Here is a 111,271-nt window from a genome sequence, read left to right on the forward strand (position 1 = left end):
CCATCGCCCGCTTCGTGCTGCCGCGCCTGATTCCCGCCTTTCTCGAGCGCTACCCTGGCGTGAGCGTGGAAGTGGCCATGGACAACACCTTTATCGACGTGGTCGCCACCGGCTTTGATGCCGGCGTGCGCTACGAGGAAAGCCTGGCCAAGGACATGATCGCCGTACCCATCGGGCCACGCCGGCAGCGCTTCGTGGCCGGCGCAGCACCGGCTTACCTGGAACGCTACGGCACACCCCAGCACCCCCGCGACCTCCTCGAGCATCGCCTGATCGGCCACCGTTTCGAGAGCGGCAAGCTGGGCGTCTGGGAGCTAGAAAAGGACGGCGAGATCGTCCGCGTGCCGCCCCAGGGGCCGCTGTTGTCGTCTTCACAGGATCTGGAAGTGGGCGCCGCCGTGGCCGGTGTTGGCATCATCTACACCTTCGAGGAATACCTCGGCCCGCTGTTCGAACAGGGCGCGCTGGTGCCCGTACTGGAAGATTGGTGGCAGGCGTTCGACGGCCCGTACCTGTACTACAACGACCGCCGCCACGTGCCCTCGCCGCTGCGCGCCTTCGTGGATTTTCTCAAGACCGAGAACGGGGGCTGAGGGCGGCGGTACCCGCAAGCTGGGCCTGGGTTTCGATCTGCTACAAGAGCCTGTTCACGATCTTTTTAGGCGACATAAACAGACCGCTGCAAGGCAATAGCGGCCACTCAAACCAACCTGTGGGAGCCCCGACCTCGGGGCGAAACGATTGCAGCCTGACTGCCTATCGGCGGTGCCTGACTAATTCGCCGCGAGGTCGCGACTCCCACAAAAAGGGCCGATTTCTTGGGGTGGTTCAGTTCGTAGGGTGGATCGGGGCGCGTAGCTGACGCTCTTTTCATCCACCATTGCGATCGCAGAGCGGCGGACGGGTCGGGCCGCGTAGGTGAAGCGTCGTCCACCCTACGAACTGGGCCCTGGGTTTCGCGCTGCTCTACACCAGGCTACGGGAGCAAACAATGGACGCTCACCCGCCACGCGAGCGGGCGTAAAATGGCTCGAGCCTCAAGGTTCTGCCGGTAACCGCACCACGGCGCACAAGCCCGCAGGTGCGCGGTTTTCCAGGCTCAGATCACCGCCATGGGCCTGCACGCAGGCACGCGCGATGGCCAACCCGAGGCCCAGCCCCTTGCCGCGCCGTTCGCCGCTCAATTGCACGAATGGCTCGAAGACCTGCTCAAGCTTCGCCGGATCGATGCCCGGCCCGTGATCGAGAATCTCCAGGCATACCTCACCGGATAAATGGCACTGCAGGGTAATCTGCGCATCGCCGCCATGCAGCAGTGCGTTGTCGATCAGGTTGGTCAGGGCGCGCTTGAGGGCCAATGGCCGACAGCGGCAGAAAACCGTCTCGGCGATCTGCCAGCTGACGGGCTGATCGAGGGTGCGATAACGCTGCGCCAGCTCGTGCAGCAGGTCGTTCAGGCACAGCCGCAGCGTGGGTTCCTGCACCGCATCGTCGCGGATGAAATCCAGCGTCTCGGCGACCATGGCACGCAGCTCGTCGAGGCTTTCCAGCAGGTCTTCACGCAGTGGGCCGTCATCGAGCAGTTCGAGCTGCAGGCGCAGTTCGGTCAGCGGTGTGTTGAGGTCGTGGCTGAGCGCTGCCAGCATCCGCGTACGCCCTTCCACATGGCGGGCGACACGTTCCTGCATGCGGTTGAATGCCTGGCTCAGCTCCTGGGCCTCGCGCGGCCCTTCCAGCGGCAGCGGTGCGACACGTTCGCCCCGGCTGATGCGCTCGGTGGCCGCAGCCAGGGTGCCGAAGGGCCGCACCACCCGGCCCATGAAGAACAACAGAATGAACAGAATCGGCACGATGCTGACCGGCAACGCGTAGGCCAGCAGGCGACTCCACTCATAGGCCCCGGAGGGATGCTGCAAGGCATTCAGGTACTGCCCGCCAGGCAGCCTGATGCTGCTGCGCAGCCGCAGAGGCTCCCAACCGGCCGGGCTCAGCACATCCTCACGGGCCGGGCCGCCACCGACACGCTCGAGCTGCATGTGGATCGCGCTCGTCGGCAGCCGCAGCTCCCCGGCCAACTGGTCGGTCAGGCGCCGTTCTTCGGCGTGCATCGAAAACGGCTGCACATCGGCATCGTTGGCCAGCCAGAAACGCGCCTCGGCGCCGCCCATGGCCGCCAGCAGCCGTGCGGTATCGTCCGGGCCTAACTGCGTGGCGCCGTGGTAAGCGGTGCTCAGGCGCTCCAGCACCTGGGCGCGAGACAGCGGGTGCACCAGCGCACCAGTGCGCTGCAACAGCAGCACGGCAATGGCGTGGGACGCGAGCAGCGCGATGATCAGCAACACCGCCAGCTGATGAACCAGCCGCTGCGGCCACAAACGCGCCAATACCCTCATGCTGGCGTAACGTCCGCTACCAGCATGTAGCCGCCACCCCATACGGTGCGCAGCAAGTCGTCACGCCCGGAGGTGTCGATGAGCTTTCGACGCAGGCGGCTGACCTGGCGGTCGACGGTGCGATCGAACACATCGCTGTCCGCCCGCGCGGTCAGGTCGATCAGTTGCGCGCGGCTCAACAGCTGGTTGGGATGATCGAGAAACACCTGCAGCAAGCGCCCCTCCGCGGTGCTCAGGCGCGTGGCTTGGCCGGCGCTGTCACAGAGGCTGGCGCTGCCACTGGCGAACGCCAGGCCGGCGAAGCGGTAATGGCGCACTTGCGCGGAAGGCTCGACCCGCGGCGGCTGCGCCGCGACCGGGCCGCGCCTGCGCAATACACTGTTGAGGCGCGCCACCAGCTCGCGCGGCTCGAAGGGTTTGGTGAGGTAATCATCCGCGCCCAGATCCAGGCCACGAATACGATCGCTGGCGGTGTCGCGGGCAGTCAGCAGAATCACCGGCATGCCGTTGCGCCGGTGCAGGCGGCTGCACAACTCGAAACCGTCGCCGTCGGGCAACATCACATCCAGCACCACCACGTCGAACGGCTGACCATCGAGCAATTGCCACATGCCCTCGGCACTTTCCGCGGTGCGCACGTCGAACGCGTGCTTGCGCAGGTAGACGGCCAGCGGCTCGCGAATCTTGCGGTGGTCGTCGACGACCAGCACACGCGGTGGGGCAACCAGGGAAAGTGGATTCATCGAGGCGCAGGGTCGGCTATGCAGAGGATTATCATTTGCATGCCGATGATACCTCAGCGCCTTTCGCCCTGCCGAGTCGTCGGGGCACTCAGCTCATTTGCAGCCTTGCGGTTTCGCGTCGCGCGCGGTGCGGCTTATCATGCCGGCCATGATCAAAGACCCGTTCCAACGCCTGAACCTCGACCGCGAGGTGCTCAGCGTCAGCCAGCTCAACAACCGCGCGCGCCTGTTGCTCGAAGATGTCTTTGGCGGCATCTGGGTCGAGGGTGAGATTTCCAACCTGGCGCGCCCGGCCTCCGGCCACATCTACTTCACCCTGAAGGACAGCCAGGCCCAGGTGCGCTGCGCGCTGTTCCGGCAGAACGCCGCGCGGGTGCGCCAGGCGCTGCGCGACGGCCTGGCGGTCAAGGTGCGCGGCAAGGTCTCGCTGTTCGAGGGCCGTGGCGACTACCAGCTGATTCTCGACGCGGTAGAGCCCGCCGGCGATGGCGCCCTGCGCCTGGCCTTCGAAGCGTTGAAGGAGAAGCTCGGCGCCGAAGGCCTGTTCGCCGCCGAAAGCAAACGCACCCTACCCGCCCACCCGCGGCGCATCGGCATCGTCAGCTCGCCGACCGGTGCGGTGATCCGCGACATCATCAGCGTGTTCCGCCGCCGCGCCCCGCAGGTCGAGCTGAGCCTGATTCCCACCGCCGTACAAGGCCGCGAGGCCACGGCGCAGATCGTCCGCGCGCTGAAACTGGCCGATACCCAGGGCTTCGATGCGCTGATCCTCGCCCGCGGCGGCGGCTCCCTGGAAGATCTCTGGTGCTTCAACGAAGAGGCCGTGGCCCGCGCCGTGGCCGCTTGCGTAACGCCCATCGTCAGCGCGGTGGGCCATGAAACCGATGTGTCGATCAGCGATTTCGTCGCTGACGTGCGCGCGCCCACGCCATCGGCCGCCGCTGAGCTATTGGCGCCGCACAGCAACGACCTGACCCAGCGTGTCAGCGTGCTGCAACGGCGCCTGACTCTGGCGATGAACAGCCGCCTGGCCCGCGAGCGCATGCGCCTGGACGGCCTGACCCGGCGCATGCGTCACCCCGGCGAACGGCTGCGCCAGCAGGCCCAGCGTCTCGATGATCTGGACATGCGCCTGCGCCGCGCCTTCGCCCAGCAGCTCAATGGGCGCAGCCACAAACTGGCGCAACTCGAAGCCCGCCTGGCCGGTCAACATCCCGGGCGCCACCTCAAGTTGCTGCGCCAGCGCCTCGACAGCCTGGCCGAACGCCTGCCGCGGGCGATGAAGGAAGGACTCAAGGCCCGCCGCCTGGCGCTGCACAGCCAGATGCAGACGCTGCACGTGGTCAGCCCGCTGGCGACCCTGGGCCGTGGCTACAGCATTCTGCTCGATGAGCGCGGCCGGGCGATTCGCAGCGCGGCTGCCACCCAGCCTGGGCAACGCCTCAAGGCGCGCCTGGGTGAAGGCGAGCTTGAAGTGCGCGTCGAAGACAATCATCTCGCGCCCGTCACGTTGTCGTTGCTGGATTGATAAGGAAACCCAATGCGTTCACTGATATTGCTGCTCACCCTGTGCCTCGCCCTGCCCGCCCACGCCGACGGCTTTATCAGCCGCCTGTTGAACAAGCCGGTGCCCGGCGGTGTGGCAGTGGTCGACCTGGGCAGTGGCGCCAGCGCGCCGAGCGCCACCTATCAGGGCAAGCCGGTGCTGGTGGTTAAAGAGGACGGGCAGCGCTGGATCGCCATCGTCGGCATCCCGCTGAGCGTCAAACCCGGTACTCAACAGATCGAATCCGCAGGCCAGCGTCTGAGTTTCCAGGTAGGCAGCAAGCAGTACGTCGAGCAGCGCATCACCATCAAGAACCAGCAGCAGGTCAACCCCAACGCCAAGAACCTCGCGCGCATCGAGAAGGAACTGGCCGAGCAGACCCGCGCCTACCGGCAGTTCAGCCCGCGCCAGCCCAGCAACCTGTTATTCGACAAGCCGGTCAACGGGCCCCTGTCGAGCCCCTTCGGCCTGCGCCGCTTCTTCAACGGCGAAGAGCGCAACCCGCATTCCGGGCTGGACTTCGCGGCCAACCGCGGCACGCCGATCAAGGCGCCGGCGGCGGGTACGGTGATCCTGGTCGGCGACTACTTCTTCAATGGCAAGACGGTGTTCGTCGACCACGGCCAGGGCCTTATCAGCATGTTCTGCCATCTCTCGGAGATCGGTGTGAAGGTCGGCGACGAGCTGCCCCGTGGCGGCGTGCTCGGCAAGGTCGGCGCCACCGGCCGCGCGACCGGCCCGCACCTGCACTGGAACGTCAGCCTCAACGATGCGCGTGTCGACCCGGCGATCTTCATCGGCGCCTTCAAGCCCTGAGGCGAGGTCGCCAGGCGGCGTCGCACGTTCGCGTCTAATCTGAGCGGCAGCCGCCCGACCTACCCGAGGAGCCCCGATGATCACCGTCCACCACCTGAACAACTCGCGCTCGCAGCGCATCCTCTGGCTGCTCGAAGAGCTGGGTGTCGACTACCAGATCAAGCGCTACGAGCGTGACCCGAAAACCCTGCTCGCCCCGCCGGGGCTGCGCGCCGTGCACCCGCTGGGCAAGTCGCCAGTCGTGACCGACGGCGAGCTGACCCTGGCCGAATCCGGCGCCATCATCGACTACCTCGCCAACCGCTACGGCCCGCACCTGCTACCACCGGCCGAGAGCCCCGAGCGCCTGCGCTGCAATTACTGGCTGCACTACGCCGAAGGCTCGGCCATGCCCCCGCTGCTGCTCAAGCTGGTGTTCGACAAGGTGGAAAACAGCCCGATGCCCTTCTTCGTCAAACCCATCGCCCGCGGCATCGCGCAGAAGGTCAAGAACGCCTTCGTTGCCCCGCAACTCAAGCTGCACTTGGACTACTTGGAAAGCGAACTCGGCAAAAACACCTGGTTCGCCGGCGAGCAGTTCAGCGCCGCCGATATCCAGATGAGCTTTCCTCTGGAAGCCGCTGCCGCGCGTGCCGGCCTGGACGCCGGCCGCCCGCGCCTGATGGCCTTTCTCGAACGCATCCACGCCCGCCCCGCCTACCGCCGCGCCCTGGAAAAAGGCGGCGAGTACGCCTACGCCAAGTGAAGCGCTGGTCGGCCCGGCGATAGGCGCGCGTCACTTATCGCGTGTCAGCTGCTGAAATCCATGGGCGCCATTTATCGTCCGTAGGCCTGCAGCATTGCAAAGAGCCGGCCCGGGAATGACAATGCGAGGTATTATCAGACTCACTTCTAGCCACCCATGTCCGCCCTCGACTCACCGCAAAGCACTGTCATCCACACGCTGTACAGCGACCATCATGGCTGGCTGAAAGCGTGGCTGCGCGGCCGCCTTGGCAATGCCGCCGATGCAGCAGACTTTGCCCACGACACCTTTCTGCGCGTTATCCAGCGCTGCGACCTGACTGCCATCGATACACCCCGCGCGTTCTTGCGCACCGTCGCACGTGGTCTGGTGATCGATCACTGGCGTCGTGAGGAGCTGCAACGCGCTTGGCTGGAAAGCATCGCTCACCTCGATGACGCAGAAGCGCCCTCTCCCGAAGCCCGAGAGCTGGTGCTGGAGTTGCTCGAGCGCATCGCTCTAATGCTCGACGGTCTGAAACCTCGGGTTCGCACTGCCTTTCTGCTGGCCCAGTGCGAAGGCCTCTCGTACCGGGAGATCGCCGAGCGCCTCGGGGTATCGGTTCGCTCCGTAGAGCGCTACATCGCCGACGCGCTGTACCACTGCTATCAGCTGCGTTACGGCGACGAAGAGCAATGAGCGACCTGGCCAACAAGGATGCGGAAGCCATTCGAGTCAAACAGGCGATTGGCTGGCTGATACGTCTGCAGCAGAACGACGCTCCAGCGCTTCGCCGCCAGTGCGAACAGTGGCGGCGCGCCGACCCAGGCCACGAACGTGCCTGGCAGCGGGTCAGCGGCATGCACGCCGAACTGAGCCAGGACTTGCGTGCCCTGCCCGTGGGCACCGTAAACACCCTTGAGAATTCGGCGTTGCGCCTGCAACGCAGGCAAGCGCTCAAGCTGCTGTCCCTGACGGCTGTCGCTGGAGGCAGCGCGTGGCTGGCCAAGGATCTGTCCGTCATCCAGCCGCTACTCGCCGACCAGGCGACCGCCGTGGGCGAGCATCGTCGTCTGGCACTCGGCAACGGCGACGAGCTCGATCTCAATACGGCCACCGCCGTGGACGTGCGCCTGGGCGCCAGGCAGCGGCTGATCGTTCTGCGCCAGGGTGAGCTGTTCGTGAACTGCACCGCCGACAGCCTTCGCCCATTGCGGGTCAGCACCCCGCATGGATTGTTCGAGGCTAAGGCAGGAGCCGAACCAGTCACTCGGTTCGGCCTGCGCATACGTGATGGCTGTATGAGCCTGAACGTCGAAAAAGGTAAGGTCGCGGTAGCCGGCATACCCGTTTTTCAGGCTACGGCCGGCAATCATTACCGGGTTGCAGATGGCAGCGCTTCACTTTACGAACGGGCCGATATGGATCCCTCCGCCTGGCGCGAAGGCCTGATCGTTACCCGCGATATGCGCCTGGAGGATTTTCTCGACGAAGTAGGCCGCTACCGCCACGGGCATCTCGGCTACACCAGAAGCGTTGCCGATCTGCGTCTGTCCGGCGTGTTCCGTCTCGACGATACGGATGAGCTATTGCGCGTCGTGGCCCAGACCCTCCCCATTCGCGTGCAATACATGACGCGCTGGTGGGTTCAAGTGAAAGCAGCCTGACGCCCCCGCCCATCTGCATGCAAAGCTGATGATCACATCGCTCTCGCGCTGAAATAAATTTGAAAAAACTGTCGGTTTTTCCGACAAGGTTCGGCAAGGAATCAGAACCATTCCTATTCATCGCCGTTCTGTCGACAGTGAGCCCCATGCAACCACGCTTAGACGCCGCCCGCCTCACCCCGCTCAATCGCGCCCTGCGCTACGCCCTGTTCGGGGCAGCCCTGAGCTTCGCCGTTGCCCCGACCACCCTGCTGGCTAACGAGCCTGGCAGCACTTCCAGCGTTAAACGCTATTCGATTGCTGCAGGCCCGCTGAGCGATGCCCTCAACCAGTTCGCCCGCGCTGCCGGCATCACCCTTGCTGCGACACCTCAGCAAACCGCCGGTAAGAACTCGCCCGGCCTACAAGGCGAATATGAAGTTCATCAAGGCCTGAATCAGTTGCTGCAAGGCAGCGACATGGAAGCACTGAACCAGGGCAACGGCAGCTTCATTCTCAGCGAGCGCATGGACGTAGGCAGTGCCATGGAGTTGGGTGCAACAGCGATCAGCAGCACTGGCCTGGGCGCTACTACCGAAGGCAGTGGCTCGTACACCACGGGTACTGTGAGCATCGGCAAGACGCCGCAATCGCTTCGTCGCACTCCGCAATCGGTGACGGTGCTGACCGAACAACGCATGAAGGATCAGAACCTCACCAACCTCAAGGAAATGCTTCAGCAGACACCGGGCGTGGTGGTCGACCAGACCGACAGCGAGCGGGTGAACTACTACTCCCGTGGTTATCAGATCGATGCGCTGCAATTCGACGGTGCGACCCTGAACATCGACTCACGTAACGGCAACTTCATCCAGCCAGATGTGGCGACGCTCGACCATGTCGAAGTTTTGCGCGGTGCCAGCGGTATGCTGCGCGGCTCGGGCAACCCATCCGGCACCGTCAATATGGTGCGCAAACGCCCAACCCATGAGTTTCACGGCTCGGCCAGCTACACCGCTGGCTCCTGGGACGCAAACCGTTACACCGCCGATATCTCCGGCCCGCTGACCGAAGGTGGTGCCATCCGCGGGCGAGTCATTGCGGTGCACAGCGACAAGGATTTCTTTCAGGACGCCCGCATGGAGCGCAAGAACGTGCTCTATACCGTGCTGGCAGCTGATCTCAGTGAAAGCACCACGCTGACCGGTGGTTTCGAATACACGGAAATGGATGCCACAGGTGCCTGGGGCGGCCTGGTGCCCGATTTCGACGGTTCGCCCTTGTCGTTCTCACGCTCGACCTTTCTAGGTGCCAACTGGGCACGCTGGGATCGCACCAACGCTCACAGTTTTCTGGAGCTTGAGCACGCCTTCGACAATGGCTGGAATCTCAAGCTGAGTGGCAACCGCAGCCGCCTTGCCTACAAGGATCACGGTTTCCAGCAAACGTCGCTGGCCAGAACGGCTGGCGCGACCAACCCTTATCTGTGGGACGTGAACTACAACTTCAGCGATGGCGGCGGCAGAACCAACTACAGCAATGTCGGTGCTGTACTCGATGGCCCGTTCAGCCTGCTCGGTCGTGAACACCGGCTCACCGTCGGTGCAGAGTGGAACGAAGCGGATGCCATCGGCAACGAATCCGTATGGGGCTACAACGCCCGTGGGGTAGACGTGCGCAACTGGGATCCGTCGGCGGTCAACAAAACTCGCGTCAGCCCGACAGTGAATCCCCAAGCGCACACCATCACGACTCAGAAAGCCACCTACGCGACCCTAAACATGTCGCTGGCAGATCCGCTAAACGCCATCATCGGCGCACGCCTGAACTGGTACGACTTCGCCAATGAGAACAGCAATACAGGCGACTACAAGGTTACTCAAGAAGTCGTTCCCTACGCCGCGCTGATCTATGACCTGACCGAAAACATCAGCGCGTATACCAGCTACACCGAGATATTCGCCCCGCAGGCGGTCTTCGACTCTTCAGGCTCGGTACTCAAACCAATGACTGGCGAGGTTTACGAACTCGGCCTCAAGGGCGAGTTCTATGAAGGCCGGCTGAACAGCTCGATTGCCGTATTTCGTACCAACCTGATTGGCAAGGCGCTGGACGATCCATCCATTACCAACGGCGTGCAGCAATGCCTTCCTTCGTACCCGACAGGGTTCTGCAAAACGGCGGCAGGTAAAAGCCGCAGCGAAGGCATCGAAATGGAAATTTCCGGTGAGGTACTTCCTGACTGGCAGGTCACCGGCGGTTACACCTACACCACTACCGAGTACCTGAAGGACACCGCCGGTAACCAGGGCAATGCCCTGCGCACCACGGATCCCAAACACCTGCTGCGACTGTTCACCTCTTACAAACTGCCGGGCCAGCTCTCTGGCTTCACGATAGGCGGCGGCGTTCAGGCACAGAGCGATATCTACGCAACCAATGCGGCGAAAACCGCCCGCGCCGAACAAAGCGGCTATGCGGTATACAACGCCATGATCGCTTATCGCTTCAACGAGCACTACTCGGCACAGTTCAACGCCAACAACCTGTTCGACAAGTACTACTACGAGAAAATTGGCATAACCGGCGCCAACTACTACTACGGCGAGCCCCGCAACTTCGCCCTGACCCTGCGCGGCGAGTTCTGATCGCCCCTCAGCCCCCGTGCTTTGGCCGGGGGCGCCCCGCCTGACGCCTCGAATTCAGTACCATTCAATGCTCGCCTAACTGAAAGGTAAGTAAATCGTGCGCGTGCGCCCGTCCGTCACCCGGGTTTGCTAAGGTACGCGCCCCATCGCCCGGCACGCCGGCGATGGCGGTCATGAAACGAGCGAGAGACGTGATGAAAGAACACTACCAGGCCACACTCGCGTGGCTGCAGCAATACCCCGAACTGCATACCCTGATCAGCCTGTGCCTGCTGGTCGCTGGCGCCTGGCTGGCCAACTGGGTGGTCAAGCGCATCCTGGTACGCGGCCTGTACCGCGCGCTGCGCTCCACCGCCGTGGGTCAGGACAAGGCTCTGGCCGATTCACACGTAGTGCGCCGACTGGCCAACATCGTGCCGGCGCTGATCCTGGCCAGCGGCATCAAGGTGATCCCCCACCTGCCCGAGGCCGTGGTCACGGTGGTGGAGAACGTCTGCAGCGCGTTCATCATCCTCACCATCGCCCTGGCCATCGGCGGCGTGCTGAACCTGGTCAACCTGTTCTACCAGCGCCGGCCGAATGCGCACCTGAAGCCGATCAAGGGCTACATCCAGGTGGTGACCATCGTCATCTACGCCATCGCCACCATCCTGATGATCGCCACGCTGATCGACCGCTCGCCGTTGATCCTGCTGTCTGGCCTTGGCGCCATGGCCGCGGTGCTGATGCTGATCTTCCAAGACACCCTGCTGTCGCTGGTCGCCAGTGTGCAGATCTCGTCCAGCGACATCGTGCGGGTCGGCGACTGGGTAGAGATGCCGCAGCTCAATGCCGACGGCGCGGTGATCGATATCGCCCTGCACACGGTGAAGGTGCAGAACTGGGACAAGACCATCACCACCGTCCCGACCAAGCGCTTCATCAGCGATCCGTTCAAGAATTGGCGCGGTATGCAGGAGTCCGGTGGCCGCCGTATCAAACGCGCGATCTACCTGGACCAGACCAGCGTGCGCTTCCTGAGCCCGGACGAGATCGCCCGGCTGCAGCGCTTCCTGCTGCTCGGCCAATACCTGAGCAGCAAGCAGAGCGAGTTGCTGAGCTGGAACGCCGAACTGGCCGACGCCGCCCAGGAGCCGGCCAACACCCGCCGCGTCACCAACCTGGGCACCTTCCGCGCCTACGTCGAGCATTACCTGCGCCAGCACCCGGGCATCAACCAGGACATGACCCAGATGGTGCGCCAGCTGCAGCCCACCGCCGACGGCTTGCCGCTGGAGCTTTACTGTTTCACCAACACCGTGGCCTGGGTGCCGTACGAGGGTTACCAGTCGGACATCTTCGATCACCTGCTGGCGATCCTGCCGGAGTTCGGCCTGCGGGTGTTCCAACACCCGAGCGGGGCGGACATGCGCGAGCTGCGCCCCAACCTGCACGCGGTGGCGCGAGCCGACAGCACCGCGCAACTTCCAGGCTAAAAAACCTTTTACTCAGCAATAAAAAACCACCAAAGCTCAAGCCTTGGTGGTTTTCACCAATTTCAAAGACAGGCTTGCCAGCTTTACCCCCAGTGGTTAGGGTTGAGGCCATGACTATCTCCAAGACCCTCATCCTCCTTCGGCAACACGCCAATCTTTGCTTGGTCGCTCAGCGACTGCGCTAGGGTCTGCCGGCCCCCTTCTCGTCTTTCGTTTTCTCTTGTTATTCAGCACGGCCCACGCCGGCCTTCGCCTTCAGGATTGATTCATGAGCATGCTCAAAGACCCGTCGCAAAAGTACCGTCCGTTCACCCAGATCCAGATCCCCGACCGTACCTGGCCGGACAAGATCATCGACAAGGCGCCGATCTGGCTGTCCACCGACCTGCGTGACGGCAACCAGTCGCTGATCGAGCCGATGGATGCCGAGAAGAAGATGCGTTTCTTCAAATGCCTGGTACAGGTCGGCCTCAAGGAAATCGAAGTGGGCTTCCCCTCCGCTTCGCAGACTGATTTCGACTTCGTGCGCGAGCTGATCGAAGGCGGCCATATCCCGGACGACGTGACCATCCAGGTGCTGACCCAGGCCCGCGACGATCTCATCGAGCGCACCTTCGAGTCCCTGAAGGGCGCCAAGAAGGCCATCGTTCACTATTACAACGCCTGCGCACCGAGCTTCCGCAAGATCGTCTTCAACCAGGACAAGGCTGGCGTCAAAGCCATCGCCGTAGCCGCTGGCACCACCATCAAGCGCCTGGCCGACGCAGCACCCGAGACCCAGTGGGGCTTCGAGTACTCGCCGGAAGTGTTCAGCAGCACCGAAATCGACTTTGCCGTCGAGGTGTGCAACGCGGTGATCGACGTGTTCCAGCCAACCCCGGCCAACCCGCTGATCCTCAACCTGCCGGCCACCATCGAGTGCGCCACGCCGAACAACTACGCCGACCAGATCGAGTGGTTCGGCCGCCACGTGAACAAGCGCGACAGCGTGCAGATCAGCGTGCACACCCATAACGACCGTGGCACCGGCGTGGCCGCTTCCGAGCTGGCCGTCATGGCCGGCGCCGATCGCGTCGAAGGCTGCCTGTTCGGCAACGGCGAGCGCACCGGTAACGTCTGCCTGGTGACCCTGGCGCTGAACCTCTACACCCAGGGCGTCAACCCGCAACTGGACTTCTCCGACATCGACGCGGTGCGCAAGGTGGTCGAGGACTGCAACCAGATTCCGGTACACCCACGCCACCCATACGTGGGCGACCTGGTACACACCGCCTTCTCCGGCTCTCACCAGGACGCCATCCGCAAGGGCTTCGCCCAGCAGCAGGAAGGCGCGCTGTGGGAAGTGCCGTACCTGCCGATCGACCCGGCCGATATCGGCCGCGACTACGAAGCGGTAATCCGCGTGAACAGCCAGTCCGGCAAGGGCGGCATCACCTTCCTGCTCGAGCAGGAGTACGGCATCAACCTGCCGCGCCGCATGCAGATCGAGTTCAGCCAGGTGGTGCAGAAGGAAACCGACCGTCTGGGCCTGGAGATGACCGCCTCGCAGATCCACAAGCTGCTCGACAGCGAGTACCTCAAGGCCACGTCACCCTACGAGCTGAAGGGCCATCGCCTGGAAGAAGAGAATGGTGAAAGCCGCGTCGACGCCAAGGTGCAGGTCAATGGCCAGGAACAGCGCTGGAGCGGTTCGGGTAAAGGCGCGCTGGAAGCCTTGGCCTCCAGCCTGCCGGTCGCCGTGGAAGTGATGGACTACCACGAGCACGCCATCGGTGGCGGCGCCAACGCCAAGGCGGCCTGCTACATCGAGATCCGCCTGGATGGTCAGCGCCCGCTGCACGGTATCGGCATCGACGAGAACATCACCACGGCGAGTTTCCGCGCCCTGTTCAGCGCCCTGAACCGCGCCGTCAAACAGGCCGAGGAAAAGACCCAGGCCGCCTGATACTCAGCCTGCGGTAAACGACAAAGGGACGCTTCGGCGTCCCTTTGTCGTTTTTGACACCACGTAGCCTGGCGTTGAGCGCAGCGATACCCAGGAGGCTCCCGGGTGTCGCTGCGCTCGACCCGGACTACGGATTGGCCGTTACAGCTCTGCTTTTACCGGTTTCATCTGCTTCTGCAGCGTGTTGCCCCTGAAGAACGCCGGCGCCTGCCAGCGGGCGATGAACATCAGCACCAGGCCGAGCAGCAGGATCACCACGGCGATCACGAATACCAGGCCAAGGCCGCCAATGTGCGAGCCGCTGCCGAAGTCCGGGGACATGCTGTCCAGGGTGGTCTGCCAGAAGATGATCGACAGCATCACCGCGCCCACCAGCGGGCACAGGCCGCGCATGAAGAAGTGCCGCGCGCTGTCGAACAGGCTGTGGCGGAAGTACCAGACGCAGGCGAACGCCGTCAGCGCGTAGTAGAAGCAGATCATCATGCCCAGAGCGGTGATGGTGTCGGCCAGTACGTTCTCGCTCAGGGTGCGCATGGTCACGTAGAACACCGCGGTGGCGATGCCGGCGGCGATGGTCGCGTAGCGCGGCGTCTGTGAATGCGGATGCACGCTGGCGAAGCGTTTCGGCACCGCCCGGTAGTACCCCATGGCGAGCAGCGTGCGCGCCGGTGAAATGAAGGTCGACTGCAGCGACGCAGCCGTGCTGGCCAGCACGGCGATGGACATCAGGATCGCCAGCGGGCCCATCACCGGGCCAGCCAGGTGGGCGAAGACGTTTTCCTGGATCTGCGCATTGCCCAGGCCCAGGCCGGTTTCACCGGTGCCGGCGAACTGCAGGGTGGCCGCCGCGGTGAAAAGGTACAGGGCGAGGATCAGTAACACGGTGAGGGTCGCGGCGCGCCCGGGCACCTTCTCGCTGCCCACCGACTCCTCGCTCACCGTCAGGCACACGTCCCAGCCCCAGAAGATGAAGATCGACAGCGACAGGCCGGCCGCGAACGCGGAGAACGAATCGATATTGAACGGGTTGAACCATTCGGGGTGAAAGACCACTGGCGAGCTGTCCGGCGCCGCGGCGAAGGCGGCGATGGAGAAACCGATCAGCACCACCAGCTGCAGCGCCACCAGGGTGTATTGCACGCCCATGGTCATGCCGATGCCGCGGCAACAGACCCACACCGCCATGGCGATGAAGGCGCAGCAGGTGACGATGTTCACCAGCAGGTTGCGGGTCAGGTCGGCCAGCCAGTCCAGCCCGGTGAGCTGGGCGAGGAACAGGTAGAAGAAATCCACGGCAATGCCCGCCAGGTTGGAGAGCACGATGGTGGTAGCAGTCACCAGCCCCCAACCGCCGATCCAGCCGATCATCGGCCCAAAGGCACGTGCCGACCAAGTGAACGAGGTGCCGCTATCCGGCTCCGCGGCGTTGAGTTCGCGATAACCCAGCGCCACCAGCAGCATCGGCAGGAAGCCGACGATGAACACCGCCGGCAGGTACACGCCGACTTCGCGTACGGTAGGGCCGAGGGCGCCAGTCAGCGTGTAGACCGGTGCAATGGTGGAAATGCCCAGCACCACGCAAGCCAGCAGACCGACCTTGCCTTGGGCCAGGCCCTTGCCGGAAACCATCGCAGCGGCACCAGCGACAGGGGTTGCCTGCACGTGCGATGCCGCCGCGTTCGTGTAATCACTCATAATTCTCTGCCATCGTCTTGGAATTGTCTCCGAACGTGGGCGGGATCTGCAGGACGCAACTCGCTACGCCGGCGGGCAGCCGATCCCGACCCGTTCAGGTCAGAGCATCCCGAACCCAGCCGGGTTCAGGGCGGATTCAGCGGGCGTCGCGCGCCTGGGCGTAGGCCTGGCAGGCATCGCGGAAGGCCTGGAACAGCGCCAGCGATTCGGGGTTCTCGGCGAAGCGCCATTCCGGGTGCCATTGCACGCCGATCAGGAAGCCCGGTGCATCGGCAATCGACACCGCCTCCACCAGGCCATCCGGCGCCTTCGCTTCGACGCGCAAGCGCTCGGCCAGGCGGTCGATGCCCTGGCTGTGCAGGGAGTTGACCTGGAACTGCGCCGGCAGACCGATACGTTCGAAAACGCCGCCCGGCTGCACGGCGACCGCATGCTGCGGCGCGTACTGCTCGGCGACCGAGTTGCGCTGTGGCTCGCGGTGATCCAGATAACCCGGCAGTTCCTGCACGCGCTGGTGCAGAGTGCCGCCGAGGGTCACGTTGAGCTCCTGGAAGCCGCGGCAGATGCAGAACACCGGTACGCCCTTGTCGATGGCCAGGCGCAGCAGCGGCAAGGTGTTGGCATCGCGGCTCGGGTCGTGCTGGGTGCCTTCCAGGCTCGGCGTGCCCTGATAGTGGCGAGGCTCGACGTTGGACGGCGAGCCGGTGAAGAGAATGCCGTCGAGCTGTTCGAGCAACTGCTGCGGGTCACTTGGCGTGCTGCGTGCCGGCAGCACCAGCGGCAGGCCGGCGTAGGCCGCCGCCTCGACGTACTTGTCGCCAACCGTGTGCGAATCGTATTTACCAAGCGTCTGCCGACAGGCAGTCACACCGATCAAAGGCATGCGGGTCATGGTGTTCTCTCCGGAAAAGCCTGCCGGCGGAGCACGCCGGCAGGCGCAGCATCAGATACCCAGGCGGTCACGCAGCTGGTAGTAAATAGCGCCCAGGGCGGTGAACGGCACGCGCAGCAGTTGCCCACCCGGGAACGGGTAATGCGGCAGCCCGGCGAAGGCGTCGAAGCGCTCGGCCTGACCACGCAGCGCCTCGGCCAGCACCTTGCCGGCCAGGTGCGTGTAGGTCACGCCGTGGCCGCTGCAACCCTGGGAGTAGTAGATGTTCTCGCCGATCCGGCCGACCTGGGGCAGGCGCGACAGGGTCAGCAGGAAGTTGCCGGTCCAGGTGTAATCGATCTTCACGTCCTTGAGCTGCGGGAAGGTCTTGAGCAGCTTGGGGCGGATGATCGCTTCGATATCTGCCGGGTCGCGGGCGCCATACACCACACCGCCGCCGTAGATCAGGCGCTTGTCGCCGCTGAGGCGGAAGTAGTCGAGCAGGTAGTTGCAGTCTTCCACGCAGTAGTCCTGCGGCAGCAGGCTGCGGGCCAGCTCGTCGGACAGCGGTTCGGTGGCGATCACCTGAGTGCCGCAGGGCATCGACTTGCTCGCCAGCTCGGGCACCAGGCCACCCAGGTAGGCGTTACCGGCGACCACCACGAACTTGGCCTTCACCTGGCCGTTCGGTGTGTGCACCACGGGCTGCGGGCCACGGTCGATACGCGTGGCCGGGCTCTGCTCGTAGATCGCACCACCCAGGGATGCCACCGCAGCGGCTTCACCCAAGGCCAGATTGAGCGGATGGATATGGCCACCGCTCATATCCAGCATGCCGCCGACATAGCGGTCGGTGCCGACCACTTCGCGAATGCGCCGCTCATCCATCAGCTCCAGTTGAGTGTGGCCGTAGCGCTCCCACAGCTTCTTCTGGGCCTCGAGGTGGCCCATCTGCTTGTCGGTAATGGCGGCGAACACGCCACCGTCCTTCAGGTCGCACTGAATGCCGTACTTGGCGACCCGCTCGCGGATGATGCGCCCGCCTTCGAAGGCCATCTCGCCGAGCAGCTGCGCCTGGCGCGCACCGACCTGCTTTTCGATGACGTCGATGTCGCGGCTGTAGCTGTTGACGATCTGCCCGCCGTTACGGCCCGAAGCACCGAAGCCGACCTTGGCGGCCTCCAGCACGGTCACCTTGAAACCACTCTCCAGCAGAAACAACGCGGTGGAAAGGCCGGTGTAGCCGGCGCCGATGATGCACACGTCCGTCTCGACGACGTCGGTGAGCGCAGGGTAATCGACCCGCGGGTTGCGCGAGGCGGCGTAGTAACTGTCGACGTGTTGAGTCATGGAATATCTCCCAAAGCGCCTAAATATGAGGCCAAAGCACAGGCGCCCCGCTGTGGCAGCGGGGCGCATCCCTTACTTAGATTTTTATCCAGGTCGCTTTCAGTTCGGTGTACTTGTCGAAGGCATGCAGCGACTTGTCGCGGCCATTGCCCGATTGCTTGAAGCCGCCGAACGGCGCGGTCATGTCGCCACCGTCGTACTGGTTCACCCATACGCTACCGGCCCGAAGCGCCCGGGCAGTGCGGTGAGCGCGGGAAATGTCGCGCGTCCACACGGCCGCAGCCAGGCCATAGGGCGTGTCGTTGGCGATGCGAATGGCTTCTTCGTCGCTGTCGAAGGTGATCACCGACAGCACCGGGCCGAAGATTTCCTCACGGGCGATACGCATGGCATTGTCCACACCGGCGAAGATCGTCGGCTGCACGTAGCTGCCGCCGGTTTCCTGCAGAGCACGTTCGCCACCAATGAGGATCTCGGCGCCCTCCTCGCGACCGGCCTCGATGAAGCCGAGCACGCTCGCCAGGTGGCCGTCGTCGACCAGCGCACCGACACGGGTCTGGGGATCCAGGGCATGACCAGGTTTCCAGCGCTGCAGTGCCTCGACCACCATGGGCAGGAAGCGCTCCTTGATCGAGCTTTCCACCAGCAGGCGCGAGCCTGCCACGCACACTTCGCCCTGATTGAAGGCGATGGCGGTAGCCGCCGCGTCGGCGGCGGCCTGCAGGTCAGGCGCATCGGCGAAGACGATGTTCGGGCTCTTGCCGCCGGCCTCCAGCCAGACGCGCTTCATGTTCGACTCGCCAGCGTAGATCATCAGTTGCTTGGCGATTTTGGTGGAGCCGGTGAACACGATGGTGTCGACGTCCATGTGCAGGGCCAGAGCCTTGCCCACGGTGTGGCCGTAACCGGGCAGCACGTTGAACACGCCGGCCGGAATGCCCGCCTCCAGCGCCAGCTGGGCGACGCGGATGGCGGTCAGCGGCGACTTCTCGGAGGGTTTGAGGATCACCGAGTTACCGGCGGCCAAAGCCGGGCCGAGCTTCCAGCTGGACATCAGCAACGGGAAATTCCACGGCACGATAGCCGCCACCACGCCCACCGCCTCGCGGGTCACCAGGCCGAGCTGGTCATGGGGCGTGGGCGCCACTTCGTCGTAGAGCTTGTCGATGGCCTCGGCGCTCCAGCGGATGGCGTTGGCCGCCGCCGGCACGTCGATGCTCAGCGAATCGCTGATCGGCTTGCCCATGTCGAGGGTTTCCAGCAGCGCCAGCTCCTCGGCATTGGCCAGCAACTTGTCGGCGAAGGCGATCAGCACGCGCTTGCGCTGCGCCGGCGCGAGTTTCACCCAGTCGCCACGCTCGAAGCTGGCCCGGGCGGCCTTGACGGCAAGCTCGGCGTCATCGGCCATGCAACTGGCCACGCTGGCCAGCTGGCAGCCATCCACCGGGCTGATGCTGTCGAAGGTCGCGCCACCCACGGCATCGCGGTAGGTGCCGTCGATAAAGGCGCGTCCCTCGATGCGCAGGCCCTGGTAACGCTGCTCCCAATCCTGGCGAGTCATGTTGCTCATGTTCATCACTCCGTCAGACGGTATGCAGGTACCAGTTGTATTCGAGGTCGGAAATGGTGGTTTCGAACTCGTGCATTTCCGCTTCCTTACAGGCGACGAAGATGTCGATGTATTCCGGGCGGATGTATTTGTTCATCACTTCACTTTCGTCCAACTGGCGCAGGGCGTCGCGCAGGTTGTTGGGCAGGCTCTGCTCCAACTGCTCGTAGGAGTTGCCTTCGATGGGCGCCCCCGGCTCCAGCTGATTGGTCAGGCCGTGGTGAATGCCGGCGAGAATCGACGCCATCATCAGGTACGGGTTGGCGTCGGCACCGGCCACGCGATGCTCGATACGGATGGCATCGCTGCTGCCGGTCGGTACGCGTACCGCAACGGTGCGGTTGTCCAAGCCCCAGCTCGGCGCGTTAGGCACGTAGAACTGCGCGCCGAAACGGCGGTACGAGTTGACGTTCGGGCACAAGAAGGCCATCGACGCCGGCATGGTGTCGAGGATGCCGGCGATGGCATGGCGCAGCGGCGCGTGCTGCTCCGGATCGTCGGTGGCGAAGATGTTCTGCCCGGTCTTCTTGTCGAGCAGCGAGATGTGCACGTGCAGACCATTGCCCGCCTGGCCCGGATAGGGCTTGGCCATGAAGGTCGAATCCATCTCGTGGTCGTAGGCGATGTTCTTGATCAGGCGCTTGAGCAGTACCGCGTAGTCGCAGGCCTTGATGGCATCTTCGACGTGATGCAGGTTGACCTCGAACTGCGCCGGGGCACTTTCCTTGACGATGGCGTCAGCCGGCAGGTCCTGCTCCTTGGCCGCTTCGAGCATGTCCTGCAGGCAGTCGACGTACTCGTCGAGGTCGTCGATCAGGTAGACCTGGGTGGAGATCGGACGCTTGCCGGAAATGGGTGAACGCGGCGGCTGCGGCCTGCCGTTCACGTTTTCCTGATCGATCAGGTAGAACTCCAGCTCGAACGCCGCGCAAATGGTCAGGCCCAGCTCGTCGAACTTCTCCACCACCTGGCGCAGCACTTCGCGGGGGTCGGCGAAGAACGGTGCGCCATCCAGCTCGTGCATGGTCATCAGCAGTTGCGCGGTGGGGCGCTTCTGCCAGGGTTCTTTACACAGGGTGTCGGGAATCGGGTAGCAGATGCGGTCAGCGTCGCCGATGTCCAGGCCCAGGCCGGTGCTTTCCACGGTGGAGCCGTTGATGTCCAGGGCAAACAGCGAGGCCGGCAGGTTGATGCCTTTTTCATAGACCTTATGCAGGCTGGCGCGCTCGACGCGCTTGCCACGCACGATACCGTTCATGTCGGTGATCAGCAGGTCGACGTACTGAATCTCCGGGTGATCCTTGAGGAAAGTGTTCGCTTCGTTGAGCTGAACGACACGTGGGGAAACCGAAGTCATGGGAAATACATCCTTTCGCATCGGCGCCCCCGCGCAAGACATCTCACGAGCCTTGGCGCCTCATTATTCTGGGTATCCGCTAGCGGATTTGATTCTAGGCAACGCCTTGAGTATAAGTGGGCGCACACGCAACCGATACTGGCATCAGAGCAATTAATGATTGCATCTACGCAATACCAGATCAGCCATGTCGACCTCGCGCTGGTGCTCGCGCTGGTACGCGGACGCTCTCTGGCCCGGGCCTCCGAGCAATTGCAGGTGGATGTATCGACGGTGTTTCGGGCCATCCGCAAACTCGAGGCCAATCTGGGCATCGCCCTGTTCGAGAAAAGCCGCCGCGGCTACATGCCGACCCAGAGTGCCCAGGCCCTGGCCGAGCAGGCCGAACGCGCCGAGCAGGCCCTGGATGCGGCGCGCATCGCCCTGCAGCATGGCGAGAAAGTCATCAGCGGCACGGTACGCCTGACCTGTACCGACGCGGTGCTGCAAAACCTGCTGCTGCCCAGCCTGGCCGAGCTGATGCCGCGCTACCCGGCGCTGTCGCTGGAGCTGGCCACCACCAACACCTTCGCCAACCTCAGCCGCCGCGACGCGGACATCGCCCTGCGCCTGTCCAACGCGCCGCCCGAGCACCTGGTCGGGCGCCAACTGGGGCACACCGCCTATTACATCTGCGGGCGCCCGGAACACCGCGAAGCCTTCTTGCAAGCGCCCACCTCGGTGCCATGGATCGCCCCGGACGACTCCATGCCCGACCACATCACCGTGGCCTGGCGCCATCAGGCGCACCCCAGCCTGGTGCCGCGCTACCGCTGCAGCAGCATGTCAGCGGTCGCCACCCTGGTACAGGGCGGCCTGGGCATCGCCGCCCTGCCCGATTTCATGGCCCGCAGCCTCGATGGCGTGGAGCGCCTGAGCGAGGCGCTGGTCGATTGCGACACCGACCTGTGGCTGCTGACCCGCCCGGACTGCCTGGCACTACGCTCCGTGCAGACGCTGTTCGACGAGCTCACGCCGCTGCTGCGCACGCGCCTCAACAGTCGATAGTCCCGCCACTCTCGAATGGCCTGCGACGCAGCGCAATGCTGCCAGCGGCTCGCGTTGCCATGACGCCGCGTTCGGGAACTCTCTACCGATCCGTACCTTCTTAAATAGCCACGGAGGATCAGGACAGACAGCGACAGGATTGTGCAATCGACCCGACACCGGGCTGCACTACGCTTATCCATCCACACGGCCACAAGCCGTTGATTTACAACCGATAGGAATGCCCATGACCACCATTCTCGGCTATGCCGCCCAGGACTCCAGCAAACCTCTCGCGCCCTACCGCTTCCAGCGCCGCGCCGTCGGCGCCAACGACGTGCAGATCGACATCCTCTACTGCGGCGTCTGCCACTCCGACCTGCACACCGCGCGCAATGAGTGGAAGAACACCCTGTACCCCTCGGTGCCCGGCCACGAAATCGTCGGCAAGGTCACGGCCGTCGGTAGCGACGTGACCGGCTTCAAGGTCGGCGACCTGGCCGGCGTCGGCTGCATGGTCGACAGCTGCCGGAGCTGCTCGTCCTGTTCCGAAGGCCTCGAGCAATACTGCGAGGCCGGCTTCACCGGTACTTACAATGGCCCGGTCTTCGGTGGTGAAAACACCTTTGGCGGCTACTCCGACGCCATCGTCGTCGACCAGAAGTTCGTGCTGCGCATCCGTCACACCGACAACCTGGCCGCCGTTGCGCCGCTGCTCTGCGCCGGCATCACCACCTACTCGCCGCTGCGCCAGTGGAACGTCAGAAAGGGCGACAAGGTTGGCGTGGTCGGCCTCGGTGGCCTCGGCCATATGGGCGTGAAGATCGCCGCCGCCATGGGCGCTCACGTGGTGCTGTTCACCACCTCTCCGAACAAGCGTGAAGACGCCCTGCGCCTGGGCGCTGCCGAAGTGGTGGTGTCGAAGAATGCCGACGAGATGGCGGCCCACGCCAACAGCTTCGACTTCATCCTCAACACCGTGGCTGCACCGCACAACCTGGATGCCTTCCTCGGCCTGCTCAAGCGCGACGCCACCATGACCCTGGTCGGCATACCGGATTCGGCGCACCCGTCGCCGGAAGTCGTCGGTCTGATCTTCAAGCGCCGCCGCCTGGCCGGCTCGCTGATCGGTAGCATCGCCGAAACCCAGGAAATGCTCGACTTCTGCGCCGAGCACAACATCGTCTCGGACATCGAAATGATCGACATCCAGAACATCAACGAAGCCTACGAGCGCATGCTCAAGAGTGACGTGAAATACCGCTTCGTGATCGACATGGCTTCCCTGGCCAAGGATCAGGACGCGGCGTAAAAGGTCGCTTTCAGGTAACGCGCACTGGCCCCTATCGCTTGCTCGATAGCGGGCCAGTCGCGTTTATGGCGACGCAAGAACTCGTCGGTAGGGCCCATATCGAAGCGTTCGCGCTGGATGAAGTCCAACGACTCCGGCTCGACCTGCAACAGCCTCGGTAGTCCGGGCATCGCCAGCAAGGCTTTGAGCACAGGCATGGGCACATGCCGGTGCGGTGGCCGAACCTGCAATGCCTCTCCCAGCGCCAGCACCAGGCCGCGCAAATCCGGTGTGCGCGCATCCAGCGCCAATAGCGACTGCCCGACCATGCGGGAGTCGAAGGCGGCCAGGCGAATCAACTCCACCAGAAAATCCACACTGATCAGCGGCAGCCAGTGCTGCCGGGAGCCCGGTATCGCAGCCAGCCTCCTCTCGATCAACTGCCTCGCCAGCTCGGCAAACGGCTGTCCCGGCAGGATGTGACCGGTTTCAGCGTGACCGCACAATGTCGCCGGGTGCACCACGGTCAATGCGCCACGGCCGCTCATCTCGGTGTGCACTCGATAGTGGGCTTCCAGCTTGCTGCCTTCATAACCGCCCACGCGGCGGTATACCGCTGGCCAATCGGTTGCTTCCGGCAGCCTGGTGTTCACCCCCACTCTCGCCAGATGTTGCCCGTTGCACAGCATGTAGCCGCCCACCATCAGCAGCCTGGCATCGTTTTGCAGTGCCAGTCGCGCCACCCGCTGTGCACCTTCGACGTTCACCTCACGGGCCTGGGCCAATGACAGGCCCCAGGCGAACTGAACGCCCAGATGAAACAGCGTTGCACAGCCCGCCACCTGACGCTGTGCAGCTGCGTCCAGGCCCAGATCAGGCAGGGACAGATCACCCTGCACGACGCTCAGCATCCGGTCATTGCCACCCAGCTCGCGCACCCGCTGGCACAGCAATGGAAACTCGCTGATACGCCGCATCAGCACCACCGCCGAATAGCCGTGGCTGCTGAGATTGGCCAGCAGGTGCTGGCCGATAAAACCACTGCCACCAGTAACCAGACAGAATGTATTCATAACGGCTCACTCGATAAGGAAGCCAGAGGCTAAACTATCGAGCCCGCTCTACAGTCAAGAGGCAACCATGCGCATCGGTGAACTCGAACGCAGGGGCGGCGTCAGCCGTCATACCCTGCGTTACTACGAAACCCTGGGCCTGATTCAGGCCAGGCGGTTGGCGAACAACTACCGCGACTACCCTGACCACAGCCTCGAAGACCTGCACTTCATCCAGACCGGCCAGCGCATGGGCTTCTCACTCGATGAGTTGGGCAGCATCCTGAAAGCCAGGCGCGCGCAGCAGATCGACTGCGCACAAGGCGCACGGTTGGTCGCCGCCAAACTGCAGGAGATCGAGAGCCGGATCGAGGAGCTTTACGCCATGCGCGCCTACCTGCGCCAGGAACACCAACGCCTCGAGGCAAGTGCGGCAGCCCAGGCGGCATTGGCATCCATCTCGGGCTAGAACTGCAGCACTCGGTCAGGCGGTTAGGCCAGCAAGGGCTGTGAAGCAGCGCCTGATCGTCACTGCAACGCGAACGGATCGGCATCCTGATGCGCCGGGAAGCGCTCGCGGTAGGCGGCCAGCGCCGCGCCGTCGAGGCGCTGGTGAAACACGCCAGCCTTGTCATGCGCATCGAGCAGGCTGTCGCCCTGGAAATCCAGCACCTGGGAATCGCCGCTGTAGGGATGGCCCTTGCCGTCCACGCCGATGCGGTTGACCGCGGCCACGTAGCAGAGGTTTTCGATGGCCCGCGCCGGCAGCAGGCGGTTCCAGTGCAGGCGCCGCGCTGCCGGCCAGTTGGCGGTATAGAGCAGCAGGTCGGTGCCTTCGGCATCGCGGCTCCACACCGGAAAGCGCAGGTCGTAGCAGATCAACGGGCGCACGCGCCAACCCTTGACCTCGAACAGCGCCTGACGCTCGCCGGCAGCGTAGTGCTGGTGTTCGCCGGCCATGCGAAACAGATGGCGCTTGTCGTAGTGGGCCAGCGAACCATCTGGCCGCGCCCACAGCAGCCGGTTGCGGTAGCTGCCATCGGCGGCCTGGATGATCAGGCTGCCGGTGATCACCGCATCGAGGCGCTGCGCCTGCTCGCTGAGCCACTGACTGGTCGGCCCGCCTTCCGGCTCGGCCAGCTCGGCGGACTGCATGGAAAAACCGGTGCTGAACATCTCCGGCAGGATTACCAGATCGGCGCCCGCGGCCTGCCGTAGCTGCGCCTCGAAGTGGGCGCGGTTGCCCGCGGGGTCGTGCCAGGCCAGGTCGCTCTGGATCAGCGCCAGTTCGAGGTGGTCTTGTTTGCTCATCGATGTCCCTCCCGTGATATCGCCTGCCAAGCGGTGGACAACGCTTCGCGGTACAAGGTGCTAGATGGCGCTGAGTTTTTCCGCGGCCTGGCGCAGGGTGTCCTCGCGCTTGGCGAAGCAGAAACGCACCAGGCGCTGCGCCGGGTCGGGCCGTTCGCTGAACACCGAAATCGGAATCGCCGCCACGCCATGCTCGCGTGTCAGCCACTGGGCCATGGCCACATCGTCCAGGTCCGGGCGGATCGCCGAATAATCGGCCAGCTGAAAATAGGTGCCGGGCGTACGCGTGAAGGTGAAACGCGAGCCGGCCAGCAGGTCGCAGAACAGGTCGCGCTTGGCCTGATAGAACGCCGGCAACTCGGCCACATGCTCGGGACAGGCGGCCATGAAGTCGGCCAGCGCGCACTGCAAGGGCGTCACCCCACAAAAGCTGACGTACTGGTGCACCTTGCGCAGCTCGGCGCTCAGCGCGGGCGGCGCCACCACGTAGCCGGTCTTCCAGCCGGTCACGTGGTAGGTCTTGCCGAACGAGCTCACCACGAAGGCCCGCGCGTACAGCTCGTCGTGAGCCAGTACGCTGGCGTGCTGGCGGCCGTCGAACACCAGGTGCTCGTAGACTTCGTCGCTGACGATAAGGATGTCGCGATCGCGGATCAGTGCGGCCAGGCGGTCCAGTTCGTCACGGCTGATCAGCGCACCGCTGGGGTTGTGCGGCGTGTTGAGAATGATCAGCCGGGTACGCGGGCTGAGCGCTGCCTCCAGGCGTTGCCAGTCGATGGCGAAGCTCCCCTCGGCCAGCGGCACATGGATACAGCGCCCGCCGGCCAGTACCACGCTCGGGTCGTAGCTGTCGTAACAGGGATCGAAGACGATGGCCTCGTCGCCGGGATGGATCAGCGCCTGGATCGCGCAGAAGATCGCCTGGGTAGCGCCGGGGGTGACGGTCACTTCGCTGTCCGCACTGACGTTGCGCCCGTAGAGCCTCTGGACCTTCAGGGCGATCTGCTCGCGCAACGCCGGCAACCCGGTCATCGGTGCGTACTGGTTGTGCCCCGCCGCCACATGCCGGGCCAAGGCCTCGCGCAGCGCTTCGGGGCCGTCGAAGTCCGGGAAGCCCTGGGACAGGTTGATGGCGCCCGTCTGGACCGCGAGCTGGGACATGGTGGTGAAGATGGTGGTGCCGACAGCGGGCAACTTGCTGGTGAACATCGAGGCGTCCTGGGCAGTTGAGGCAGACGCCGAGGATAGCCGATGGCGCGAAGGCCACGCACCCGGTAATAATCGCCGCCTTGCCAACGAGAATGCCCATGAACGTCGAAGACCTTCGCCTGTTCGTCACCACCCTTGATGCAGGCAGCTTCACCGCCGCCGCCGATGCCCTCGGAGTGACCAAGCAGTACGTCAGCCGTCGCGTCGCCGCGCTGGAAGCACTGCTTGGCGTGCGCCTGCTCAACCGCACCACGCGCCGCCTGCAAGCCACCGAGCTAGGCGTGCTGCTGTACGACAAGGCCATCACCATTCTCGCCGACCTGCGCGACGCCCAGGAGCTGGTATCGGCTCAGGGCGCGTCCCTGCGCGGCACCTTGCGGGTCAGCGCGCCGATGACCTTCGCCACCCTGCACCTGAGCCATGTGCTGCCGCTGTTCATGCGGCAGCACCCGCACATCAACCTGGAGATCGACCTCAACGACCGCGCCGTCGACCTGCTCGCTGATGGCTACGACATGTCGATTCGCATCGGCACCCTAGAAGACTCCAGTCTGATCGCCAAGCGCCTGACCGACATGCAGACCATTCTCTGCGCCAGCCCGGCCTATCTCGACGAGCACGGCACGCCGGCAAACCTCGATGATCTGTCGCTGCATGCCTGCCTGCTCTACGGCCATAGCCGGCATGTCGAATGGCGCCTGCGAGATCAGGGCAAGGCTCGCAACCTGACCATGCGTGGTCAGCTGCGCGCCAACAACGGCGAGCTCATTCGCGATGCGGCCATTGCCGGCATGGGCATCGCCTACCTGCCCACCTTCATCGTCGGCCAGGCCCTGGCGAGCGGCGCGCTGGTGCCGATACTCGAACAGCACTGGCCAGCGTCGGCGGCGGTGTACGCGGTCTACCCGCAGCATCGGCAATCGGCCCGCGCGGTACAGGTGTTCTCGGATTTCATCAAGCAGCAGATCGAGCACCTGAAATCGTCAACCTAAAACGGACAATAAGTCCATTTACAGCCGGTTAATCAATTCAACGATAGTCAGTAACATTCCCTCCATGCCGCCGATAGAGGCAGCGCCATCACTGGAGGATTCATCATGCTGGCTATCCGTAAATCGACCGATCGTGGCCATGCCAACCATGGCTGGCTCAACTCCTTTCACACCTTCTCGTTCGCCAGTTACAACAATCCGAAGGAGCGCGGCTTCTCCGACCTGCTGGTGATCAACGACGACACCGTGGCCGCCGGCCAGGGTTTCGGCGAACACCCGCACCGCAACATGGAAATTTTCTCCTACGTGCTGCAAGGCGCACTGGAACACAAGGATAGCCTGGGCACCGGCTCGGTGATCCGCCCTGGCGACGTACAGCTGATGAGCGCCGGTACCGGCGTGTCGCACAGCGAGTTCAACCATTCGCACAGTGAAACGGTGCACTTCCTGCAGATCTGGATCGTGCCGAGCGAGCGCCAGGCCGAACCGCGCTACCAGCAGGAGCACTTCAGCGAAGCGCAGAAACGCGGCCGCCTGCAATTGATCATCTCGCCTGACGGCGCCGATGGCTCGCTGACCGTACGCCAGAACGCCCGCGTCTACGCCGGTTTGTTCGACGCTGACGAGCAGGCGCACCTGCAACTCGGCGATGACCGCTACGCCTACGTCCATGTGGCCCGCGGCAGCGTCCAGCTCAACGGCGAGCAGCTGCAGGCCGGGGACGGTGTGCGAGTGCGCGATACCCGCGACCTGCACCTGAGCAACGGTCAGCAGGCCGAAGTGCTGGTATTCGATCTGCGGCCCAATGAGCTGCCATCGCTTTATTGATAAGTACGCCGTAGCTCGGCGTTGAGCGCAGCGATACCCGGGAGATGCTCCCTGGTGTCGTTGCGCGCTTTTTGCAGCCTACAGCTGAGCGAGGCGATGCGCAGGCAGCGGCGTTCAGCCTTGCCGGCATAGGCAGAGCGGATACCGCGTCCTGGGTTTCGCTGCGCTCTACGCCAGGCTACCCAGACAATTCGCTGCACACGTCGCCAGCCCCTAGGCGCTTATATACGCCTGCCTTAGAATGAGCCTCCGCCGCGCGCCGGCCATTTGCTCAGTCGAAAATCTCCATGCGCTGGTTGCTCGCCTTTACACTTTTCTCAATGGCCCTCGCCGGGCATGCAGCCGCTGCGCCCGCGTCTCCCGTGGCCACCGTCGACAAGGTATTGGTGGAGAAAGCCCAGCGCCGGCTGCAGTTGATCAGCCAAGGCAAAACGCTGAAGTCGTATCGGATTTCCCTGGGCAAGCAGCCGGTCGGCGCCAAGCTGCGCGAAGGTGATTTGCGTACGCCGGAAGGCTTCTACTGGATCGACTGGCGCCGCAAGAGCGAGAAGTACAACCTGTCCATGCACATCTCCTACCCCAACGCCCGTGACCAAGCGCAGGCCAAGGCCGCCGGGGTGAAGCCGGGCAGCATGATCATGATCCACGGCACGCCGCTGGACGACGAATACCCCGAGTGGTTCTTTCACACCCTGGACTGGACCGAAGGCTGCATCGCCATGAAGAACGCCGACATGCGCGAAGTCTGGGCGCTGGTGAAGGACGGCACGCTGATCGAGATTCGTCCCTGACGTGATCTTGGAATCGACGCCAGGGCGAGAAGCGGTAGTTAGAACTGCAGATCGGACAAGCGCCACACTTCGAAGGCGGGCACTTCATAAGGGTGGGCTTTCTTCAGGGCTTTGACGGCGTTGTGGATCAGCTCGTCGGCGACGACCAGCTCGACTTTCCATTCAGGAACCGTTGCCAGCTCACCGCTCTGGCCAATGAACGGTTTGCTGCCTTCCAGCGGGCGGAACTGGCCGCGGCCCTGGGTTTGCCAGCAGCAGTGCTCGTAGCCGGCGGCGCGCCCGGCGCCCTCCGCGAACACGGCCATTTTCACGCTTTCCAGGTGGCTCTCCGGAACGTAGAAACACAACTTGTACATCAACTACTCCACTGCAAGTCGCTGAAAACAATGTGCTAATCATGCCACAACGTGATGGCACATTGCCCAGCAAGATTCGTGACACAGGCATCAGTGCTGAAACATTCAGATTTGCCCGGCGCAGCACTGTTCCTGAATGGAAAGATGCTGTCATGAGTTGATGCATCGAAACCGGCCGGCGCCCGCATCGCTTACTTGATAGAAGTCCAAATCGCGACGCGATTCAAATGCCGGAATGAAAAACGCCAGGCAATGCCTGGCGTTTTCGATGCAGCGAGCGACTCGATCAGTCGACCCACACCCGGGCGTTACGGAACATACGCATCCAGCCAGCATCTTCCTGCCACTCGTCCGGGCGCCAGGAGTTCTGCACGGCGCGGAATACCCGCTCCGGGTGCGGCATCATGATGGTTACGCGGCCGTCGCGGCTGGTCAGGCCGGTAATGCCACGCGGCGAGCCGTTCGGGTTGGCTGGGTAGGCTTCGGTGACCTTGCCGTGGTTGTCGACGAAACGCAGCGCCACGGTGCCGGACAGGTCGGCTTCGAGCAGGGCTTCCTCGCTTTCGAACTCGGCATGGCCTTCACCGTGGGCGATGGCGATCGGCATGCGCGAGCCAGCCATGCCGCGCAGGAAGATCGACGCCGACTCCTGCACCTGGACCATGGCCACACGCGCTTCGAACTGCTCGGAGCGGTTGCGCACGAAGTGCGGCCAGAACTCGGTGCCCGGAATCAGTTCGTGCAGGTTGGAGAGCATCTGGCAACCGTTGCACACGCCAAGGGTGAAGCTGTCCTTGCGCTCGAAGAAGCCCTGGAAGGCATCCCGGGCACGGGCGTTGAACAGCGCCGACTTGGCCCAGCCTTCACCGGCGCCGAGCACGTCGCCGTAGGAGAAGCCGCCACAGGCAACCAGGCCCTTGAAGTCGTTGAGGTCGACACGGCCAGAGAGGATGTCGCTCATATGCACATCAACTGATGCAAACCCGGCGCGGTCGAAGGCCGCGGCCATTTCCACCTGACCGTTGACGCCCTGCTCGCGCAGCACGGCGATCTGCGGGCGCACGCCCTTCTTGATGTACGGCGCAGCGATGTCGTCGTTGACGTCGAAGCCCAACTTGATCGACAGGCCTGGGTTGTCTTCTTCCAGGAGCGCGTCGAATTCTTGATCCGCGCAATCGGCGTTGTCACGCAGACGCTGGATGCGATGGCTGGTTTCGGCCCACTGGCGCTGCAGCAGGCGGCGCTGGCCGCTGAATACCGGCTGGTCGTTGTAGCTGATGGCCACGTCACCGTTGTTGACCGGCTTGCCGATTACCGCAACGCAGTCTTCCAGGCCAGCGGCGCTGAACTGGGCGAGCACGTCCGGGGTGGCGTCCTGGCGAACCTGGATCACTGCGCCCAGCTCTTCGTTGAACAGGAAGGCGGCCAGCTCTTCGCGGCTCTCGACCAGGCCGTCGAGCTGCAGGCTGAGGCCGCAATGGCCGGCGAAGGCCATTTCCAGCACGCTGACCAACAGGCCACCGTCGGAACGGTCGTGGTAGGCCAGCAGGTGACCATCGGCGTTGAGGCCCTGGATCACTGCGAAGAAGGCCTTGAGGTCTTCGGCGTCGTCGACGTCCGGTGCCTGCTTGCCGAGCTTGCTGTACACCTGGGCGAGGATCGAGGCGCCCATGCGATTCTGGCCACGGCCCAGGTCGATGAGGATCAGGTCGGTCTCACCCTTGTCCATGCGCAGCTCTGGGGTCAGGGTCTTGCGCACGTCGGCAACCGGCGCGAAACCGGTGACGATCAGCGACAGCGGCGAGGTGACGCTCTTCTCCGCACCCTCCTCGCTCCACTTGGTCTTCATCGACATCGAGTCCTTGCCGACCGGAATGGTCAGGCCCAGCTCGGGGCACAGCTCCATGCCGACCGCCTTGACGGTGTCGTACAGGCGGGCGTCCTCACCCGGGTGACCGGCCGCGGACATCCAGTTGGCCGACAGTTTGATGTCGGACAGCTTGTCGATGCGCGAGGCGGCGATGTTGGTCAGCGTTTCACCGATGGCCATACGGCCGGAAGCCGGGGCGTCGAGCAGCGCCAGCGGGGTGCGCTCGCCCATGGCCATGGCTTCGCCGGTATACACGTCGAAGCTGGTGGCGGTCACGGCGACATCAGCCACCGGCACCTGCCACGGGCCGACCATCTGATCACGGGCTACCAGGCCGGTGATGGTGCGGTCGCCGATGGTTATCAAAAAGCTCTTGCTGGCCACGGCCGGATGGCGCAATACGCGCTCGGCGGCTTCGCCGATGTCCAGGGTGCTCGGGTCGAAATCGTCGCCCAGTTCGGCCTCGCGGGTCACTGAACGGTGCATGCGTGGCGGCTTGCCGAGCAACACCTCGAGCGGCATGTCCACCGGGGTGTTGGCGAAGTGGCTGTCGGTGACGGTCAGGTGCGGCTCTTCGGTGGCCTCACCGACCACCGCGAACGGGCAACGCTCGCGCTCGCAGATGGCCTGGAAGCGCTCGAAGTCCTTGGCGCTGACGGCCAGCACGTAACGCTCCTGGGACTCGTTGCTCCAGATCTCGTGCGGGGCCATGCCCGGCTCGTCATTGGGCACGTTGCGCAGCTCGAAGCGACCACCGCGACCACCATCGTTGACCAGCTCCGGGAAGGCGTTGGAGATACCGCCGGCGCCGACGTCATGGATGAAGGCGATGGGGTTGGCATCGCCCAGTTGCCAGCAACGGTCGATGACCTCCTGGCAGCGGCGCTCCATTTCCGGGTTCTCGCGCTGCACCGAGGCGAAGTCCAGGTCCGCCGAGCTGGCACCGGTGGCTACCGACGAAGCGGCACCGCCACCCAGGCCGATCAGCATGGCCGGGCCGCCGAGCACGATCAGCTTGGCGCCGACGGTGATCTCGCCCTTTTGCACATGGTCTTCACGGATGTTGCCCATGCCGCCGGCGAGCATGATCGGCTTGTGATAGCCGCGCACTTCGTCGCCATGGGGCGTGCTGATCGATTGCTCGAAGGTACGGAAGTAGCCGGTCAGCGCCGGACGGCCGAATTCGTTGTTGAACGCGGCGCCGCCCAGCGGGCCTTCGATCATGATGTCCAGCGGCGTGACGATGCGCTCGGGCTTGCCGTAGGCCTGCTCCCAGGGCTGTTCGAAGCCGGGGATGTTCAGGTTGGAGACGGTGAAACCGGTCAGACCGGCTTTCGGCTTGGCGCCGCGACCGGTGGCGCCTTCGTCGCGAATCTCGCCCCCGGAGCCGGTGGACGCACCGGAGAAGGGCGAGATGGCGGTCGGGTGGTTGTGAGTTTCCACCTTCATCAGGATGTGCACCGGCTCCTGTACCGCGCCGTACTGGCGGGTTTCAGGATTGGGGAAGAAACGCCCGGCGGTGTGGCCGACGATCACCGAGGCGTTGTCCTTATAAGCGGACAGCACGTTCTCGCTGTGCATCTGGTAGGTGTTCTTGATCATGCCGAACAGCGACTTTTCCTGGCTTTCGCCGTCGATGTCCCAGCTGGCATTGAAGATCTTGTGACGGCAGTGTTCGGAGTTGGCCTGGGCGAACATCATCAGTTCGATGTCGTGCGGGTTGCGCTTCAAGCCCTGGAAGGCGTTGACCAGGTAATCGATCTCGTCTTCGGCCAGAGCCAGGCCCAGCTCGGTGTTGGCCTTTTCCAACGCAGCACGGCCGCCACCGAGGATGTCCACGGCGGTCAGCGGCTTGGGTTCGGCATGGCTGAACAGCTTGGCAGCGTCCTGCAGGTTGCTCAGCACCAGCTGAGTCATGCGGTCATGCAGCAGCGCGGCGACCTGCTGTACGTCGGCGTCGCTCAGCTCGCCGGAGACGTAGTAGGCGATGCCCCGCTCCAGACGACGGATAGTGTCCAGGCCGCAGTTGCGGGCGATGTCGCTGGCCTTGCTCGACCACGGCGAAATGGTGCCGAAACGCGGGATGGTCAGCAGCAGGCGACCGCTGGGCTCCTGCACCGGCACGCTTGGGCCGTACTTTAGCAGTCGGGCCAGTACCTGCTCTTCGTCGGCACTCAGGGCACCGTCGACATCGGCAAAGTGGGCGAACTCGGCATACAGGCCGGTCACAGCAGGCACTTTACTGGTCAGTTGCTCGAGCAATTTACCGTGGCGAAAAGCGGAAAGGGCGGGAGCGCCGCGCAGGATCAGCATCAGGGGACAGCCTCTGGGAAGGGGGTGTGCTTTGAGGGCGCATATTCTAGCCTAAAGCGACGAGCGCGGCACGCCCGCTCATGCCGGCGGACAAGCGCCCGCAGGCGGCGCTTTCGCCCTGCAGGCCGTTGAAAAACGTAGGCGAGGCAGCCAGTGAAGGCAAAAACAGCCGAAAAAGCGGAGTGTACGAGCTGTACATGAGCATTTTGAGGCTGTTTTTAACGCGGCAATGGCAACGTAGGTAGTTTTTCAACGGCCTGCTAGCAGAGCGCACGAGCACTGTCCAGATATGGCACGGCACGGCGTTGGCGTATACTGTGCTGATGCCCTCTCCAAACCTGATTGGCAAGCGCTACGCCGGCTGGCTGTCGGCGATCGGATTACTCCTGATGCTCAGCGGCTGCGCGGAACCTCCGAGCAGCCTGGAGCGGATCAAGGAGGAAGGCGTGCTGCGCGTGATTACTCGCAACAGCCCGGCCACGTATTTCCAGGATCGTAACGGCGAAACCGGTTTCGAATACGAGCTGGTCAAACGCTTCGCCGATGACCTGGACGTCAAACTGGAAATCCAGACCGCCGACAACCTCGACGACCTTTTCAGCCGCCTCGGCAAACCGGGTGGCCCGGTGCTGGCCGCCGCCGGCCTGGTGGAAAGCGAAGGCCGCCAGCAGAGCGCGCGCTTTTCCGTGCCCTACCTGGAAGTGACCCCGCAGATCGTCTACCGCAACGGCCAGCGCCGCCCCAGCCGCCCCGCGGATCTGGTCGGCAAACGCATCCTGGTGCTCAAGGGCAGCAGCCATGCCGAGCAGCTTGCTGCGCTGAAAATCGAAGAGCCGGAGCTGCAGTACGAGGAGTCGGCCGATGTCGAGGTCGTCGACCTGCTGCGCATGGTCGACGAGGGCGAAATCGACCTGACCCTGGTCGACTCCAATGAACTGGCCATGAACCAGGTGTATTTCCCCAACGTGCGTGTCGGCTTCGACTTGGGCGACTCGCGCAATCTGGTCTGGGCGGTCGCTCCGGGCGAGGACAACAGCCTGCTCGAGCAGGTCGACGGCTTCCTGCGCCGCTCCCAGGACAACGGCAGCCTGCAGCGCCTCAAAGAGCGCTACTACGGCCACGTCGACGTTTTGGGTTATGTGGGCGCCTACACTTTTGCCCAGCATCTGCAGCAGCGCCTGCCACGTTATGAGAAGCACTTTCGCAAGGCTGCCCAGGAAAACGGTCTGGACTGGCGCATGCTCGCCGCCGTGGGTTATCAGGAGTCGCTCTGGCAACCGGGTGCCACCTCCAAGACCGGCGTGCGCGGCTTGATGATGCTGACCCTGCGCACCGCCCAGGCGATGGGCGTGTCCGACCGTCTCAACCCGCAGCAAAGCATCCAGGGCGGCGCCAGGTACCTGGTGCACGTCAAGGAACAGCTGCCGGACAGCATTCAGGAGCCGGACCGCACCTGGTTCGCCCTCGCCTCCTACAACATTGGTGGCGGCCACCTGGAGGATGCGCGCAAGCTCACCGAAGCCGAGGGCCTGGACCCCGACAAGTGGCTCGACGTGCAGAAGATCCTGCCGCGCCTGTCGCAGAAACAGTGGTACAGCAAGACCCGTTACGGCTATGCCCGCGGCGGCGAGCCGGTGCATTTCGTGCGCAACATCCGTCGCTACTACGACATCCTCACCTGGGTGACCCAGCCGCAACTGGAAGGCAGCCAGGTCGCCGAAAGCGGCCTGCACGTCCCGGGCGTCGCCAAGGACCACCCCGAGCAGCAGGAAAAAGCACCGCTCTAAGAACCTGTTCAAAGTCTTGTATGCGCATGAATAGGCAACTACAAGGCAGAAGCGGTCGCTCAAACCAACCTGTGGGAGCCCCGACCTCGGGGCGAAACGATTGCAGCCTGACTGCCGACTTCGGCGGTGCCTGACTAATTCGCCGCGAGGTCGCAGCTCCCACAGTGGATCGGATAACGGCCGCTCCCACCACTTAGCCACCAAAGTCGCCGAACCTGGGCTTGAAGGTTATGAACAGGCTCTAAGAGCCCGCGCTTCCACCTACTATCGAACGCTCTTGATCACCTCGATCAACCCGCGCAGTGCAGCCGACACGTGACGATGGCTCGGGTAATACAGCCGCAATCCCCCCACAGGCGGTGACCAGTCCTCCAGCACCGCGACCAGCCTGCCCTCCTCCAGCCAGCGCTGCGCTGCCATGTCCGGCACATAGGCGATGCCCATGCCGGCCACCGCCGCCTCGATCATCAACTGCGTGTGGTTGAGGGTCATGCTGCCCGGCACGTCCACAGCGACCTCCTGCCCACGCTGCTCGAACTCCCAGCGATAGAGTTTGCCGCTGGGCAGGCGCTGTCGGATGCAGCGATGGGCACGCAGATCCTCCGGCATGACGGGCCGTCCAGCGCGGGCCAGATACTCGGGCGATGCCACGGCGAGAAAACGAAAGTCCTCGCTCAGGGCCACGGCGATCATGTCCTGGGGCACCGCTTCCGCCAGCCGTATGCCGGCATCGAAGCCCTCGCGCACGACGTCTACCAGGTGACCGTCGCTGACCAGATCCAGGGAGACCTGCGGGTAGCGCTCCAGAAACGTCGGCACCACGCGCTTGAGCAGCACGCGCATGGCCTCTTCGCCGCCATTGATGCGCAGGGTGCCGGTGGGATGGCCGCCCTCGTCGGTCAACGCATCGATGGCCTGATCCAACCCCTGCAGCACTGGCCCCAGGCGCTGCAGGAAGTGCTCGCCGGCCTCGGTCGGCGCCACGCTGCGGGTGGTGCGGTGCAGCAGGCGCACACCTAGCTGGCGCTCCAGCGCGGCGATCGCGTGGCTGAGTGCAGAGCGGGAAATCCCCAGCTCATCGGCGGCTTTTCTAAAACTGCGATGTTGCGCCACCGCCATCAGGGCACTGAGATCGCTTAGTGTCGGCCTGCTCATTGTTCATTTCCATTCACCAGCCCATTCGCATTAAAGCCGATTATCACAACAAGTGATCTGGTTAGAGTGAATGCCTCAATCAACGATCGAGGAGCACAGCATGAACAAGACCTGGCTTATCACAGGGGCATCGTCCGGGCTCGGCAAGATCATGACGGCCCAATTGCTGGAGCGTGGTGATCGGGTGATTGCCACCGCACGGCGTGAGCAAGCCCTGCAGGACCTGTCCAACGCTCATGGCGACCGGCTGCAGGTGCTCGCTCTGGACGTCACCGATACGGCGCAGATCGCTCGCGTGATCGATCACGCCTTCGAGCGCTTCGGGCGCATCGACGTAATCGTCAGCAACGCCGGTTATGGCCTGTTCGGCCCTGCCGAGCAGGTAAGCGACGAGCAGATCGAGCGGGTGCTGGCCACCAACCTGACCGGCTCGATCCAGCTGATCCGCCGCAGCCTGGCCCACCTGCGTGCCCAGGGCGGCGGGCGTATCGTTCAGGTGTCTTCCGAGGGCGGGCAGATCGCCTATCCAGGCTTCAGCCTCTACCACGCCAGCAAATGGGGGATCGAAGGCTTCGTCGAGGCCGTGGCCCAGGAGGTCGCGCCCTTCGGGATCGACTTCATCCTCGCCGAGCCGGGCCCGACCCGCACCAACTTCGCCGCCGCTCTCGACCTGGCACCACCTGCCGGCGCTTATCGAAACACGCCGGCTGGTCAGGTGCACGGGATGATCGCCAGTGGCGAATTCGAAATCCGCGGTGACGCCGTCAACACCGTAGCGGCAATCATCCAGGCGGCCGACGCGACCAACCCGCCCCTGCGCCTGGCGCTGGGCAGCACCGCCTATGAAAACATCCATAGCGCCCTCGCTCAGCGCCTCGACTCACTCGAAGCGCAGCGTGATGTGGCCTTCTCGGCCGACAGCCAGGAGCGCTGATATGCATCCGCTTTCGTTGATCCACCTGGCTGCCGCGGCGGCATTGCTGCTGGCTGCCGTGAGCAGCCACGCCGAGCAGAAACCCAACAAGGTTGCCGGCACCTGGAACCTGATCGCCGCCATGGTCGAAAGCGACGGTGTGATCAGCCATCCCTACGGGCCCGAGCCGAAAGGCCGACTGGTATTCACGCCGGACCTGTACTTCGTGGAGTTTTTGCACGACCCGCGCATACAGCGCTTTCAATCCAACCAACGGGGCGGCGGCACCGACGCGGAGAACCGCGCCGTGATGGCCGGCAGCCTGGCGCTGTACGGGCGCTACACCGTCGATGCCCAAGGCGACTTCAGCGGCAACACCGTGGAAGGCTCCTCCTTCCCGAACTGGACCGGCGACGTGCGCACCACCCAGGAACTGCGTATGGAGGTAGAAGGCGAGCGCATGATCGAAAGCTTCCAGCGCCCTGGCGGTGCCAAGGTCAGGCTGGTTTTCCAGCGCGCTCGCTGAGAAACGACTCAGCGGGTGACGGTCTGATTGCCCATGGCGCAGAAGCTCTGCGCCTTCTTGTTGGCTGGCAAGGCGCGTAATTGAGCGGAGCACTGCGCCTGGCTCGCTGCGCGGCTGAGGCTCAGCACCGCGTCATCGTCGATGCTGATCAGATAGGGTTGGTTATAGCGCACCTTGTCGTACCAGCCGCTGATCTGCAGGTCACTGTAAACGCAGCGGTAGCGCATATGGCCGGTGAAGCCCTTGAACTTGTCACGCTGGAAGATGTGGTGATACTGCTGCCAATCGCGCTCGCGCTGGCCCTTGCGCACGGCATCCAGGCAACCCTGCAACTCGGTGATTTCCGGCTCGTGGAGAAAGATGCTCTGGGCCAGATTGGAGCCGTCCAAATGCGCGGTGGCCACCAGATAAACCTGCCGCTCCGCCGCCTGGGCGGATGCGCCCAGTAGTGCCGCTGCTGCAAACATCCCTGCTTTGATCAATTGCATGACTCCCTGCCTTAGTTGGTCAGCCTGCGATACGAATCCTGATATGCCTGCTGCATCGCCAAGAGCGATGCAACCTGAACACGTGCTACCCCCGCCGTGCCTTGAAAAACGCCTTCAGCACCTCACCACACTCCTGGGCCAGCACCCCGCCCTCGACCCGCACACGGTGGTTGAGGAAAGCCTGGTCGAAGAACTGGCCGCGGCTTACCGCCATGCCCGCGCGGGGTTCGCTGGCGCCGAATACCACGCGTTGTATGCGCGAGTGGACGATGAGCCCCGCGCACATGGCGCAGGGCTCCAGGGTCACGTACAGGGTGCTGCCCGGTAGGCGGTAGTTGGCGAAGGCCTGGGCGGCGGCGCGGATGGCGACCATCTCGGCGTGGGCGCTGGGATCCGAGGTGGAGATCGGGCAGTTGAAGCCGCGGCCGATCACTTCGCCGTCCTGCACCAGCACGGCGCCGACCGGCACTTCGCCGCGGGCAGCGCCTTCGGCCGCCAGCCCGAGGGCTTCGCGCATGAAGCGCTCGTCGTGGCTGCGGTCGATGATCAAGGGGGCTCTCAACTCATGGCACTCAAATCAGGCGATCTCGATGGCGGCCATCAGGCCGGTTTCCATATGGTCGATGACGTGACAGTGGAACATCCACACGCCAGGATTATCGGCCACGAAGGCGATGCGCGCAGTCTCGTTCTTGCCGAGCAGGAAGGTGTCGGTGTAGTACGGTTCGATCTTGCGGCGGTTGGAATCCAGCACCTTGAAGATCAACCCATGCAGGTGAATCGGGTGCTGGTACTGGGCCATGTTGCGCAGCACGAAGATGTAATGGCCATCCTTCTTGAGGCTGGCGATGGGCCGGTCGGCGCAGGTCTTGTCGTTGATGTCCCAGGCCTGACCGTTGATCTGCCAGTACTTGTAGCGGCCGGCGGCCTCGTCGACGGGCGATGCCAGTGCCGCGGCCCATTCGAAATTGAAGCGCAGGGTTTCGGCCTTCGCCAGGTCCGGCTCGGCTACCGGGTTCGGCGGCAATGCCGGCGGCCATTCGGCGGCAGGCTCGTTGCTGGCCACCGATTTGATGGTCGCCAGGCGCAACGGCCCGTTGCGCAGCGACAATTCTTCGCTGCCCGCCGCCGGCACCTTGAGCGCCAGGTCGATGCGCATGCCCGGCCCCAGCCAGTAATCCTTGCCCAGCGGGCGCGGCTTGATCGGGTTGCCGTCCAGAGCGTAGATGCGCGCCTCGCCGCCCGGGAGATTGAGGCGATAGGTGATGGTGCTGTCGACGTTGATCAGGCGCAGGCGCACCACCTGGCCGGCGGGCAGTTCCAGGGTCGGCAGCGACACGCCGTTGATGGTCGACAGCCGCCCACGGGTGCCCTCCCGCGCCGCCTCGCGGGGCACGCTGAATTCAGTGAAAGCGCCCGCTTCGTCCACGTGCCAGCTCTTCAGGCAAAGTGTGCGCTCGTGGCGGAAACCGGTGGGCTCGCGCTCCTCGATGATCAGCGGGCCGACCAGCCCACGACCCAGCTGTTTGGCGCTGGACTCATGGGGGTGGTACCAGTAGCTGCCGGCGTCCGGAGTGACGAAGCGGTAATCGAAGAATTCCCCCGGCAATACCGGCGCCTGGGACACATAGGGCACGCCGTCCATTTCCAGCGGCAGGCGGATGCCGTGCCAGTGGATGGTGGTGGGCTCGGGCAGGTGATTGATGAAGCGCACACGCAGCTCGTCGCCTTGGCGGCAGCGCAGCTCCACGCCGGGCGCCTGGCCACCGAACGTCCACGCCGGGGTGACATGGCCGGGCACCAGTTCGATGTCGTGGGGCACCGCGATCAGCTCGTAGTCGTGGGTCTTGCGATCGAACGGGCGACCCAGCCAATAGCGCGCGCCGCCAGCGCCGAGACCAACCACGCCGAGGCCGACCAGACCGCCCAACACCTGTCTACGGGTGAAACTCATGAAACCTGCTCCTGAAGCGGGACTGCGGTGACACTAATCAGGTCTGAACGATTGCGCCTCTGCGGGCGCTGGAGAGCTGCGCACGATACACCTTGCGGGCCGGAGCGTTAAGGTCTGCGCCGGCCCGCTGCCGCCTAAGCCCGCCGATAAGCCCGCGTCGTCAGCAAATACACCGGCAAACCCGACACCAGCACGATCAACGCTGCATAGGGCGCGGCACCGGCGTACTCCAGGTTGCCGGTGTGCGACCAGACCTTGGTGGCCAAGGTTTCCAGGCCGGTGGGGCCGAGAATCAGCGTCGCGGTCAGCTCTTTCATGCAGTCGAGAAACACCAGCACGAAGCCGGCGCCAATGGCCGGCGAGATGATCGGCAGGGTCACCCGCAGAAAGGTCGCGAGCGGCGTGTGCCCCAGGGTGCGCGCCGCCTCTTCCAGCTGCGGCGAAGCCTTTTCCAGGGCGACCCGGATTGGCCCCTGGGCCATGGGCATGAACAGCAACGCATAGGCCACCAGCAGCAGGATACTGGTCTGGTACAGCGCCGGCACGTAGCCAAGGGCGAAGAACACCAGCGACAGGGCGATCACCAAACCCGGCAAGGCGTGCAGCAGATACGGCAGGCGATCCGCCAGGGTGGCCATACGCCCGTAGTAACGCACCACCACCAGGCACACTGGCAACGCCAGCAGGCAGCTGAGCAAGGCGCCACCGAAGGAATAGCGCAGCGACGACCACAGCGTTGCGACGATCTCCGCGACCGGGAAGCTGACCGAGCTGCCTTCTACGATCCAGAAACCCAGCATCACCAGCGGCACGCCGCAGCCAACGACCACCAGCACCAGCAGCAGCGCCTGCGCCAGGATGCCCCAGCGCCCCAGTCGCACCCGGGCGGCACTGCGCGCCACACCCTGGCCGGTGCGCGCGTAGCCGCGCCCACGCAGGCGGAACTCACCCCACAGCAGCAGCATGCACAGCCCCAGCAGCAAGGCCGACAGCATGGCCGCGTTGCTGCCGCTGAACTCCAGCTCGAACTGTTGATAGATGGCGGTGGTGAAGGTCTGGTAGCGCATGATCGACGGCGCGCCGAACTCCACCAGCATGTGCACCGCCACCAACAGGCTGGTGGCCATCAGCACCGGGCGCAACAACGGCAGGGTGACGCGCCAGAACACCTCGCGGCGGCTGCAGCCGAGCATGCGCGCCGACTCTTCCATGGCCGGGTCCAGGTTGCGCAGCACCGCCACCACCGGCAGGTAGATCAGCGGATATTTGGACAGGATCATCACCAGCACGGTGCCGCCCAGGCCCTCGAACAGCGGGCTGATCGACACCCAGGTAAAGCCGCTGACAAACGAGGGTATGGCGAACGGCAGGCACAGCAATACGTTCCAGTGCCGGCGACAGCGCAGGTCGCTGCGCTCCACCAGCCAGGCCAGTGCCAGGCCGATCACCGCGCAGCCGAGGGTCACCAGCACCATCAGCTTCAGGGTGTTGGCCAACAGGCCGAACACGAACGGCCGCCATAGCAGCGCAAAGGCTTCGTGCGGGCCAACCTGCGCGGCGCGTACCAACACGAAGAACAGCGGCAGCGCCGCGACCAGCAACAGCGCCAGCACCGGCAACTGCAGCCAGATCGGCGGCGCCTTGCGACGCCGGCTGCTGATGGTCGGCGCCGGCAGCGGCAGTTCCGGGTTGACCGCCTGGGGCTGCATGATCAGTTCATACCCACTTCGCGTTGCAGCTCCAGGGCATCCTCGGCCAAGCCGATCTGCGCGGCGGTGATGGCCGGCGGCTTGAGCTGGTCATAGGGCTTGAGCAGCGGGTCGGCCGGCACCTTGGGGTTGACCGGGTATTCGGCGGACTGGGTGAGCACGGCCTTCTGGCCTTCCTCGCTGATCATGAAGGCGAGGAACTGTTGCGCCTCCTTTGGGTGCTTGCTGGCCTTGACCACGGCAGCCCCGGAAACGCTCGACAGGCCACCGGCATCGCCATCGGCGAAGTAATGCAGCTTGGATTTCAGCTCGCCCTTCTCTTTCTTCAGCGCCGTCCAGTAGTAGCTGTTGACCAGCGCTGCGCCGACCTCACCGTTCTCCACGGCCTTCATGGCGATCACGTTGTTGGTGTAGGTGGAGCCGAAGGCTTTGAGGCCGGTCAGCCACTCTTCGGCGGCTTCGCGGCCGTTAAGGCGGATGACCGCGGCGGTCTGGCCGAGGAACTCGCCACTGCTCGGCACGAAGGCGATCTTGCCGGCCCACTCAGGGTCAGCCACTTCCAGCACGCTCTTGGGCAGCTCGGCCTCAGTGACCAGATCCGGGTTGTAGGCCAGCACGCGCACGCGCGAGGTGATGCCGATCCAGTTGCCGTTGTCATCGGAGAACTTGGCGTCGATCTGCTTGAGGGTGCTGTCATCGACCTTGGCCAGCAGGCCCTGGCTGCCGAGCTTGATCAGCGGCGGCGCCTCTTCGGTGTAGACGATGTCGGCCGGCGAGCGCTCGCCTTCCTCGGCGATCTGGTTGGCCAACTGGCCACCGCCGCCCTTGCGGATCAGCACCTTGATGCCGGTCTTTTTCTCGAAGGCAGCCGCCACGGCCTTGCCGGTGGCCTCGTGCTGGCCGTTGTACAGCGTCAGGGTGACCGGATCCTCGGCATGGGCCAGGCCGCTCAGCAGCAGACCGCAGGACAGAACGCTGGCGCCGATCACGCGCGCCAATCCGGTTACTCGATGTACCGACATAAGCCTCTTCCCCTCGAAACAAATAGTTACCAGGGGATTATACGGGCCAACTGCGTTTGATTCTCAGGAAAATCCACCTGAAGCATTCGCCGTGATGAAAACGCAGAGGCGCGAACGGCGTGCACCGTTGGCGCCCTGCGCTGGCGTTTTTTGACTAATCGCCGGTCGGCTGCAGCTCACGCAACTCGCCGCCCTCCTGCCGCAAGCGCTGCAGAAAGCGCGGGCGGTCCAGCAACTGGTAAGGGAAGTACAGGCCGGGCTGCGTTGGCTCCCCGCCATCCAGCCCCAGCAACCGCTCGACCACCATCGTCACGCAAAGGGCCGTCAGCAATGCCGCGCCTTTGGGGTGCACGACGGCATGCCGGGTGCGCAGCGGCTGGCCTTGCGGATCAATACCAGCCAGCTCGATGAGGATTTCCGTCGACATCGCCCCGCCCTGGCGACGGGTGGAACTGACGTCGATGGCCATGTTGAACTGCACGTTGGCAGCGCCGGTTGCCGCGGCGAGGCCGACGACATCGATGGACGAAAACCCCGCAGCGTCGATCGGCGTGCCGTCCACGGCGCGAAAGCGGGCTTTCGCTTCGTCGCCTTCGCGCCACCCATAAACGCCATCACGGCGCGTCAGCGCTGCGGGCAACATGCGGTTCAGGTGCTCAAAGTCGCTGGCGACGGTTGGCCCGCCGGTATCCTGCTCGTCGACCAGGGCATTGAGGCGGATCTCATCGACCCGTCCGTACGCTTCTGCAATATGCAGGGTCGACGTCGTCGTGGCGCCCACCAACCACTCATAGCCAAGCACGATGGGCGCGGCGTCGGGAGCATGCATGTAGGTGGCGATTTCCGGCGCGATCTCGAACACCCCGGACGAGATGCTCAGGTGCGGCACGCCGCGTTTCTGGGCAAAACGCAAACCGGCCAGGGCGTGGTCCATGTAGAACACCACCACCGCACTGACCGGCTGACCGCCGAGGCCGAGGTCATCGGCTGCAGGGTCGATAACCACCGCCTGGGCATTACCGATGCGCTGGGCGGCGTGCTGGGCCTTGGCCAGATCGCGACCGCCGATCAACAAGGCAATGTCGGGATACGCGGCACGCAGTGCCGCCGCCGTGTGGTTACCGATGGCTCCAGAGCCACCCATCAACAGAACAGGATCAACAGACATACTGTACGCTCTCCAGTTGCTGGCTTAACCTACCTTTAGTAGGAACCTGCAACGAGCCTAACCCTTTTAACCTACCATTGGTAGGTTTACATTCCGGAACCCGACAACGTGCCAGAACGCGAGCATTCTGCCAGCCCCCCCGTCACTCGCCGCCTGGCCAAAGCCGAGCGCCGCAGCCAGTTGCTGGAAACCGCGCGGCAAGTGATACGCCGTGAAGGCGCCGACCGCCTGACGCTCGGCCACCTGGCCAAATGTGCCGGCGTGTCCAAGCCGGTGGTCTACGACCATTTCGCCACCCGCTCGGCCTTGCTGATCGAACTCTACCGCTGGATCGACATCGAGCGGGTCAACGCCTTCCGCGAACTCATGGCCGGTAGTAACCGCAGCCTGGAGGACACGACGCAACTGCTCGCCAACGCCTATATCGAGTGCGCAGCCAACAACACCGATGAGTTCTACGCGGTAGGCGCCGCACTGGCAGGCAGTGACGAGAAGGCGGCGGTCTTTCAGGAGCTGCTGGACAACTGTGTGCAAATGTTCGTCAGCGTGCTCACGCCCCATGCCGGTCTGCCGGCGGTGGAACTGGAGCGCCGCTGCACAGGGCTGGTCGGCGCAGGCGAAGCTCTGGCCGGCGCGCTGGTGCGCGGCAGGTTCACCGCTGCCGAGGCGATCAACAGCTTCACGTCGCTGATTCGCGGCTCTCTGCAGAGTGTTGGCTGAACAACGTCTCACTGCTATCTGGCACCACCGATAGTGGAACCGCCGCTCAGCGAGCCACGGTGATAGCCGCACCAGGCACCGCCTCTGATACTCCACCCTGCGGGCCAATGCCTGACTCGCTTGCATCATTGCGACCGACCGCTGGAACGAAATCAAAGTGCCACTAGTCGTAAGATTGCAGAAACCCGAGGATCGGCCGATACGATCCCATGGAAGCAGCGTTCAGTCCTGCTCCGTCGAAGCTGGAAAGGACAATCCGTTCGGTTACTTAGCTGGTTGTATTTTCAGAGCGTCGCCTGATGAAGAAAACACTGCTCGCCGCAAGAGCGTTGATGTCCGTACCCAAGGACAATCCCGGCCTGGTCAAGGCGCAATACAGCGCCCTGGCTCGCCAGTTGCCGATGATGTATTTCATCCTGCTGGTCAACACGTTGATGCTGGCTGGCACTCACTTTGCGGTCGCGCCGCGCTGGCTAGTGGTGTATTGCCCGGCGATCATGACGTTGTTCGGCGTGATTCGTACGGTGGAATGGATCCGCACGCGCAAGCAGACGCGCAGCCCGGCGCAAATGCTGACGGCGCTGAAGCGTACCAACATGCTCGCGCCGTTCGTAGCCGTAGCGTTCACCGCCTGGTCGCTGGCGCTGTTTCCCTATGGCGACGGCTATACCCAGGCGCATGTCGCTTTTTATATGGCGATCACCGTCATCGGCTGCATTTTCTGCATGATGCACCTGCTGCCAGCCGCCCTGGCCACTACGGCAGTGGTCAACAGCGCGTTCGTGGTGTTCTTCGCGTCGACCAATATCATCACCTTCGTTGCCACGGCGATCGACGTGCTGCTGGTATCCATCGCCATGCTGGTCATCCTCAAGGTGCAGTACGCTGACTTCACCCGGCTGGTGAACATGCAGGCGCAGACGGCGAAACTCAGCGAGGAAAATCTTCACCTGGCCAATCAGGACAGCCTCACCGGGCTGGCCAACCGGCGGCAGTTCTTTTCCCGCCTCGATACGCTGTTGGCCCGCGCCCACGAGCAGGAGAACCGCCTGGCCGTGGGGCTGATCGACCTGGATGGCTTCAAGCCGGTCAACGATCTGTATGGCCACAGCGTAGGTGACAGACTGCTCTATCAGGTTGGCCAGCGCCTGACCGGGCTGCTCGACGATGACATGCATCTGGCCCGGCTGGGCGGCGACGAATTCGCCCTGATCATCACCCAGCCCATGAGCGACGACCAGTTGCGCACCTTTGGCGAAAAAGTCTGCGCCAGCATGCGCGAGCCGTTCCTGCTCGTCGACATCCCCATTCAGATCAGCGCCTCACTGGGCATCGCCACCTTCCCCGATCAGGCAGCCAGCGCCACCGAGGTTTATGAATACGCCGACTATGCCCTCTACCAGAGCAAACGCCACCGCCCCGGCACGGTGTGCCTGTTCAGCGCCGCCCATCGCCAGCAGCTCAACCGCGAAGGGCTGACCGAACAGACCCTGCGCCGGGCCAATCTGAACGACGAGTTTCACGTGGTGTTCCAGCCCATCGTGGATCTTCACGGAGAACGAACCGTCGCGTTCGAGGCACTGGCGCGCTGGCAAAGCCCGGAGTTGGGTAATGTGCCGCCCAGCGAATTCATCCCGATTGCCGAACGCGTCGGCATGGTCAATCGCCTCACCGTGCCGCTGCTTGGCAAGGCGCTGGAAGCAGCCACGAGCTGGCCTGCAGGGATGCGCCTGTCATTCAACCTGTCAGCCCACGACTGCGGCTCGGAAGACGCCGCCCAGCAGATCGTCGAACTGATCAAGCGCAGCCCGTTCGACCCAGCCCGTATCGACCTGGAAATCACCGAAACCGCCGCCATCCAGGACCTGCCGCAAACGCAACAGGCGATCCGCCGGTTTCGCGAGCTGGGCTGCGGCATTTCCCTCGACGACTTCGGCACCGGCTACTCCAGCCTGAGCCAGATCCACGCGCTGTCGCTGACCAAGCTGAAGGTGGACCGCACCTTCGTCACCCACATCGACGTCGACCCGGCCAGCTTCAAGATCGTCAAATCGCTGGTCGCCCTGTGCCAGGACATGCAACTGGAATGCATCGTCGAAGGCGTGGAAACCGCCGAAGAACTCGCCGCCCTGAAAAACCTAGGCTGCGCCTGGGCCCAAGGCTACCTGTTCGCCAAACCCATGCCTGCCAGCGAGATCGGCGCCTGGCTCGAAGGCGAGCGGTTGAAGAAGGCGCAGGCGGTTTGATCTGGCGATAGGCCAATGCGCGACGCGTATTTCATGCCCCAAAAGCCGCTTACGCGAATTGAATATGCCACCCTCAAAACGCCAAAAGCCCGCAATTACGCGGGCTTTTGGTTTTCATAACGACCGACTACCGGCTTACGCCGGATGCGGGATCATTCCCACTCGATGGTCGCTGGCGGCTTGCTCGACACATCGTAGGTGACGCGGGAGATGCCGTCGATTTCGTTGATGATCCGGCCGCTGACGGTTTCCAGCAGCTCGTAGGGCAGGTGCGCCCAGCGAGCGGTCATGAAGTCCACGGTTTCCACGGCGCGCAGGGCGACGACCCAGGCGTAGCGACGGCCATCACCGACCACGCCCACCGAGCGTACCGGCTGGAACACCACGAAAGCCTGGCTGGTCTTGTGGTACCAGTCAGCCTTGCGCAGTTCTTCGATGAAGATGTGGTCGGCGCGGCGCAGGATATCGGCGTATTCCTTCTTCACTTCACCGAGGATACGCACGCCCAGGCCCGGTCCCGGGAATGGGTGGCGGTAGACCATGTCGTACGGCAGGCCCAGTTCCAGGCCGATCTTGCGCACTTCGTCCTTGAACAGTTCACGCAGTGGCTCGACCAGCTTGAGGTTCATTTCCTCCGGCAGGCCGCCGACATTGTGGTGCGACTTGATCACGTGGGCCTTGCCACTCTTGGCGCCAGCCGACTCGATCACGTCCGGGTAGATGGTGCCCTGGGCGAGGAACTTGATGTTCGGAAGCTTGCTGGCCTCGGCATCGAACACGTCGATGAAGGTGCGGCCGATGATCTTGCGCTTCTTCTCCGGGTCGGCTTCGCCGGCCAGGTTGTCGAGGAACTGCTTTTCAGCGTCGGCGCGGATCACCTTGACGCCCATGTTCTCCTTGAACATGGCCATCACCTGGTCGCCCTCGTGCAGACGCAGCAGGCCGTTGTCGACGAACACACAGGTCAGCTGGTCGCCGATGGCGCGGTGCAGCAGCGCGGCGACCACCGAACTGTCGACACCGCCGGACAGGCCCAGCAGCACATTGGCGTCGCCGACCTGCTCACGCACCTGGGCGATAGCGTCTTCGACGATGTTGGACGGCGTCCACAGCGCTTCGCAGCCGCAGATGTCCTGTACGAAACGGGTGAGAATGCGACCGCCCTGCTTGGTGTGGGTCACTTCCGGGTGGAACTGCACGCCGTAGTAACCGCGGGCGTCGTCGAACATGCCGGCGATCGGGCAGCTCGGGGTGCTGGCCAGCACGTTGAACTGGCCCGGCAGCTGGGTGACCTTGTCGCCGTGGCTCATCCACACGTCCAGGCCCAGCACGCCGTCGGCGTCGACATGGTCTTCGATGCCGTCGAGCAGCTTGCTCTTGCCGACCACGTCGACGCGGGCGTAGCCGAATTCGCGCAGGTCGGAACCTTCGACCTTGCCGCCCAGTTGTTCGGCCATGGTCTGCATGCCGTAGCAGATGCCCAGCAGCGGTACGCCGAGATCGAACACGGCCTGGCGCGCGCGCGGGCTGTTGGCTTCGTGAACCGACTCGGGGCCGCCGGCGAGAATGATGCCGCGCGGAGCAAAGGCACGGATGTCCTCGTCGGACATGTCCCAGGGATGCAATTCGCAGAACACACCGATCTCGCGCACGCGGCGGGCAATCAGCTGGGTGTACTGGGAACCGAAGTCGAGGATCAGGATACGGTGAGCGTGAATGTCGAGGGCCATGACTCTGTTCTCGTCAGTGGAAGCAGAAACAACGCGGGGCTGTCGATACAGCCCCGTTGAAAGGTGATGCCGGGAATCAACCTACCCGGTAGTTCGGGGCCTCTTTAGTAATCTGCACGTCGTGGACGTGTGATTCGGCCATGCCGGCACCGGTGATACGCACGAACTCAGGCTTGGTGCGCATCTCGTCGATGGTCGCGCAACCGGTGTAACCCATGGAGGCACGCAGGCCGCCCATCAGCTGATGGACGATGGAGCCCATGGCACCTTTGTAGGCCACACGGCCTTCGATGCCTTCGGGTACCAGCTTCTCGGCACCGGCGGCGGAATCCTGGAAGTAGCGATCCGAGGAACCCTGGGCCTGGGACATGGCGCCCAGCGAACCCATGCCGCGGTAGGCCTTGTAGGAACGGCCCTGGAACAGTTCGATCTCGCCCGGGGCTTCTTCGGTACCGGCCAGCATGGAGCCGATCATCACGGCGGAAGCGCCAGCGACGATGGCCTTGGACAGGTCACCGGAGAAGCGGATGCCGCCGTCGGCGATCAGCGGGATGCCGGTGCCTTCCAGCGCAGCGGCGACGTTGGCCACGGCGGAGATCTGCGGCACGCCGACGCCAGCGACGATACGGGTGGTGCAGATCGAGCCCGGGCCGATGCCGACCTTGACTGCGTCAGCGCCGGCTTCGGCCAGTGCCAGTGCAGCAGCGCCGGTGGCGATGTTGCCGCCGATCACCTGGATGTCCGGGAAGTTCTGCTTGACCCAGCGCACGCGCTCGATCACGCCCTTGGAGTGACCGTGGGCGGTGTCGACGATGATCACGTCGACGCCGGCATTGGCCAGTGCGGCAACGCGGTCACCAGTATCGGCGCCAGTGCCGACCGCGGCGCCGACGCGCAGACGACCCTGGTCGTCCTTGCTGGCCAGCGGGTAGGCCTTGGCTTTTTCGATGTCCTTGACGGTCATCATGCCCTTGAGCGCGAAGGCGTCATCGACGATCAGCACTTTCTCGATGCGGTGCTTGTGCAGCACTTCGCGAACGGCTTCCTTGGCGGCGCCTTCCTTGACGGTGACGAGGCGCTCCTTGGGCGTCATCACATCGCGCACCAGGGCGTCCATGCGGGTCTCGAAGCGCACGTCGCGGGAGGTGACGATACCGACCAGGTCGCCGTTGCTCAGCACCGGCACGCCAGATATGTTGTTCTGGCGGGTCAGCTCGAACAGGTCGCGTACGGTGGCGTCGGCCTCGATGGTGATCGGGTCCTTGACCACACCGGACTCGAACTTCTTGACCTTGCGCACTTCAGCGGCCTGCTGCTCGATGGTCATGTTCTTGTGGATGATGCCAATGCCACCTTCCTGCGCCATGGCGATGGCCAGGCGGGCTTCGGTGACGGTATCCATGGCTGCGGAAAGCAGCGGGATATTCAGCTCGATGCCGCGGGTAAGGCGAGTCTTGAGGCTTACGTCCTTCGGCAGAACGTCGGAGAAACCGGGAATGAGAAGAACGTCGTCGAAGGTAAGGGCTTCTTGACTGATACGCAGCATGGCGGGGGCTCCCAGGCGGGAAAATTGGAAGCGCGCCATTATACCGAGTCAGCTGCTGTCACTCAATGTAAAGAATGGGGAATGACCGTTCGGCGTTTAACCGAAATGATTCTCGGCGAACGGGGAACCGAAGCGCATTCGTGCAGCCTGAACTATCTCAGGCTCAAGGAAGAGCTCCCCTTTTTGCTCGAACGCATCAGACTCGATGAGCGCTCGACGCCTCGCTCAAGCCTCCACCACCGTCACCGGATAGCCCAGCCGCTCGGCGAACTCTTCGAGAAAAGCGGCGGTGAACCGCGCCTGCGCCCAGCCATTGAAGATGAAGCCCAGGTTGGAAAACCCGCAGGGCTGCAGAAACAGGAAGCCGTTGATGTCGTCTTCATGCCCACATAGCGGACAGGTGAAGTTGTCGGTCTCCCCAGGCATCCATTCGTCCAGGCTCTCGAACAATGCTTCGCCGATTTCCTGCCGGCATTCCGGGCAACCGGCTTCCTCGAGAAAATCCTCGATGGGCGTATAGATGCAACGCCGGTAGATGACCTCCAGCCCGTTGGCCGGCTGATCGAATGGCAACCGCTCGGCCTTCTCCACTACCCGGCTGGCTCCCGGCGCGATGGCGTAGGCCATGCCGCTGCGCCCGCAGGTGGTCGGCAGCGCGGCGACGACGTCGCGCTTGGCCAGCCAGCGCAGGATCTGCTGGGCCTTGCGCTCGTGACCGGGAAAGCTGGAGATGCGCGGAACGATGATGCTTTGCGTGGCCATGCCGACTCTTCGAGTGCCTGAAAACCGCGCAGCTTAGAGGCAGCCGCCAGCCGGCCACAAGCCGGCCGGGACTGACGGCTATGCGCGCTTGCCCATCAGTGGCATGCCAGCGGGCGCGCCTGGCGCCGGCTGAAATAGCGCTCGCGCAGCTTGTCGTAGGCCAGGTTGTAGCCCAGGGTGTACGGCAGGAAGAACAGGATCAGGCCGATGTCCAGGAAGAACGCGGCGACCAGGCTGATCGACAGCCACCATGCCGCCAGCGGCACAAGCACCAGGATCAGGCCAGCCTCGAACAGCAGCGCGTGGCTGATCCGTGCCCACAGCCCACGCTCGAAGCCCATGCGCCGCTGCGCGGCATCGAAAAGGATGTTGAAGACCATGTTCCAGAGCATCGCGATGGCCGAGAACATCAGGGTCAGCGCGCCCATATGTGCCAACGACTTTCCCATGACCCAGGCCAGCAGCGGTGCGCACACCACTACGGCGATCAGTTCGAACAGGGTGGCATGCAATACGCGCTCTTTCATGGAGCGCCGGGCAATGTTGGACGGCTTCATTTCAGACTCGCTAGATAAGATCGATGGCGCTATTCTCATCGGCAAAACTGCCAGCTCAAAGTTAACTGCCATCGGCCTAACCGATATGAATCCTTCTCCCGAATCACTTCACGCTTTCGCGCAAGCGGCCGCTACCGGCTCGTTCAGCGCTGCCGCCAGGCGCCTGGGCAAAAGCCAGTCGACGATCAGCGAGGCGATTTCGCGCCTGGAGATCGAGCTGGACGTCACCCTGTTCGAGCGCGGCGCCCGCCAGCTGACCCTTACCGATGCCGGCGCCAGCCTGCTGAGCCACGTCGAAGACGTGCTGGCCGCCTCCGATCGCCTGCTGCGCCAGGCCAGCCAACTGGCCTCGGGCCTGGAGCCCAAACTGACACTGGTGCTCTCCGATGCCTACCAGGCCAGCCAGTACCGGGCGCGCCTGGCGGAACTCGACGAGCGCTATCCGGACCTGGAATTCGAGTGTTTTTTCGCCGAGCACGCCGACGTACTCGATCTGGTCGGCCAGGGCCGCGCGCACTTGGGTCTACTCGCCGCCCAGGCCGCCTACCCACCCGAATTCGCCCATGCCAGCCTGGCAGACGCCGCTGACTTCGGCCTGTTCGTCGCCAAGGGTCACCCGCTCAGCCAGTTGCCGCGCGCCGCCCTCCAAGATCTGGTGCACTGGCGCGTATTGCGCCTGAGCAGCGTGGCGGCCCATCACGGTGAGCTGGACGACCTGCCTGGCAGCGGTGGCCGCTGCTGGTCCGCGCCGGACTACCTGCTGCTCCTGGAAATGGCGGCCCTGGGCTTCGGCTGGGCCGCCCTGCCCCGCCAACTGGTGCAGAACCACGGCGGCGACGGGCTGCATGAACTGAAGGTCAACGGCTGGCCGAAGCAGGTGCCCGTCGATGTGGTCTGGTCCCGCGCGCGACCGCTGGGCCCGGCAGCTTCGTGGCTGTTGGAGCGCCTGCTTAGCGCTTGAACCCACCATCCGCCTGCCTGCCCGACCTTCTGCACGAGTTACTTTTACGCCCCCAGCCAAGAGATCATCGCCATGCTCACAGTCATTGCTCAGGATTTCATCAAGGATGAGTACATAGAACATGTACTGCCGCTTTATGCGGAATTGGTGCGCAAGACGCGCGAAGAAGCACTTTGCCTGTCGTACGATTTGCATGTCGATCAAAAAGATCGCGGGCATTTCATCTTCATCGAAACCTGGCCAGACAGAGCTGCACTGGACGTGCACTGCGCGACCGAACACTTCACTACGCTGGTACCGAAAATCGACAGCTACCGCAAACAACCCGGGACATTCTTGCTGATGGACACCTTTACAGGAGTAATCGCTTGAGGAATTGATCAGCCAATGAGCGCCGATCGAAAGGCTGATTGAGACTTGTTATGCTGCTCGGCCCGTCAAGGAGAAGGCCATGATCACCTGTTACCTGCGCTACATCATCGACCCTTACCAACTGGCTGAATTCGAGCACTACGCCAAATTGTGGATTCCTCTGGTGGAGAAATTCGGCGGCCAGCACCACGGCTATTTCCTGCCCTCCGAGGGCGCCAACAACGTGGCCTTGGCGCTGTTCAGTTTCCCCAGCCTGGCGGCCTACGAGGACTATCGCGAGCGTTCCATGCAGGATGAGGAATGCCTGGCCGCCTTCGCCTACGCCCAGCAGAACCGCTGCATCCTCAGCTACGAGCGCAGCTTTCTGCGCCCGGTTGGCGTCGAAGCTCGTTGAAGCCGTCTCACGAACCTGGGGTTTCGTATTCCGGGGGTCGGCTGCAATAAGGCAGAAGCAGACACTCAAACCAGCCTGTGGGAGCCCCGACCTCGGGGCGAAACGATTGCAGCCTGACTGCCTATTTCGGCGGTGCCTGAGCGATTCGCCGCGAGGTCGCGGCTCCCACAACGGTTCGGATAACGGCTGCTTCCGCCACGTTACAGTCACCACACGTGAAATTACGGCGACTGATCGCCAACAGTTTCCAAGCCCTACAGCTCGCCGGCGTAGCATACCGGTGAGCTGCTCGCGCCCCGCCGATCCAGTTCATCCTCGAGAAACGCCTGCAGCGCGCGAGCGTTGTTGCGTTCCCTGTCGCGGGCGGCGTAGAGCAACGTCACTCTGCCTGCACCGGCACGCGCCAGCAGGCCCTGCCAGTGTTCGGGGTGGGCCGCCAGTTCGCGGCGATAGCCCTGGCTGAAGGCTTCGAACGCGTTGGCCCGGTGGCCGAACGCACGGCGCAACTCGGTCGATGGCGCCAGCTCGCGCAGCCACGCATCATGCTGCAGTCGATCCTTGCTCAACCCCCGCGGCCACAGCCGATCGACCAGCACCCGGTAGCCGTCAGCATCTTCGGTTGGCTCATAAACCCGCTTGCAGCAAATCATTGCCGGGCCTCCTTGAGATTGCCCCACGGCCTCGGTAACGTGGCCGCTCGCCAGACGGAGAGCCCCATGCACATCAGCCGTAAACTCCTAGTGTTCACCCTGCTGCCGCTGTTCGCCAGTTGCCAGGTGTACAAGAGCAAACCTGCGGATACGGAAAAAGCCCAGACGCGCCTGCAGGGCGAGCTGACTCGCGAAAACGGCCAGCTGTGGCTCAAGCCCTGCGAGGATCCGCGCCGCTTCGCGATTGCCGAAGGCACCACCACCATCACCCAGGATGCCAGCGAACTGCTGAGCGATGGCCACTCGGTACTGTTCGCCGATCTGCGCGGGGTCATGGGCTCGACCCAGATCAGCGGCGCCGACGGCGCGATGCAGGTCGGCCGCGTGTACCGGCTGCAACCCGAGGGGCACGGCTGCGACGACCCCAACTTCAAACGCACCCTGGTACGCGCCGCCGGCCAGGAGCCGTTCTGGAGCGTGACGGTCAGTAATCAGGGCATGGTGCTCAGCGGCCCGGATCACGAGCCCGTAGCGCTGCCTTACATGGAAGAGCAACTGCCCGAGGGTCGCATCAACCTGACCAGCGAAGCCAACGGCGAGCGCGTGGAGCTGTGGCTCGCGCCACAACGCTGCGTGGACAGCATGAGCGGCGCGGTGCAGCACATGAGCGCCCAACTGCGCCTCAATGGCAAGCTGATGCGCGGCTGCGCCGCGTTTGGCGGCGCACGCAACGACTGAACAATGAGCAGGGATGCGCCAAAGGCAGCGCATCCTGTTAGATGCCTACCCGTGTTTTCTGGCTTGAAATCATCTCTTTGGAATGCAAAGTGGCGGGAGCGGCCGTTATCCGATCCATTGTGTGCCGCGACCTCGCGGCGAATCGCTCAGGCACCGCCGAAATAGGCAGTCAGGCTGCAATCGTTTCGCCCCGAGGTCGGGGCTCCCACAGGTTGGTTTGAATGTCTGCTTCTGCCTTGTAGCAGCCTATGGATGTCGCTTAAAAAGACCGTGAACAGATCCTTAAAGCAAAATGCCCTTGTCGCGGGCCCGCTCGTGGCAAAGCTGCAGTACCTGACGGCGCTCGGCGTTTTCCATGCGGCTCCAGCGGGTGATCTCGTCGACGTTGCGCTGGCAACCGATGCAGATGTCTTCTTCATCCAGCGCACAGACATGTACGCAGGGCGAGGCGACCGGGCGTTCGAGGGTTTGCATCAGTCGTCCTGCTCGGCCAGTTCGGCGGCGTAGCGCTTGGCGTTGTGCACGTAGTGGGCGGCGCCGGCTTCGAGCATCTTCTTCTGCGGTTCGGTGAGCTCACGCACCACCTTGCCCGGCGAGCCCACCACCAGCGAGCCATCGGGAATTTCCTTGCCCTCGGCGATCAGCGCGTTGGCGCCGATGATGCAGTGCTTGCCGATACGCGCACCGTTGAGCACCACGGCGTTGATGCCGATCAGGCTGTAATCGCCTACCGTGCAGCCATGCAACATGGCGTTGTGGCCAACGGTCACGCCGGTACCCAGGGTGAGTGGCGAGCCGGGGTCGGTGTGCATCACCGCGCCGTCCTGCACGTTGCTGTTCTGGCCGATATGAATGAGTTCGTTGTCGCCACGCAGCACGGCGCCGAACCACACGCTGGCGCCCTCGTCCAGGCGCACGTTGCCGATCACCGTGGCGTTGGGGGCGATCCAGCTTTGTGGATGCTGTTCGACGCGGGCGTTGCCCAGGCAGTATTTCATGACGGGAGTCTCGCAGGCAGGTTCACTTGAGGTGAATGTAGTGCTCGGGGGGGCGGCGCATGTCGATGTCAGCGTCGTAAACCAGGTTGACCAGCTCAACCAGCATGATCGCCGTCAGCCCCCAGATCTTGTATTCACCATAGCGATAGCTCGGCACGTACCAGCTTTGCCCGAGGTAATCGATGCGATGGGTGACTTCGCGAGGGTCGTCACGAAAGAACACCAGCGGCACCGAGAATACCGCGGCGATCTCGCCATCGTTGGCCTGGTAGTCGACGAAATCCGGTACCACGCCGACGTAGGGCGTGACCTGGATACCGTGCCTGGAAACCAGGGTACCCAGCGGCCCGACGATCTCCACCAGCCCGGGTGGCAGGCCGATTTCCTCCTCGGCTTCACGCAGGGCGGTTTCGATCAGATCACGGTCTTCCGGATCACGCCGGCCACCGGGAAACGCGACTTCGCCACCGTGGGTGGACAGGCCGCTGGCGCGCAGCGTGAGCACCACTTCGGGCTCGTCGCTGCGGGTGATGGGTACCAGCACCGCCGCTTCGGGAAAGCCCTCCTGGGTTTCCATGAAACGTGGGCTGTAACTACGAACGCGTTGGAGTAACTCGTCCAGCATGGGCATTCTCGGCATTCTTCTGCGCCGGATAATGGCATGAAAAAAGCTCGGAACCCACCCTTCAACACTGACGAAAAGCTCGCGAGCTAGGATCATGCGAGCCTGTTTTTAACGCAGCAGGGCCGACGCGCAGCAGCTTTTTCAACTTTTCAGGCGATAGCCAGTTTTGAAAATCCACCCTACGGTCAGAATGCAGGCCAGCAGAAAGCCCAGGATCATGCCCAGGCTGACCATCACGTTGACGTCCGACACGCCGTAGAAGCTCCAGCGAAACGCGCTGATCAGGTACACCACCGGGTTGAACAGGGTCACCGTCTGCCATACCGGCGGCAGCATGCTGATCGAGTAGAAGCTGCCGCCGAGAAAGGTCAACGGCGTGACGATCAGCGCCGGGACGATCTGCAGCTTTTCCCAGCCATCGGCCCACACGCCGATGATGAAGCCGAACAGGCTGAAGGTCAGCGCCGTGAGCACCAGGAAGGCCAGCATCCACAGCGGATGCAGAATCTCGAAATCGACGAAAAGCCGCGCCGTGGCGAGGATGATCAAACCGAGCACGATGGACTTGGTGGCCGCCGCGCCGACGTAACCGACGAGAATCTCCAGGTAGGAAATCGGCGCCGACAGCACTTCGTAGATGGTCCCCGAATACTTGGGCATGTAGATGCCGAACGAGGCGTTGGAAATGCTCTCGGTCAGCAGCGCCAGCATGATCAGGCCAGGAATGATGAAGGCGCCGTAGCTGACGCCGTGCACCTGGGTCATGCTCGAACCGATGGCCGAGCCGAACACCACGAAGTACAGCGAGGTGGTGATCACCGGGGTGGCGATGCTCTGCAGCAGGGTGCGCCAGGTGCGCGCCAACTCGAACAGGTAGATGGCGCGGATCGCGTAGAAATTCATGCCTGCTCCTTCACTAGACTGACGAAAATATCTTCCAGCGAGCGCTCACTCGACTGCAGGTCCTTGAAGGCGATGCCGTGCTGGGCCAAGGCTTGCAGCAGCTCGGCAATGCCGGTGTCGTCCTGCTGACCGTCGAAGCTGTAGACCAGTTCATGACCGTCATCATGCAGTTGCAGGTCGTCGCGCTGCAGCGCGGGCGGCAGCTCGACGAGCGGCTGCTGCAGGTGCAGGGTCAGTTGCTTCTGGCCGAGCTGGCGCATCAGGGTGTCCTTGTCCTGCACCAGGATGATCTCGCCCTTGCGGATCACGCCGATGCGGTCGGCCATCTCCTCGGCCTCCTCGATGTAATGGGTGGTGAGGATGATGGTCACACCGCGCTCGCGCAGTTTGCGCACCATTTCCCACATGTTGCGGCGCAGCTCGACGTCCACGCCCGCAGTCGGTTCGTCGAGAAACAGGATATCCGGCTCGTGGGACAGCGCCTTGGCGATCATCACCCGGCGCTTCATGCCGCCGGAGAGTTCGAAGATGCGCGCATCCTTCTTATCCCACAGCGACAGATCACGCAGCAGTTGCTCAAGGTAGGCGTTATCCGGCGACTTGCCGAACAGCCCGCGGCTGAAGCGCACGGCCGCCCACACGCTCTCGAAACCTTCGTTGAACAGCTCCTGGGGCACCAGGCCGATCTTCGAGCGGGCCGCACGGTAGTCGCGCAGGATGTCGTGGCCGGCGACCGTGACCGAACCGCTGCCCGGATTGACGATGCCGCAGATGATGCTGATCAGTGTGGTCTTGCCAGCGCCATTGGGGCCGAGCAGCGCGAAGATCTCGCCCTTGCGGATATCCAGGTCGATGGATTTGAGCGCCGGGTGGCCCGACGCGTAGGTCTTGTTCAACTGCTGAATGGAAATGACCGGTTGCACGGTACGCCTCGATCCTGAAAACAGCGGGCCATTGTAAAGAAATGTTGCCCTGCGCGCTGAGCCGCCTGACGACACTGCCTGTGCCGGTGCAAGATCGGCTGCCGCCTGCACGCAATAGATGCCGGTCGCTCGCCCTGGCGAGCATGCTGCGATTGCGTGAATTCGGAACACGGGCACGACAACCGAGTCCGATACACGGCACACTCACCTACTTCACCGCGAACCCTTCACACACAAGGATCATGCAATGGCTTTCAAACACCTGATTGGCGGCGCCGCTCTGCTCGCCCTGCTCGCCGGCTGCAGTTCGACCGACACAGCACCCACCCAGGCGTCGAAACCCGCCAACAGCAACGGCAAATGCAGTGCCGAAGCCGCACAGAGCCTGCTCGGCCAGGTCGCCACCGCCGAAATCGTCGAGCAGGCCCGCGAGCAGTCCGGCGCGCGCACCGCCCGCGTGCTGTCGCCCGGCGACATGGTGACCCTGGACTACGATTCGCAGCGCTTGAACATCGATATCACCGAAGCCGAAGTCATCGAACGTATCGCCTGCGGCTGATTCCCCACAGCGCGGTTCATCTGCGGCACAATCGGGCCACATCCATATCACCAGGGATTGGATCTGGCCCATGCAGATCGATGAGGAATTGACGCTCAAGAAGCTGGAAATCTTCCTGGCGTTCATGCGCAGCGGCAACCTGGCGCGCGCGGCCAGCGAGCTGAACACCAGTAACGTCAGCGTGCACCGCGCCATCCACTCGTTGGAAAACGCGCTGCGCTGCCCACTGTTCAAGCACCAGGGGCGCAACCTGATCCCGCTGGAAAGCGCCTACGTGCTGGAAGAAAAAGCCCAGAAGCTGATCCAGGACGCCGAGGAAATGGTGCGCCTGGCCCGCGAAGCAGCGGGGTTCGGGGCCGAGCGTTTCAAACTTGGCGCCCTCTATTCGCTGACGGTGAAAACCGTGCCGCAACTGATCATGGGCCTCAAGCTGCGGCGCAGCGAACTCAACATCGACCTGATCCTCGGCTCCAACGTCGACCTGATGTACAAGCTCAAGAACATGGAGCTGGACGCCATTCTCATCGCTCTCGATGACAGCGTCAGCGATCCGGACTGCGAACAGCTGCCGCTGTTTTCCGACGACATCTTTCTGGCAGCGCCCAACGACTCGCCCTTCGCCGAACACGCCGAGGTGGATTTGGCAGACCTCTGCGACGACACCTTCATTACCCTGACCCAGGGCTATGCGACCTTCCGCGATGGTGCGCGGGTCTTCGAACAAGCCGGCTTCGAGCCCAAGGTGGCGATGCAGGTGAAGGACATCTTCACCCTGCTCAGCATGGTCAGTTCCGGCGTCGGCTATGCGCTGTTGCCGGGGCGCGTGGCGGCGGTTTACGAAAACCGCATGAAATTGATCGCGCTACAGGCCAAGTACCAGGTGCAGCAGCATATTGGCGTGGTGTTTCTCAAGGCCAGGGAGCGCGATCCGAACCTGCTGGCGCTCCTGGCCGAATGCCGGATGTACAGCCTGGGACAGACGGCCTGATACGGGACGGCAGGTGACGACTCGCGGTCGTCACCTGCATCCGTTTTACATCCAGCCCGGCACCACGAACAGCAGCCACGCCAGCAACGGGCCGAACGCCACCACCAGGCCGCTGTAGACGAGGAAGCGACGGAACAGGGCTTCGCGCTCTTCCTTCGCGGCCGACGCCACCACCAGCGCGCCGTTGGTGGAGAACGGGCTGACGTCCACCACGGTCGAGGAGATCGCCAGCGCGCAGATCACCCCTGCGGCGCTGAGCTGGCCCTGCATCAGGAACGGAACCGCCAGCGGGATGGTGGCACCCAGCACCGCTGCCGACGACGCGAAGGCAGAGACGATGCCGCCGACATAGCAGACCAGCAGCGCCCCCAGAAGCGGAATACCGATGGCGCTGACGCCGTGGCCGACGAAGTCGACCGCGCCGGCCTTCTGCAGCACGGCGACATAGGTCACCACGCCGCTGATCAGCAGCACCGTGGACCAGCTGATGCCGTCCACCGCACCCTTCTGCGCGGAAGGCGAGATGATCGCGATGGCGACTGCGACGGTGATCGCCACCAGGCCGACGTTGAGGTCATACGCCAGTGCAGCGATTCCCAGGCCCAGCAGGCCAACCAGGGTGATCAGGTGATCGCGGTTGATGCGCACTTCGTCCAGCGCCTGCGGATCATTGGACAAGGTGCCACCACCGGCGCTAACCACTGCACCATGGCCCTCGATGGCGAACTGGCGCGACGACGCCTGGACGCCGGCGATCAACGGTTCATCGGCCACGGCACGTCCACGGCGAAGCAGTGCGATGCCGCCAAAGGCGAAGAAACAGATGAACGCCATCAGCAGGTTGAAACCGAGGCTGGTGAGGAATACAGCCATTTCCGACACCTCCAGCCCGGCCTTCTGCACCACCTGATTGGTGATGCCGCCGTACACGCTGATCGGCGAGAAGCCGCCCGCCTGGGCGCCGTGGATCACCAGCAGGCCCATCATCAGCGGGTTGATCTGATATTGCTTGGCGAAGCGCAGCGCCACCGGGCCGATGATCGCCACCGCCGCCGGGCCCAGTGCGCCGAATGCGGTGAGCACAGCAGTGACGATGAACATCACCCACGGAATGGCCACGATATGGCCGCGCACGGCCTTTACCGCCCAATGCACCAGCAGGTCGATGGTGCCGTTTTTCTGGGCGATGGCGAACAGATAGGTGATGCCGACCAGGGTCAGGAACAGATCGGCAGGAAAGCCCGCCAGAACCTCCTTGCCCCCCATCCCGACCCAGATACCGCCGACGATGAAAGCCAATGCAAAACCGACGGCCCCCATGTTGATGGGCAGCGCCGTAGCCACGATGAACATGATCACCAGGCCGATGATCGTTGCGATTTCCGGACTCATACGCCCTCCCGAGACACCTGGTTGATTTCATCAGATGGCGACACGCCATCGATGGGTGCTGCCTGGCCGTGCGCCGCTGCGTACGTCATGGGTGCACCTGGGCGATTGCCTTCAATGGCGCGGCGGCCAGTGGCCGGTTGAGGCCGGAACGGGTACGGGTGACGAGTGGAGTTCGTCGGTGGGTGATCATTGTTGTTATCCTCGTTGAGGCATCGAAGTTATTGATCTTGTGCTTCGGCAATCGGACGTCGTTATAGGCTCCGGTTCACCTCCTGACGCAGCAGCGCCTCCAGGGTATCCAGGCGCGCGCCCTGCAAGGCGACGACCATTGCCGGCTCGAACACACGCCGGGCCAGACCACTGAGTACGCCGCCGGGCGGCAGTTCGAGGTGCAGCCGCACGCCTCGTTCGAACGCCGTTTGTAGAACGCCGGCCCAGTCCACGATCCGGCACATGTTGTTGGCCAGGTCGTCACGCAGGGCCTCGGGCTCGCTCAGCAGCCGCGCAGTGCTGCCGCTCAGGTAGCGAACGGCAGGACGCCGCACTGCGACATCGGCGAACGCTTCGCCCAGCCTTGTCGCCGGTTCGGCGAGCAGTACGCAATGCGAGGGCACGCTGACCGCCAGAGGCTTCACCGCCCCTGCCCCGGCCGCCCGGGCGCGCCTGCCCACGGCCTGCATCGCCGTGTGGCTACCAGCGATCACCACCTGGTTTTCGGCATTGATGTTGGCCAGGAATACCGGCGACTGCGAGCCATTCACCTCGGCCAGCAAGCGCTCGATGGTATTCAGGTCGAGACCGAGAATCGCCGTCATGCCGTAGCCCTCGGGATACGCCTGCTGCATCAGTTGGCCACGCAGGGCCACCAACCGCAGCGCATCGGCGAAACTCAGTGCCTCGGCGACCACCGCTGCGGCATACGCGCCAATGGACAGGCCCGCCACGTAATCGGCCGACAGACCACGGGCCCTCAACAGACGCGCACCTGCCACCCCGGCAATCAGCAGGCACAGCTGGACGGCGCGGGTGCCTTGCAACGCCTCGGCAGAATCCAGCTCGACAAGGGACTGGCCGAGCACGGCCTCGGCTTCCGCGAGGCACGCGGCAACGATGGGGTCAGCCGGCAAGCTGTGCAGCATGCCGGGCTGCTGGGCGCCTTGACCCGGAAAGGCCCACAGCGCGCTCATGCCGCCACCTGCTGGCGTTGCCAAGGATCACTGACCAGCAGCGGACCGCTCTGGGTTTTCAGCAACACGCGCGACGCCTCGCCGGACCATTCACGCAGCGCCACGGCGCCATAGGGTGTTTCCAGTTGCAGGTCGATACGCCCCGGCGCGCCGTCCAGCAAGTGGCACAGGGTACGGGCCCACCCCCGAGACAGAGGGTGGGGCGCGCGCAGCGACAGGTCGAGGTCGCTGTCCGGGTGCGCGGCAGCGATGCCGCTGGCCAACTCGAAGCCCAGGCTGCCGGTGACGCCCCAGGCCAGGCCCTGGGCATCGAAACGCGGCGCCAGTTGGCTCAGCGCCCGCAGCGCCGGCCAATGGGGCTGGGCATGACGGCGCCAGCGCCCGGCCATGGCGACCGCCTGGGGGCTGACCAGACGACTGATATCGGTCAGGCGCATCCAGGCCGCATACCGTTGTTCACGCGCAGCGCCGCGTACGCCCACCGCGACCCAGCCAGGCTCGGCCGGCGCACGACGCACCACCACCGGCACATGCCCGCCCAGAGCAGCGCGAGCCCAGGCCGGCGCCTCCTGGGGCAGGTGCTCGGGGCGCAGGCCCCAGAGCAGGTCATGTGGACGGGGACAATGCATGATCGGCTCCTACCACTGCGCGCGCAGCAATTCGCGCACCTGCGAAGAGGCCATACGGTTGGCGGCGCCCAGGCGGTTGCGCAAGTCACGGGGGCTGGCGGCGATATCGGCCAGCGCGCGGCCCAGGGCGCCCTGCACGTGGGTCAGGTCGGCAGCCGTGGGCTGCGTCACCTGCTCGACGTCGAGCACCTCGGCGAGCAGGCCGAGCGAGGCGTAGTTATCCAGGTCGTAAGCCATTGGCGGCACGCTGGCGGCCAGCGCTTCCAGCTCATCGACGCTGCGCAGGGTGATGCGCGCGGCAGCGGCCTTGCCCATGGCGTGCACCATCACCCCGGCATCGCGCAGGGCGATAAGCCGATTGGCCTGGTAGCCGTGGGCGAGAAAGGCGCCGGACATGGCCTTGCCGACCAGCAAACCGACCAACCCATGGCCGGCCAGACGGGCACGGGCATAGGCATCCACTGCGCCGGCCAGGGCCTGATGAATGCCGTAGGCTTCTTCGCGGCGGCCATAGGCCTGGCTCGGCACGTCGACGATGGCGATCAGTGCGCGCTTGTGCGCCTTGTCGCGATCCGCCTCGATGGCCTCGTCGACCGCCTGGGCCAGGCCCCAGCCTTCGAGCAGGCCGACCTCGCCGTTGCGAGCCCGGGGAAAGGGGTTGCCGGCATCGGCGATCACCGCCAGATAGCGCACCGGCTGGCCGGCCAGCTCGCCGTCGGCTACCCGTAGGGAGGCGGGCAGCCCGGAAATCGGCTGCGCGTTGCCGGCCAAGGCGTTGAACCAGTGCAGGCCGCGTTGTTCCAGTGCAGTGGTCATGGTCATGCTCCCTGGTAGGCGCTGCGTACGGCAGCGGCATCGGCCTGGATGGAGGTGTCGACGGCGCGCAGGCGCTCGAGGAACCAGGCGTGGCGACGGCTGCGCTCCTGGGCCGGCCTGCCCTTGGCGAACAAGCCATGCAGCTCGCTGCGGATGGCCTCGACGTCATCGGCCACGTAGCCATCGACCAGGCCGCTGGCGTGGCGCTGCTCGCCACCGGTCAGGCTCCAGATGAACGGACGGTCGCGCGAGTCGTATTCGTCCAGTCCGGCTTCCTGTTCGATCACTTGCGGGCCATTGAGACCCAGGCGCGCCTCACGGGTGACCAGCAGGTAACTGCACAGTCCGGCGGCGATGGACATGCCGCCAAAGCAGCCGACCGGGCCGGCCACCAGGCCGATCACCGGCTGGTACTGGCGCAGGTCGACGATGGCGGCCTGGATCTCGGCGATGGCGGCCAGACCCAGGTTGGCTTCCTGCAGGCGCACGCCACCGGTTTCCAGCAGCAGCACGGCGCGGGTCGGCGTGCCGTTACGGTTGTCTTCGGCGGCCAGTTCCAGGGCGCCCGCGATCTTCGCGCCGCCCACTTCCCCGAGGCTGCCGCCCTGGAAGGCGCCTTCGATGGCGATCACCACCGCGGGTTGGCCGTCGAGCGAACCCTTGCCGACCACCACGCCGTCATCGGCTTGCGGCACGATGCCCTGCTTCGGCAGCCAGGGCGACATCAGCCGGGCGAAGGGATCGAGCAGCTCACGAAAACTGCCGGCATCGAGCAGCGCGCGCGCTCGCTCGCGGGCACCGAGTTCGGTAAAACTGCGCTGCGCCAGCAGGCGCTGAATGTTCTGATCAGCCATGGTTGAGTTCCTCCAGGCCCTGCTCCAGACGCAGGCGCACCACACCCGGAGTGGCACCGAAATCGTGGATGGCGATGTTCAGCGCCGGCAGTTGCTGCTCGCCGAACATGCGCTCGAACAGCAGTTGCCAACGCGGTGCGCTGCCGTTGACCGAGGTCACCACCTCGATCGCCAGGGTGCCGGCCTGGCCGGGCTCGAGCATCACTTCCAGATCGCCGGAACCGACGCAGCCCACCAGCGCACGGCCTTGAGCCGGTTGGCCGGCAGGAAATCGAAAAGACAGGGTTTCCATTCACAGACTCCCAAGCTGCGCCGGCAGGCCATGCTGCAGGCGGTCGAGGAACAGGGTGGCGGCGAGCAGATCGGCAGCGCCGCCAGGCGATGCGCGCAGGTGCAGCATGTCGCGCTCCAGATCACGCAGATAGCGGCGCCCGTCGAGGCTGGCGCAGCCGCCCGCGGCGAGCACCGCCCGGGCGCCGCTTTGCATGCGGGTCAAACCGGCCATACCGGCGCGGTAGAGCACACAGGTGTCGGCCAGTTGAGTCATGATCGCCAGCAGCGCATCGAGGCAGGCATTCTGCTCTCCTGCCCCGGCAGCGCGGCTGCGCGCCAGTTGCGGCAGCGCCTGGTGGATGACCGCCGGGAAGCCCAGTTGCGCCTCCTCGCGCGCACCGTGCACGCCATACAGACGGCAGACCTGAGCACCATGGCTGTCGCCCGTCACGGGTACGGCGCGGTCATCGAGCAGGGCCAGGCGGGCGGCGCGTAGCGCAACCTGGGCTGGTGCCAGGGCGCTGGTATCGAGTGCAGCCGCGGCGCTGAGCAGGCCGAGCGCCCAGATCGCACCACGGTGGGTGTTGACGCCGCCGGTTACGCGCAGCATCTCCTCTTCGCCTTCGCGGCCAATACGACCGACCGCCTCACGCAGAAATACGTCGATCTCGCCGCCTTGCTGCGCAGCCTCGGCCATGGCCTTGAAGCTCGGCCACAGGGCCAGCGCCGAGGCATGCATCAGGCCCAGGTGCAGGTCGCTATGGGCGCCGCTGCCACGCCGGTCGACCAGCCCCGGCTTGGGCGACAGGTCGGCCTCGTCGATCAGCGCATCGACGGCGAGGTCCGCCAGCCAATCGCCCAGGGACAGCTGGGCGTCTCCAAAAACTACCTGCGTTGTCATCGCTGCGTTAAGAGCAGGCTGGAGCGCCAGCCCGGTCAAATGCTCATTTACAGCTCGTAAACTGCGCTTTTTCGCCTGCTCTTGCCTTGCGCTGCCTGCCTCGCCTACGTTTTTGGAGGCACCCAAATGCGGCTGAATTGCAGTGAGTGCATTCATCACCAACTCCTGAATTTGGCGGGTGGGTTGTACAGGCCGCCCGACCATTCGACCAACTCGGCGATGTTCTTGGCCGCGAGCAGTTCGCGGCTGGCATCGGTGCGGCGAATGCCGAGGTCTTCGGGCAGGGCGATCAACCCTTCGCGGCGCATGCGCACGGTGTCTTTCGGGTCATGGCGCAGGCCGATGGCGGTGACGCCGGCGACCGCAGCGATCATCGCCTGGCGCTCTTCCAGCGAGCGCGCCTTGTACAGGTAGGCGATGCCTTCCTCGGTGAGCAGATGGGTGACGTCGTCGCCGTAGATCATGATCGGCGCCAGCGGCATGCCGGCCTTTTTCGCCACGTCCACGGCATCCAGGCGCTCGACGAAGGTCGGTTTGCCGCCCTCCTGGAAGGTTTCGACCATCTGCACCACCAGTTTCTTGCCGCGTTCGAGCAGGGTCACCGGGCCTTCGCCGCCTGGCGTGGCCATGTCCAGCCAGGCTGGCGTACTGTGGCGACGCCCGCGCGGGTCGTGGCCCATGTTCGGCGCCCCACCGAAACCGGCCAGGCGCCCGCGGGTGACGGTGGAGGAATGACCATCGCCGTCCACCTGCAGCGTGGCACCGATGAACAGGTCGACCGCGTACTGCCCAGCCAACTGGCACATCAGGCGGTTGGAGCGCATCGAGCCGTCGCGACCGGTGAAGAACACGTCCGGGCGCTGGGCGATGTAGCCCTCCATGCCCAGCTCGGTGCCGAAGCAGTGCACGCTTTCCACCCAGCCGCTTTCGATGGCCGGGATCAGCGTCGGGTGCGGGTTGAGCGTCCAGTTGCGGCAGATCTTGCCCTTCAGGCCCAGGGATTCGCCGTAGGTCGGCAGAATCAGCTCGATGGCGGCGGTATTGAAGCCGATGCCATGGTTGAGCGACTGCACCTTGTGTTTTTCGTAGATGCCACGGATCGCCATCATCGCCATCAGCACGTGCACCGGCTTGATATGGCGCGGGTCACGGGTGAACAGCGGCTCGATGTAGAACGGCTTGTCGGCCACCACCACGAAATCGACCCAGGACGCCGGGATGTCGACCCGCGGCAGCTCGTCGACGATCTCGTTGACCTGGAAGATCACGATGCCGTCGCTGAAGGCAGTGGGTTCGACCAGCGCCGGGGTGTCCTCGGTGCTCGGACCGGTGTAGATGTTGCCGTGGCGGTCGGCCTGGAAGCCGGCGACCAGGGCGACGTTGGGGATCAGATCCACCAACAGGCGCGAGTAGAGTTCGATGTAGGTGTGGATGGCGCCGACTTCCAACAGGCCGTCTTCAAGCAACTGGCCGATGCGCAGGCTCTGTGGTCCGGCGAAGGAGAAGTCGAGCTTGCGGGCGATACCGCGCTCGAACAGGTCGAGGTGCTCGGCGCGGCTGACGCTGGGCATGATCATGTGCAGATCGTGGAGGCAACCGGGATCGACCTGGGCCAGCGAGCGGGAGAGGAAATCCGCCTGCTTCTGGTTGTTACCTTCGAGCACCACACGATCGCCGGGAGCAATCAGGGCTTCGAGGGCCGCGACGATCTTGTCGCTCGGCAGCACCACACCATCGGCGAGATGACGCACCTGGCCGAGCCGCCGCGCTTTCTCGGCTCGGCGCCGCGACCATTGCGGCGGTGGGGATATTGTTGTTGTCATTGAAGACTCCACGAGTTCCGCTGTCGTGGAGGCACCTTAGAAGTCGCGGCGAAGGCCATCAATCAAGCCCGACGGAAGATCGTTACCCTCAGATTAACGATCCGTGATGGTTAACAGCCGCGGCGCAGACCGGGCATACTGCGCCACCGTTCTCCCCTCGCCTCGGCTCGTCATGCGCATTCACGTCACCTTCATCGATCGCGTTGGAATCACCCAGGAAGTGCTCGCTCTGTTGGGCGGTCGCAACCTCAATCTCGACGCCGTGGAGATGGTACCGCCCAACGTCTACATCGATGCGCCGACGCTCAGTGCCGAGGTGCTCGACGAATTGCGCGATGCACTGTTCAAGGTGCGCGGCGTGCAGGCGGTGACGGTGGTCGACATCCTGCCGGGGCAACGCCGGCGCCTGCAGCTCGACGCCTTGCTCGCCGCCATGAGCGATCCGGTGCTGGCGGTCGATGGCGGCGGCCGCGTGCTGCTGGCCAATCCGGCGCTGATCGCCCTGTGCGGCCGTGAGCCGGAGGGCGAAGCGCTGGGCGAGTTGTTCGCCGACGCCGATCTGCACCAAGCGCTGCTCGACCAGCATTTTCGCCTGCCGCTGCGTGAAGTGACGCTCAACGGCCAGGCGCTGCTGCTCGACGCCGCCCCGATCAGCGAAACCGCCGAAGCCGGCCAGTTGGCGGGTGCCCTGCTCACCCTTTACGAGCCCAGCCGCATCGGCGCGCGCCTGGCCGCGCTGCACCACGATCATGCCGAGGGATTTGATTCGCTGCTGGGCGACTCGCTGCCCATCCGCACCCTGAAGGCTCGCGCCCAGCGGGTGGCGACGCTCGATGCACCGCTGCTGATTCATGGCGAAACCGGCACCGGCAAGGAGCTGGTTGCGCGTGCCTGCCATGCCCTGAGCCCGCGCCATGGTGCACCGTTCCTGGCACTCAATTGCGCGGCTTTGCCGGAAAGCCTCGCCGAGAGCGAACTGTTCGGCTACGCCCCCGGCGCCTTTACCGGCGCCCAGCGCGGCGGCAAGCCCGGGCTACTGGAGTTGGCCAATCACGGCACGGTGTTTCTCGACGAGATCGGTGAGATGTCGCCGTACCTGCAGGCCAAGCTGCTGCGTTTTCTCAGCGACGGCACCTTTCGCCGGGTCGGTGGCGACCGCGAAGAGCGCGTGAACGTGCGCATCATCAGCGCCACGCATCGTGACCTGGAGCGCATGGTCGCCGAGGGCGAATTTCGCGAGGATCTGTTCTATCGCCTGAACGTGTTGAACCTGCAAGTGCCGCCTCTGCGCGAACGCGGTCAGGACATCGTGCTGCTGGCTCGCCATTTCATGCAGCAGGCCTGCGCGCAGATTCAGCGTACCCAGTGCCGCCTGACACCGGAGACCTATCCGGCCCTGCTCGGCAATCGCTGGCCGGGTAACGTGCGTCAGTTGCAGAACGTGATTTTCCGCGCAGCCGCCATCTGCGAAAGCAATCTGGTGCAGGTCGATGATCTGGACATCGCCGGCACGGCAGTGGCCCAGCAACAGTTGGGAGGGGAAGTGATCAGCCTGGAGGCGGCTGTATCGGCATTCGAGAAGGAGTTGCTGGAGCGGCTCTACGTCAGCCATCCCTCGACGCGCCAACTGGCGGCACGCTTGCATACCTCACACAGCGCGATCGCCACACGCCTGCGCAAATACGGAATAAAGGCCACTCGCTAGGGTCTGTTCCCGTTTCACGCACGGCCGCGCCGGAGCCAGTTTTTGCGCGAGGCAAGGCACGAGATGCGAGGTTTGGCAGGCCAAATGAGCCATCGAGTAACGCCGCATCGCGCAAAAACTGGCCCGGCCCTCAGGGTTGCGCGGGAAATGACCTCCGCTGTCGTTGCAGGACTTGGCAAGGGAACCACCATTCCCTGCGTCCTTCGCCTAACCGGAGGCCATTTCTCGCGGCAACGCGGCTCGCGCTGAAACGGAAACAGACCCTAGGGCCTGGCCGTGGGCGGGTGTTTCCGACCCCTCGGGGTAGAAACACCCACACCGATCAGCGCTTACTGGCTGGCGCCGCCGCCAGTGCCACCGGCACCGCCGCTACCACCGGTGCCGCCGCCGGTGCCAGTACCTGTCCCAGTACCCGAGCCGCCAGTGCCGCCACCATTGGTGCCGGTGCCGCCCGGCATCGGATCAGAGCCCGCGCCAGTGCCATTGCCGGTACCGGTGCCCGTGCCTGGCGTGGTGGTGGTACCGTCGGTGCCAGGCGCCGGGGTGCCAGGAGTCATCATGCCGTTATCGGTCGGCGGGGCACCCGGTGTGGTCGACGGCTGCGGCGTGGTGGTGCCCGGTGCCGGAGCACTGGAATCCGCAACGGCAGGCAGAACGGCACCGGCCAGCAGGCCGCTAAGTACGAGGGCAGGAATCTTCATCTTGTTCATTGTCGTCACCTTTCATCCAGTTGGTGTGCAAGCTCATCCGCTTTCGTCGATGAAAACGAACGCTCCCTACACCCGACTGGCCGGGGTTCAACAACGTTCGAGCATCAGGATGGACGGTCGCTTTTCTGCAACATCTCGACAAATTCGCCGATCCACGGCTCCGCATCCTGCTCGGGCGTGACACTTTCACTGGCATCGATACGCAGCATCGGCAGCACTTCACGGATGCCCAGTTCGCCATACAGTTCGCGGGCCTGTTCGCCGCCCGCGCAGTAGGTATCGCCGTAGCTGGAGTCGCCCAGGGCGATCACGCCACCGGGCAGGTCGCTCCAGGCCGGCAACTGGTCGCGGATATCGTGATACAGCGGCTGCAGGTTGTCCGGCAGCTCGCCCATGCCGGTGGTCGAGGTCACTATCAGAAAGGCCTCGGGCGCGAACGCCTTGACGTCACCCAGGGTGGCACGCGGGTTGTGCCAGGCGTCGATACCGGCAGCCTTGAGCAACGACTCGGCGTGTCGGGCCACTTCTTCAGCGGTGCCGTAAACCGAACCGGAAAGAATCGCGACTTTCATGAGAACTCCATCGATTGAGACTGCGCGCATTATGCGGCATCAGGCTAACGCCTGCTGCACCCAGCGAAGCGGGCAAGCCGCGCACCTCTGGTAGACTGGCGAAAATCGACAGGGGACGCATGTGATGATCAATGCCAACTTGCTGCAACAGGTGGTCGAGGCCTCGAACGATGGCATCGTGGTCGCGGAACAGGAAGGCGAGGATCACATCCTCATCTATGCCAACCCGGCATTCGAAACACTTACCGGCTACGGCAGCGAGGAAATCCTTTATCAGGACTGTCGATTTCTGCAGGGCGAGGAGCGTGATCAGCCAGCCGCGGCGCTGATCCGCAAGGCCATTCACAGCCGCCAGCCTTGTCGCGAGGTGCTTCGTAATTACCGCAAGGACGGCAGTACCTTCTGGAACGAGCTGTCGATCACGCCAGTGTTCAACGAAGCCGATCAGCTCACCTATTTCATCGGCATCCAGAAGAACGTCAGCGAACATGTTGCCGCCCAGGAGCGGGTACGGGCTCTGGAAAGCGAGCTTCAAGCCCTGCGCGCCGAACTGGCCGAACTGAAAAAATCGCGGTAGCGGTAACGAAACATCCGACGAGTTGTCATAAGGGAGTCTCACCACCTTGCGCAGAAGTCGTAATGCAAGACTCGTCGCTGTTAACCCCCCTCGAAATGGAATTCATTCAGCAGCTTACGGAAAACGCTCCTGCCCCCGCCGAACCGGACCCGGTTCTGCAGGTCGATGCCGCGCGCCAGACCGCCGAGCTGTTGGCTCTTTGCGCCGCCAAGGAGCAATTGACTATCGAGGCGCACATCGACAATCAGCGCCTGACGTTCACCCCGCATCTGGTGACCGACGCCCAGAACGCCCCGCACCTTGAACTCGGCACTCCGCAGATCTTCGAAGAAGGCTCCTTTCACCGCGCCTGGCGCTTGCCGCTGGAGCCGGCGCAGCCTTTGCTGCGCCGCGACGGTCAGCCAAGCAGCCTGGAGGTTCAGGAACTCTCGCTGACGGGTCTGTTGGTGGCGCAGACGGCCAAGGCCTCACCGCCGCAGCGGTTCAGCCTCGGCCTGGATATTGACGATGTCGAGCCGGTGATTCTGCAGGGCAGCCTGGTGCGCATCACCGATGACGGCCTGCTCGCCTACGAGTTGACCCTGGACGAGGACAGCAGCGAGCGCCTGCAGGCCCACCTCTACCAGCAGCACCGCAAGCTGTACCCCCACGCCCACAATTTATAGGGCCGATCAGGTATCCAGGCGCCCGGCCAGAAACTGCCGCAAGCGGCGGCGCATCAGCCGCCCATCGCTTCCCAGACAAGCAATCGCCGAGCCTTTGAAGCTCTCTTCCAACAGGTCGGCGCCCTCGCCCACCAGTGCCACGGGGCACTCCAGGCTCAACGACAGGCGCTCGAGCAATTGCCGGGTATCGGCGGATGGCGCCTGGTTGGAAAACACCACCACGGCCACCGGCTGCACCTTGCCGCATACCTGGGGTAATTCCTCCAGCGCCTGGCCGATGCCCAGCACCTGCACCGCGGCATCGACGGGGTTGAGCTGCAGCCCGGTCACCAGCAGCTCCAGCTCGCGACAGCGGCCTGGCAGCGCCACCAGCAAGAGGCGCCGCCCCGGCTGATCGCGCAGGTTGTGCAAACGCTGCAACACCCGGGCACGCAGATAGGTATCGAAGAACAGCCATTCGCTGCCATAGCCGGGCCGCCCATAGCGCAGCAGCAGGCGCTGCCAGAGCGGCATGATGATGTCCTGAAAGGTCACCGACAGCGGATAGCTGGAAAACACCTGGCCATAGACACGATCCAGCTCTGTCTCATCGAACGCCTGTACGGCGGCGAGCAGGCGGGTCTGCCATTGCGCCCACTCGCCCGAGGTGGCCGATTCGTAGCTGGGCGCGGCGCTGGCCTGGGCAGCTTCATTGCGGGTCAGGATGCGCCCCACCTTGCTGACCGGCACACCGCGCTCGATCCACGCCAGCACGCTGCGTACGGTTTCCACGTCGGCAGGCGAATAGAGCCGATGCCCACTGTCGGTGCGAACCGGCTGGATGAGGCCGTAACGCCGTTCCCAGGCGCGCAGCGTCACCGGGTTCACGCCTGTCAACCGCGCCACCTCGCGGATCGGGAACAGGTCCTCCTCCTTGAAAGCATTGACGTTGAAAGGTGCAGAACCAACCAGATCGGACATAGAAAAAACCGTTGCAGAGGTCAGAATTTCACAAGTCTACTCCAGCTCGGGCCGCCATTGACGTTACTTGTACAAGCCCTGTACAGGTGATAAGAACCCGGCTTGCGTGCTCCATAACGAATCCAGACTGCACAAGCCGGTGCAAAGTTGAGGTGAATATCCGCAAGCCAAACGGCGCGAGCGGCATCCGCCGACGAACGGCAGAATATCGGCTGTCCTTGTAGATGGCGGCACCTGGCCACTTTTGTCGATTCGGCATAGAAGTGGGCTAGCTAATTTGCCGGAAATAGGAATAATCCTTGCTGCAATCACGACGCGGCTCACCACCCCGAACCGCGCCTATCGCCTGGCCTTACCCTGGCCATGTGCTCAGCAGGAGATACACGATGTCTACCGAACCGGTCACCCTGATGGTGGCGCGCCGCGTCGCTGGCGAGCGCTATCACGATTTCATCGCCTGGCTGCGCGAAGGCGAGCAACTGGCTACCGACTTTCCCGGTTATCTGGGTTCCGGCGTTCTCGCCCCGCCACCGGGCGACGACGAGTTCCAGATGATCTTCCGCTTCACCGACGAGCACACCATGGCCACCTGGGAGCACTCCGCTTCGCGTCGAGCCTGGCTGGAGCGTGGCAAGGGCCTGTTCGCCCAACCCCATGAGCACCGTGCCCTGGGCCTGGATGCCTGGTTCGGCACGGGCCTGCGCCAACCGCCGCGCTGGAAACAGACCATCGCCATCTGGCTGGCCTTCTTCCCGGTGTCGCTATGCTTCAACCTGCTGTTCGGCAACCTGCTAGCCGACGTGCCATTAGTCACCCGCGTGCTGCTCAGCACCCTGGCCCTGACGCCGTTGATGACCTACCTGTTCATCCCGCTGGTAACCCGTTTGCTCGCCCCCTGGCTGCAAGGCACCCGCAGCGCGGCATTGCCACGCAGGGCGAGCCCGACCACCAGCAGCTAAACCAGAGGCGCCACTGCCGGCGGTAGTGGCGCCTGGCTTTCCCACAGAGTGCGAAGGGTTGTACAGGTTGTACGGCTGCTATAACGTTGTACAACCAGGCTGCCGACACCTGTCGGCTGTGCCTTTCGTCCACTCTTGGCCAACCTCCCATGAGCGTCAGCAACGCCCCGATCCTGATCACCGGCGCCAGTCAGCGAGTCGGCCTGCATTGTGCCGAGCGCCTGCTCGACGACGGCCATCCGGTGATCGTGACCTTTCGCAGTGAAAAGCCTGCCCTGCAGCGCTTGCGCGAGCGCGGCGCGCTGACCCTGCAGGCCGACTTCCGCGACGAAGCCAGCATCCTGGCCTTCATCGAAAATCTGAAAAGCCAGACGGACAGCCTGCGCGCGATCGTCCACAACGCCTCGGCCTGGTTCGCCGAAGCGCCGGGCGAGGAAGCCGCCGCCTTCGCTCAGCTGTTCACCGTACACATGCTGGCGCCCTACCTGATCAACCTGCACTGCGCCGAACTGCTGCAGCGCAGCGAGCAGGCGGATATCGTCCATATTAGCGATGACGTGGTGCGCAAGGGCTCCGCCAACCGGCCGGCGTACTGCGCCAGCAAGGCTGGTCTGGACAGCCTGACCCTGTCGTTCGCCGCGCGCTTCGCGCCAGCCATCAAGGTCAACGGCATCGCCCCCGCGCTGCTGATGTTCAACGAAGACGACGACGCCCAATACCGCGCCAAGGCCCTGAGCAAATCCGCCCTGGGCTTCGAACCCGGCCCCCAGGTGATCTACCGGAGCCTGCGCTACCTGCTGGATACCCCATACATCACCGGCACCACCCTGACCGTGAACGGCGGCCGCCACCTCAAGTGAGGCGCCGCGAGGACCCTGACGATGAACCCATTACTGCCCAACCACTACCGCGAAATCCTCCTCGGCCTCGGCGAAGACCCCGAGCGCGAAGGACTGCTCGACACCCCCAAGCGCGCTGCCAAAGCCATGCAGTACCTGTGCAACGGCTATGAAAAAAGCCTGGCGGAAGTCGTCAACGGCGCGCTGTTCAGCTCCGACAGCGACGAGATGGTGATCGTCAAGGACGTCGAACTCTACTCGTTGTGCGAGCACCACCTACTGCCCTTCATCGGCAAGGCGCACGTGGCCTACATTCCCACCGGCAAGGTGCTCGGTCTGTCGAAGATCGCGCGCATCGTCGACATGTACGCGCGCCGCCTGCAGATCCAGGAAAACCTCACCCGGCAGATCGCCAATGCCATCGAGGAAGTCACCCAGGCCGCCGGCGTGGCCGTGGTGATCGAGGCGCAGCACATGTGCATGATGATGCGCGGTGTGGAGAAGCAGAATTCGGTGATGAGCACCTCGGTGATGCTCGGCGCCTTCCGTGAGTCCTACAATACCCGTCATGAATTCCTGCAACTGATCGGACGGAGCAAGTAAGCATGCCCAGACTCGAACCCGGCATGGCGCGCATCCGCGTAAAGGACCTGCGCCTGCGCACCTTCATCGGCATCAAGGAAGAGGAGATCAACAACAAGCAGGACGTGTTGATCAACCTGACCATCCTCTACCCCGCCATCGATGCGGTGCGTGACAACGACATCGAGCACGCCCTCAACTACCGCACCATCACCAAGGCCATCATCGCTCACGTGGAAGGCAACCGCTTCGCCCTGCTGGAGCGGCTGACCCAAGAGATTCTCGACCTGGTGATGACCCACGAGGCCGTACGCTACGCTGAAGTGGAAGTCGACAAGCCCCACGCACTGCGCTTCGCCGAGTCGGTATCGATCACCCTCGCCGGGCACCGCTGAGCCATCGGCCGCCCGGTTGCCGAGCGGCCTGCCGGCTTCTATCATCGCCGCCATCCCTCCCGGAGAGAGCATCGCCATGAACGACCAACAACGCCTCGAACTGGAAGCTGCCGCCTATCGCCGCCTGGTTCAGCACCTGCGTGAACGCCCGGACGTGCAGAACATCGACCTGATGAACCTGGCCGGCTTCTGCCGCAACTGCCTGTCCAAATGGTACAAGGCCGCAGCCGACGATCTGGATATCGCCATCACCCCGGACCAGGCCCGCGAAGAGGTCTACGGCATGCCCTACGCCGAGTGGAAAGCCAAGTACCAGACCGAAGCCAGCCCGGAGCAACAGGCTGCCTTCAACGCCAAGAACCCGAAAGGAACCGCATGAGCCATCTGAACGACTTCCGCGCACGTCTGAGCGCCGAGCATTTCGCCTTCGCCGAAACCCTGGCCTTCATCGCCGAGCACTACGACTACCAGCCCAGCGCCTTTCGCAACGGCGCAGTGAGCAACGCAGCCGGCCAGAACGAAGGCTCGTGCAAGACGCTGGGCCTGGCCCTGCTCGAAGGCCTGACCGATCAGGAAGCCCTGCTGTGCTTTGGCGAACACTACCGCAGCGTGCTGGCCACGCCCGAAGGCAGTGACCATGGCAACATCCGCGCTCTGATGAAGAGCGGCCTGGCCGGCGTCGAGTTCGACCAACAGCCGTTGGCCCGCAAAGCCTGACGCTCCCCTCACCGGCCAGACGCACGTTTGGCCGGTGCTCCCACCGCCCCACATTCATTACGCCCACAGCTCATCGCCCCTGCGGCTGCACGCCGAGAGCGCAGGAAGAATCGGTTGTGGACAGGTGGAAACAGAAATCGCCCAGCGCCGCCCCGGCGAATGCGGGGCAGCGCTGTTGGCGGGGACGCAGCGCTTACAGCAGCTTGCGATCCTTGCCAGCGGCGATGCGCAGGCGCAGTGCGTTGAGCTTGATGAAGCCCGCCGCATCGGCCTGGTTGTACGCGCCGCCGTCTTCTTCGAAGGTGGCGATATTGGCATCGAACAGCGAATCGTCGGACTTGCGGCCGACGACGACGACGTTGCCCTTGTACAGCTTCAGGCGCACCACACCATTCACGTTGGCCTGGGAAGCGTCGATCATCTGTTGCAGCATCAGACGCTCCGGGCTCCACCAGAAACCGTTGTAGATCAGGCTGGCGTATTTCGGCATCAGCTCGTCTTTGAGGTGAGCGACTTCGCGGTCCAGGGTGATCGACTCGATGGCACGGTGGGCCTTGAGCATGATGGTGCCGCCGGGGGTTTCGTAGCAGCCGCGGGACTTCATGCCAACGAAACGGTTCTCGACGATGTCCAGACGGCCGATGCCGTTCTCGCCGCCGATGCGGTTCAGCTCGGCCAGCACGGTGGCCGGGCTCAGTTCCTTACCGTCGATGGCGACGATGTCGCCGTTGCGGTAGGTCAGCTCGATGTAGGTCGGGGTGTCCGGCGCCGCTTCCGGCGACTTGGTCCAACGCCACATGTCTTCTTCGTGCTCGGTCCAGGTGTCTTCCAGCACGCCACCTTCATAGGAGATGTGCAGCAGGTTGGCATCCATGGAGTACGGCGACTTCTTCTTGCCGTGACGCTCGATCGGGATGGCGTGCTTCTCGGCATAGTCCATCAGCTTCTCGCGCGACAGCAGATCCCACTCGCGCCACGGGGCGATGACTTTCACGCCTGGCTTGAGCGCGTAGGCGCCGAGTTCGAAACGCACCTGGTCGTTGCCCTTGCCGGTGGCGCCGTGGGAGATGGCGTCGGCGCCGGTCTCGTTGGCGATTTCGATCAGGCGCTTGGCGATCAGCGGGCGAGCGATGGAGGTACCGAGCAGGTACTCGCCTTCGTAGATGGTGTTGGCGCGGAACATCGGGAACACGAAATCACGCACGAATTCTTCGCGCAGGTCGTCGATGTAGATTTCCTTGACGCCCATGGCCTGGGCCTTGGCGCGGGCCGGCTCGACCTCTTCGCCCTGGCCGAGATCGGCGGTGAAGGTCACCACTTCACAGTTATAGGTATCTTGCAGCCACTTGAGGATCACCGAGGTGTCCAGGCCACCGGAATAGGCCAGAACTACCTTTTTGACGTCCGCCATGCCATCCACTCCACGGGGTTGTTCGAAAGCCCGTGATTCTACTTGCCATGGGCCACGATTTACAGGGGTGCGACAGGCGATGGCGTCGAGGCGACAGGCTCAGGAGGTGGCAGCAGGCGTTGCCGGTACCGGTGGCGCCGCCGGAGTGGCCTGCTCGGTGGGCTGCACCGGCGCATCCGGCACCTTGTCCAGCCGCACGGACACGCGACGATTCTTGTCCCGATTGGCGACGCTGTTGTTGGGCACCAGCGGATAACGCTCACCGTGGAAACGCATGATGATGCGCTCCTCGGGCACGCCCTGGGCCTTGAGATACTCCATCACTGCCAGAGCGCGGCGGCGGGACAGATCGCGGTTGGTCAGGCGGTTGCCACTGTTGTCGGAATGCCCGTCCAGCTCGATGCGATTGACCGTGGGGTCGGCCTTCATGAAGTCGAGGATGATTTCCAGCCGGGCCTTGGCCATGGCATCGAGTTCGGTGCCGCCGCCGGGAAAGCCGATGTTTGACTGGCGCACCTGGTCGAAGTTGACCGGCAGAAGCTTGGCGGTGCAATCGAGGTAGTCATCGTAGGCCTTGCGAAACCGCACGGGCAGCAGCCGCACTTCCAGGCTTTCACCGCCCATCGAGGTGCGGTGACGCACCAGCGGGCTACGCCCTTCCAGCAAACCGGTAAGCAGGCGCCCGGCCTGCTCCTGGCTGCTGTTGAACGGCACCTCGCCACTGCGCACGCTCACCGCGCCCAGGTTGATGTCGCCGCGCCCCGGTTGCCAGGGTGCCGCGGCGGCCAGCAAGGTGGCCGAGCCGCTGCCCAGCCAGCGCTCCCGAGCCTGCAGGCGGAAGGTGGCCTGCTCGCCGGCGCGCCGCACGAACTCCCCGGCACCGAAATCGGTGATCGGCTGGCTGAGGCGGCATTCGAACTTGTCACCGGCCACCTGCCACTCGACCTTTTCCAGCCGGGTCTGGAAGCTGATCGCCATGGCAGGCAGGCTCGCGCCAGCACTGACGATCAATCCGATGAGAAGGAAAAGAGGCTGACGCACAGCGAGCTCCGGGAAAAACGACCACTTACCCAGTGGGTATCGGTGGCCACCGGGAAAACTTGAGTGCGCAGCCTAGGGTCTGTTGCCGTTTCACGCACGGCCCCTCGGGTGGGGCCGCCTGGGTTGTGCGAGAAATCTCGCCACGCGTCGCTGGAGGACTTGCCAAGGGAAAACACGGACGGCCAGTCCATTCCTGCGCCCTTCGCCTAGCGGATCGCCGCCCGGCCTGGCGAGATTTCTCGCGGCAACGCGGCTCGCGTTGAAACGGCAACGGGCCCTACCTATCTGCGGCGTGCCCCCGTCGCCCTTTTCCGGTAGCATTCCGGGCATGTTTTCGCCCCGCCTGGAAGCCTCAATGACCGACCGCATCACCCTGCTGCGTCCTGACGACTGGCACATTCACCTGCGCGACGGCGCCGTACTGCCGCACACCGTGGGTGATGTGGCCCGCACCTTCGCTCGCGCGATCATCATGCCCAATCTGGTTCCGCCGGTGCGCAACGCCGTCGAGGCGGGCGAGTATCGCCAGCGCATTCTCGCCGCACGGCCAGCCGGCAGCCCGTTCGAGCCGCTGATGGTGCTCTACCTCACCGACCGCACCACGGGCGACGATATCCGTGCCGCCAAGGCCAGCGGCTGCGTATATGCGGCGAAGATGTACCCGGCGGGCGCGACGACCAACTCCGACTCCGGCGTCACCAGCCTGGACAACATCAGCGGCGCCCTGGAAGCCCTGGCGGAAACCGGCTTGCCGCTGCTGGTACACGGCGAGGTGACGCGCTCGGAAATCGACGTTTTCGACCGCGAGAAAGCGTTCATCGACGAACACCTGTGTCGCGTCGTCGAGCGCTTCCCGACGCTCAAGGTGGTGTTCGAGCACATCACCACCGCCGATGCTGCGCAGTTCGTCAAAGAGGCGCCAGCCAACGTCGGGGCGACCATCACCCCCCAGCACCTGCTGTACAACCGCAACCACATGCTGGTGGGCGGCATTCGCCCGCACTTCTACTGCCTGCCGATCCTCAAGCGCAACACCCACCAGCAGGCGCTGCTCGACGCCGCCACCAGCGGCAGCCCGAAATTCTTCCTGGGTACCGACTCGGCACCCCATGCCAAACACGCCAAGGAAAACGCCTGCGGTTGTGCCGGTTGCTACACGGCCTACGCCGCCATCGAGCTGTACGCCGAAGCGTTCGAGGAGCGCGGCGCGCTGGACAAGCTGGAAGGTTTCGCCAGCCACTTCGGCCCGGATTTCTACGGCCTGCCGCGCAACACCGACACCATCACCCTGGTGCGCGAAGCCTGGACCGCCCCGGCCAGCCTGCCGTTCGGCGAGCAGACCGTCATCCCCCTGCGCGCCGGCGAAACACTGCGCTGGCGCCTGCTGGAGGCCGGCCAATGAGTGAAGAACTGTACGAAGACGATCAGGACCTGCCGACCAGCAGCGGGCCGCGCCACCCGATGGCCGCGCGCTTTCGTGGCTACCTGCCGGTGGTCGTGGACGTCGAGACCGGGGGCTTCAACAGTGCTACCGACGCCCTGCTGGAAATCGCCGCCACTACCATCGGCATGGACGAAGGCGGTTTCCTGTATCCGGATCACACCCACTTCTTCCGGGTCGAACCCTTCGAGGGCGCCAACATCGAACAGGCAGCCCTGGATTTCACCGGCATCAAGCTCGACCACCCGCTGCGCATGGCGGTCAGCGAAGAGCATGCCCTGACCGAGATCTTCCGTGGCCTGCGCAAGTCCCTGAAGGCCAATGGCTGCAAACGCGCGATCCTGGTCGGCCACAACAGCAGCTTCGACCTCGGCTTCCTGAATGCCGCGGTCGCCCGCTGCGACCTCAAGCGCAATCCTTTCCACCCCTTCTCCAGCTTCGATACCGCCAGCCTCGCCGGCCTCGCTTACGGGCAAACCGTGCTGGCCAAGGCCTGCCAGGCCGCCGGCATCGAGTTCGACGGTCGCGAAGCCCATTCCGCCCGCTATGACACCGAGAAGACTGCCGAGCTGTTCTGCGGCATCGTCAACCGCTGGAAGGAAATGGGCGGCTGGGAAGACTTCGACGAGTGAATGCCATGAAAAAATACCAGATCTTCATCGATGGGCAGGCCGGCACCACGGGCCTGCAGATTCGCCAACGCTTGGCCAATCACCCGCAGATCGACGTGGTCACCATCGACCACGACAAGCGCCGCGACGTCGACGCCAAGCTCGCACTGATGCGCTCGGTCGACGTCACCGTGCTGTGCCTGCCTGACGACGCCGCAAAAGAAACCGCGGCCCAGGCCCGCGAAGTCGGCTGCCGCGTACTGGACGCCAGCTCCGCCCACCGCACCGCCAGCGACTGGGTATTCGGTATGGCCGAACTGGCCAAGGGTCAGCGTGAAGCGATCGCCAACGCTCGCGCCGTCAGCAACCCGGGTTGCTACGCCACCGGTGCCATTCTGCTGCTGCGCCCGCTGATCGAGGCCGGCCTGCTCGGCGCCGATCGCGAGCTGTGCATCAACGCGGTATCCGGCTACACCGGCGGCGGCACCAAGATGGTCGAGCGTTACGAGGGCGAAGGCGCACCGGTCTACGCCGCCTACGGCCTGGGCTTCGATCACAAGCACATCCCGGAAATCCAGCACTGGAGCGGCCTGAACGCACGCCCGATCTTCCAGCCGGCGGTCGGCAGCTATGACCAAGGCATGCTGGTGATGATCCCGCTGCAAGGCAGCAACGGCGCAGAGCTGCACCAGGCGTTGGCAGCCTACTACCAGGGCGAGCAGTTCGTGCAGGTGCAGCCGTACAACGAGATTGCCGCGGACACCGCACCGTTCATCACGCCTCACGGCCTGAGCGGCAGCAACCGCGCCGAGCTGCAGGTATTCGGTGCGGGCAGCGGTCAGCAGGCGCTGTTGGTGGCCAAGCTCGACAACCTGGGCAAAGGTGCCTCGGGCGCTGCCGTGCAGAACCTGAACATCATGCTCGGCCTCGAAGAAGGGCTGTGCACGCAGATCGCCTGATCGCAGCCCCGCCTTCAATAAGAACCGGCTTCAGGCCGGTTTTTTATTGGCTGCAGCTCGCCCCGCCGGCCGAGTAGAACTAGTTGCGTGGGGTCACGCACGACCGCCTATCCAAAGGCGCCAATCAAGAGCGGTTTTATCTTTGACACGCATTCTCATTAACATTAGTATCTTTCGCCATCAGTCTCAGCCAAGCGACGGGCCAAGCCTATGTACGTCTGCCTCTGCGAAGGTGTCACCGACGGTCAGATCCGCGAAGCAATCTACGAAGGTTGCTGCAGCTACCGTGAAGTCCGTGAAACGCTGGGCGTTGCCAGTCAGTGTGGCAAATGTGCGTGTCTGGCCAAGCAGGTGGTGCGCGAAACCCTGAGTGAAGTGCAACAAAGCCAGGTAGTAATGGCCTACCCAGGAAATTTTGTTGCGGCTTGAACGCACGTTTTTTGAAGAACCGGATCTCGCATCCGGTTTTTTTATGCCTGAAATTCAATGAGTTAGCGCCAAGACGCACAACTTAACCACTCTCATTTATATTTATTTTCACTTATATTTCAATAACTTACGTTTGACAGCCGTATTTGGCAAGCCCAGAATTCGCCATCGGTTACTCAATTTCGGTGGGCACGCGCATGAAAGGCGACAAGAAAGTCATCCAGCACTTGAACAAGATCCTCGGCAACGAGCTGGTCGCGATCAACCAGTACTTCCTGCATGCCCGTATGTACGAAGACTGGGGCCTGACCAAACTCGGCAAGCACGAGTACCACGAATCCATCGACGAGATGAAGCACGCCGACAAGCTCATCAAGCGCATCCTGTTCCTGGAAGGCCTGCCGAACCTGCAGGACCTGGGCAAGATCCTGATTGGCGAGAACACTCAGGAAATGCTCGAGTGCGACCTGAAGATCGAGCACAAGGCGCACATCGACCTGAAAGAGGCCATCGCCTACTGCGAAAGCGTCGGCGACTACGCCAGCCGTGAACTGCTCGAAGACATCCTCGAATCCGAGGAAGAACATATCGACTGGCTGGAAACCCAACTTAGCCTGATCCAGGCTGTTGGTCTGCAGAATTACTTGCAATCGCAGATGGACGAATAATCGTCGACTGCAACGAAAGACGGGAGCCAAGGCTCCCGTTTTTATGCCTGCGCTCTGGGCATAAAAAACCGGAGAGCCTTAAGGGCACTCCGGTTTTTCTACTAGTGACTCAGGGAGCTTGCGAGCTAGAGCCATGCAAGGCGAAAACTGGCGAAAAAGCGGAGTGTACTTTTGTACATGAGCATTTTGAGTCAGTTTTCAACGCAGCAGGGCCGACGCGCAGCTGCTCAACAGATCACTTCTCGACGAAGGCGCGCTCGATCAGGTAATCACCCGGCTCACGCATGCGCGGCGAAATCTTCAGGCCGAAGCTGTCGAGCACTTCGCTGGTTTCGTCGAGCATGCTCGGGCTGCCGCAGATCATCGCGCGATCGTCCTGGGGGTTGATCGGCGGCAGGCCGATGTCCGCGAACAGCTTGCCGCTGCGCATCAGGTCGGTCAGACGACCCTGGTTCTCGAACGGCTCGCGGGTCACGGTGGGATAATAGATCAGCTTTTCCTTCAGCGCATCGCCGAAGAACTCGTTCTGCGGCAGGTGCTCGGTGATGAATTCGCGGTAGGCCACTTCATTGACGTAGCGCACACCGTGAACCAGGATCACCTTCTCGAAACGCTCGTAGGTTTCCGGATCCTGAATCACGCTCATGAAAGGCGCCAGGCCGGTACCGGTGCTGAGCAGGTACAGGTGCTTGCCCGGATTGAGGTCGTCGAGCACCAGCGTGCCGGTAGGCTTCTTGCTGATGATGACTTCGTCACCTTCCTTGAGGTGCTGCAACTGGGAGGTTAGCGGGCCATCAGGCACCTTGATACTGAAGAACTCCAGGTGCTCTTCCCAGTTCGGGCTGGCGATGGAGTAGGCGCGCATGAGCGGACGGCCACTTTCCTGTTGCAGGCCGATCATCACGAACTGGCCATTCTCGAAGCGCAGACCCGGGTCGCGGGTGCACTTGAAGCTGAACAGCGTGTCATTCCAGTGGTGAACACTCAGAACGCGTTCGTGGTTCATGTTGCTCATGTACGGGGGCTCCTGAAAACGTCGGGCGCGCTGATTCTTGAGCGCAATTGCGCGGCATTCTAATCGCGGCCAGAATATCTGTTAAATGAATTATCAAGATATGGGTTATCGGTTATATAGATATGCGATTTACGCTACGTCAACTCCAGGTATTCGTCGCCGTCGCCCAGCAGGAAAGCGTCTCCAAGGCCGGCTCCCAACTGGCCCTGTCGCAATCGGCGGCCAGCACCTCGATCAGCGAGCTGGAACGGCAATCCAGCTGCCAGCTGTTCGACCGCGCCGGTAAACGCCTGAGCCTCAACGCCCTGGGCCGCCAACTGCTGCCCCAGGCGGTCGCCCTCCTCGACCAGGCCAAGGAGATCGAAGACCTGCTCAACGGCAAATCAGGCTTCGGCTCGCTGGCCGTCGGCGCCACGCTGACCATCGGCAACTACCTGGCCACCTTGCTGATCGGCGGTTTCATGAAAGTGCATCCGGAGAGCCAAGTGAAACTCCACGTGCAGAACACCGCACATATCGTGCAGCAGGTGGCTCACTATGAAATTGACCTGGGTCTAATCGAGGGTGACTGCAATCACCCGGACATCGAGGTACAGAGCTGGGTCGAGGATGAGCTGGTGGTGTTCTGCGCGCCGCAGCATCCGCTGGCCAAACGCGGGCATGCCGGCATCCGCGAATTGAGCGGCGAGGACTGGATACTGCGCGAACAGGGCTCCGGAACGCGCCTGACCTTCGATCAGGCCATGCGCCACCACTCCGACGCGCTCAACGTACGCCTCGAGCTGGAACATACCGAGGCGATCAAGCGTGCGGTGGAATCGGGCCTGGGCATCAGCTGCATTTCACGACTGGCGCTGCGCGATGCCTTTCGCCGTGGCAGCCTGGTTCCCGTGGAAACGCCGGATCTGGATCTGCGCCGGCAGTTCTATTTCATCTGGCACCGACAGAAATACCAGACCGCCGCCATGCGTGAATTTCTCGACATGTGCCGGGCGCTGACCGCCGGCATCCGCCGTAGCGACGAGATCGTGCTGCCAGCGGTGCGCTAGCCGCTAGCCGAGCAGGATCAGCGCCCATACGCTGGCGATCAGCGTCAGGGACACCAACTGCGCAGCGCTGCCCATGTCCTTGGCGGTCTTGGACAGTGGATGCAGGTCCAGGGAAATGCGGTCGATGGCCGCTTCGACCGCCGAATTGAGCAGTTCGACGATCAGCGCCAGCAGGCACACGGCAACCATCAGCGCGCGCTCGACGCGGCTGACATCGAGCAGCAGCGCAACGGGAATCAGCACCACGTTGAGCAGCACCAACTGGCGAAATGCCGCTTCGCCCGTGAAGGCCGCGCGCAGGCCATCGAGCGAATAGCCCGCGGCATTGAGAATACGCTTTAAACCGGTTTGTCCTTTGAACGGCGACATGGGCAATGAGCTATGGCAGAGAAAGGCGCGCAGGGTACGCGAGCGCACCGTGAAAATCTCGTGAAATGCGCCACAAACGCATTAGGCGGCCGGCACCGATTCCAATTGCTGCAACAACAGCGCTGCCTGGGTTCGGGTGCGCACCCCGAGCTTGCGGAAAATGGCCGTCACATGGGCCTTCACCGTCGCTTCGGAAACGCTCAGCTCGTAGGCGATCTGCTTGTTCAGCAGACCTTCGCAGACCATGGTCAGCACCCGGAACTGCTGCGGCGTGAGGCTGGCAAGGCCGGCACTGGCGGCCTTGGCCTCGCTGGACAGGCTGATCGCCTCCTCACTTTGCGGCGGCCACCAGACTTCGCCTTCCAGCACCTGGCGCACGGCCTGCTGGATCACTTCGAGGGAGCTGGATTTGGGAATGAAACCGCTGGCGCCGAACTCACGGGAACGCACCACCACCGCCGCGTCTTCCTGGGCGGAGATCATCACCACCGGAATCTGCGGGTACTGGCCGCGTAACAACACCAGCCCGGAGAACCCGTAGGCACCGGGCATGTTGAGGTCGAGAAGGACCAGATCCCAATCGGTCTTCTCGGCCAGCCGGGCTTCCAGCTCGGCGATGCTGGCGACTTCCACCAAGCGCACGCCGGAGCCGAGGCCCATCGTCAGGGCTTGCTGCAGCGCGCTGCGAAACAGCGGATGATCATCAGCTATCAGGATTTCGTAAGCGACCATGGCAGATCCTGTTCTTTTTATAGGCATACCGTGCTGCAGACCCCATCTGCCTGACAGCGTGACGTACGGCGCCCACCAGCATGCCGAGCGCAGGCGGGGTGGTCAAGCGCAGCGCTTTGCGGCAAAGTCTGCGCCCTTTTTGCAGGGAGCTCACCACCATGCCCAACCACGCGCTGCGCGCCGACCTGCTGATGCTGGTCACCGCGATGATCTGGGGCTCGTCTTTCGTCGCCCAGCGGCTGGGAATGGATGCCATCGGGCCGTTCCTGTACAGCGGCCTGCGATTCGCCCTGGCGGTGGTGGTGCTGCTGCCGGTGATCATGCTGCTGCGTCACCGCAGCGCTCAACCGGCCTCGCCCATCAGCCGCCCGGTGCTGCTTGGCGGCAGCCTGATGGGTGCAGTGCTGGCGCTGGGCATCAACCTGCAGCAGGTTGGCCTGCTGTTCACCAGCGTCACCAACTCGGGCTTCATCACCGGCCTCTATGTCATCGTGGTGCCCCTGCTCGGCCTGCTGCTGGGCCACAAGACCGGGCTGGGCATCTGGCTGGGCGCTTCGCTGGCAGTGCTCGGCATGTTCCTGCTCAGCGTCGGTGAAGGCTTCCAAGTCGCTTCAGGCGACCTGCTGCAACTAGCCGGCGCCTTAGTGTGGGGCATTCACGTGCTGCTGGTGGGAGTTTTCGCCGCCCGCCACGATGCGCTGGTCCTGGCCCTGGTGCAGTTCATCACCTGCGCGGTGATCAGCCTTGCCCTGGCCCTGATCTTCGAACGGCTGCCCGGCGCCGAGATCACCCAGGCGCTGCCCGCGATTCTCTACAGCGGCATCTTTGGCGTGGCGTTGGGCTTTACCTTGCAGGTCGTCGCCCAGAAGCATGCGATTGCCTCCCATGCGGCGATCATTCTGTCCCTGGAGGCTGTGTTCGCAGCCATCGCCGGGGCATTGCTGCTGGGCGAGTCGCTTTCCTCGCGCGGCTACGTCGGCTGCACGCTGATGTTCGCCGGCATGCTGCTCGCCCAGCTGTGGCCAAAGCCGGCAAGCATCAAAGAAAGGGCTTGAGGCGCGCGTGCAGGTCGTCGTCGAGGTTCACGGCGCGGGGCGCCTTGGAGGCCAGGTAATGCTCGCTGAATACGTCCAGATAGGCGTTCAGGGCATCGGCAGCGCGCTCGTCATCGGCCAACTCCAGGCACATGGCCGCGACCTCGGCAGTGCACAGGTGATCGTCGCGCTTGGAGCGCCGTAACCGATAGCGCGACAGCGTCTCCGGCTGCAGGCTGAGAACCGGCAGGCCGTCCAGATAAGGGCTCTTGCGAAACATCTTGCGCGCCTGCGTCCAGGTGGCATCGAGCAGCACGAACAGCGGTCGCTTGCCGGCCGCCGGCTGCACGGAGGTCACTACCCGCTCGGGCTCGGCGTATTCGCCAGGAAATACCAGATAGGGCTGCCACTGCTCGTCATCGAGCAAGGTCGGCAACGCCGGGTCGACCTCGGTTCGCGACCAGCCGAAGGCCGAGGTATCGGCCACCACGTCGGCGATCAGCCAGCCTGTATTGCTCGGTTTCAGCGCCTCGACATCGTGCATCACCAGGCACACACCCGCACGCGCAGGAACCTGCGGCTTCCACGCGCACAGGCAGTGGCTGCTGGCCAGCCGACACCGTGAGCAACGCGCCGCACGAGAGCCCCGGGCCAGGAACGGTTTGACGCTACGGGCCAGGCGCGCGGCGCGTAAAGCGTGGACAGCGTGGCTCATGGGCGAACGCCCGGCTTGCTGGAGATCACGTGATGAAAAGCAGGGGAATACATGACTGGCAGAATCGCTGGCAGGAGGGACGACTAGTTTACCAAGTGCTGGCCGCACGGTGCCGCTCAATACGCACGCCGCAGCGGCGACAAGCTTGGTAACATCGATCACCGGCTGCCGACTTGATTCGCCAGAACGAACATAACCAGAAGAGCCCGGTCTATTACCGCTCACTGCCTTCAGGAGTCTGCCCATGCAGCGTATCGCCCTATCCGTTCTCCTCGCCAGCCTGCTCCTGCCAGCCGCTCATGCTGCGTCGCTCAAGGATTACGAGCTCACCAAAACCCTGGAAAAGGTGGCCAAGGAAAGCAGCGCCGGCACGCCGCGCGCCATCAACGAAGACATTCTCGACCGTGGCTACACCGTCGAAGGCAACGAGCTGATCAATCACCTCAGCGTTCGCCCCTCCCACGCCTCGCAGATGCGCGGCAACCCCGATACCGTCCGCGCCCAGCTGACCAACAGCGTGTGCAGCAATCCGGGCTTTCGCAAGCTGCTGGCCAGCGGTGCGGTGCTGCGCTATGAGTTCAGCGAGATCCAGAGCAACCGCCCCATCACCACCGAGCGATTCGGCAAGGCCGACTGCCGCCTGTAAGTCATGGGATTGTGCTAGAACTCGGGGCATTGACGCATAAGGAGTAGCGCAATGGACGACCACGCGAATGGCAACCTGCCGGCGAGCGGCGATGCACTGGCAGCTGATCTGGACGCCCTGGCAACGCGGATAACGCCGGCTGGCAGCGCCAACGTCGAGCTGTACCGGGAAATGCTCGCCACCGTGGCGCGCATGGCCCAGGCCGACCGCAATCGCTGGGACGCCAAGATCATGCTGCAGACCCTGCGTGAACTGGAGCGAGCGTTCGCCATGCTCGATCGTTTTCGCCATCGCCGCAAGGTCACCGTGTTCGGCTCCGCGCGCACCCAACCCGGTCATCCGGTCTACGCCCTGGCGCGGGAACTGGGCGAGACACTCGCCCGCCATGACCTGATGGTGATCACCGGTGCCGGTGGCGGCATCATGGCCGCCGCCCATGAAGGCGCGGGCCGCGACAACAGCCTGGGCTTCAACATCACCCTGCCCTTCGAGCAATCCGCCAATGCGGTCATGAAAGGCAGCGACAATCTGCTGTCCTTCCATTTCTTCTTTCTGCGCAAGCTGTTCTTCGTCAAGGAAGCCGACGCCCTGGTGCTCTGCCCGGGCGGCTTCGGCACCCTGGATGAAGCCCTGGAAGTCATCACCCTGATCCAGACCGGCAAGAGCCCGCTGGTGCCTGTGATCCTGCTCGACGAGCCGCATGGCACCTTCTGGCAGGGCTTGCTCGATTACATCCAGCAGAACCTGGACAGCAACGGCTACATCCTGTCCAGTGACCTGAACCTGATGCGCCTGGTACACGACGCCGAGTCGGCCGCCCGGGAAATCGATCGTTTCTACGCCAACTACCATTCCAGCCGCTGGCTGCAGGATCAGTTCGTGGTACGCATGCGCCATCCGCTGAGCGAAGCCGCGCTGGCGCATTTGAACCTGCAGTTCAGCGACCTGTGCAAGCATGGCGACATCCAGCAGCAACCAGCCGGTGACGAACTCGTCGACGGCGCCGAGCTGCATGAACTGCCAAGGCTGACGTTCGCCTTTAGCGGGCGTAATGCGGGACGTTTGCGGGAATTGCTCGACGTGATCAACCAGCCACAGCATTGGCTGAGCTGAACACAGCGTCAAAAGGAAAGGGACGCCTGGGCGTCAGAGTGGCGAACCGAGCCACGGGTGAGGGTCAGTCGTCGAACGCGCCGCGCAGCAGCTGGCCGACCAGATCCATCGGATAACCGCGATAGACCAGAAAACGCATCTGCTTGGCTCGCTCGCGAGCATCGTGAGGCAATTGACCAGCGAACTTGCGTTGCCAGGTTTCCCGCAAGCCTTCGTGCCAATCAATACCGCTGTCGCGCAGCGCCTGGTCGACATCCGCTCGCGCCAGGCCACGCTGGGAAAGATCATCGCGGATGCGCTGCGGGCCGAAACCCGAGCGCGCCCGGTAACCGATGAAACTCTCCAGATAACGCGCCTCGGACAACAGCCCCTCCTCGCTCAGGCGATCGAGGGCCGTTTCGATGTGCTCGTCGCTGGCTCCGCGCTGGCGCAACTTGCGCGCCAGTTCGACGCGCCCGTGTTCGCGACGCGCCAGCAGATCCATGGCGGCATGCCGCACCGCCGCGACGTTATCCAGAACAGCGGGCATCAGAAGTCGGCTTCGGTATCCACCAGGTCAGCAGCCGTGGCATTGGCCTTGGCAGGGCCGGACACCACCAGCAGCTTGTCGCGGATCTGGCCTTCGATCTCGCGGGCCACTTCCACGTTGTCTTCCAGGAACTTGGCGGCGTTGGCCTTGCCCTGACCGATCTTGTTGCCCTTGTAGCTGTACCAGGCGCCGGATTTTTCGACCAGACCCTGCTGCACGCCGAGGTCGATGATCTCGCCGTTACGGTAGATGCCCTTGCCGTAGAGAATCTGGAACTCGGCTTGGCGGAACGGCGGAGCGACCTTGTTCTTCACCACTTTCACACGGGTTTCGCTACCGACCACTTCGTCGCCCTCTTTCACCGCGCCAGTGCGGCGGATGTCGAGGCGAACCGAGGCGTAGAACTTCAGGGCGTTACCACCTGTGGTGGTTTCCGGGCTACCGAACATCACGCCGATCTTCATGCGGATCTGGTTGATGAAGATCACCAGGCAGTTGGCGTTCTTGATGTTGCCGGTGATCTTGCGCAGCGCTTGGGACATCAGACGCGCCTGCAGGCCGACGTGCATGTCGCCCATCTCACCTTCGATTTCCGCTTTCGGCACCAGGGCGGCAACGGAGTCGACGATGATCACGTCGATGGCGTTGGAGCGCACCAGCATGTCGGTGATTTCCAGGGCCTGCTCACCGGTATCCGGCTGCGAGACCAGCAGGTCGTCGACGTTGACGCCCAGCTTGCCGGCGTAGTCGGGGTCCAGCGCGTGCTCGGCGTCGACGAAGGCACAGGTGGCGCCTGCCTTCTGCGCTTCGGCGATGACCTGCAGGGTCAGCGTGGTCTTACCCGAGGATTCCGGGCCGTAGATTTCCACGATCCGGCCTTTCGGCAAGCCGCCAATGCCAAGCGCGATGTCGAGGCCCAGGGAGCCGGTGGAAATGGCCGGAATGGCCTGACGGTCGTGATCGCCCATGCGCATGACCGCGCCCTTGCCGAACTGTTTCTCGATCTGGCCCAGGGCAGCCGCCAACGCGCGCTTCTTGTTCTCGTCCATTGTATTCCTCACGTGATCAGAAGGGCCTGACGGCCAATAACTGTATAAGTAGACAGTATTATTCCACAGGGTTCGGCACTCGCCTACCCCGCAGCAGGATTTTCTTCGACCAGTAGTCGCAACAGGCCCTGCAACGCCGCTTCCACGGTTTGCAAACGCACGGCATCCCGACCGCCGGGGAACTGGAAGCGCCGGCTGAACAATGTGTCGCCATCGCCCCAGGCGATCCACACGGTGCCGACCGGCTTCTCCAGGCTACCGCCGCCCGGCCCGGCGACGCCGCTGACTGCCGTGGCATAGCGCGCGCCACTCTGGGCCTGGGCGCCGCGCACCATGGCCTCGACCACCTCGCGACTGACCGCGCCTACCGTGCCGAAGTGTGCTTCGGGCACGCCTAGCTGGCGGGTTTTCTGGGCATTGGAATAGGTGACGAAGCCAGCCTCGAACCAGGCCGAGCTGCCCGCCACACGGGTTATGGCCTCGGCGATGCCACCACCGGTGCAGGACTCGGCGGTGGTGACCTGAGCGTCCTCGGCCAGCAGCGCCTGGCCGAGACGGGCGGCGAGCCCGGTGATGGACCGTTCATCGATATTCATCTGCGCTCCGGGGTTAAAGCGGGAGGGGTCGATACCGTACACTACGCGCTTTTGCGATTCAGCCGGACACTCGACACGATGAGCCAAAGCGACCTCAGTTCTCACACCCCGATGATGCAGCAGTATTGGCGGCTGAAGAATCAGCACCCGGACCAGCTGATGTTCTATCGCATGGGTGACTTCTACGAGATCTTCTACGAGGACGCCAAGAAAGCCGCCAAATTGCTGGACATCACCCTGACCGCCCGCGGGCAGTCGGCGGGCCAGTCGATTCCGATGTGCGGTATTCCGTTCCACTCGGTCGAGGGCTACCTGGCCAAACTGGTCAAGCTCGGCGAGTCGGTGGTCATCTGCGAGCAGATCGGCGACCCGGCCACCAGCAAGGGCCCGGTGGAACGCCAGGTGGTGCGCATCATCACCCCGGGCACCATCAGCGACGAAGCGCTGCTCGACGAACACCGCGACAACCTGCTGGCTGCCGTATTGGGTGAGGAGCGCCTGTTCGGCCTTGCCGTGCTGGACATCACCAGCGGCCGCTTCAGCGTGCTGGAGATAAAAGGCTGGGAAAACCTGCTGGCCGAACTCGAGCGCCTCAACCCGGCCGAGTTGCTGATTCCCGATGACTGGCCCCAGGGCCTGCCGGCCGAGAAGCGCCGTGGCTCGCGTCGCCGTGCGCCCTGGGATTTCGAGCGCGACACGGCCCAGAAGAGCCTGTGCCAGCAGTTCGGCACCCAGGACCTCAAAGGCTTCGGCTGCGAAACCCTGACGCTGGCCATCGGTGCAGCCGGCTGCCTGCTGGCCTATGCCAAGGAAACCCAGCGCACTGCCCTGCCCCACCTGCGCAGCCTGCGCCATGAACGCATCGACGATACGGTCATCCTCGACGGCGCCAGCCGCCGCAACCTGGAACTGGACGTCAACCTCGCCGGCGGCCGCGACAACACCCTGCAATCGGTGGTCGACCGCTGTCAGACCGCCATGGGCAGCCGCCTGCTCGGCCGCTGGCTGAACCGTCCGCTGCGTGACCGCGCAGTGCTCGAAGCCCGCCAGGAGTCGATAGCCTGCCTTCTGGATCGCTACCGTTTCGAAACCCTGCAGCCGCAGCTCAAGGAAATCGGCGACCTGGAGCGTATTCTTGCCCGTATCGGCCTGCGTAATGCGCGCCCGCGGGATCTGGCACGCCTGCGCGATGCCCTTGGCGCCCTGCCCGAGCTGCAACAGGCCATGGCCCAGCTCGACTGCGCCCACCTGACCGCGCTGGCAGGCACCGTCAGCACCTACCCGGAACTGGCCGAGCTACTCGCGACGGCGATCATCGACAACCCGCCAGCGGTGATTCGCGATGGTGGCGTGCTGAAAACCGGCTATGACGCCGAACTCGACGAGCTGCAGTCGCTCAGCGAGAACGCCGGTCAGTACCTGATGGATCTGGAAACCCGCGAGAAGGCCCGTACCGGCCTGGCCAACCTCAAGGTCGGCTACAACCGCGTGCATGGTTACTTCATCGAACTGCCGAGCAAGCAGGCCGAGTCGGCGCCGGCCGACTATATCCGTCGCCAGACGCTCAAGGGCGCCGAGCGCTTCATCACCCCCGAGCTCAAGGAGTTCGAAGACAAGGCGCTGTCGGCCAAGAGCCGCGCGCTGGCCCGTGAGAAGCAGCTCTACGAAGAACTGCTCGAGCGCCTGATCGGCCACCTCGGGCCGCTGCAGGACAGCGCCGCCGCGCTGGCCGAACTGGACGTGCTGAGCAACCTGGCCGAACGTGCCCTGAACCTGGACCTCAATCGCCCGCGCTTCGTCGACGAGCCGTGCATGCTGATCGAGCAGGGTCGCCACCCGGTGGTCGAGCAGGTGCTGACCACACCGTTCGTCGCCAACGACCTGAAGCTCGACGACGCCACGCGGATGCTGATCATCACCGGCCCGAACATGGGCGGTAAGTCGACCTACATGCGCCAGACCGCACTGATCGTGCTGCTCGCCCATATCGGCAGCTTCGTACCGGCGGCGCGCTGCGAGCTGTCGATGGTCGACCGCATTTTCACCCGCATCGGCTCCAGCGACGACCTGGCCGGCGGCCGCTCGACCTTCATGGTGGAGATGAGCGAAACCGCCAACATCCTGCATAACGCCAGCGACCGCAGCCTGGTGCTGATGGACGAAGTGGGCCGCGGTACCAGCACCTTCGACGGCCTGTCGCTGGCCTGGGCAGCGGCCGAGCAACTGGCCAGTCTGCGCGCCTACACGCTGTTCGCCACCCATTACTTCGAACTCACCGTGCTGCCGGAAAGCCAGCCGGCGGTGGCTAACGTGCACCTCAATGCCACCGAGCACAACGAGCGCATCGTCTTCCTGCACCACGTGCTACCCGGCCCGGCCAGCCAGAGCTATGGCCTGGCCGTGGCGCAGCTGGCGGGCGTACCGGGCCCGGTAATCCTGCGTGCCCGTGAACACCTGGCCCGCCTGGAAACCACCAGCCTGCCCCACGACCTGCCGCCGCAAGGTGCAGGGCAGCCGGCTGCACCGATGCAAAGCGACCTGTTCGCCAGCCTGCCGCACCCCGTGCTCGAGGAGCTGCAGCTGGTCAATCCGGATGACCTTAGCCCACGCAAGGCACTCGAACTGTTATATGCATGGAAGGCGCGGGTCTAACGCCGGAGCCAACTAGCTGATAGAATCCCGCGCGCTCCGGGAGCGCTGCGGCCTTTAGCAGGCCGTTGAAAACGTAGGCGAGGCAGGCAAGACAAGGCAAAAACGGCCGAAAAAGCGCAGTTTACAGGCTGTAAATGAGCATTTTTTGGCCGTTTTTAACGCAGTATTGCCAACGCAGGTAGTTTTCGACGGCTTGTTAGCCTGGCCCGCAGCCCATTCCAGAGCCTAAGAGCGGCCGATTCAGAAACCGCTCGCTGCCGTAGCCCGAGGAGAAAACTAGAAATGACCTTCGTCGTCACCGACAACTGCATCAAGTGCAAGTACACCGACTGCGTGGAAGTCTGTCCGGTGGACTGCTTCTACGAGGGCCCGAACTTCCTGGTGATCCACCCGGATGAGTGCATCGACTGCGCGCTTTGCGAGCCCGAGTGCCCGGCACAGGCCATCTTCTCCGAAGACGAGATACCCGATGGCATGCAGGAATACATCGAGCTCAACGCCGAGCTGGCAGAAGTCTGGCCGAACATCACCGAGCGCAAAGACGCCCTGCCCGATGCCGAAGAGTGGGATGGTGTGAAAGACAAGCTGCAGCACCTCGAGCGCTGAGCGAGGCGGCATCAGCCGTCGACGAAAATGCCGCTACCCGAACGGGTGCGGCATTTTTCATGGGCGTCTGAAAAGTTGGACTGATCGCGCCCTGGCGATCCAAGGCAGCAAATGGGAAGCTGCACGAGCACTTTTCGGCAGGCAAAAAAAGGGGCGGTTTTACCCGCCCACTCTTTTGTCCCTATTCCCTGAAACTCCCAACTCATCATCCTGATGAATCGCATCCCGCGACGTCCTGGCCGTTTTCCTTAACAGCCTGTGCTTGTCCCTGAGCACGGTTCAGATATTAGCGACTCAAGGATTTATCACAACGCCATGGCAGCGGTTGGTGCCGGCCAATAAAAGCCCCGTAAAATAAAATAAATTCTTTATATTCAACTAGTTAGAAAAACCATTTTTCAACGAGTCAGTTTCCAAGCGCTAAACCGTCATCTTTGCTTACAGTACGTGTAAGCAATGTCTTACACGGGCAGGGAGAAAAGAAGCGGAACGAGCGACGCAATGCATGATCGGCCTTTTCAAGCCGTCATACCGATGCCGCGAGCGGGTGAAAGCTGAAGTAGTAACGTAACGCCTCGACCATTTCGAGATAGTCCTCGGGTGGCGCCTCGAGTGCGAACCCCGAATCGAAACTGCCTGGCGTCACGTCTTCCTGGCACCACTGGCAGGTGGCCGTGAAGTCGATGTAGCGAAAGCCGTCGCAACCCGGGATCTTCAACCGCAGGTCGAAGCAGCCGCCAACCAGTACCGGCAATTGGCTGATCAGCATCAGGCCATCCGCCGACACATTGCCCAGATGACCGATCGGTTTGTCGGTAAAGGCATTGAAGACGTTCAGGTAGTACGGCAGTTGATGCCGCTCGATATGGCGATTGGCGTTCATGATGGCAGAGCGCTATGAGTGTTAGCCGAGTATGCCGCCTACTTGGCGAACTGACCAGCGCTCATTGGCAGCGGCCTGACAACTGGCTGCCGAGCTGGGCCCGCGCGGCGTCCAGCTCCTGATCGCTGTAATAATGGCGTTCGCCATTGGCGCCTGGCTGGTAGTAGCGACGCCCTTGGGGCATCGAGGCGAGATGAGCACGCAGCTGGGCGCACTCCTTGGCGAGTTGCGCCTGCTGCTCACGGCGAGCCTGTGCCGCCTGGGCCTGTTCGTCGCGGCGCGCCTGGAAGTAGCGTTCGGCACGCTGCTCACGCGCCTGGGTGGCAGCGTCGCGCTCGACCACCTGCGGGCGTACCTCGATCACCCGCGCCTCGGCGTCTTGAGGCTGCTGGCCGAAATGCACCTGGCCGTTTTCATCGACCCAGCGGTACACCTGCCCGAAGGCCAGGCAAGGTAGCAGCAACAGACTTAGCAACGCGCGCATCGCAGCCTCTCCCCCGGCGAGCAATCCTGTGCGGTCAGAGCGCTCCGGCAGGCGATACCTTGGCGGGCTCCGGCACGCCATGATGGCCGAGCTGACGCAGGGTTTCCAGCCGCGCGCGGGCACGGAAGGCGTATTCACTGGTGGGGTAGCGGCCAATGATGAACTGGTAGGTCTGCGCCGCATCGAGGTAGAGGTTCTGCCGCTCCAGGCATTGCCCGCGCAGCAGGGAAATCTCCGGCTGAATATAGCTGCGCGAACGACTCGAACGCTCGGCCTGGGACAGATACAGCAAGGCGTCTTCGCAATCGCCCCGGTCGTAAGCCTGGTAGGCCTTGTTCAGATGGTGATCGAGCGACATGCGGGTGCACCCGCCAACGACCAGGACACAGCACAGCAGCAACAGAATACGCATGGGTTTCTCCTCCAATGAGCAGCGTATCGGCGCGGTCCGCGAAAACTGAACAGTCGCAACATGCTGCATTGGCTTGGACGATGAACGATTGGTAGCGGTCTTCTAGGCTGATTCAGGTCAACGCATGCCCGCTAAGGATGGGCTGCAATGCCAGAAAATCACGTTGCGAGGTCGCACCCATGAAACTCGAAAAGCTACTGGTCGTGATCGACGCCAGCCAACCCAGCCACCCCGCCCTGGAACGTGCCGCCTGGCTGGCCCGCCGCTCCCAGGCGCAGCTGCACGTGCTGCTGGTCGAGTATAGCGCCGCCCTGGATGGCAGCATGCTGGAAAACAGCCTGCAGAACAGAGCCCGGGATGCCCTGCTCGAGCAGCGCAACAAGTGGTTGCAGGAATTGCTTGCGCCCCTGCAGAGCGAAGGCCTGGCCCTGCAGCAGGAGGTTCGCTGGGGTAAACGCCTGCACGAAACGGTGCTCGAAGCCGCCGAACTCCTGCAACCGGATCTGGTGCTCAAGTCCGCTGCCCACAATAATCTGCTACGCCGCCTGCTGCTGACCGACAGCTGCTGGCAACTGATGCGCCACTGCCCGTTCCCGCTGTGGCTGGTGCACCACGCCGAATGGCGCGGACACAACCTGTGTACCGCCGTCGATCCGCTGCACAAGGACGACAAGCCAGCCACCCTCGATCATCACCTGATCGAGACCAGCCAGGCGCTTGCCAAGGCCCTGGGCATGCATGCAGACATCGTCCATTGCCACGCGCCACTGCCACGCACGCTGCTCAACAATACCGAACTGCTGGCCACTTACGAGAAGTACCTCAGCGACGATGCGCAGCAACACCATCAGGCATTCGATGAACTGGTGCGCCAGCACGCAATCGCACCGGACGCCGCTCACCTGCTCGAAGGTGCCCCGGAGAACATGCTGCCGCGCTTCGTGCGCAAGCACGAAATCGACCTGCTGGTGATGGGCGCCATCGCCCGCGGCCGGCTGGACACCATCCTCATCGGCCACACCGCCGAGCGCCTGCTCGAATCGGTGGACTGCGACCTGCTGGTGGTCAAGCTGCCTGCCGAAAAGTAGTGCAGCGCAACGATGACTACAGCGCGGCGGCGTAGTAGCCTCGCGGTCTGCTTCAATCAAGGAGTCCGCGCATGACCGTTCGCCGCACCAAAATCGTCGCCACCCTCGGCCCAGCCAGCAACTCGCCGCAGATGCTGGAAAAGCTGATCCTGGCTGGGCTGGATGTCGCCCGTCTGAACTTCTCCCACGGCTCGCCGGAAGAGCACAAGGCACGCGCCCAGCTGGTACGCGACATCGCCGCCAAGCATGGCCGACACGTGGCCCTGCTGGGCGACCTGCAAGGCCCGAAGATCCGCATCGCCAAGTTCGCCAACAAGCGTATCGAGCTGGAAGTCGGTGATCGCTTCACCTTCTCCACCAGCCATCCACTGACCGAGGGCAACCAGCAGGTTGTCGGTATCGACTACCCGGATCTGGTCAAGGATTGCGGCGTCGGCGACGAGCTGCTGCTCGACGATGGTCGCGTGGTCATGCGCGTTGAAAGCACCACCCCCGATACCCTCGAATGCGTCGTACTGATCGGCGGCCCACTGTCCGACCACAAGGGCATCAACCGTCGTGGTGGTGGCCTCACCGCCCCGGCACTGACCGAGAAGGACAAGGCCGACATCAAGCTCGCGGCCGAAATGGACCTGGATTACCTGGCCGTGTCCTTCCCGCGTGATGCGGCGGACATGGAATACGCCCGCCAGCTGCGTGACGAGTCTGGCGGCAAGGCCTGGCTGGTCGCCAAGATCGAGCGTGCCGAAGCGGTCGCCGACGACGAAACCCTCGACGGCCTGATCAAGGCCAGCGACGTGGTGATGGTGGCCCGTGGCGACCTGGGCGTGGAAATCGGCGACGCCGAGCTGGTGGGCATTCAGAAGAAGATCATTCTGCACGCACGTCGCCACAACAAGGCGGTGATCGTCGCGACCCAGATGATGGAGTCGATGATCCATAACCCGATGCCGACCCGTGCCGAGGTCTCCGACGTAGCCAACGCCGTGCTCGACTACACCGACGCGGTCATGCTGTCGGCCGAGAGCGCCGCCGGTGCCTACCCGCTGGAAGCCGTGCAGGCCATGGCGCGTATCTGCCTGGGCGCCGAGCGTCACCCGACTGGCAAGAGCTCCAGCCACCGTATCGGCAAAACCTTCGAGCGTTGCGACGAGAGCATCGCCCTGGCGGCGATGTACACGGCCAACCACTTCCCGGGCGTGAAGGCGATCATCGCGCTCACCGAGAGTGGCTACACCCCGTTGATCATGTCGCGTATCCGCTCCTCGGTGCCGATCTACTCGTTCTCCCCACACCGCGACACTCAAGCGCGCTCGGCCATGTTCCGCGGCGTGTACACCATTCCGTTCGACCCGGCCGCCCTGCCCCCAGGCGAAGTCAGCCAGGCAGCGGTGGACGAGCTGCTCAAGCGTGGCTTGGTCGAGCAAGGCGACTGGGTCATCCTTACCAAGGGCGACAGCTACCACACCATCGGCGGCACCAACGGCATGAAGATCCTGCATGTCGGTGACGCACTGGTCTGAGGATCAGCGCAGCAACGAGAAGGCCCGCATCGATGCGGGCCTTTTCATGTGTGTCGGATAATCAGGCGTGAGGCACAAACTGGTCGCTCAGTAGCTGGCTGCGCGGCAGGCCAGCCAAGTACAGACGCCGTGAGAACGCCTCCACCGCCTCGGAACCGCCGCAGAGCAAGGCCACCGTCTGCCGGGACGCGAGGCGCAGGGTCGACAGGAACGCGGGCAACTGCGCCGCCTCGATCAGTTCGAGCTGCACCCGTGGATTATGCAGGGCGACTTCCCGCAGCGACTGCGCCAGGTAATGCTCTTCACCCGTGCTGGCCAGATGCACGACGCGGATCGGTCCCTGATGATCCTGACGCAGCGCCTCGCGCAACACGGCCCACAAGGGCGCCAGGCCGGTTCCGGCGCCGAGCAGCCAAAGCGGCCGTTCCTGCCAGTCAGCGTCGTAGCGCAGCGCCCCGCCGCTCAGCGCTCCGAGGCGAAGACTATCGCCCGTCTGAAGCTGCCGGGCGGCATCACAGAAAGCGCCAGGCCGGCCACAATCGATGTGAAATTCCAGGCTGGCGTCTTCCCCAGGCAGACAGGCCAGCGAGTATGGTCGGGCGATACCCTCGGCCGTCCATAACAGCAGGTGCTGGCCCGCCCGATAGCGCAGGGGTTGCTGCGGCTGCAGGCGCAGGCGCACTACCCGCTCGCTGAGCCAATCCAGGGCCTGTACCTGTGCCGGCAGCCCATCGCGGGTCGGGTCGAATACTTCCACCTGCAAGGGCTCGACCACGCTGCACTGGCAAGCCAGCCGCCAGCCCTGCTCGCGACGCGCGGAATCGAGGACGTCAGGTTTGGCGTCGCGCGGCTCGCCCGCCACGCAGCGCACCATGCAGGCCTGGCAACTGCCGGCGCGGCAACTGTAGGGCACCGCCACGCCGGCGCCGAGCAAGGCATCGAGCAGATTGCTGGCAGCGGCCACTTCCCAGTGGCGCTCACCGAAGCGCAGCTCAGGCATCGGCCAACATCCAGGTCGAGGCACTGCAATTGCGGCCACTGCGCTTGGCCTGGTAGAGCGCCTGGTCGGCCCGGTGCAGGGCTTCGTCGAGATCGTCGTGCATGGTCACCAGGGTCATTCCCACGGACAGGCTGAGATTGGGCACCTTAACATTAACCGGCTCGCACTCACTGAACGCCACGCGCAGGCGCTCGCAGCAGGCCAGGAAGGAATCGGCATCGGTATCGGGTATCAGCAGGACGAACTCCTCGCCACCGTAGCGGGCGATCACGTCACCTTCGCGCAGACAGGCGCTGGCCACGCCGGCGAAAGCTTGCAGCACGCGGTCGCCGGCGGCATGACCGTGCCGGTCGTTGATGCTCTTGAAGTGATCCAGATCGATCAGTGCCAGGCCGTGCTGGCGCAGGGGCGTCAGGCTCTCCAGCGCCTGGGCGGCCATGCGCAGGAAATGCCGGCGGTTGTACAGGCCGGTGAGTTCGTCGGTGGCCACCATGTCCTCGAGCTGGCGCATCATGCCGCGCAGGGTTTCCTGGTGCGCCTGCAGGGCGAAGCGGCGCTTGCGCATACGCTGGCGCATCTGCTGCATGTACCAGGCGAACAGGTTCAGCCAGGCCAGCACCAGGCCCAGCACGCAAACCTGCAGCACTGCCAGGCCGAGATCCCGGGTGGTGCCCGCCTGGAACTCGTAGATATTGATGGCCAGGAAACCGCCGAAGGCCAGGCACGCGCAGCGAAAGAACACCCAGGTGCGCAGCTGGAACAGCCCGAACAACATCGACATCGGGTAGACCACCAGCAGACTGCCGCGCCCATGGTCGAGCATGGCGACCAGCGCCGTGGTCAGGCACAGGGCAACCAGCACCTGCACCTCAGTCAGGCTCGGGTCAGCGAAGCCCAGGTTGCGACCACTGAGAAAAGCGCCGAGAAATGCCAGCTGGCTGATCACGGTAGCGCCCAGCAGCAGCGCGACCGCATTGCCGGCTGCGCTGAACAGGCCACAGAAATAAGCCACCAGCACGACGACGGAGAGGGTCAGGTAGGTGGCCACGGCCATGCCGAAGCGCTTGATCAGCAGGCGCTGCAGGGTCTTTTGATTGAGTGGATGGTTGCTGGAGGTCATGGGCTCCCTCCCATACTGGCAACTGGCCTCCACTCTAACCGTGCGCCATGCAAAAGCCTAGTGAATATGTGGAGTTATCGCGCCAGCCCAACGGGTGTCCCGCGCGCCGCCTGCGCGGTATACTGCCGCGCCTTTTAGAACGAGCCGGCAACGCTCCGGCATTTGAAGTTCCTGCCCTACAAGGGAGCGCCCTACATGACCGTGATCAAGCAAGACGACCTGATCCAGAGCGTCGCCGACGCCCTGCAGTTCATCTCCTACTACCACCCCGTCGACTTCATCCAGGCGATGCACGAAGCCTACCTGAAGGAAGAATCGCCGGCTGCCCGCGACTCCATGGCGCAGATCCTGATCAACTCGCGCATGTGTGCCACCGGCCACCGCCCGATCTGCCAGGACACCGGCATCGTCACCGTATTCGTCAAGGTCGGCATGGACGTGCGCTGGGACGGCGCCACCATGAGCGTCGACGACATGATCAACGAAGGCGTACGCCGCGCCTACAACCTGCCCGAGAACGTGCTGCGCGCCTCGATCCTGGCCGACCCGGCCGGTGCCCGCAAGAACACCAAGGACAACACCCCGGCCGTGATCCACTACTCCATCGTCCCTGGCGACAAGGTGGAAGTGGACGTCGCGGCCAAGGGCGGCGGCTCCGAGAACAAGTCGAAGATGGCCATGCTCAACCCGTCCGACTCGATCGTCGATTGGGTGCTGAAGACCGTGCCGACCATGGGCGCCGGCTGGTGCCCGCCCGGCATGCTCGGCATCGGCATCGGCGGTACCGCCGAGAAGGCCGCGGTGATGGCCAAGGAAGTGCTCATGGAGCACATCGACATCCATGAACTGCAGGCCCGTGGCCCGCAGAACAAGATCGAAGAGCTGCGTCTGGAGCTATTCGAGAAGGTCAACCAGCTGGGCATCGGCGCCCAGGGCCTGGGCGGCCTGACCACCGTGCTCGACGTCAAGATCATGGATTACCCGACCCACGCGGCTTCGCTGCCGGTGTGCATGATCCCCAACTGCGCCGCCACCCGTCACGCCCACTTCGTGCTCGATGGCAGCGGCCCGGCCGAGCTGGAAGCGCCTTCCCTGGACGCCTACCCGGAAATCGTCTGGGAAGCCGGCCCGTCGGCGCGCCGCGTCGACCTCGACACCCTGACCCCGGAAGACGTGCAGAGCTGGAAGCCGGGCGAGACCATCCTGCTCAACGGCAAGATGCTCACCGGTCGCGACGCCGCGCACAAGCGCATGGTCGAGATGCTCAACAAGGGTGAACAACTGCCGGTCGACCTGAAAGGCCGCTTCATCTACTACGTGGGCCCGGTCGACCCGATCGGCGACGAAGTGGTAGGCCCAGCCGGCCCGACCACCGCCACGCGGATGGACAAGTTCACCCGGCAGATCCTCGAGCAGACCGGCCTGTTGGGCATGATCGGCAAATCCGAGCGCGGCCCGACCGCCATCGACGCGATCAAGGACAACAAGGCCGTGTACCTGATGGCCGTCGGTGGCGCCGCCTATCTGGTCGCACAGGCGATCAAGAAGTCCAAGGTGCTGGCATTCGCCGAGCTGGGCATGGAAGCGATCTACGAGTTCGAGGTCAAGGACATGCCGGTCACCGTCGCTGTCGACAGCAACGGCGAGTCGGTGCACATCACGGGTCCTGCGATCTGGAACAAGAAGATCGCCGAAAGCCTGGCGGTGGAAGTGCAGTAAGCATCGCCCTGCGATAGACAAGAGCCCGGCCTAGTGCCGGGCTCTTGCTTTTCTGGGGTTTCGAGCGTCAACCGTCCCCGGGTATCGCTACGCTCAACACCGGGCTACAGGTGATCAACGTAGCCTGTGGTTGAGCGAAGCGATACCCAGGTCAGAACTCCAGGGTACTGGAGAGCTGCACCTGGCGCGGCTCGCCGACGGAGACGGCAAGGTTGTTCACCGAGGAGCTGTAGTAGGTCTTGTCGAACAGGTTCTTCACGTTGAGCTGCAGCTTGAGCTTGTTGTCGCCCAGGCGCGTGTCGTAGCTGGTAAAGGCGTCGGCCACGGTGTAGGACGGCAGGGTGAAGTTATTGGCCGCATCGCCCTCCCGGTCACCCACGTAGCGGGCCCCTAAACCTGCGCGCACACGGTCGGCACCGAACACCTGACCAAAGTCATACACGCCGTACAGCGACGCGGTGTGCCGGGCCACGTTCTGCAGGCCATTGCCCTTGAGTTCCGGATCCTTGGTCACCTCGGCATCGGTAAAGGCGTAGGTGCCGATCAGGCTGAGGTCGTCGGTCAATTGCCCGGTCACGTCCAGCTCTACACCTCGTGAACGCACCTCACCTGCACCGCGGGCGAAGTTCTCATTGCCTATGGTTTCGGTTACCAGCACGTTTTCCTTGACGATATCGAACAGCGCCAGGGTACCGGTGATACGTCCCGGTTTGTCCAGCTTGGTGCCGATCTCCCAGCTCTTGCCCTCCTCCGGCTGCACGCCGTTGATGGAGGCGCCATTGTTCAGCGGCGCGATGGTGGAGTTGGGCTTGAACGATTCGGTGTAACCGCCATACAGCGACAGCTCGTCGTTGAGTTTGTATACCAGCCCTACCCGCGGTACCCAGACCTGGCCATCGATATCGGTGTTCTTCTTGAACGGCCGGCCGCGCCCGGACATCTGGTCATAGAGCTGGTAGCGCGCTCCAGCCACGAAGATCCACTGCTCGTTGAGGTGCACCGAATCCTGCAAGAACGCCGACTGGGTAACGACGCGATCGGTCTGGTCGCTGTCGCTGGCAACCACCGTGGTGGGCACCGGCACGTTGCCGTAGACCGGGTTGAACGGGTCGAAACGGACGGCGGTGTTCTGGCGCAACAGATCCTCACGGTAGAACTTGCGGTATTCGTGATCCACGCCCATCAACAGGTCGTGCTGCATACCGCCAAGCTGCACCTTGCCATCCAGATCGAAGGTGGCGAAGTGCGAGGTGCTGACCGCACCCCGGGTGCCATCCAGGCGACGAACATAGGCGTTACTGCTATCGGAGGGCGGCTCGCGAAAAATTCGCGCCTGGTAGTCGTCGTAGTTGTCACGGTTGTAGCTGTAGGCGAAGTGGGCTTTCCAGTCTTCGTTGAGCTGATGCGAGAGGTCGAAGATGGTCAGGTTCGAGCGGCCTTCGGTGATGTTGTAGGCCTCGTCCAGCCGGCGCTCGGCGGGAATGTCCAGTGGCTTGCCATTGCGAAAGAGAGTGCCGCGATCGAACGGCACCGAATACTCGCGGTACTCGTGGCTGAGGGTGACCGTGGTGTCCTCGCCGTACCAGGCCAGCGACGGTGCGAAGGTCTTGTCGCGGTTGTGGCCGAAGTCGCGCCAATAGTCGGCGTCGTCATAATCGGCGACCAGCCGGTATGCCAGGCCGGTTTCGCCCAGCGGGCCGGTCACGTCCAGGGTGCCGCCGCTGCCATTCTTGCCGTGGCCGTAGGTCGAGGCACGACCGGTGATGGCGCGGTAGCTTTCCAGCTGCGGTTTCTTGCTGATCACATTGATCACCCCGCCCGGATCGAGAATGCCGTAGAGCATCGACGACGGCCCCTTGAGCACTTCGACGCGCTCGGTGGTGGCGGTGAAGTTGCGGCCCTGGATGGTGCGCATGCCGTCACGCAGGATGGAGCCGTCGCGGTTATCGCCAAAACCCCGCTTCATCACCGCATCCAGGGTGCTGCCCAGGGTGTTGGACTGGGTGATGCCACTGACGTTGACCAGCGCCTCGTCGAGATTCTGCGGCTGCTGATCCTGCAGCACCTGGGTCGGCACCACCGCGACGGCCTGGGGGATCTCCAGCAGCGGCGTGTCGCTGCGCGTCAGCGAGGTAGTTTCCGGCGGCTGGTAGCTGGTGCTCGACGTGCGTTGCGACTGGATGTTCACCGCACCGAGGTTCAGGGCGCCGTCGCTGGGCAGTGCCTGCAGGGTGACGGTACTGGCACCCGCCCGGGCGAAGGTGAAACCGGAGCCGGCCAGCAACCGGGCCAGCGCCTGCTCGGCGCTCATGCGCCCCTCGAGCGCTGGCGCCTGTAACGCGTAGGGCGCTTCGTCGGTGTACACCACATTGAGGCCAGTGATGCGGCTGAAGGCATCGAGCGCCCGAGGCAGTGGCTGCGCAGCGATGGCGAAGTCGTAGGTCGCGGCCTGATCGGCGCTGGCCTGGGCCTGGGCCGGCTGCGCCAGGGGCAGGATGGCCGAGCCCAGCAGGCAGGTGGCCAGACCGATGTGTTTCAAGGAGGCATCCTGCCGGCGCATGGTGCGGTGGTTCATGGTGGTGTTCATCCAGAGGCGGGCTGTCAGTGCGAAAAAGTCGCATTCAAAGCACTACACGAATGCCGTGCGGCTCTACCTCACCCCGGCCTGAAAATATTTTTCAGCGCAGGATGATCAGCCGCCCCAACACCTTGTGCTGCTCGAAGCCCACCACGCCCTGCAGGGCATCGAGAATCGCCCCGGGATCCTGGCTGGCGAAGCTGCCGCTGACCCGTTTGCCGCGCAGCGTGTCGTCGAGCAGCACGATGCGCCCCGGGTAATAACGGCGTAGTTCGTCGAGCACATCGCCCAGCGGGGCGCGATAGAAACTCAGGCGGCCATCGCGCCAGGCGGTCAGCGCACCGGTGTCGACGGCCAGGGGATTGCCGCTGACGCCATCCCGGTAACTGACCTGCTGATCGGCAGTCAGTACCCGCGGCGCCTCCAGTGGCCCGCCGCGCACCGCCACCCGCCCCTGCTGCACCGAAACTCGCGCGCCCTCCCCCAGGTGCCGCACCTCGAAGCGCGTGCCGAGCACCCGCGCCTCGCCACCGGCCGCGGCGACGGTAAAGGGAATCTCGCCCGGCACCACGCTGAAATACGCCGCCCCACGGCGCAGCTCTACGTGCCGCTCGCCCACGCTGTAGCGCACGGCGATGGCGCTGTCGGCGTCCAGCACCACGCTCGATCCGTCGCTTAGCGTCACCGTGCGTACCTCACCCGGCGCCGACACCATATCCGCGCCCAGGTCATCGACCCAGCGTAGCGGCTGCCAGCCGCCGACCCACACCACCAGCAGCAGGCAGGCGGCCATCGCCAAGCTCGGCGCCCAGTACCGGCGCCGGCGCTTCGCCGCACGCAGGTACTGCTGCAGGGCGGCGTGCTCCTCCTCGGCCAGTTGCTGGGCAGCCGGGCGGCTCAGGTGCCAGAGCGACTGCATGTGCACGAAGGTATCGACGTGCTCGGGCGCAGCGGCCAGCCATTGCTCGAATGCCATCTGCACGCCATCGTCGGGCTGGCCCTGCAGGCGGCCGAGCCACAGCCAGGCATCCTGCTCGATAGGCGACAGCGGTGGGGATGACTCGAGGCTCATGGCGCAGCGCTTCCGTGTGAATGGCTGGCCGGCATATCGATGACGCTGGCCTTGCAAGCTTCCAGGGCGCGCATCATATGTTTTTCCACCGCGCTCTGGGAAAGCGTCATGCTGCGGGCGATCTGCCCGTAGGTCTGGCCGTGGATGCGATTGAGCAGAAAGATGTGCCTGGTGCGCTCTGGCAAGGCCCGCAAGGCCGCCTCGACACGGCGCAGATCACTGCCCGCCTCCAGCGCTGCATCCAGCGAAACGCTCGAATCGCCGCGCTGCTCGGGCAGCAGACCCGCCTCGTTACGGGAGCGAGCGCCCTCGCTGCGCAGGTGGTCGATGGCCAGGTTGTGGGCGCTGCGAATCAGATAACTGCCCATGTCTTCGAGCGGCGCCCTGGGCCGTCGCCAGAAGCGCAGAAACAACTCCTGCACCAAATCCGCCGCCGTCGCCCGACAGCCGACGCGCCGACGCAATACCGCTTCCATCTGTTCGCGACGGGCGAGAAAGGTGTGCAGGAACGCGTCACGTTGCACCGGCTCCGTCACGGACGGGTCGGGCTGGCGAGATTCGGGCGAGGACGGGAGATCGACCATGTAAACGGACTGCTCGTGGCGATGCGGACAGAAGCGAGACGGCAAGGCGGAGAATGATAATGCTTATCAACAAATACCGATAGCCATACGACGAGCGGAACGATCACGCACGAGAAGCGGCCTAAGCCACACGCGCAAAAAGGAGCCGCCATGACCTTTTCCATCGTTGCCCGCTGCCCACGAACCGGCCAGTTCGGCGTTGCCGCCGCCACCGCCATGCCCGCCGTGGGCAAATTGCTCAGCCATGCAGCGGCCGGTGCCGGTGCGGTGGCGACCCAGGCCCAGGTCAACCCATACCTGGGGCTCGACGGCCTGGCGCTGCTGCGCGCTGGGTATTCGGCGCCAGCCGCCCTAAAGCGACTGATGGACACCGACCCGTGCATGCAACTGCGCCAGCTGGCGCTGATCGACAGCAACGGCGACAGCGTGTGCTGGACGGGCAGCGAGTGCATCCCCTGGGCCGGCTCGCTGTCCGGCGAACAGTTCTCCGTGCAGGGCAATCGCCTGGCCGGCCCGCAGGTGCTCGATGCCGTCGCCGATGCTTTCCGCCGCGGTGAGGACCGCCCGCTGGTCGAGCGCCTGATCGATGCCCTGGAAGCTGGTGATGACCGCGGTGGCGACCGTGAAGGAGAATCCTCGGCGGTCATCTATATCGTCGACCGCGAGGAATACCCGCTGTGGGACATCCGCGTCGACCATCACCGTGACCCGGTCGCCGAGCTGTGGCGCCTGCACGCCGTGTTCGCTCGCGAGGTGCTGCCAGAAATCCTCGCCATGCCGACCCGCGACAATCCGGCAGGCAAAGCGGCCGAAGATTCGGTGTGACGCAGCTGCGCGCAGAGATCGGCGCTTCAGCCTGCCGTTTCGCCGGCTTGCAGGTTAAGGTGTGGGTATCCATACCCCGGAGCACGCCATGAGCAAGCGCGCCCTGATTCTGATCGACATCCAGAACGACTACTTCCCTGGCGGCAAGTGGTCGCTGCATGAAATGGACGCTGCCACCGCCAATGCAGCCCGCGTGCTGACCGCCGCCCGCGCCGCCGGTGACACGGTAGTGCACGTGCGCCATGAATTCGAGAGCGTGGACGCGCCCTTTTTCGCGCCAAGTTCCAGCGGCGCGCACATCCATGAACAGGTCGAGCCGCGGGCTGGCGAAAGCGTGGTGCTCAAGCACAAGGTCAACGCCTTTCTCGGTACCGACCTGAAGGCGCTGCTGGACAGGGCTGGCGTGCAGCAAGTCTCCCTGGTCGGCGCCATGAGCCATATGTGCATCGACGCCGCGGCCCGCGCCAGCGCCGATTTCGGTTACGCCACTACGGTGATTCACGATGCCTGCGCAACCCGTGATCAGGAGTTCGAAGGCAAGCAGGTGTCGGCCGACCAGGTGCAGGCGGCCTATATGGCCGCCCTGGCATTCGCCTATGCGTCGGTGGTGTCGACCGAGCAGTATCTGGCGGGCTGACGCCTGCTGGCATTTGTGGGAGCGCGCCATGCGCGCGACGATAACTCCGCAACTCCGTAGCCTGCGGTTGCAGCATAGCGATACCCAGGGCAATCGCTCCCGGGTATCGCTGCTCTACCGTGTTTTACGCCAGTTCTCTGCGCAGCTGCCGCGCCGCCGCGACCATATTCACCAACGCCGCCTCGGTCTCCGGCCAGCCGCGGGTCTTCAAGCCGCAATCCGGGTTGACCCACAGGCGTTCGGCGGGAATGCGCTGCACGGCCTTGCGCATCAGCTTGACCATCTCGGCAGTGTCCGGCACCCGCGGCGAGTGAATGTCATAGACGCCCGGCCCGATGTCGTTGGGGTATTCGAAGGCCTCGAAGGCGTCCAGCAACTCCATGTCCGAGCGCGAGGTCTCGATGGTGATCACGTCGGCATCCATGGCGGCGATGGACTCGATCACGTCGTTGAACTCGCTGTAGCACATGTGAGTGTGGATCTGGGTTTCGTCGCGCACGCCGCTGGCGCACAGGCGAAACGCCTCGGTGGCCCAGCCCAGATACGCCTGCCAGTCCACCTGCCGCAGCGGCAGGCCTTCACGGAACGCGGCCTCGTCGATCTGGATGACCTTGATACCGGCCGCTTCCAGGTCCACCACCTCGTCACGCAGCGCCAGGGCCAGCTGGCGAGCCTGCACCTCGCGGCTGACGTCCTCACGGGGAAACGACCACATCAGCATGGTCACCGGGCCGGTCAGCATGCCCTTCATCACCTTGCCGGTGAGGCTCTGGGCATAGCGGATCCACTCCACGGTCATGGCTTTCGGGCGGCTCAGGTCGCCGTAGATGATCGCCGGTTTGACGCAGCGCGAGCCATAGCTCTGCACCCAGCCGAAGCGGGTGAACAGGTAGCCGTCGAGCTGCTCGGCGAAGTATTCGACCATGTCGTTGCGCTCGGCCTCGCCGTGCACCAGTACGTCCAGGCCCAAACGCTCCTGAATCTTCACCGCATGGCGAATCTCGCTGTGCATCGCATCGGTGTAATCACCCAGCGACAGCTTGCCCTGCTTGAACGCCTGACGGGCCAGGCGAATCGCCGAGGTCTGCGGAAAGGAGCCGATGGTGGTGGTGGGGAATGGCGGCAGGGCCAGGCCAATGCGCTGCCTGGCGATACGCTGGGCGAAGGGCGAACGGCGCTGGCTGTCGCCCGATTTCACGGCGGCGAGACGGGCCTGCACCTGGGGTTTGTGAATGCGCGGCGACGCCGCCCGGCTGGCCTGCATGGCGCGGCTTTCGGCCAGCGCCTTGCGTACCTCGGGGGCATCGGGCTGGTTGACGGCCAGGGCCAGCACCGCCACTTCGGCGCACTTCTGGGTGGCGAAGGCCAGCCAGCTTTTCAGTTCCGTATCCAGGCCTTCTTCACGGGCCAGGTCGACCGGGCTGTGCAGCAGCGAGCAGGACGGCGCGATCCACAGGCGTTCGCCAAGCCGGCTGTGGGCATGGCCGATCACCGCCAGGGCCTTCTCCAGATCGCAGCGCCATACGTTGCGGCCATTGACCACGCCAAGGGACAGCACCTTGTAGGCTGGCAGGCGGTCGAGAATGGTCGGGTACTGCTCTGGCGCGCGCACCAGGTCGATGTGCAGGCCGTCCACCGGCAGGTTGGCGGCCAGGCCGAGGTTGTCCTCCAGGCCGCCGAAGTAGGTGGCGATCAGCTTTTTTAGCGGCTCACGCTGCAGGCTGTTGTAGGCGCGCTCGAAGGCGTTCTTCCAGTCCTGCGGCAAATCGAGCACCAGGATCGGCTCGTCGATCTGCACCCACTCCACGCCCTGCTCGGCAAGGCGCTGGAAGATCTGCCCGTAGAGCGGCAGCAGGCGTTCGAGCAACTCCAGC

At 63.9% G+C, this 111,271-nt stretch carries 109 protein-coding genes (2 of these 109 only partly in view); 51 read left to right on the top strand and 58 right to left on the bottom strand.

Annotated elements, in window-relative coordinates; genetic code table 11:
• A protein-coding gene (locus BVH06_RS14365; protein ID WP_075934489.1) for a LysR family transcriptional regulator crosses the window boundary here: on the top strand, positions 1–593 show its 3' portion. 307 nt of this gene lie to the left of the window's left edge; the window shows 593 of its 900 coding nt (coding positions 308–900); the start codon falls outside the window, past its left edge; it ends in the stop codon at positions 591–593.
• A 444-nt stretch (positions 594–1,037) separates the two neighbouring features.
• Here BVH06_RS14365 and BVH06_RS14370 read toward each other — a convergent pair whose 3' ends face one another.
• The gene (locus BVH06_RS14370) at positions 1,038–2,360 is read right to left on the bottom strand and encodes an ATP-binding protein (RefSeq protein ID WP_139315659.1); all 1,323 of its coding nucleotides are present in this window, start codon (positions 2,358–2,360) and stop codon (positions 1,038–1,040) included.
• A gap of 29 nt (positions 2,361–2,389) precedes the next feature.
• The gene (locus BVH06_RS14375; RefSeq protein ID WP_075934491.1) at positions 2,390–3,136 is read right to left on the bottom strand and encodes a response regulator transcription factor; all 747 of its coding nucleotides are present in this window, start codon (positions 3,134–3,136) and stop codon (positions 2,390–2,392) included.
• 148 nt (positions 3,137–3,284) lie between these two features.
• Here BVH06_RS14375 and xseA point away from each other — a divergent pair, with 148 nt between their 5' ends.
• From xseA to leuA, 8 genes are all read left to right on the top strand, one after another.
• Positions 3,285–4,664 carry an exodeoxyribonuclease VII large subunit gene (gene xseA, locus BVH06_RS14380; RefSeq protein ID WP_075934689.1) on the top strand — a complete coding sequence of 460 codons (1,380 nt, stop codon included), beginning with the start codon at positions 3,285–3,287 and terminating at the stop codon, positions 4,662–4,664.
• 12 nt (positions 4,665–4,676) lie between these two features.
• The gene (locus BVH06_RS14385) at positions 4,677–5,498 is read left to right on the top strand and encodes a M23 family metallopeptidase (RefSeq protein WP_075934492.1); all 822 of its coding nucleotides are present in this window, start codon (positions 4,677–4,679) and stop codon (positions 5,496–5,498) included.
• A 76-nt stretch (positions 5,499–5,574) separates the two neighbouring features.
• The gene (locus BVH06_RS14390; protein ID WP_075934493.1) at positions 5,575–6,243 is read left to right on the top strand and encodes a glutathione S-transferase; all 669 of its coding nucleotides are present in this window, start codon (positions 5,575–5,577) and stop codon (positions 6,241–6,243) included.
• 156 nt (positions 6,244–6,399) lie between these two features.
• Entirely contained in the window at positions 6,400–6,921 is a 522-nt protein-coding gene (locus tag BVH06_RS14395) for a sigma-70 family RNA polymerase sigma factor (protein ID WP_075934494.1), read from the top strand.
• Complete coding sequence (locus BVH06_RS14400; protein WP_075934495.1) at positions 6,918–7,889, top strand: DUF4880 domain-containing protein; 972 nt, start codon at positions 6,918–6,920, stop codon at positions 7,887–7,889. The genes BVH06_RS14395 and BVH06_RS14400 overlap by 4 nt, the downstream gene beginning before the upstream one ends.
• Positions 7,890–8,035: 146 nt before the next feature.
• Complete coding sequence (locus tag BVH06_RS14405; RefSeq protein WP_075934496.1) at positions 8,036–10,516, top strand: TonB-dependent receptor; 2,481 nt, start codon at positions 8,036–8,038, stop codon at positions 10,514–10,516.
• A 194-nt stretch (positions 10,517–10,710) separates the two neighbouring features.
• Positions 10,711–11,991 carry a mechanosensitive ion channel family protein gene (locus tag BVH06_RS14410; RefSeq protein WP_075934497.1) on the top strand — a complete coding sequence of 427 codons (1,281 nt, stop codon included), beginning with the start codon at positions 10,711–10,713 and terminating at the stop codon, positions 11,989–11,991.
• A gap of 268 nt (positions 11,992–12,259) precedes the next feature.
• Positions 12,260–13,936: a 2-isopropylmalate synthase gene (leuA, locus tag BVH06_RS14415; protein ID WP_075934498.1), complete on the top strand. Its 1,677-nt coding sequence runs from the start codon at positions 12,260–12,262 to the stop codon at positions 13,934–13,936.
• Positions 13,937–14,077: 141 nt separating this feature from the next.
• Here leuA and BVH06_RS14420 read toward each other — a convergent pair whose 3' ends face one another.
• From BVH06_RS14420 to BVH06_RS14440, 5 genes are all read right to left on the bottom strand, one after another.
• Positions 14,078–15,631, bottom strand: coding sequence for an APC family permease (locus BVH06_RS14420; RefSeq protein WP_075934499.1), 1,554 nt, complete (start codon positions 15,629–15,631; stop codon positions 14,078–14,080).
• A gap of 136 nt (positions 15,632–15,767) precedes the next feature.
• On the bottom strand, positions 15,768–16,523 hold the full coding sequence (locus BVH06_RS14425) for a gamma-glutamyl-gamma-aminobutyrate hydrolase family protein (RefSeq protein ID WP_075934500.1): 756 nt from the start codon (positions 16,521–16,523) through the stop codon (positions 15,768–15,770).
• 51 nt (positions 16,524–16,574) lie between these two features.
• Positions 16,575–17,852 (bottom strand): FAD-binding oxidoreductase, encoded by a 1,278-nt coding sequence (locus BVH06_RS14430; protein ID WP_075934501.1) that lies wholly within the window; start codon positions 17,850–17,852, stop codon positions 16,575–16,577.
• A 76-nt stretch (positions 17,853–17,928) separates the two neighbouring features.
• Complete coding sequence (locus BVH06_RS14435) at positions 17,929–19,422, bottom strand: aldehyde dehydrogenase (protein ID WP_075934502.1); 1,494 nt, start codon at positions 19,420–19,422, stop codon at positions 17,929–17,931.
• Between the two features lie 13 nt (positions 19,423–19,435).
• Positions 19,436–20,818: a glutamine synthetase family protein gene (locus BVH06_RS14440; protein ID WP_075934503.1), complete on the bottom strand. Its 1,383-nt coding sequence runs from the start codon at positions 20,816–20,818 to the stop codon at positions 19,436–19,438.
• 156 nt (positions 20,819–20,974) lie between these two features.
• Between BVH06_RS14440 and BVH06_RS14445 the strand changes: the two genes are divergently transcribed.
• Both BVH06_RS14445 and BVH06_RS14450 read left to right on the top strand, forming a co-directional pair.
• On the top strand, positions 20,975–21,865 hold the full coding sequence (locus BVH06_RS14445; protein ID WP_075934504.1) for a LysR family transcriptional regulator: 891 nt from the start codon (positions 20,975–20,977) through the stop codon (positions 21,863–21,865).
• Positions 21,866–22,091: 226 nt separating this feature from the next.
• Entirely contained in the window at positions 22,092–23,156 is a 1,065-nt protein-coding gene (locus BVH06_RS14450) for an NAD(P)-dependent alcohol dehydrogenase (RefSeq protein ID WP_075934505.1), read from the top strand.
• Here BVH06_RS14450 and BVH06_RS14455 read toward each other — a convergent pair.
• A complete protein-coding gene (locus BVH06_RS14455) occupies positions 23,141–24,208 on the bottom strand; it encodes an SDR family oxidoreductase (RefSeq protein WP_075934506.1) in 1,068 nt (355 codons plus the stop codon). The two genes, BVH06_RS14450 and BVH06_RS14455, sit on opposite strands and share 16 nt — an antisense overlap.
• 67 nt (positions 24,209–24,275) lie before the next feature.
• Here BVH06_RS14455 and BVH06_RS14460 point away from each other — a divergent pair, with 67 nt between their 5' ends.
• A complete protein-coding gene (locus BVH06_RS14460; RefSeq protein WP_075934507.1) occupies positions 24,276–24,656 on the top strand; it encodes a MerR family DNA-binding protein in 381 nt (126 codons plus the stop codon).
• A gap of 59 nt (positions 24,657–24,715) precedes the next feature.
• Here BVH06_RS14460 and BVH06_RS14465 read toward each other — a convergent pair whose 3' ends face one another.
• Both BVH06_RS14465 and BVH06_RS14470 read right to left on the bottom strand, forming a co-directional pair.
• Positions 24,716–25,498 carry an amidohydrolase gene (locus tag BVH06_RS14465; RefSeq protein WP_075934508.1) on the bottom strand — a complete coding sequence of 261 codons (783 nt, stop codon included), beginning with the start codon at positions 25,496–25,498 and terminating at the stop codon, positions 24,716–24,718.
• 60 nt (positions 25,499–25,558) lie between these two features.
• Complete coding sequence (locus BVH06_RS14470; RefSeq protein ID WP_075934509.1) at positions 25,559–26,707, bottom strand: pyridoxal phosphate-dependent aminotransferase; 1,149 nt, start codon at positions 26,705–26,707, stop codon at positions 25,559–25,561.
• A 98-nt stretch (positions 26,708–26,805) separates the two neighbouring features.
• Here BVH06_RS14470 and BVH06_RS14475 point away from each other — a divergent pair, with 98 nt between their 5' ends.
• The 3 genes from BVH06_RS14475 (at position 26,806) to BVH06_RS14485 (ending at position 29,318) form a co-directional block, all read left to right on the top strand.
• Complete coding sequence (locus BVH06_RS14475; RefSeq protein WP_075934510.1) at positions 26,806–27,699, top strand: LysR family transcriptional regulator; 894 nt, start codon at positions 26,806–26,808, stop codon at positions 27,697–27,699.
• Positions 27,700–27,804: 105 nt separating this feature from the next.
• Entirely contained in the window at positions 27,805–28,527 is a 723-nt protein-coding gene (locus tag BVH06_RS14480; protein ID WP_075934511.1) for a pirin family protein, read from the top strand.
• 287 nt (positions 28,528–28,814) lie between these two features.
• Positions 28,815–29,318: a murein L,D-transpeptidase family protein gene (locus tag BVH06_RS14485; RefSeq protein ID WP_075934512.1), complete on the top strand. Its 504-nt coding sequence runs from the start codon at positions 28,815–28,817 to the stop codon at positions 29,316–29,318.
• Positions 29,319–29,356: 38 nt separating this feature from the next.
• On the opposite strand, the gene BVH06_RS14490 is transcribed toward BVH06_RS14485, so the two are convergent.
• Together BVH06_RS14490 and purL are read right to left on the bottom strand one after the other, a co-directional pair.
• The gene (locus BVH06_RS14490) at positions 29,357–29,674 is read right to left on the bottom strand and encodes a YqfO family protein (protein WP_075934513.1); all 318 of its coding nucleotides are present in this window, start codon (positions 29,672–29,674) and stop codon (positions 29,357–29,359) included.
• Positions 29,675–29,960: 286 nt separating this feature from the next.
• Complete coding sequence (gene purL, locus BVH06_RS14495; protein ID WP_075934514.1) at positions 29,961–33,857, bottom strand: phosphoribosylformylglycinamidine synthase; 3,897 nt, start codon at positions 33,855–33,857, stop codon at positions 29,961–29,963.
• A 323-nt stretch (positions 33,858–34,180) separates the two neighbouring features.
• On the opposite strand from purL, the gene mltF reads away from it, so the two are divergent.
• Positions 34,181–35,644 carry a membrane-bound lytic murein transglycosylase MltF gene (gene mltF, locus BVH06_RS14500; RefSeq protein WP_075934690.1) on the top strand — a complete coding sequence of 488 codons (1,464 nt, stop codon included), beginning with the start codon at positions 34,181–34,183 and terminating at the stop codon, positions 35,642–35,644.
• A gap of 264 nt (positions 35,645–35,908) precedes the next feature.
• Here the strand turns inward: mltF and BVH06_RS14505 are convergent, their stop codons facing one another.
• A complete protein-coding gene (locus BVH06_RS14505; protein ID WP_075934515.1) occupies positions 35,909–36,799 on the bottom strand; it encodes a LysR family transcriptional regulator in 891 nt (296 codons plus the stop codon).
• A 100-nt stretch (positions 36,800–36,899) separates the two neighbouring features.
• On the opposite strand from BVH06_RS14505, the gene BVH06_RS14510 reads away from it, so the two are divergent.
• Positions 36,900–37,733, top strand: coding sequence for an SDR family oxidoreductase (locus BVH06_RS14510; protein WP_075934516.1), 834 nt, complete (start codon positions 36,900–36,902; stop codon positions 37,731–37,733).
• Between the two features lies 1 nt (position 37,734).
• Positions 37,735–38,238, top strand: a complete 504-nt coding sequence (locus BVH06_RS14515; protein WP_075934517.1) for a lipocalin-like domain-containing protein — start codon at positions 37,735–37,737, stop codon at positions 38,236–38,238.
• An 8-nt stretch (positions 38,239–38,246) separates the two neighbouring features.
• Here BVH06_RS14515 and BVH06_RS14520 read toward each other — a convergent pair whose 3' ends face one another.
• The 6 genes from BVH06_RS14520 to BVH06_RS14545 all read right to left on the bottom strand — a co-directional run bounded on the left by BVH06_RS14520 (position 38,247) and on the right by BVH06_RS14545 (position 44,579).
• Positions 38,247–38,705, bottom strand: a complete 459-nt coding sequence (locus BVH06_RS14520; protein WP_075934691.1) for a hypothetical protein — start codon at positions 38,703–38,705, stop codon at positions 38,247–38,249.
• A 106-nt stretch (positions 38,706–38,811) separates the two neighbouring features.
• Positions 38,812–39,288 carry a tRNA adenosine(34) deaminase TadA gene (tadA, locus tag BVH06_RS14525; RefSeq protein ID WP_075934518.1) on the bottom strand — a complete coding sequence of 159 codons (477 nt, stop codon included), beginning with the start codon at positions 39,286–39,288 and terminating at the stop codon, positions 38,812–38,814.
• A 15-nt stretch (positions 39,289–39,303) separates the two neighbouring features.
• A complete protein-coding gene (locus BVH06_RS14530) occupies positions 39,304–40,680 on the bottom strand; it encodes a multicopper oxidase family protein (RefSeq protein ID WP_075934519.1) in 1,377 nt (458 codons plus the stop codon).
• A gap of 134 nt (positions 40,681–40,814) precedes the next feature.
• Positions 40,815–42,389, bottom strand: a complete 1,575-nt coding sequence (locus tag BVH06_RS14535) for an iron ABC transporter permease (RefSeq protein ID WP_075934520.1) — start codon at positions 42,387–42,389, stop codon at positions 40,815–40,817.
• 2 nt (positions 42,390–42,391) lie between these two features.
• Positions 42,392–43,411 carry an extracellular solute-binding protein gene (locus tag BVH06_RS14540; protein WP_075934521.1) on the bottom strand — a complete coding sequence of 340 codons (1,020 nt, stop codon included), beginning with the start codon at positions 43,409–43,411 and terminating at the stop codon, positions 42,392–42,394.
• A 154-nt stretch (positions 43,412–43,565) separates the two neighbouring features.
• Positions 43,566–44,579, bottom strand: a complete 1,014-nt coding sequence (locus BVH06_RS14545) for a saccharopine dehydrogenase (protein ID WP_075934522.1) — start codon at positions 44,577–44,579, stop codon at positions 43,566–43,568.
• 108 nt (positions 44,580–44,687) lie between these two features.
• Here BVH06_RS14545 and BVH06_RS14550 point away from each other — a divergent pair, with 108 nt between their 5' ends.
• Positions 44,688–45,299 (top strand): TetR/AcrR family transcriptional regulator, encoded by a 612-nt coding sequence (locus BVH06_RS14550; protein WP_256575178.1) that lies wholly within the window; start codon positions 44,688–44,690, stop codon positions 45,297–45,299.
• Positions 45,300–45,598: 299 nt separating this feature from the next.
• Entirely contained in the window at positions 45,599–47,545 is a 1,947-nt protein-coding gene (locus BVH06_RS14555) for a bifunctional diguanylate cyclase/phosphodiesterase (RefSeq protein ID WP_075934523.1), read from the top strand.
• Between the two features lie 152 nt (positions 47,546–47,697).
• On the opposite strand, the gene guaA is transcribed toward BVH06_RS14555, so the two are convergent.
• The 4 genes from guaA to BVH06_RS14575 form a co-directional block, all read right to left on the bottom strand.
• Complete coding sequence (gene guaA, locus BVH06_RS14560) at positions 47,698–49,275, bottom strand: glutamine-hydrolyzing GMP synthase (RefSeq protein WP_075934524.1); 1,578 nt, start codon at positions 49,273–49,275, stop codon at positions 47,698–47,700.
• A 76-nt stretch (positions 49,276–49,351) separates the two neighbouring features.
• A complete protein-coding gene (guaB, locus tag BVH06_RS14565; RefSeq protein ID WP_075934525.1) occupies positions 49,352–50,821 on the bottom strand; it encodes an IMP dehydrogenase in 1,470 nt (489 codons plus the stop codon).
• Between the two features lie 225 nt (positions 50,822–51,046).
• A complete protein-coding gene (locus BVH06_RS14570; RefSeq protein ID WP_075934526.1) occupies positions 51,047–51,583 on the bottom strand; it encodes a sugar ABC transporter ATPase in 537 nt (178 codons plus the stop codon).
• Positions 51,584–51,678: 95 nt separating this feature from the next.
• The gene (locus tag BVH06_RS14575; protein ID WP_075934693.1) at positions 51,679–52,140 is read right to left on the bottom strand and encodes a multidrug/biocide efflux PACE transporter; all 462 of its coding nucleotides are present in this window, start codon (positions 52,138–52,140) and stop codon (positions 51,679–51,681) included.
• 85 nt (positions 52,141–52,225) lie between these two features.
• Between BVH06_RS14575 and BVH06_RS14580 the strand changes: the two genes are divergently transcribed.
• The 3 genes from BVH06_RS14580 (at position 52,226) to BVH06_RS14590 (ending at position 53,867) form a co-directional block, all read left to right on the top strand.
• Positions 52,226–53,101, top strand: a complete 876-nt coding sequence (locus BVH06_RS14580; protein WP_177345396.1) for a LysR family transcriptional regulator — start codon at positions 52,226–52,228, stop codon at positions 53,099–53,101.
• A 72-nt stretch (positions 53,102–53,173) separates the two neighbouring features.
• Positions 53,174–53,473, top strand: coding sequence for a putative quinol monooxygenase (locus BVH06_RS14585; RefSeq protein ID WP_075934527.1), 300 nt, complete (start codon positions 53,174–53,176; stop codon positions 53,471–53,473).
• 79 nt (positions 53,474–53,552) lie between these two features.
• On the top strand, positions 53,553–53,867 hold the full coding sequence (locus BVH06_RS14590; RefSeq protein WP_075934528.1) for an NIPSNAP family protein: 315 nt from the start codon (positions 53,553–53,555) through the stop codon (positions 53,865–53,867).
• A 254-nt stretch (positions 53,868–54,121) separates the two neighbouring features.
• Here the strand turns inward: BVH06_RS14590 and BVH06_RS14595 are convergent, their stop codons facing one another.
• Positions 54,122–54,517 (bottom strand): DUF488 domain-containing protein, encoded by a 396-nt coding sequence (locus BVH06_RS14595; RefSeq protein ID WP_075934529.1) that lies wholly within the window; start codon positions 54,515–54,517, stop codon positions 54,122–54,124.
• 66 nt (positions 54,518–54,583) lie between these two features.
• Between BVH06_RS14595 and BVH06_RS14600 the strand changes: the two genes are divergently transcribed.
• Positions 54,584–55,255, top strand: coding sequence for a COG3650 family protein (locus BVH06_RS14600; RefSeq protein ID WP_075934530.1), 672 nt, complete (start codon positions 54,584–54,586; stop codon positions 55,253–55,255).
• 282 nt (positions 55,256–55,537) lie between these two features.
• Here the strand turns inward: BVH06_RS14600 and BVH06_RS14605 are convergent, their stop codons facing one another.
• The 5 genes from BVH06_RS14605 to BVH06_RS14625 all read right to left on the bottom strand — a co-directional run bounded on the left by BVH06_RS14605 (position 55,538) and on the right by BVH06_RS14625 (position 58,704).
• Entirely contained in the window at positions 55,538–55,729 is a 192-nt protein-coding gene (locus tag BVH06_RS14605) for a DUF1289 domain-containing protein (protein WP_075934531.1), read from the bottom strand.
• Positions 55,729–56,253: a gamma carbonic anhydrase family protein gene (locus tag BVH06_RS14610; protein ID WP_075934532.1), complete on the bottom strand. Its 525-nt coding sequence runs from the start codon at positions 56,251–56,253 to the stop codon at positions 55,729–55,731. Before BVH06_RS14610 ends, BVH06_RS14605 begins: the two co-directional genes overlap by 1 nt.
• A 22-nt stretch (positions 56,254–56,275) precedes the next feature.
• Positions 56,276–56,878, bottom strand: coding sequence for a CoA pyrophosphatase (locus tag BVH06_RS14615; RefSeq protein WP_075934695.1), 603 nt, complete (start codon positions 56,876–56,878; stop codon positions 56,276–56,278).
• A 141-nt stretch (positions 56,879–57,019) separates the two neighbouring features.
• The gene (locus tag BVH06_RS14620; protein ID WP_075932710.1) at positions 57,020–57,781 is read right to left on the bottom strand and encodes an ABC transporter permease; all 762 of its coding nucleotides are present in this window, start codon (positions 57,779–57,781) and stop codon (positions 57,020–57,022) included.
• Positions 57,778–58,704 (bottom strand): ABC transporter ATP-binding protein, encoded by a 927-nt coding sequence (locus BVH06_RS14625; RefSeq protein WP_075934533.1) that lies wholly within the window; start codon positions 58,702–58,704, stop codon positions 57,778–57,780. Before BVH06_RS14625 ends, BVH06_RS14620 begins: the two co-directional genes overlap by 4 nt.
• A gap of 247 nt (positions 58,705–58,951) precedes the next feature.
• Here BVH06_RS14625 and BVH06_RS14630 point away from each other — a divergent pair, with 247 nt between their 5' ends.
• Positions 58,952–59,263 (top strand): I78 family peptidase inhibitor, encoded by a 312-nt coding sequence (locus BVH06_RS14630; protein WP_075932708.1) that lies wholly within the window; start codon positions 58,952–58,954, stop codon positions 59,261–59,263.
• Positions 59,264–59,333: 70 nt separating this feature from the next.
• Positions 59,334–60,251, top strand: a complete 918-nt coding sequence (locus tag BVH06_RS14635) for a LysR substrate-binding domain-containing protein (RefSeq protein WP_075932707.1) — start codon at positions 59,334–59,336, stop codon at positions 60,249–60,251.
• A gap of 45 nt (positions 60,252–60,296) precedes the next feature.
• On the opposite strand, the gene BVH06_RS14640 is transcribed toward BVH06_RS14635, so the two are convergent.
• From BVH06_RS14640 to mdcA, 8 genes are all read right to left on the bottom strand, one after another.
• Positions 60,297–61,643, bottom strand: a complete 1,347-nt coding sequence (locus BVH06_RS14640) for an SLC13 family permease (protein WP_075932706.1) — start codon at positions 61,641–61,643, stop codon at positions 60,297–60,299.
• 251 nt (positions 61,644–61,894) lie between these two features.
• Positions 61,895–62,830 carry a malonate decarboxylase subunit epsilon gene (mdcH, locus tag BVH06_RS14645; protein WP_075934534.1) on the bottom strand — a complete coding sequence of 312 codons (936 nt, stop codon included), beginning with the start codon at positions 62,828–62,830 and terminating at the stop codon, positions 61,895–61,897.
• On the bottom strand, positions 62,827–63,459 hold the full coding sequence (locus BVH06_RS14650; protein WP_075934535.1) for a malonate decarboxylase holo-ACP synthase: 633 nt from the start codon (positions 63,457–63,459) through the stop codon (positions 62,827–62,829). The genes mdcH and BVH06_RS14650 overlap by 4 nt, the downstream gene beginning before the upstream one ends.
• A gap of 9 nt (positions 63,460–63,468) precedes the next feature.
• A complete protein-coding gene (gene mdcE / locus BVH06_RS14655; RefSeq protein ID WP_075934536.1) occupies positions 63,469–64,275 on the bottom strand; it encodes a biotin-independent malonate decarboxylase subunit gamma in 807 nt (268 codons plus the stop codon).
• A 2-nt stretch (positions 64,276–64,277) separates the two neighbouring features.
• Entirely contained in the window at positions 64,278–65,129 is an 852-nt protein-coding gene (locus BVH06_RS14660; RefSeq protein ID WP_075934537.1) for a biotin-independent malonate decarboxylase subunit beta, read from the bottom strand.
• Entirely contained in the window at positions 65,122–65,421 is a 300-nt protein-coding gene (locus tag BVH06_RS14665; protein ID WP_075932701.1) for a malonate decarboxylase subunit delta, read from the bottom strand. Before BVH06_RS14665 ends, BVH06_RS14660 begins: the two co-directional genes overlap by 8 nt.
• A complete protein-coding gene (locus tag BVH06_RS14670) occupies positions 65,422–66,303 on the bottom strand; it encodes a triphosphoribosyl-dephospho-CoA synthase (RefSeq protein ID WP_075934538.1) in 882 nt (293 codons plus the stop codon).
• 155 nt (positions 66,304–66,458) lie between these two features.
• The gene (mdcA, locus tag BVH06_RS14675) at positions 66,459–68,126 is read right to left on the bottom strand and encodes a malonate decarboxylase subunit alpha (protein WP_075934539.1); all 1,668 of its coding nucleotides are present in this window, start codon (positions 68,124–68,126) and stop codon (positions 66,459–66,461) included.
• A gap of 172 nt (positions 68,127–68,298) precedes the next feature.
• Between mdcA and BVH06_RS14680 the strand changes: the two genes are divergently transcribed.
• On the top strand, positions 68,299–69,831 hold the full coding sequence (locus BVH06_RS14680) for a sigma-54-dependent transcriptional regulator (RefSeq protein ID WP_075932698.1): 1,533 nt from the start codon (positions 68,299–68,301) through the stop codon (positions 69,829–69,831).
• 329 nt (positions 69,832–70,160) lie between these two features.
• Here the strand turns inward: BVH06_RS14680 and BVH06_RS25740 are convergent, their stop codons facing one another.
• Together BVH06_RS25740 and BVH06_RS14690 are read right to left on the bottom strand one after the other, a co-directional pair.
• Positions 70,161–70,541: a hypothetical protein gene (locus BVH06_RS25740; RefSeq protein ID WP_075932697.1), complete on the bottom strand. Its 381-nt coding sequence runs from the start codon at positions 70,539–70,541 to the stop codon at positions 70,161–70,163.
• A 104-nt stretch (positions 70,542–70,645) separates the two neighbouring features.
• Positions 70,646–71,113 (bottom strand): flavodoxin, encoded by a 468-nt coding sequence (locus BVH06_RS14690; RefSeq protein WP_075932696.1) that lies wholly within the window; start codon positions 71,111–71,113, stop codon positions 70,646–70,648.
• Between the two features lie 124 nt (positions 71,114–71,237).
• Between BVH06_RS14690 and BVH06_RS14695 the strand changes: the two genes are divergently transcribed.
• Positions 71,238–71,690, top strand: coding sequence for a PAS domain-containing protein (locus tag BVH06_RS14695; protein WP_075934540.1), 453 nt, complete (start codon positions 71,238–71,240; stop codon positions 71,688–71,690).
• A 62-nt stretch (positions 71,691–71,752) separates the two neighbouring features.
• Complete coding sequence (locus BVH06_RS14700; protein ID WP_075932694.1) at positions 71,753–72,355, top strand: hypothetical protein; 603 nt, start codon at positions 71,753–71,755, stop codon at positions 72,353–72,355.
• Positions 72,356–72,361: 6 nt separating this feature from the next.
• Here BVH06_RS14700 and BVH06_RS14705 read toward each other — a convergent pair whose 3' ends face one another.
• Positions 72,362–73,315, bottom strand: coding sequence for a MerR family transcriptional regulator (locus BVH06_RS14705; protein WP_075932693.1), 954 nt, complete (start codon positions 73,313–73,315; stop codon positions 72,362–72,364).
• A gap of 386 nt (positions 73,316–73,701) precedes the next feature.
• On the opposite strand from BVH06_RS14705, the gene BVH06_RS14710 reads away from it, so the two are divergent.
• From BVH06_RS14710 to BVH06_RS14735, 6 genes are all read left to right on the top strand, one after another.
• Positions 73,702–74,274: an antibiotic biosynthesis monooxygenase gene (locus tag BVH06_RS14710; RefSeq protein WP_075934541.1), complete on the top strand. Its 573-nt coding sequence runs from the start codon at positions 73,702–73,704 to the stop codon at positions 74,272–74,274.
• Between the two features lie 149 nt (positions 74,275–74,423).
• Positions 74,424–75,134 carry a dihydromonapterin reductase gene (gene folM, locus BVH06_RS14715; protein WP_075932691.1) on the top strand — a complete coding sequence of 237 codons (711 nt, stop codon included), beginning with the start codon at positions 74,424–74,426 and terminating at the stop codon, positions 75,132–75,134.
• Positions 75,135–75,155: 21 nt separating this feature from the next.
• Complete coding sequence (gene folE / locus BVH06_RS14720) at positions 75,156–75,716, top strand: GTP cyclohydrolase I FolE (RefSeq protein ID WP_075932690.1); 561 nt, start codon at positions 75,156–75,158, stop codon at positions 75,714–75,716.
• A 2-nt stretch (positions 75,717–75,718) separates the two neighbouring features.
• The gene (gene folX / locus BVH06_RS14725) at positions 75,719–76,090 is read left to right on the top strand and encodes a dihydroneopterin triphosphate 2'-epimerase (protein ID WP_075932689.1); all 372 of its coding nucleotides are present in this window, start codon (positions 75,719–75,721) and stop codon (positions 76,088–76,090) included.
• A gap of 76 nt (positions 76,091–76,166) precedes the next feature.
• The gene (locus BVH06_RS14730; RefSeq protein WP_075932688.1) at positions 76,167–76,469 is read left to right on the top strand and encodes a DUF1244 domain-containing protein; all 303 of its coding nucleotides are present in this window, start codon (positions 76,167–76,169) and stop codon (positions 76,467–76,469) included.
• On the top strand, positions 76,466–76,807 hold the full coding sequence (locus BVH06_RS14735; RefSeq protein WP_075932687.1) for a HopJ type III effector protein: 342 nt from the start codon (positions 76,466–76,468) through the stop codon (positions 76,805–76,807). The genes BVH06_RS14730 and BVH06_RS14735 overlap by 4 nt, the downstream gene beginning before the upstream one ends.
• A gap of 193 nt (positions 76,808–77,000) precedes the next feature.
• Here BVH06_RS14735 and BVH06_RS14740 read toward each other — a convergent pair whose 3' ends face one another.
• Together BVH06_RS14740 and BVH06_RS14745 are read right to left on the bottom strand one after the other, a co-directional pair.
• Positions 77,001–78,218, bottom strand: coding sequence for an argininosuccinate synthase (locus BVH06_RS14740; protein ID WP_075932686.1), 1,218 nt, complete (start codon positions 78,216–78,218; stop codon positions 77,001–77,003).
• Between the two features lie 99 nt (positions 78,219–78,317).
• Positions 78,318–79,259, bottom strand: a complete 942-nt coding sequence (locus BVH06_RS14745) for an OmpA family protein (RefSeq protein WP_075934542.1) — start codon at positions 79,257–79,259, stop codon at positions 78,318–78,320.
• Positions 79,260–79,614: 355 nt separating this feature from the next.
• Between BVH06_RS14745 and pyrC the strand changes: the two genes are divergently transcribed.
• The 5 genes from pyrC (at position 79,615) to bfr (ending at position 83,367) form a co-directional block, all read left to right on the top strand.
• Complete coding sequence (gene pyrC, locus BVH06_RS14750) at positions 79,615–80,661, top strand: dihydroorotase (RefSeq protein WP_075934543.1); 1,047 nt, start codon at positions 79,615–79,617, stop codon at positions 80,659–80,661.
• Positions 80,658–81,332, top strand: a complete 675-nt coding sequence (gene rnt, locus BVH06_RS14755) for a ribonuclease T (RefSeq protein WP_027909808.1) — start codon at positions 80,658–80,660, stop codon at positions 81,330–81,332. Before pyrC ends, rnt begins: the two co-directional genes overlap by 4 nt.
• A gap of 5 nt (positions 81,333–81,337) precedes the next feature.
• Positions 81,338–82,270: an N-acetyl-gamma-glutamyl-phosphate reductase gene (gene argC / locus BVH06_RS14760; protein WP_075932682.1), complete on the top strand. Its 933-nt coding sequence runs from the start codon at positions 81,338–81,340 to the stop codon at positions 82,268–82,270.
• 210 nt (positions 82,271–82,480) lie between these two features.
• Entirely contained in the window at positions 82,481–82,699 is a 219-nt protein-coding gene (locus BVH06_RS14765) for a bacterioferritin-associated ferredoxin (RefSeq protein ID WP_075932681.1), read from the top strand.
• Positions 82,700–82,896: 197 nt separating this feature from the next.
• Positions 82,897–83,367 (top strand): bacterioferritin, encoded by a 471-nt coding sequence (bfr, locus tag BVH06_RS14770; RefSeq protein WP_075932680.1) that lies wholly within the window; start codon positions 82,897–82,899, stop codon positions 83,365–83,367.
• A 235-nt stretch (positions 83,368–83,602) separates the two neighbouring features.
• On the opposite strand, the gene fpr is transcribed toward bfr, so the two are convergent.
• Positions 83,603–84,382, bottom strand: coding sequence for a ferredoxin-NADP reductase (gene fpr / locus BVH06_RS14775; protein WP_075932679.1), 780 nt, complete (start codon positions 84,380–84,382; stop codon positions 83,603–83,605).
• 122 nt (positions 84,383–84,504) lie between these two features.
• On the opposite strand from fpr, the gene BVH06_RS14780 reads away from it, so the two are divergent.
• Positions 84,505–85,431, top strand: a complete 927-nt coding sequence (locus BVH06_RS14780) for a LysR family transcriptional regulator (protein WP_075934544.1) — start codon at positions 84,505–84,507, stop codon at positions 85,429–85,431.
• 3 nt (positions 85,432–85,434) lie between these two features.
• Here the strand turns inward: BVH06_RS14780 and BVH06_RS14785 are convergent, their stop codons facing one another.
• A complete protein-coding gene (locus BVH06_RS14785) occupies positions 85,435–85,806 on the bottom strand; it encodes a diacylglycerol kinase (RefSeq protein WP_177345397.1) in 372 nt (123 codons plus the stop codon).
• Between the two features lie 75 nt (positions 85,807–85,881).
• Positions 85,882–86,532 carry a response regulator transcription factor ErdR gene (gene erdR / locus BVH06_RS14790; RefSeq protein WP_075932676.1) on the bottom strand — a complete coding sequence of 217 codons (651 nt, stop codon included), beginning with the start codon at positions 86,530–86,532 and terminating at the stop codon, positions 85,882–85,884.
• Positions 86,533–86,690: 158 nt separating this feature from the next.
• Here erdR and BVH06_RS14795 point away from each other — a divergent pair, with 158 nt between their 5' ends.
• The gene (locus BVH06_RS14795) at positions 86,691–87,587 is read left to right on the top strand and encodes a DMT family transporter (protein ID WP_075934546.1); all 897 of its coding nucleotides are present in this window, start codon (positions 86,691–86,693) and stop codon (positions 87,585–87,587) included.
• On the opposite strand, the gene BVH06_RS14800 is transcribed toward BVH06_RS14795, so the two are convergent.
• Positions 87,571–88,281: a tRNA-uridine aminocarboxypropyltransferase gene (locus BVH06_RS14800; RefSeq protein WP_075934547.1), complete on the bottom strand. Its 711-nt coding sequence runs from the start codon at positions 88,279–88,281 to the stop codon at positions 87,571–87,573. The two genes, BVH06_RS14795 and BVH06_RS14800, sit on opposite strands and share 17 nt — an antisense overlap.
• A 244-nt stretch (positions 88,282–88,525) precedes the next feature.
• Between BVH06_RS14800 and BVH06_RS14805 the strand changes: the two genes are divergently transcribed.
• Both BVH06_RS14805 and BVH06_RS14810 read left to right on the top strand, forming a co-directional pair.
• Positions 88,526–88,927 (top strand): quorum-sensing-regulated virulence factor family protein, encoded by a 402-nt coding sequence (locus BVH06_RS14805; protein ID WP_075934548.1) that lies wholly within the window; start codon positions 88,526–88,528, stop codon positions 88,925–88,927.
• Between the two features lie 51 nt (positions 88,928–88,978).
• On the top strand, positions 88,979–90,040 hold the full coding sequence (locus BVH06_RS14810; RefSeq protein ID WP_075934549.1) for an LOG family protein: 1,062 nt from the start codon (positions 88,979–88,981) through the stop codon (positions 90,038–90,040).
• A 64-nt stretch (positions 90,041–90,104) separates the two neighbouring features.
• On the opposite strand, the gene recX is transcribed toward BVH06_RS14810, so the two are convergent.
• The 3 genes from recX to BVH06_RS14825 all read right to left on the bottom strand — a co-directional run bounded on the left by recX (position 90,105) and on the right by BVH06_RS14825 (position 92,214).
• Positions 90,105–90,569, bottom strand: coding sequence for a recombination regulator RecX (gene recX, locus BVH06_RS14815; RefSeq protein ID WP_075934550.1), 465 nt, complete (start codon positions 90,567–90,569; stop codon positions 90,105–90,107).
• Complete coding sequence (gene recA, locus BVH06_RS14820) at positions 90,569–91,618, bottom strand: recombinase RecA (protein WP_075932670.1); 1,050 nt, start codon at positions 91,616–91,618, stop codon at positions 90,569–90,571. Before recA ends, recX begins: the two co-directional genes overlap by 1 nt.
• An 83-nt stretch (positions 91,619–91,701) precedes the next feature.
• Positions 91,702–92,214: a CinA family protein gene (locus BVH06_RS14825; RefSeq protein ID WP_075934551.1), complete on the bottom strand. Its 513-nt coding sequence runs from the start codon at positions 92,212–92,214 to the stop codon at positions 91,702–91,704.
• Between the two features lie 78 nt (positions 92,215–92,292).
• On the opposite strand from BVH06_RS14825, the gene mutS reads away from it, so the two are divergent.
• Both mutS and fdxA read left to right on the top strand, forming a co-directional pair.
• On the top strand, positions 92,293–94,866 hold the full coding sequence (mutS, locus tag BVH06_RS14830; protein ID WP_075934552.1) for a DNA mismatch repair protein MutS: 2,574 nt from the start codon (positions 92,293–92,295) through the stop codon (positions 94,864–94,866).
• Positions 94,867–95,148: 282 nt separating this feature from the next.
• Complete coding sequence (gene fdxA / locus BVH06_RS14835; protein ID WP_070885600.1) at positions 95,149–95,472, top strand: ferredoxin FdxA; 324 nt, start codon at positions 95,149–95,151, stop codon at positions 95,470–95,472.
• Positions 95,473–95,998: 526 nt separating this feature from the next.
• On the opposite strand, the gene BVH06_RS14840 is transcribed toward fdxA, so the two are convergent.
• The 3 genes from BVH06_RS14840 to BVH06_RS14850 all read right to left on the bottom strand — a co-directional run bounded on the left by BVH06_RS14840 (position 95,999) and on the right by BVH06_RS14850 (position 97,251).
• Positions 95,999–96,355, bottom strand: coding sequence for a PilZ domain-containing protein (locus BVH06_RS14840; protein WP_075934553.1), 357 nt, complete (start codon positions 96,353–96,355; stop codon positions 95,999–96,001).
• Positions 96,356–96,416: 61 nt separating this feature from the next.
• Positions 96,417–96,839, bottom strand: a complete 423-nt coding sequence (locus BVH06_RS14845) for a DUF4124 domain-containing protein (RefSeq protein ID WP_075934554.1) — start codon at positions 96,837–96,839, stop codon at positions 96,417–96,419.
• 34 nt (positions 96,840–96,873) lie between these two features.
• A complete protein-coding gene (locus tag BVH06_RS14850; RefSeq protein ID WP_075932665.1) occupies positions 96,874–97,251 on the bottom strand; it encodes a tol-pal system YbgF family protein in 378 nt (125 codons plus the stop codon).
• Positions 97,252–97,430: 179 nt separating this feature from the next.
• On the opposite strand from BVH06_RS14850, the gene BVH06_RS14855 reads away from it, so the two are divergent.
• Positions 97,431–98,339, top strand: a complete 909-nt coding sequence (locus BVH06_RS14855; RefSeq protein ID WP_075932664.1) for a universal stress protein — start codon at positions 97,431–97,433, stop codon at positions 98,337–98,339.
• A gap of 71 nt (positions 98,340–98,410) precedes the next feature.
• Entirely contained in the window at positions 98,411–99,862 is a 1,452-nt protein-coding gene (gene pyk, locus BVH06_RS14860) for a pyruvate kinase (protein ID WP_075934555.1), read from the top strand.
• Between the two features lie 61 nt (positions 99,863–99,923).
• On the opposite strand, the gene BVH06_RS14865 is transcribed toward pyk, so the two are convergent.
• A complete protein-coding gene (locus tag BVH06_RS14865; protein WP_075934556.1) occupies positions 99,924–100,862 on the bottom strand; it encodes an iron-sulfur-binding ferredoxin reductase in 939 nt (312 codons plus the stop codon).
• A complete protein-coding gene (locus BVH06_RS14870) occupies positions 100,855–101,982 on the bottom strand; it encodes a diguanylate cyclase (RefSeq protein WP_075934557.1) in 1,128 nt (375 codons plus the stop codon). Before BVH06_RS14870 ends, BVH06_RS14865 begins: the two co-directional genes overlap by 8 nt.
• Positions 101,983–102,177: 195 nt before the next feature.
• On the opposite strand from BVH06_RS14870, the gene BVH06_RS14875 reads away from it, so the two are divergent.
• On the top strand, positions 102,178–103,701 hold the full coding sequence (locus tag BVH06_RS14875) for a fumarate hydratase (RefSeq protein WP_075932660.1): 1,524 nt from the start codon (positions 102,178–102,180) through the stop codon (positions 103,699–103,701).
• 151 nt (positions 103,702–103,852) lie between these two features.
• Here BVH06_RS14875 and BVH06_RS14880 read toward each other — a convergent pair whose 3' ends face one another.
• The 3 genes from BVH06_RS14880 to BVH06_RS14890 all read right to left on the bottom strand — a co-directional run bounded on the left by BVH06_RS14880 (position 103,853) and on the right by BVH06_RS14890 (position 107,935).
• Positions 103,853–106,276 (bottom strand): TonB-dependent receptor, encoded by a 2,424-nt coding sequence (locus BVH06_RS14880; RefSeq protein WP_083652051.1) that lies wholly within the window; start codon positions 106,274–106,276, stop codon positions 103,853–103,855.
• Between the two features lie 103 nt (positions 106,277–106,379).
• Positions 106,380–107,351, bottom strand: a complete 972-nt coding sequence (locus tag BVH06_RS14885; protein ID WP_075934558.1) for a FecR family protein — start codon at positions 107,349–107,351, stop codon at positions 106,380–106,382.
• Positions 107,348–107,935, bottom strand: a complete 588-nt coding sequence (locus tag BVH06_RS14890) for an RNA polymerase sigma factor (RefSeq protein WP_083652052.1) — start codon at positions 107,933–107,935, stop codon at positions 107,348–107,350. Before BVH06_RS14890 ends, BVH06_RS14885 begins: the two co-directional genes overlap by 4 nt.
• 150 nt (positions 107,936–108,085) lie before the next feature.
• On the opposite strand from BVH06_RS14890, the gene BVH06_RS14895 reads away from it, so the two are divergent.
• Both BVH06_RS14895 and BVH06_RS14900 read left to right on the top strand, forming a co-directional pair.
• Positions 108,086–108,760: a DUF1028 domain-containing protein gene (locus tag BVH06_RS14895; RefSeq protein WP_075934559.1), complete on the top strand. Its 675-nt coding sequence runs from the start codon at positions 108,086–108,088 to the stop codon at positions 108,758–108,760.
• 88 nt (positions 108,761–108,848) lie between these two features.
• A complete protein-coding gene (locus tag BVH06_RS14900) occupies positions 108,849–109,397 on the top strand; it encodes a cysteine hydrolase family protein (protein ID WP_075934560.1) in 549 nt (182 codons plus the stop codon).
• Between the two features lie 124 nt (positions 109,398–109,521).
• Here the strand turns inward: BVH06_RS14900 and metE are convergent, their stop codons facing one another.
• Positions 109,522–111,271: the 3' portion of a 5-methyltetrahydropteroyltriglutamate--homocysteine S-methyltransferase gene (gene metE, locus BVH06_RS14905; RefSeq protein ID WP_075934561.1), read on the bottom strand. It continues 548 nt past the right edge of the window; 1,750 of the gene's 2,298 nt are visible here — the last part of the coding sequence; its start codon lies off the right edge, out of view — the gene reads right to left on this strand; its stop codon occupies positions 109,522–109,524.

The sequence above is a fragment of the Pseudomonas sp. PA27(2017) genome, from assembly GCF_001945445.1.
Taxonomy (GTDB): domain Bacteria; phylum Pseudomonadota; class Gammaproteobacteria; order Pseudomonadales; family Pseudomonadaceae; genus Aquipseudomonas.

Bases quoted from the DNA above. Each gene is read 5' to 3' on its own strand.
- BVH06_RS14400 (WP_075934495.1), top strand. From the start codon at position 6,918: ATGAGCGACCTGGCCAACAAGGATGCGGAAGCCATTCGAGTCAAACAG.
- BVH06_RS14445 (WP_075934504.1), top strand. From the start codon at position 20,975: ATGATTGCATCTACGCAATACCAGATCAGCCATGTCGACCTCGCGCTG.
- pyrC (WP_075934543.1), top strand. From the start codon at position 79,615: ATGACCGACCGCATCACCCTGCTGCGTCCTGACGACTGGCACATTCAC.
- BVH06_RS14535 (WP_075934520.1), bottom strand. From the start codon at position 42,389: ATGCAGCCCCAGGCGGTCAACCCGGAACTGCCGCTGCCGGCGCCGACC.
- BVH06_RS14810 (WP_075934549.1), top strand. From the start codon at position 88,979: ATGGACGACCACGCGAATGGCAACCTGCCGGCGAGCGGCGATGCACTG.
- BVH06_RS14430 (WP_075934501.1), bottom strand. From the start codon at position 17,852: ATGACTCAACACGTCGACAGTTACTACGCCGCCTCGCGCAACCCGCGG.
- BVH06_RS14505 (WP_075934515.1), bottom strand. From the start codon at position 36,799: ATGAGCAGGCCGACACTAAGCGATCTCAGTGCCCTGATGGCGGTGGCG.
- BVH06_RS14585 (WP_075934527.1), top strand. From the start codon at position 53,174: ATGCTCACAGTCATTGCTCAGGATTTCATCAAGGATGAGTACATAGAA.
- mdcH (WP_075934534.1), bottom strand. From the start codon at position 62,830: ATGAGCGCGCTGTGGGCCTTTCCGGGTCAAGGCGCCCAGCAGCCCGGC.
- recA (WP_075932670.1), bottom strand. From the start codon at position 91,618: ATGGACGAGAACAAGAAGCGCGCGTTGGCGGCTGCCCTGGGCCAGATC.
- BVH06_RS14865 (WP_075934556.1), bottom strand. From the start codon at position 100,862: ATGCCTGAGCTGCGCTTCGGTGAGCGCCACTGGGAAGTGGCCGCTGCC.
- BVH06_RS14455 (WP_075934506.1), bottom strand. From the start codon at position 24,208: ATGAATACATTCTGTCTGGTTACTGGTGGCAGTGGTTTTATCGGCCAG.
- BVH06_RS14450 (WP_075934505.1), top strand. From the start codon at position 22,092: ATGACCACCATTCTCGGCTATGCCGCCCAGGACTCCAGCAAACCTCTC.
- BVH06_RS14435 (WP_075934502.1), bottom strand. From the start codon at position 19,422: ATGAGCAACATGACTCGCCAGGATTGGGAGCAGCGTTACCAGGGCCTG.
- BVH06_RS14635 (WP_075932707.1), top strand. From the start codon at position 59,334: ATGCAGATCGATGAGGAATTGACGCTCAAGAAGCTGGAAATCTTCCTG.
- BVH06_RS14520 (WP_075934691.1), bottom strand. From the start codon at position 38,705: ATGTTTGCAGCAGCGGCACTACTGGGCGCATCCGCCCAGGCGGCGGAG.
- BVH06_RS14510 (WP_075934516.1), top strand. From the start codon at position 36,900: ATGAACAAGACCTGGCTTATCACAGGGGCATCGTCCGGGCTCGGCAAG.
- BVH06_RS14515 (WP_075934517.1), top strand. From the start codon at position 37,735: ATGCATCCGCTTTCGTTGATCCACCTGGCTGCCGCGGCGGCATTGCTG.
- BVH06_RS14850 (WP_075932665.1), bottom strand. From the start codon at position 97,251: ATGCGTATTCTGTTGCTGCTGTGCTGTGTCCTGGTCGTTGGCGGGTGC.
- BVH06_RS14670 (WP_075934538.1), bottom strand. From the start codon at position 66,303: ATGACAACGCAGGTAGTTTTTGGAGACGCCCAGCTGTCCCTGGGCGAT.
- BVH06_RS14870 (WP_075934557.1), bottom strand. From the start codon at position 101,982: ATGACCTCCAGCAACCATCCACTCAATCAAAAGACCCTGCAGCGCCTG.
- BVH06_RS14660 (WP_075934537.1), bottom strand. From the start codon at position 65,129: ATGGCTGATCAGAACATTCAGCGCCTGCTGGCGCAGCGCAGTTTTACC.
- argC (WP_075932682.1), top strand. From the start codon at position 81,338: ATGAAAAAATACCAGATCTTCATCGATGGGCAGGCCGGCACCACGGGC.
- BVH06_RS14470 (WP_075934509.1), bottom strand. From the start codon at position 26,707: ATGTTCACCAGCAAGTTGCCCGCTGTCGGCACCACCATCTTCACCACC.
- fpr (WP_075932679.1), bottom strand. From the start codon at position 84,382: ATGAGCAACATGAACCACGAACGCGTTCTGAGTGTTCACCACTGGAAT.
- BVH06_RS14475 (WP_075934510.1), top strand. From the start codon at position 26,806: ATGAACGTCGAAGACCTTCGCCTGTTCGTCACCACCCTTGATGCAGGC.
- folE (WP_075932690.1), top strand. From the start codon at position 75,156: ATGAACCCATTACTGCCCAACCACTACCGCGAAATCCTCCTCGGCCTC.
- BVH06_RS14465 (WP_075934508.1), bottom strand. From the start codon at position 25,498: ATGAGCAAACAAGACCACCTCGAACTGGCGCTGATCCAGAGCGACCTG.
- BVH06_RS14545 (WP_075934522.1), bottom strand. From the start codon at position 44,579: ATGTCTGTTGATCCTGTTCTGTTGATGGGTGGCTCTGGAGCCATCGGT.
- BVH06_RS14900 (WP_075934560.1), top strand. From the start codon at position 108,849: ATGAGCAAGCGCGCCCTGATTCTGATCGACATCCAGAACGACTACTTC.
- BVH06_RS14805 (WP_075934548.1), top strand. From the start codon at position 88,526: ATGCAGCGTATCGCCCTATCCGTTCTCCTCGCCAGCCTGCTCCTGCCA.
- BVH06_RS14555 (WP_075934523.1), top strand. From the start codon at position 45,599: ATGAAGAAAACACTGCTCGCCGCAAGAGCGTTGATGTCCGTACCCAAG.
- pyk (WP_075934555.1), top strand. From the start codon at position 98,411: ATGACCGTTCGCCGCACCAAAATCGTCGCCACCCTCGGCCCAGCCAGC.
- recX (WP_075934550.1), bottom strand. From the start codon at position 90,569: ATGCCCGCTGTTCTGGATAACGTCGCGGCGGTGCGGCATGCCGCCATG.
- BVH06_RS14575 (WP_075934693.1), bottom strand. From the start codon at position 52,140: ATGAAGCCGTCCAACATTGCCCGGCGCTCCATGAAAGAGCGCGTATTG.
- BVH06_RS14780 (WP_075934544.1), top strand. From the start codon at position 84,505: ATGCGATTTACGCTACGTCAACTCCAGGTATTCGTCGCCGTCGCCCAG.
- BVH06_RS14485 (WP_075934512.1), top strand. From the start codon at position 28,815: ATGCGCTGGTTGCTCGCCTTTACACTTTTCTCAATGGCCCTCGCCGGG.
- mutS (WP_075934552.1), top strand. From the start codon at position 92,293: ATGAGCCAAAGCGACCTCAGTTCTCACACCCCGATGATGCAGCAGTAT.
- erdR (WP_075932676.1), bottom strand. From the start codon at position 86,532: ATGGTCGCTTACGAAATCCTGATAGCTGATGATCATCCGCTGTTTCGC.
- BVH06_RS14600 (WP_075934530.1), top strand. From the start codon at position 54,584: ATGCACATCAGCCGTAAACTCCTAGTGTTCACCCTGCTGCCGCTGTTC.
- guaB (WP_075934525.1), bottom strand. From the start codon at position 50,821: ATGCTGCGTATCAGTCAAGAAGCCCTTACCTTCGACGACGTTCTTCTC.
- BVH06_RS14375 (WP_075934491.1), bottom strand. From the start codon at position 3,136: ATGAATCCACTTTCCCTGGTTGCCCCACCGCGTGTGCTGGTCGTCGAC.
- BVH06_RS14885 (WP_075934558.1), bottom strand. From the start codon at position 107,351: ATGAGCCTCGAGTCATCCCCACCGCTGTCGCCTATCGAGCAGGATGCC.
- BVH06_RS14855 (WP_075932664.1), top strand. From the start codon at position 97,431: ATGAAACTCGAAAAGCTACTGGTCGTGATCGACGCCAGCCAACCCAGC.
- BVH06_RS14795 (WP_075934546.1), top strand. From the start codon at position 86,691: ATGCCCAACCACGCGCTGCGCGCCGACCTGCTGATGCTGGTCACCGCG.
- BVH06_RS14385 (WP_075934492.1), top strand. From the start codon at position 4,677: ATGCGTTCACTGATATTGCTGCTCACCCTGTGCCTCGCCCTGCCCGCC.
- BVH06_RS14405 (WP_075934496.1), top strand. From the start codon at position 8,036: ATGCAACCACGCTTAGACGCCGCCCGCCTCACCCCGCTCAATCGCGCC.
- BVH06_RS14650 (WP_075934535.1), bottom strand. From the start codon at position 63,459: ATGCATTGTCCCCGTCCACATGACCTGCTCTGGGGCCTGCGCCCCGAG.
- BVH06_RS14570 (WP_075934526.1), bottom strand. From the start codon at position 51,583: ATGGCCACGCAAAGCATCATCGTTCCGCGCATCTCCAGCTTTCCCGGT.
- purL (WP_075934514.1), bottom strand. From the start codon at position 33,857: ATGCTGATCCTGCGCGGCGCTCCCGCCCTTTCCGCTTTTCGCCACGGT.
- folX (WP_075932689.1), top strand. From the start codon at position 75,719: ATGCCCAGACTCGAACCCGGCATGGCGCGCATCCGCGTAAAGGACCTG.
- BVH06_RS14845 (WP_075934554.1), bottom strand. From the start codon at position 96,839: ATGCGCGCGTTGCTAAGTCTGTTGCTGCTACCTTGCCTGGCCTTCGGG.
- BVH06_RS14605 (WP_075934531.1), bottom strand. From the start codon at position 55,729: ATGCAAACCCTCGAACGCCCGGTCGCCTCGCCCTGCGTACATGTCTGT.
- BVH06_RS14640 (WP_075932706.1), bottom strand. From the start codon at position 61,643: ATGAGTCCGGAAATCGCAACGATCATCGGCCTGGTGATCATGTTCATC.
- BVH06_RS14800 (WP_075934547.1), bottom strand. From the start codon at position 88,281: ATGAGCCACGCTGTCCACGCTTTACGCGCCGCGCGCCTGGCCCGTAGC.
- mdcE (WP_075934536.1), bottom strand. From the start codon at position 64,275: ATGACCACTGCACTGGAACAACGCGGCCTGCACTGGTTCAACGCCTTG.
- BVH06_RS14765 (WP_075932681.1), top strand. From the start codon at position 82,481: ATGTACGTCTGCCTCTGCGAAGGTGTCACCGACGGTCAGATCCGCGAA.
- leuA (WP_075934498.1), top strand. From the start codon at position 12,260: ATGAGCATGCTCAAAGACCCGTCGCAAAAGTACCGTCCGTTCACCCAG.
- mltF (WP_075934690.1), top strand. From the start codon at position 34,181: ATGCCCTCTCCAAACCTGATTGGCAAGCGCTACGCCGGCTGGCTGTCG.
- xseA (WP_075934689.1), top strand. From the start codon at position 3,285: ATGATCAAAGACCCGTTCCAACGCCTGAACCTCGACCGCGAGGTGCTC.
- BVH06_RS14460 (WP_075934507.1), top strand. From the start codon at position 24,276: ATGCGCATCGGTGAACTCGAACGCAGGGGCGGCGTCAGCCGTCATACC.
- BVH06_RS14615 (WP_075934695.1), bottom strand. From the start codon at position 56,878: ATGCTGGACGAGTTACTCCAACGCGTTCGTAGTTACAGCCCACGTTTC.
- BVH06_RS14620 (WP_075932710.1), bottom strand. From the start codon at position 57,781: ATGAATTTCTACGCGATCCGCGCCATCTACCTGTTCGAGTTGGCGCGC.
- BVH06_RS14880 (WP_083652051.1), bottom strand. From the start codon at position 106,276: ATGAACCACCGCACCATGCGCCGGCAGGATGCCTCCTTGAAACACATC.
- BVH06_RS14425 (WP_075934500.1), bottom strand. From the start codon at position 16,523: ATGACCCGCATGCCTTTGATCGGTGTGACTGCCTGTCGGCAGACGCTT.
- BVH06_RS14740 (WP_075932686.1), bottom strand. From the start codon at position 78,218: ATGGCGGACGTCAAAAAGGTAGTTCTGGCCTATTCCGGTGGCCTGGAC.
- BVH06_RS14890 (WP_083652052.1), bottom strand. From the start codon at position 107,935: ATGGTCGATCTCCCGTCCTCGCCCGAATCTCGCCAGCCCGACCCGTCC.
- BVH06_RS14390 (WP_075934493.1), top strand. From the start codon at position 5,575: ATGATCACCGTCCACCACCTGAACAACTCGCGCTCGCAGCGCATCCTC.
- BVH06_RS14705 (WP_075932693.1), bottom strand. From the start codon at position 73,315: ATGTCCGATCTGGTTGGTTCTGCACCTTTCAACGTCAATGCTTTCAAG.
- mdcA (WP_075934539.1), bottom strand. From the start codon at position 68,126: ATGACAACAACAATATCCCCACCGCCGCAATGGTCGCGGCGCCGAGCC.
- BVH06_RS14875 (WP_075932660.1), top strand. From the start codon at position 102,178: ATGACCGTGATCAAGCAAGACGACCTGATCCAGAGCGTCGCCGACGCC.
- BVH06_RS14395 (WP_075934494.1), top strand. From the start codon at position 6,400: ATGTCCGCCCTCGACTCACCGCAAAGCACTGTCATCCACACGCTGTAC.
- BVH06_RS14710 (WP_075934541.1), top strand. From the start codon at position 73,702: ATGTCTACCGAACCGGTCACCCTGATGGTGGCGCGCCGCGTCGCTGGC.
- BVH06_RS14580 (WP_177345396.1), top strand. From the start codon at position 52,226: ATGAATCCTTCTCCCGAATCACTTCACGCTTTCGCGCAAGCGGCCGCT.
- BVH06_RS14840 (WP_075934553.1), bottom strand. From the start codon at position 96,355: ATGAACGCCAATCGCCATATCGAGCGGCATCAACTGCCGTACTACCTG.
- BVH06_RS14630 (WP_075932708.1), top strand. From the start codon at position 58,952: ATGGCTTTCAAACACCTGATTGGCGGCGCCGCTCTGCTCGCCCTGCTC.
- BVH06_RS14695 (WP_075934540.1), top strand. From the start codon at position 71,238: ATGATCAATGCCAACTTGCTGCAACAGGTGGTCGAGGCCTCGAACGAT.
- guaA (WP_075934524.1), bottom strand. From the start codon at position 49,275: ATGGCCCTCGACATTCACGCTCACCGTATCCTGATCCTCGACTTCGGT.
- bfr (WP_075932680.1), top strand. From the start codon at position 82,897: ATGAAAGGCGACAAGAAAGTCATCCAGCACTTGAACAAGATCCTCGGC.
- BVH06_RS14895 (WP_075934559.1), top strand. From the start codon at position 108,086: ATGACCTTTTCCATCGTTGCCCGCTGCCCACGAACCGGCCAGTTCGGC.
- fdxA (WP_070885600.1), top strand. From the start codon at position 95,149: ATGACCTTCGTCGTCACCGACAACTGCATCAAGTGCAAGTACACCGAC.
- BVH06_RS14540 (WP_075934521.1), bottom strand. From the start codon at position 43,411: ATGTCGGTACATCGAGTAACCGGATTGGCGCGCGTGATCGGCGCCAGC.
- BVH06_RS14680 (WP_075932698.1), top strand. From the start codon at position 68,299: ATGCGCATTCACGTCACCTTCATCGATCGCGTTGGAATCACCCAGGAA.
- BVH06_RS25740 (WP_075932697.1), bottom strand. From the start codon at position 70,541: ATGAACAAGATGAAGATTCCTGCCCTCGTACTTAGCGGCCTGCTGGCC.
- BVH06_RS14530 (WP_075934519.1), bottom strand. From the start codon at position 40,680: ATGAGTTTCACCCGTAGACAGGTGTTGGGCGGTCTGGTCGGCCTCGGC.
- BVH06_RS14440 (WP_075934503.1), bottom strand. From the start codon at position 20,818: ATGACTTCGGTTTCCCCACGTGTCGTTCAGCTCAACGAAGCGAACACT.
- BVH06_RS14480 (WP_075934511.1), top strand. From the start codon at position 27,805: ATGCTGGCTATCCGTAAATCGACCGATCGTGGCCATGCCAACCATGGC.
- BVH06_RS14420 (WP_075934499.1), bottom strand. From the start codon at position 15,631: ATGAGTGATTACACGAACGCGGCGGCATCGCACGTGCAGGCAACCCCT.
- BVH06_RS14610 (WP_075934532.1), bottom strand. From the start codon at position 56,253: ATGAAATACTGCCTGGGCAACGCCCGCGTCGAACAGCATCCACAAAGC.
- BVH06_RS14665 (WP_075932701.1), bottom strand. From the start codon at position 65,421: ATGGAAACCCTGTCTTTTCGATTTCCTGCCGGCCAACCGGCTCAAGGC.
- BVH06_RS14730 (WP_075932688.1), top strand. From the start codon at position 76,167: ATGAACGACCAACAACGCCTCGAACTGGAAGCTGCCGCCTATCGCCGC.
- rnt (WP_027909808.1), top strand. From the start codon at position 80,658: ATGAGTGAAGAACTGTACGAAGACGATCAGGACCTGCCGACCAGCAGC.
- BVH06_RS14595 (WP_075934529.1), bottom strand. From the start codon at position 54,517: ATGATTTGCTGCAAGCGGGTTTATGAGCCAACCGAAGATGCTGACGGC.
- BVH06_RS14700 (WP_075932694.1), top strand. From the start codon at position 71,753: ATGCAAGACTCGTCGCTGTTAACCCCCCTCGAAATGGAATTCATTCAG.
- BVH06_RS14590 (WP_075934528.1), top strand. From the start codon at position 53,553: ATGATCACCTGTTACCTGCGCTACATCATCGACCCTTACCAACTGGCT.
- BVH06_RS14735 (WP_075932687.1), top strand. From the start codon at position 76,466: ATGAGCCATCTGAACGACTTCCGCGCACGTCTGAGCGCCGAGCATTTC.
- BVH06_RS14825 (WP_075934551.1), bottom strand. From the start codon at position 92,214: ATGAATATCGATGAACGGTCCATCACCGGGCTCGCCGCCCGTCTCGGC.
- BVH06_RS14690 (WP_075932696.1), bottom strand. From the start codon at position 71,113: ATGAAAGTCGCGATTCTTTCCGGTTCGGTTTACGGCACCGCTGAAGAA.
- BVH06_RS14490 (WP_075934513.1), bottom strand. From the start codon at position 29,674: ATGTACAAGTTGTGTTTCTACGTTCCGGAGAGCCACCTGGAAAGCGTG.
- BVH06_RS14410 (WP_075934497.1), top strand. From the start codon at position 10,711: ATGAAAGAACACTACCAGGCCACACTCGCGTGGCTGCAGCAATACCCC.
- folM (WP_075932691.1), top strand. From the start codon at position 74,424: ATGAGCGTCAGCAACGCCCCGATCCTGATCACCGGCGCCAGTCAGCGA.